Consider the following 112,817-nt stretch of genomic DNA (forward strand, 5'->3'; position numbering starts at 1 on the left):
CCTGATCCCGTGGTCGCCGCTGCAGGGTGGCCTGCTCGGCGGCATCATCGAGAAGACCGAGCAGGGCTCGCGCCGTCTGTCCGGCCGCAGCGCCGAGTACGTCGAGGGACACCGTGACCAGCTGACGGCGTACGAGGCCCTCGCGAAGGACCTCGGTCACACCCCCGGCGAGCTCGCCCTGGCGTGGCTGCTCCACCAGCCGGGTGTGACGGCGCCGATCACCGGCCCGCGCACGATGGAGCAGTGGGAGTCGGCCGTCCGCGCGACGGACATCCATCTCGACGACGCGGCGCTCGCGCGCCTGGACGAGCTGTTCCCCGGCCACAAGACGTCGCCGGAGGACTTCGCCTGGTGAGTCACGGACGCGACCGGCGGACGGGAGGCGCGGTGCGGGCCCGCACCGCGCCTCCCGTCCGCGCTCTGGTTGCGACCTGGCCTGCAAGGACCGCACCATGAGCGAACACCGCGAACTCCTCGTCGCGCTGGACGTGCCGTCCATCGATCAACAGGCCCTGGCCGACCGCGTCACGGCGTGGCTCCGTTCGACGGGGTGGGCGCGACCCGACCCGGCAGCAGCGGCGATCGAGTTCCCGTCCGGCGAGCCGGACCTCCTCGCTGAACGGGCCGACGACTTCCTGATGGACCGGCCCGGCCGGGCTCGGGACTCCCTGATCGGCACGGTGTCCTGCGGCATCGGCACCCCGATGTGGGACGCGGTCGACTCGATGGAGGGGCCCTCGTGCTGGTCCTGTCGCACGACCGTTGCTGACGACGACGACGTGAGCCGACTCGGCGACTGGATCGACGGCGACGAACCGGTCTACACGTGCACCGGGTGCGGGGCTGTGTCCCTGGCCGGCGACATGGACGTGTCGGCCTCCCTCGTCTTCGGGAACCCCGGCCTGGTGCTCATCACGCCGGACCACGACGGGCCGGCGATGGCGGTCCGGCTCATCGACGAACTCCGACTGGCGTTTCCGAACCGGTGGGCGTACGTGCACCAGCACCGCTGAGCGTCAGGTCGGCGTCCAGGTCGCGAGGACGACATCGCTGCTCCGCACCTCCACGGCGCCGACCCAGACCGTCCCGAGCGCGGCGGCGAGCCGAGGCCACACCGACGACGACGGCAGGTCCCACGCTGAGGGATCCTGCACCCGGTGTGTCGACACCCGCACATGGTCCGGCCTGACGGCGACCTGGACCCATGCAACGTTCGTCAGTCCCACCGTGTACCCACCGGACTGCCCCTGGTCGACCCGGTCGAGGTGGTCCCGCTCCGGTCGCCGTCCGACCGCCGCGACGAGGTCCGCCGGAGCGAGTGCCTCGGCGTCGGCCAACTCCGGTTCCCACCGCTCTGCGCCGAGCCGCCACGGCCCCTGGTACGCCGGACCAGCCTCGCGGAGTGCAGCGAGGGTCGTCCGGAGACGGTCCGCGACGTCGGAGGGACGGACGACCCGGCCGCGCTCCCACCGCACGATCACGGACGGCAGCGCACGCTCCATCAGATGTCCCCCGCCTCGTCGTCTCGCGCCCCGGACAGCACGGCGCCGCGCGGTGGCACCACTTCGGCGACGACCGTTCGTCCGTGGTGCGCACGCGCGGACTCGCCGTCCCAGGTCGTCACGAGGGTCGTCAAGAGGTCCGTCGCCGCCGCGACGACGGCGTCGTCCACGACGCCGTCCCCGCGCGCCGCCCGGAACGGCGCGACGGTCACGGACGGCCACGTCCTGGTGGCGGACACGCGCAGGGTCACCGTGCCGTTGTCGAGCGCGAAGCGGTGTCCGTGCTCCGGCAGCGCCCGGTCGTCGACGTCGCGGACCGGGCGTGAGCCGACCTCGACGACGAGTCGTTCGAGCGGCACGGCCGCGACGTCCTCCACCGCGGGCCGGAAGCGGTCGTGCCGCAGCTGCCACGGGCCGGCGTAGCAGCCGCCGATCGCGGTGAGCACACGGACGCTCTCGGCGAGCGACCGCGCCAGGCGTTCCGGCTCAGCCGACGACCACGCCGCCGTCCCGCCCACGTCGAGTTCGAGCTGGGTCGCATCCATGGCCACCATCATCGCCCACCGCCGCGGAGCCATGTGGTGCAATGGACGGGTCGGAGCGGACCGGGACTTCGTCGTGGCGTTGGACGTGCCGGCGGCGCAGCAGGAGGCCACCGCGGACGCCGTCGGGGCGTGGCTCCGCGCGCACGCCTGGGCAGCGCCCGACCCGGCAGTGGCTCGGCTGCGCTTCCCTGCGCGTGAACCCGATCTCCTCGGACCGGTCGCCGGTGCCGGCGCGGACGACGACCGCGGCACCATCGCCTGCGGGGTGTCGGACGGTCTGTGGCTCGCGATGGAGGACATGCGCGGCCCTCGTTGCCCGACGTGCGGCACCGAGGTCGACGGGGACGTCGCGTTCCCGCAGCTCTTCGCCTGGGCAGACGGTGCTCCGGAACCGGTGTTCGTCTGTGCCGGCTGCGGCACTGAAGCCCGTGCCGGCGACATGGACGCCGAAGGGTCCTGCACGGTCGGCAACCCCGGCGTGGTCATCGTGCCGACGGTGCAGACCTCCTCGGAGGCCGTCGCGCTCGCTCGGCGACTCCGCGACGATCTCCGCGTCGCGTTCGGCGGCCGGTGGGTGCATGTGCACCAGCACGAGTGAGCCCGGGCACTCCCGAGCGCGCTAACGCGGCCTCTCCTTGCTCGCGACCTTCCAGAGCTCGAACGCCGCGACCTTCTCGAGCACCGGCACAGCCGCCACCGCCATCGCCCGGAAGGCGTCGTCCTCGCCCGCGAGGACGTACGAAGGCCGATCGAGATCGACGTCCGGGACCACGACAGGACTGACGAGGCCTGCTGCCGCTGCATCGCGCATCAGGCGCACGAAGTGGAGCCCCTGTGTCGCTCCGAGGACCTCGGACAACACCGAACTCGCGACCTCTTCCTCGTCGAGGTCCTCTGTACTGCCACCACTGGCGAGAGCATCGATGGTCTCGCGGGTGACCGTTCGGACGAGACCCCAGTTGCTGCTGGCGGTGAGCCCGCTGAGTTCACCGTCGAGTTCCCCGCCCTCGAACTCGACGACGTCCGCGGCGATGCGCTCCCGGAGCCACGTCGGCTCTTCCGACCGAGGGTAGCGACGGAGGTCGTCGCGGAGGTCGGGGCCCACGACGGGACGCGACTCGAGGAGGCGACCGTCGACGTCGATGGTCACAGGCCAGGCCGGTTCCTGGTCCCAGTCGAACTCGAATCGGTACCGGCCGCTGACGTCGAGCAGGAGACGCGCCGTGAACCATGCGCCCCGGGCGGGCTCCGCCATCTGCTCCCGCAGAGCCGCCCACGCATCGGACTCGGCGGCTGTCGGCAGGCCAGCGGTCGAGAGGGCACCGGCACGCTCGACGGCGTACTCCAACTTCGCCGTCACGCCCAGTTCCACGTACACCGCTGCCGCGCGCGACCAGGGCTGCTCCAGGCGGTCGAACGTCATGATGGCGATCCGGTTCTGCAGCGCGAAGTCGTCTTCGAGCGAAGTCACGTAGAAGCTCCTCTCTGTGTGGGCGACGACGAAGGCGCCCGCGACCTGCACGAACGGCGGTGTCCGGCGGGTGCAGGATCGCTCCGCGAAGGTGTCCGCGGACGAGGACGCTACCGTTCTCAGATCACCGGATGGACATCGCCGATCACAGCTCGAACTCGTTCGAGGAAATCCGACCAAGACATGTCGAAGTCAGTCAAAGGGTCCAGGTTCAACTCGAGTTTCCTCCCGAGGAAACTCAGCTCGTTCTGAGCCCGCGCAGGACCGATGAGAGTGCTGATTTCTCGTTGCACGGCACTGGCCTCCGCGGGTGAGTAGCCGCCCGCGCTGTCCGAGAATGCTTCCGCCGCTGTTGCGTAATCATCGCGCCAATCCTGGTGGAACGTGCCGGCGAGCAGGTTTGCGAGGGCAGGCAATGCCTGCCAGAGGTCGGTTCCAGAAAGCTCTTGGAGGTTCACAGGGGTCACTTCGCTCTGATCGGGAAGGCGGACTTCAAGTAGAAGCCCAGCGGAGATTGAATGTCCCGGCGGAGGATTATCCGGAACGACGCTGTCGGCTGCAGAGCACCACCGAAGTGGACCCCGACTGGAGCAGTCGCCTCGAAGTTCCTCACGAACAACTTCGATGAACCACCGCTCACCCAGCTCTTCACATCGCCACCCGCCGCCTCGAGTGCTTGACCGATGACCTTGTTCAGATCTCCTTCGGCAAGCCGGAAGGCACCGTGCCCTTCCAACGGCATGGGATCACGACCCATGACCTGCGCATCGGTCTGAAGCACTCCGGGCTCGTCGCCCCATAGGTGGCGGCTTGCCGGCGAGGGCCTCGAGCAGTTCCTCGGTGGCCCGACCGAGGACGACGCCCTCGGTGGCCCGGTGCAGCACTGAGACAGAACACTCGGTCCACGGGACTTCGTCAGACGCCGGGAGCACGCGTCGGACCGGCGCGGACGACGAGGTCCATGCCTCGCCGACCGTCCCGGCGACCGTGTCCGGATCGACCGCACGGTAGGCGTTGCCGACACGGACGACCCACGTCCCGCCGGCACCGCGGAGCGCGGTCAGCAGTGCGACCGTGACCCGGCTGGTGGCGGGGGTGAGCAACACGGTGGCGAGGCCCGCACTGGCGGTTCCGCGCAGCAGGCCGCTCCGGGCGCTGGAGAGGTCCACGACCCGGGCGTCGCTCTCGGTCACGACGAAGCCCGTCCCCACGGCGTCGACGAGCGGATGTGCGATGGTCCCCTGGCCCATCGGGCCAGCCTACCGATCAGGTGGCGAGGACGCCCGGGAACGACGACGCGGCGCTCGCGCGCCTGGACGAGCTGTTCCCCGGCCACACGACGTCGCCGGAGGACTTCGCCTGGTGACGTCACCAGACCGACGGGAGGCTCGGTGCGCGTCGGACGCGCACCGAGCCTCCCGTCATGTGGTCGCGATCAGAGCGCACCGATCTCATCGGCCGTCAGCCCGAGCCACCGCAGGTACGTGTCCACGCTCCCCCACCGCCGCTCGACGTGGGCGATGACCGTCGTCATCGTCTCAGGCACACATCGCTGCGCGCGAGCCGTCGCTGCCGGGTCGTCACTGACGGCACGCTCCGCCGCGAACCGGTCGACCAGGCCGGCGGCACTCGCGGCGTAGTCCGTCCCGATGCGCTCGTCGCTCGCGCCCCAGTGTCGCGCGAGCAGCGCGCTGATGATCCCCGTGCGGTCCTTGCCCGCCGAGCAGCACACCAGGACGTCGCCCTCGGTGGATGCGATCACCCGGAGTGCTGCGGCGATGCCCGACCGGTGCCGCTCGAGCCAGTCGATGTACTGGTCCTCGAGCTCGACGGCGTCCGCGGCCGACTCAACAGATGAGGTCGGGTCGAACAGCGGCACAGCGCGGTACGCCGCGGTGTCGGCGAGTGGGTGCCGGAGCGCATCGGCCTCGTCGTCGCGGCGCAGGTCGATGACCGCTGCCAGGTCAGGCGGGTACGCCTGGTGTCGGACGGGCTCGGAGTTCGCCCGGTACACCGTTCGGGGGCGGTCCGACTGCAGCATGGGTCCCCCGACCGGGCGGAGGTTGCTCAGGGTCGTCGACGTCGTCGTCATGGGTCCACGGTACCGAGCTGTCCGAGCTGTCCGAGCCGTTCGCCGACCTGCCGGAGCAGCTGCCGACCTGGGTCCGGACCCGAATCGATCCGGTAATTGGCATTCATCCGGCGCAGGAACGTCCGGACCTCGTCCTCCGTCGCCTCGTCGACGCCCAGCGCCAGGTACTCATCCCGCATCGCAGCGGAATCCGATCCGCGTAGTCGCGGTAGCTGAGTTCAGCGATCGAACTCATGGCATGCCTCCCCGTGTCACGATGTTGGCGATCTCCTGGATCGCCAACTGGCCCAGGAGCGAACGCAGCACGTGCACGTGCTCACGGAATGCGTCGTCCCTGCCGATCACCACTCGAGACGGACTTCTCTCGTCGTGCGTGAGTCCGTTCGGTTCCTCGACGACCCCTCCTGCCGCCGCGTCGCGCAGCAGGCGCATCAGCTGACTTGCGCGCGTGGATGCCAGCAGTTCGTTGTAGACCGCGTCGGCGACCACATCACTGTCGAGCACTGCATCGCGGTCGTCTCCGAGCACCTGAACTGTGTCTCGAACCATCTCTCGGATGATCGACCAGTTGTCGCTCGCTTCGAGCGGTTCGAGCATTGCGGACCAATCATCCGAGAAATCCAGAGGGTATGCCCCCAGGCGTTCGACAAGCCATCGCGGCGTGACTGTTGCATCCCGCGGGTACTTCGCCATGTCCTCGCGGAGCTCCGAGTTCTCCACGGGCAATGACTCCACGAGACGGCCGTCGATGTCGACCATGAGTGGCCATCGCGGCTCTTCGTCCCAGGAGAAGTCAAAACTGTAGGCACCGCTGGAGTCCAATCGGAGACGTCCGGTGAGCCATGCTCCGCGTTCTCGGTCGGCCATGATCTCGCGCAGCTGGCTCCATGCTTCGAACTCTGCGAGATCTGCAGGCGGAGTCCGCACGACAGTGGAGTCAGTCTCGACCGCCCGCTCGAGTCGCGCGGTCACGCCGAGGTTCACGAACACGCTCGTGCACCGCCGCCACCCCGGAGCCAGCCGATCGAACGTGAGAACCGCCAGCGCGTTCTGCAGTGCAAGTGCGTCACTCAATCGACCATCCCCTCCGGACTGTCGTGGGGCCCGTGCGGACGCTCCATGGTGCCAAGCCCACGCATGGCTGGATTCACAGTGGGGCGGTCCTGGTCCAGAGGCCCGCTCGTGAGGGTGTGGAGCAGTTCCGCGAACGCTCGACCGCTGATGCCCAGCTCGGACTCGACCCAGAGGTCCGCTCCAGAAACGTCGAAGAACCGCGAGAAGTGCTCGTCCGTGTGATGGCCAGCGAGGAGCCCTGACACCTCGTGATGAACACGACTGAGGTCCGGTGGGGAGTAGCCGATCAGGGCTTCAGCCAACGCAGAATCGGCTGATTCGAAGTCATCGCGCCAGTCCGCATGGAAGGTCGCATTGAGGAGATTCCACAGCTCGGGCAGCTCTTGCTTCACCGCCCGTTCGGTCATGTGGTCCATCTTCATCACCGTCCGTCCCCGTGCCGGACCGATGCCGACCATCTGACGAGGCTGCACACCGTCGAACCGACTGCCTGACGTCGCGCGCAGCTCATTCGAACCCGACTCGCAGGTCGGACGCCCCCGAGAACAGCGACGATCTCATCTCGAATCGTCCATGTCCCGTTACGCGTTCTCGGTTGCAGCAAAAGAATCCACCAGACGCGAGGCGATCTCGTCTGCGGATTCCGGTCGCGCATCCCAATCAGCCACCAGGAACCAGTCAGTGACGTCGATCTCCACGTCCACCATCCTCCGAGTTCACCAAGACCAAGTGCGCGAGCACCCTCAGCGGTCTGCGTGCGACTGCGACAGCTTTCGCGATGCGTCGACGAGGCGCTCGACGCGCGCGTTCAGTCCCGATGGGACCCCTACGTTCAACACGTGGATCCAGGAGTCCTTGCCGGCATGCTCCACTTGGTACTCAGGCGTCGACGCAACAGAGCATTCCGCCAAATAGGTGACCAGTCCGAGTTCTTCGGCCAAGTCGAGGGTGATGTACGCATCGAGTGCTTCGGCGAGGTACACACCCGCACGCTTTGGTCGCCACAGAGTCACGAGATCTCGAAGCACTGCATCCCCACGATTGGACATGAACAGCCCTGTGTCGACGTGATCTGGGGAGAAGTCCTGCGACACCGACAAGCTCAGCGTGTTCCCGGCGGAGAACTGGGTGCGAGTCGCACCGACGTGGATCGTCAACATCGCAGAAGCCAACTGCCCAGGCGCTGACTCGAGGTGCGCGAAGTACCCATCCTGAGGGAGCGGAGAGCCGTCACTGTTCGTCGCGACGTGCAGGCGGAGGTACTCAACGAGATCGTCGTCCGAGAGCGAATCAAGGTATCCGCAGACTCGTTCTCCGTCCAACAGCGCCAGGTCATGGTCGAACAGGCCACCCAACAGACGGGCGAGACCAGCAGTGCTGCGAAGTTTCCGCGCGACTTCCTCAAGGGACTCTTCTCGAGGCCCCCAGGACAGTCGGATCATCAGCTCTCCGTCTTCGGGCATATTCTCAGCCATAGAGGACACTTCCTACTCGAGCGGTCGGAAGACCACTTGTGCCGTGACTCCCGCTCGTCGGAAAGCCGATCGTAAGGCGCGTGCAAAAACACTGTCGGGCGTGATGTAGACCAAGTTTCCACCACCAAGCGAGTCTATCACCGCTGACTTTCTCAAAGCATTCGCAGCCTCCGCGGTGGCTTCGGCCCTGAGACTCGTAGCCACCTGCTCGGGCGATTGGAATTTGTGGAAGAAAGTGTGATCTCCCTTGACTTCGAGGAACGTGTTCTTCGATTCCCCAGGAATGAATCCATCAAACTCAGCGCGAGTGCCGTCTTCCATTCTGCCGATGAGCTCGGGGACTTCCTTCGGGAGCTGATGAATCCCTGTGAAGTATTGCTGTGCAGACATGCCGGCGGCCGAACGCGTTCGCAGCTCCCAAGTCGCGGAGCCGTGTTCTGTCTGAATCTCTACGTGGCCGATCTTCGGCTGCTCGTCGCGAGCTCGAGCGAATTGCGGGTCGCGAGGCGGGTCGCCGAGCGGGTCGACGTGACGCCACGCTGCCGGCACGTCCCGTACCGTGCGATCAGTACCGGACGGGCTGCTGTCCGCGGTCGAGTGGCCGTCGAGGTCGGCGCTTGTCTCGTGCGACCCAACATGCGGCGAAGAAGACGAGCTGCCGCCATCACCGTCCACCCGATCCGCTACCGAGTGCAACCAGTGCGACCCCGGCTCCGGGTGTCCCACCTCGATGTGGGGTCGCCCCAGCCCCACCCCGAGCCCGTCCGGCGTCGCCATGGCGTGCTCGACGCTGACCTTGAGCGTGGGGATCTTGTCACCGAGCCCCCGCAGCGCGTCCGCGAAGCCCCCGCGACCACGCTCGAGCAGGTCGCCCACGCCGGACAGCGCCTTGCCGGGCAGACTCGACAGCGCGTCCCCGACCCGGACCATCGTCGTGCCGGCCGAGGCGAGCTTCGAGCCGAACGCGGCGAGCTTGGAGCCGTCGGACCCGAGCACGGCGAGCCGGGACCCGAGCGCAGCGACCTTCGCACCGGCACCGACCTCGCCCGCGCCGGGGATGAAGAGCGTCCCGATGTTGAACGCGGCACCGCCGGCGGCGTGCGCCGGGTCGTCCCGCCAGTCGTCCGGGGACCCGACGAAGCCCTCGACCAGGGTCTTCTGCTTGTCCGTGATGTTCCTCGCGGTGTCACCGACGACGTCCGGCAGGATGCCCTTCGGCAGCGCGGCGGCGATCATCAGCGGCGGGCTGCCCATCAGGACGATGAGCCCGAGGGACTCCGCGAAGCCCTTCCACGACTGCGCGGCCCAGTCTCCGTCGCCCCACTCGCCGGTCTGCGAGTTGTACCCGATGAGCCCGCCGAGCCCCTCGACGGTGCCCTTTGCGGCGTCGTACACACCGGAGTCGAAGGACTCCTGGCACGACTGGTCGCCCCGACCGGTGCTCCCCCACGGCATCGGCTGGTTCGCCTTGACCGCGGCGGTGTAGTCGACCGCCTGCACCGGGGCCAGGCACATGTCGGTGCGCAGCCCGTTGATCGCGTTGACGCAGTCGGCCGATGCTGCCGACAGCTTGGTCTCCTGCTCGGCGACCTTCGTGAGCAGGTCGTTGTTCTCGTCGACATACGGCGTGTACTGGTCCCACGGCAGGTGGACGTCGTCGAGGACCTCGCCGAAGTGCTGGACCAGGCCGACGATGCCCTGGTTGGCGGGGTGGTCGGGGTCCCACGGGCCGACGGTCTTCCCCCGCAGCGCCTTGGCGACGAAGGTCTCGGCATCGGCTTTCAGCTCGACGAGTCGCTTGGCGATCGGCGCCACGGCGGAGGCGTAGTCGCTGAGGTGGGTCGACACCTTCTGCAGGGTCGCCGCCAACGACGCCGTGTCCGTCTCGACGCCGTCCATGACCGACAGCAGCTGGGCCGAGTCCGGTGTGGTGTAGCTGGCGCCGAGCTTCGACCACGCGGCAGTCACCTCGGAGCCGCGCGTCTGCACGTCGGTGGCCGCTGTCGAGAACGCCGTACCGGCGGTGTCGACCTGTTCGGCCTTGATGTTCGTGCCGGGGATGGCATCCGGGTCGATCAGGCCGTCGGCCCGGCACTGCCCCGTCACCGGTCACCGCCCAGGTCGACCCCGGAGAAGTCACCGGTGCCGGAGGCACGGATCGCGGCCGCCTGTGCCGTTGCGGCCATCTCCTCGTCACCTCGGTAGTAGGCGAGCGTCGCGTTGGCAGCGCCGGCGAGTCCGGCCGTGATGTGGTTGCCGACACGGGTCAGCAGCGCGCTGTGGCTCTCGATGAGCGCGGCCACGGCTCCGGCGACGGCCTGGTCGTCCCCGACCGCCGTGGTCAGGTCCGCGTGTGCGTCGGCGAGTCCGTCGAACGCGGTCGACAGGTTCGTCGCCGCCGTCTCGGTGTCGGTGAGTGCCGCCTGCACGCCCGCGGGCTCGATCCGCCAGCCGTTCGTCATCCCGCTCCCCCTGGTCGTTCCGTCGGCTTCGGTCAGTGCCCTGCTGCGGCGCGGGACACTGCCGTTCCTCCGGCGGCGTCCGCGGTGTTCCGCACGATATTCTCGGCCGTTCCCCGGAACGGCGCGTGCGCAGCCGCGTGGATCTCCGTCCACCATAACCGATCGCCCGTCCCGGGCAAGGGCCGGCCGAGCAGGCGTCTGGCGTCGACGGTGTGATCGAGCCGGCGCGACTGGAACAGTGTCAGCAGCACGTCGCCGCCCTCGGTGACGAGCTGCACCGCGTCGCCGTCCCAGAGCTGCCGGATGCCGATCGCGGGGTCCACCGCGGCCGCACCGTGCAGGACCGCGACCGCGTCGACGTGCCGGTCGGACAGGATCACCCACTCGGCGCTCATCGTTCCTCCCCGAAGCCCAACAACGCGACGACGCGGGGGCCGAGCGCAGTCCCGACCTCGGCGAGCCGCCGCCACCGTGCCTCGACCTCGACACCACCGGTCAGGTCAGGGCTGCTCGGCGTGAAGTCCAGGACCAACGACGGGACTCTGGGCGACCCGACCAGCGTGGCGCCGGCCGGCAGGACGGCCGGGTCGACGCCGAGGTCCCGGACCGCCGCCGCACCGACGACCGCGCCGAGCGGAACGGGAATCCCGAGCTGGCGGGCAGCGAGCGTCGCGTCCGGGTGCCCACCGGACCGCCATGCGGTGCCCAGCAGCACGCGCTGACGACGGGCCAGGTCGGCGAGGACGTCGGCGACCGGACCATCCACCACGGGTGCGCCCGTCGCGGTGACCCGCGCCGCGCCTCCTGTCCGGGGCAGGGCCAACCGCGTCTCCTCCGTCACCCCGGTGGCGGACCGGTCGACCCGGATCTCGACGGCGGCGAATCCGCCCGCCACGGCCGCAGACGCGACGACGCGCGTCGGGCGGGGTGCGCGCCGACGGGCGAAGTCCGTGACGGCGGCGACGCTCCATGGCAGGGTCGCGGGCTCGACCGAGCCCCATGCCGACGGCGTCACACCCGCGAGTCCCCCGAGCAGCAGTTCGGCTGGACGGCCGATCGTGGTCTGCTCGGCAGCCCGGTGGTGGACCGAGACGACCACCTCGGTCCACGCGACCTCGTCCGTGCCCAGGCGGGACGAGCGCGGCGACGACTGGGGTGCCAGCATGGCCGTCGCGACGTCGTCGGCGACCGTGATCGAGCCGGCAGCGCGGTACCGGTCGCCCTCGCGGACGACCCAGACGCTGCTCGTCCGACGCAGCATCGCGAGCATCGCGGTCGTGATGCGGCTGGTCGACGGGGTGAGGAGCACCACGGCGACGTCGGCGGCCCGGGCGTCGAGCACGAGTCCCATGCGTGCGGAGGACAGCGCGACGACCGCGGCATCGGTCTCGCTGACGACGAAGCCCGGACCGACGGCGTCGATCAACGGGTGCGCGATGCTGACGTCCACGCAGGCACCCTACCGACCCCGGCACGAGTCCGACCCGCGTACGACGAAGGCCCCCGCACTGCTGCGGGGGCCTTCGTCGCGCGGTGGAACCGGGTCAGCGAACCCCGACGGGGGTCTTGTCCGCCTCCTCGTAGAGCACGTAGCCCTCTTCGCCGTGGACCGCGGTGTCGATGCCGGCGACCTCGTCCTCGGTCTTGATGCGGAAGCCCATCGTCTTCTCGATGATCCAGCCGATGAGGAAGGCCAGGACGAACGAGTAGGCGCCGACGGCCCCGGCTGCGGCGGCCTGCTTGCCGAGCTGGACGAACGACCCCGAGTAGATCAGGCCGGTGGTGTTGGCGAAGAAGCCCAGGTACAGCGTGCCGAAGATGCCGCCGACCAGGTGGACGCCCACGACGTCGAGCGAGTCGTCGAAGCCCAGGCGGTACTTCCAGTCGATCGCGAAGCAGCAGACGATGCCGGCCAGGAAGCCGAGCAGGATGCCCCAGCCCGGGGTCAGGTTGGCGCAGGCCGGGGTGATGGCGACGAGACCGGCGACGGCACCCGACGCAGCACCGATCGACGTCGCCTTGCCGTCCTTGAGCTTCTCGATCAGCAGCCACCCGAGGACCGCGGCGGCCGGAGCGGCGAGCGTGTTGATCCAGGCGAGCGCGGCCGTGCTGTTCGCCGCGCCGGCGGATCCGGCGTTGAAGCCGAACCACCCGAACCACAGGATGGCCGCACCGAGCAGGACGAAGGGCGGGTTGTGCGGCTTGTGGGCGCCCTTGGCGAAGCCGACGCGCTTGCCCAGGACCAGCGCGAGTGCGAGTCCGGCGGCACCGGCGTTGATGTGCACCGCGGTGCCACCGGCGAAGTCGATCACGCCCCACGTCGCTGCCCAGCCTGAGGTCAGGTTGAACACCCACGACGCGACCGGGAAGTAGACGACCGTGACCCAGACGCCCGCGAAGACCATCCAGGCGCCGAACTTGGCGCGGTCGGCGATCGCGCCCGAGATCAGGGCGACCGTGATGATCGCGAAGGTGGCCTGGAACCCGACGAACGCCAGGTCGGGGTAGGTCGCGGCCAGCTTGGTCGACTGCGACTGCTCGAACGCCTGGCCGAGCCCGATCTGGTTCCAGTCGATGCTGAAGAACCCGACGACGCCGGAGATGGCGGTGTGGTCACCGGTGTTGGCGAAGGAGATCGCGTAGCCGTAGAGCACCCAGAGGACGCTCACGAGGGCGATGGCCCCGAACGACATCATCATCATGCTGATGACGGACTTGGCCTTGACGAGACCGCCGTAGAAGAACGCGAGTCCCGGCGTCATGAACAGCACGAGTGCCGCCATGATCAAGATGAAGCCGGTTTGGCCCTGATCAAGCATTGTTCACCTCTCGGTTGCAGAAGCGGCTCGGGACCGCGTCGGGTGGAACCGAGTCTGGCGAGGTGGTGTTTCACGACGGAGCACGCTGTGTTTCGCGGGTGTAACGCGGCGGCCCGCCGTGTGAACAGTGTGTTACCGGGACCTCAGGAGGCCCTGCTCAACGCGACGACACGGCTGGCGGCCCGCAGGTACTTCTTCCGGTACCCGCCCTCGAGCATGACCTCGGGGTAGACCCGATCGAGCGGCGAGCCCGATGCCACGATCCGGACCTGTGCGTCGTACAGGCGGTCGACCAGCGCTACCCACCGCAGCGCGTCGGTCTGGTCGGTGAACGGCTGCACGTCGGTCAGCCCGACCGCGTCGAGCCCCTCGACGAGGGCGACGTACTTGGACGGGTGCACGGACGCCAGGTGCGCGACGACGGCGCGGAAGTCGTCGAGCGTGACCGAGCCCTCGGGCAGCGCGGCCGGTACGTCGTCGACGACCCGGGCGGACTCGTCGACCGCGCGGCGCCGGTAGTCGAGGCCGTCGATGCGCATGGTCTCGAACCGGTCGGACATCGCCTGGATCTCGCGCAGGAAGTCCTGCGCGGCGAACCGCCCTTCGCCCAGTGCCCCGGGCGGGGTGTTCGACGTGGCGGCGAACCGGGTGCCGGTCTCGCTCAGTTCCTTGATCAGACGCGTCATCACCATCGTGTCGCCCGGGTCGTCGAGCTCGAACTCGTCGATGCACACGAGCGCCGTGCCGCGCAGCAGGTCGATCGTGCCCTGGAACCCGAGCGCGCCGACCAGTGCGGTGTACTCGATGAACGTGCCGAACGTCTTGCGTCCGGACGCGGCGTGGTACGCGGCGGCGAGCAGGTGCGTCTTGCCGACACCGAACCCGCCGTCCAGGTACACGCCCGACCGCGCAGCGCCCTCGGTCGAGTCGGTTGAGCGGCGCCGCCCGAACAAGCCGCGCCTGGCCGGCTCTGGCCGGGTGGCGACGAACGCGGCGACGGCGTCGCGCACGGCGGCCTGAGACGGGTAGTCCGGGTCCGGTCGGTACGACTCGAACGATGCGGTCGCGAATTGGGGCGGCGGCACGAGCGCCGCGGCCATCTGCGCGGGGGTCACCTGCGGGTCGCGGTCGACGAGGTGCTGGGGCATGCAGGGCCTTCCGGGGACGAGTCGTTCGGTGTCACGGTGCACCGGGCAGACAGTGGGTCCGCGTACCGTTGTTCCCGACGCCGACCACTGATCCTAGTCCGGCGCCACGACCCGCAGAGAGGCACCGCGATGACCGCACCGGTCGACCCGTCCGACACCTTCCGCGACTACGCACACCCGGAACGACTCGTCTCGACCGCGTGGCTCCAGGAGCAACTGGACGCCGGCGCCGTCGGGCAGCCCGGACCTGCCGGGCCGGCGGACCTGGTGGTCGTCGAGTCCGACGAGGACGTCCTGCTCTACGAGACGGGTCACGTCCCCGGCGCCGTCAAGATCGACTGGCACACAGACCTGAACGACCCGGTGCAGCGCGACTACATCGACGGCGACGCCTTCGCACGCCTGGTCGGCGGCAAGGGCATCGGGCGCGACACCACCGTGGTCATCTACGGCGACAAGAACAACTGGTGGGCGGCCTACGCCCTCTGGGTGTTCACCCTGTTCGGGCACCAGGACGTCCGGCTGCTCGACGGCGGCCGGGCGAAGTGGATCGCCGAGGACCGCCCCGTCACGACGGACCGACCCGACGTCACCGCGGTCGACTACCCCGTGGTCGAGCGGAACGACGCGCCCGTCCGAGCGTTCAAGGACGACGTGCTCGAGCACATCGGCAAGCCGCTCATCGACGTGCGCAGTGCCCCCGAGTACAGCGGCGACCGCACGACGGCACCCGACTACCCGGAAGAAGGGGCCCTGCGCGGCGGTCACATCCCGACCGCCGTCAACATCCCCTGGGCCACGGCCGCCGCGCCGGACGGCACCTTCAAGTCCCGCAGCGAGCTCGACGCGGTCTACCGCGAGGGCGCGGGCATCGGCGACGCGGACCAGGTGATCGCGTACTGCCGCATCGGTGAGCGCTCGAGCCACACCTGGTTCGTGCTGCAGCACCTGCTGGGCTACGAGAACGTCCGCAACTACGACGGCTCGTGGACCGAGTGGGGCAGCGCCGTGCGCGTGCCGATCGTGCAGGGCGCCGAACCCGGAAGCCTGCCGACCCGATGACCGACGCCCTCCCCCAGGCCCTCGCCGACATCCGCGACGAGTTCCTCGAACTGTCCCAGCAGGACCGCCTGCAGCTGCTGCTCGAGTTCTCGAACGAGCTGCCCGCGCTGCCCGAGCGTCTGCAGGGCCACGAGGACGAGCTCGAACGGGTCGAGGAGTGCCAGTCCCCCGTGTTCATCACCGTGACCGTCGGGCAGGACGGCGACGCCCCCGACGTGGTCCGGATGCACGCCACCGCCCCGCGCGAAGCACCCACCACGCGCGGGTTCGCGTCGATCCTGGCGCAGGGGCTCTCCGGTCTGACCGCCGAGCAGGTGCTGGCGGTGCCGTCCGACTACCCGCTCACACTCGGCCTGAACGAGGCAGTGAGCCCGCTGCGCATCCGCGGCATGGTCGGCATGCTCGGCCGGGTGCAGCGCCAGGTGCGCGCGCAGGTGGCGGTGCAGTAGACAGCACCACCGACGGACAGGAGGCCCGGTGCCAGCTGGCACCGGGCCTCCTGTCCGATCCGGCGAGACTACCGGGCCGCGCGCTGGTCGCGCGGCTGCACCACCTCGGTCAGCCACGCCAGGATGCGGGCGTCGAACCAGTCGGCGTCGTGGTTCCAGAGCTTGGTGTGCCGCGCGACGTGGGCGACCTCGAGCCGCACCAGGTCCGGGCGGGCTTCAGCCAGCGCGTGCGAGGCCGACGAGGGCACGAAGCCGTCGTCGTCGCTGTGCAGCAGCAGGATCGGCACGGTGAGTTCGTCGGCGCGGGCGACCATGTCGAGCTCGCGCAGGTCGACGGGCTGCTGCAGACCGGCCAACCGGTGCAGCACCGGCGTCCGCAGCACCCGCTGGGCCACCTTGCGCACGACCCGGGGCAGCCGGAGCGCCCGGCTCTGCGACTTCAGGACCGCGTGCCAGTCGACCACGGCCGACTCGAGCACGACACCGTCGACCAGCTGCGCCAACGGTGACCGGACCAGGGTCTGCAGGACGACCGCGCCACCCATCGACCAGCCCATCAGGACCACGCTGGTGGCGCCCTGTCCCTCGACCCAGCGGAGCGCCGCGTCGACGTCCTCCCACTCGGTGGAGCCCAGCCCGTACCGGCCGTCCACGCTCTTGGGCGCGACACCGTCGTTCCGCCACGAGGCGAGCAGCACCGAGTACCCCGCTGCCCGGAACACCGGCAGCGCGCGGATCGTCTCGGCACGGGTGACACCGCGGCCGTGCACCAGGACGGCCCACGGGGCGGCGGGGTCGTCGGCACGCACGACCCAGGCCGGAGCCGGGCCGTTCGGGGTCGGGACGTCGATGTCCTCGACGGGGACGTCGAGCTCGCCGGGGGTCAGGTAGAACCAGCCGCCCCACCGACCACGACGGGCCGTGGTCGGGTCACCGGCGTCGACGGCGATGATGCGCCGGGTGACGGTGGCGGTCGTGGTCTCGAGGACGTCGCCGACGCGCATGTGCCCGGTCCCGCCGCCGAACCACAGGCTGTAGCGGCCCTGCAGCTCGGTGTCGGGCGTGCGCTCGAGCACGACGGTCGCGCGCTGCAGGTCCACGGCCAGGATCGGGACCCGCTCGGTGCGCTTGCGGTCCGGGGTGACGACCATCCGGGCGATCGCGGCGACGAAGCCACCGACCACGGCGGTGCCGACGACGGCTGCGGCCAGACCGGCGCCCAGGGCGACCAGGCCGGCGGAGCGTGCGGTCTCCTGCACCACGTCCTCGGCGGGTCGCACGGAACGGGACATGGTCCGGAGCCTAGTCTGCATCCGTGTCCGAAACCCCTGAGCCCGAGGCCTTCGCGCAGCTCCGCGCGTACGTCGCCGCGGGCGGGACCCGTGCCGAGACGACCATCACCGAGATCCCGTCGCCCTCGCGCCTGGCGCCGTTCTCGATCGCCCTGGCCGCGGACGTGTCCGGCGTCGAGCACGGCGTCGACTCCGACCTGGGGACCGGCCGGTTCATCGCGTTGTACGACCCGTCCGAGCCCGAGGGCTGGGCAGGGGCGTTCCGCATCGTGACGTTCGCCCAGGCGCCCCTGGAGCCCGAGATCGGTGTCGACGAGTTCGTCGCCGACGTCACGTGGAGCTGGCTCGTCGACGCCCTGGCAGCGCAGGGTGCCGAGTACGACCGGGCCTCGGGCACCGCCACCAAGATCATCTCCCGCGGCTACGGCGAGCTCGCGGCGCAGGGCGACGGCGCACAGCTGGAGCTCCGGGCGTCGTGGACGCCGCGCGGCACCGACCTCGTCGCGCACGTCGAGGCGTGGGAGGAGATCGTCACCATGCTCGCAGGACTGCCACCGTCGTCGGACGGCGTGACGCTGCTCGGCCCCAGGAGGCTCGCCCGTGACTGACCCGAACAACCCCTTCCTGGCGCCGAGTGCGCCGCCGGCGGCTGAACCCGTCGCCGCTGCTGCGGCGGCGCCCGTCGCTGCTGCTGCGCCGTCGGCTGGTGCCGTGCCCTCGTTCGAGGCCGGGCACGACGCCGTCAAGGTGATCGAGGACCGGTCGGACTACCTGGCGGCCGTCGCGGCCATCGCAGCGGGCCACGGGCCGGTCGCGGTCGACGCCGAGCGGGCCAGCGGCTACCGCTACTCGCAGCGGGCGTACCTGATCCAGGTGTTCCGACGCGGAGCCGGGGCCTTCCTGTTCGACCCGATCGCGATCGGCTCGTTCCAGGAACTGCAGGACGCCATCGTCGACCAGGAGTGGCTGTTCCACGCTGCCTCGCAGGACCTGCCCTGCCTGCTCGAGGTCGGGCTGGTCCCGACCCGCATCTTCGACACCGAACTCGGGGCACGCATCGCCGGCTTCCCGCGCGTCGGACTCGGCGCCGTCGTCGAGCAGCTGCTCGGCATCACGCTCGCCAAGGCCCACTCCGCTGCCGACTGGTCGACGCGCCCGCTCCCCCAGTCGTGGCTGGTGTACGCCGCGCTCGACGTCGAGCTGCTGCCCGACCTGCGCGACGCCCTGGCTGCCGTGCTCGACGACGCCGGCAAGTCCGACATCGCCGCGCAGGAGTTCGACGCCGTGCTGCACCGCGCGCCGAAGCCGCCGTGGGCGGAACCGTGGCGGCGCCTGTCCGGCATGCACGCGCTGCGCGGCACCCGGGCGCTCGCGATCGCCCGGTCGCTCTGGAGGGCGCGCGACGCGTTCGCGCAGGAGTCTGACACCGCGCCCGGCCGGATCATCCCGGACGCCGCGATCGTGGCCGCCGCCGCAGCGGCTCCCGAGACCCGCAAGGACCTGGCCGCGCTCAAGGCCTTCACGGGTCGCGCGAGCCGCTCCGAGATCGACCGCTGGTGGGCCGCCGTGGACGAGGGGCGCACGACCGACGACCTGCCGAAGCTCCGCGGCAAGGGCGAGCCCACGCTGCCCCCACCTCGCGCGTGGGCCGACCGGAACCCCGCTGCCGACCGTCGGTACAAGGGTGCTCGCGCAGCCGTCACCGCCGTCGCCGAACAGCTGGACGTCCCGCTCGAGAACCTGCTGACCCCGGACACGCTCCGCACGATCGCCTGGGAGCCGCCCGCGGCCGTCGACACGGCATCGGTGGGCGCTGCGCTCGCGGCCCTCGATGCCCGCCCCTGGCAGGTCGAGGCCACCGCCGGCGTGATCGCCGACGCGTTCGTCGTGGCAGCGCGCGGGAGCTCCGGAACGACGCCCGCCGCGACGTCCTCCGCGCTGGAGGACGACCGTTCCCCGGTTGTGGCAGAAGGACAGGACGACGCCGCTGCGGGTCCCGCTGCGTCGTAGGAACCGACCAACCGAGGTGCATGCCCTCAGCCCGGGGGCATAGCGTCGGGACCGTCGTCGGGGTACGCCCCGACCAGGGTCGGAGCGCACCTGTCGCCCCGACTCGATCGATGTGGATCTGTGGAGGCCAGCTTTGCCAAAGGCATCAGACGTCGTCTTCGTCGACGGCGTGCGGACACCGTTCGGACGCGCCGGGGAGAAGGGGGTGTTCTGGCGGACCCGCGCCGACGACCTCGCCGTGCACGCCATGCGTGGACTGCTCGACCGGAACGCGTCCCTCGACCCCGCGGCCGTCGACGACGTCGCGGTCGCTGCCACGACGCAGCAGGGTGACCAGGGCCTGACGCTCGGACGCACCGTCGGCATGCTCGCCGGGCTGCCGAAGACCGTGCCCGGCTACGCCATCGACCGGATGTGCGCCGGCGCCATGACGAGCGTGACGACCCTCGCGGGGGCCATCGCCTTCGGGGCGGCCGACATCGCGATCGCCGGTGGTGTCGAGCACATGGGCCGGCACCCGATGGGCTTCAACTCGGACCCGAACCCCCGCTTCATCGCCGAGCGCATGGTCAACGCCGACGCGCTCGTGATGGGCAAGACCGCCGAGCGCCTGCACGACCGGTTCCCGGCGATCACGAAGGACCGCACCGATGCGTTCGCCGTGCAGTCGCAGCAGCGCTACGCCGCCGCGTGGGCAGCGGGCAAGCTGCAGCCGGACCTGGTCCCGATCGAGGTGAACACCGGGCAGGGCTGGGACATCGTGACGACGGACGAGCCGCCGCGCCCGGGCACCACGCTCGAGGCACTGGCCGCGCTCAAGACCCCGTTCCGTCCGCACGGTCGTGTCACCGCCGGCAACGCCGCGGGACTCAACGACGGTGCGACCATGAGTCTCATCGCCTCGGACGCCGGTGCCAAGCAGTTCGGCCTGACCCCGAAGATGCGGATGGTGTCCTTCGCCTTCGCCGGCGTCGACCCCGAGGTGATGGGCATCGGTCCGGTGCCCGCGACGGACAAGGCACTGGCCAAGGCCGGGCTGTCCATCGACGACATCGGGCTGTTCGAGATCAACGAGGCATTCGCCGTGCAGGTGCTCGCGTTCCTCGACAACTACGGCATCCCGGCCGAATCCACGAACGTCAACGCCTGGGGCGGCGCGATCGCCGTCGGGCACCCGCTCGCGTCGAGTGGCGTCCGTCTGATGAACCAGCTCGCCGCGCAGTTCGCCGAGCGTCCCGACGTGCAGTACGGCATCACGACCATGTGCATCGGTCTGGGCCAAGGCGGCACCGTCATCTGGGAGAACCCGGGCTACAGCAAGTCAGCGGCACGGAAGGCGGCCTGATCATGACCCTCGTCGACAACGACCAGCTGCTCGCGCTCTCCGAGGACGAGGTGGTCACGCACTCGTACCTCAAGCACGTCCCGCTCCCCTCGGGCGGCACGCTCGGGCTCATCACGCTCGACAACGACAAGGACTACAAGCGTCCGTCGACGCTCGGCCCGCGCACGCTCATCGAGCTGTCGGGTGTGCTCGACACGCTGAAGACCGAGGCGGCGAACGGCACCGTGCAGGCCGTCGCGATCACCGGCAAGGAGTACTGCTTCGCGGCCGGAGCCGACCTGTCCCAGGCGGCGTCGGTGCCTTCGCGTGCGGTCGCCCACGACCTGGCGGCACTCGGACACGCGACCCTGCGCAAGCTCAGCGACCTCGGTGTGCCCTCGTTCGCGTTCATCAACGGGATCGCGCTCGGTGGAGGACTCGAGGTCGGGCTGCACTGCACCTACCGCGTGTTCTCGTCGGCTGCGCAGGGCATCGGCCTGCCCGAGGTGTTCCTCGGCATCATCCCCGGCTGGGGTGGTGCGACCCTGCTGCCGCGCCTGATCGGTCCCGAGAAGGCGCTCCGCGTCATCGTCGAGAACCCGCTGAAGAACAACCGCCTGATGGACGGGGCTGCAGCGGTCGACCTCGGCGTCGGCGACGTGCTCATCCCCTCGGTCACGTTCCTGCCGTCCGCGGTGGCGTGGGCCGACGGCGTGGTTGCCGGCCGCACCAAGGTCGTCCGCAAGAACGAACCCGGCATGCTCGAGAAGGCCGCCTGGGGCACGGTCGTCAAGGTCGCCCGCTCGCAGGTCGCGTCGAAGATCGGCACCGTGCCGAAGTCGCCGTTCCGGGCCCTCGACCTGGTCGCCGCGGCGAAGAGCGGCAGCCTCGACGAGCGCTTCGCCGGCGAGGACGACGCGCTCGCAGACCTGCTCTCCGGCGACCAGTTCGCGGCCTCGATGTACGCGTTCGACCTCGTGCAGAAGCGCGCCAAGCGTCCGGTGGGCGCTCCGGCCGACGTGGAGCCGAAGAAGATCACCAAGGTCGGCGTGCTCGGCGCCGGGCTGATGGCGTCGCAGTTCGCGCTGCTGTTCGCCCGTCGTCTGGGCGTGCCGGTGGTCATCACGGACGTCGACCAGACCCGTGTCGACGCCGGCGTGGCCCGCATCCAGGGCGAGGTCGCGAAGCTGCTCGACAAGGGCCGCGTGTCTCCGGACGACGCCAACCGCATCACCGCACTCGTCAGCGGCTCGGTGTCGTACGACGCCTTCGCCGACGCCGACTGGGTGATCGAGGCCGTGTTCGAGGAGATGAGCGTCAAGCAGGACGTCCTACGGAAGATCGAACAGGTCATCGCGCCGGACGCCATCCTGGCCACCAACACCTCGTCGTTGTCGGTCGCCGAGATGGCTTCGGTGCTGCAGCAGCCGGAGCGCCTGGTCGGGTTCCACTTCTTCAACCCGGTGGCGGTCATGCCCCTGGTCGAGGTCGTCCGTGCCTCCGACACCTCGGACCAGGCGGTCGCCACCGCACTCGCGGTCGCGAAGACCCTGAAGAAGACCGCGATCGTCACGGCCGACCAGCCCGGCTTCGTCGTCAACCGCGTGTTGGCTCGGGTGCTCGGCGAGGCGATGCGCGGGGTCGAGGAAGGCACCCCGTTCGACGTCGTCACCGCCGGCGCCCAGCCCCTCGGCCTGCCGATGTCACCGTTCGAGCTGCTCGAACTCGTCGGGCTGCCCGTCGGCGCGCACGTGCTCGACTCGCACCACGCGGCCTGGCCCGAGCGGTTCTACCCCGGAGACGGGCTGAAGCGCATCGCCGAGCACGGCACCATCCTGACCCGCGACAAGAAGGGCACGGTGACGGGCTACGACCCCGCGGCGGTCAAGCTCGTCGCCCCGGCCAAGAAGGACGCTGCCCCGGTCGACGCTGCCACCATGCAGCAGCGGTTCGAGGACGCCCTGGCCGACGAGGTGCACCGCATGTTGGAGGACGGCGTCGTGCAGCACGTCGAGGAGATCGACCTCGGGCTCATCCTGGGCGCGGGCTACCCGTTCCAGGCCGGCGGCATCAGCCCGTACCTCGACCGCTCCGGCGCTTCGGAGCGCGTGTTCGGCGGCACGTTCCACGACCCGCGGATCGTCGGCCCCGAGTCGCGCTGACACCAACGCACCCCCGTACGACCATCGCGCCCCGTCCCCACGGGGCGCGATGTCCGTCCGGGGATGCGGTCCGCGTATGCTGTGGCGGCGTAGCGTCGACCGCGTGCAGGACTGGTGGGCACCGCGGGCACCGAGCGGACCGAGCGTCGTGCTCGCCGTCCCGCTCGTCGACCTCCCCGACGTCCTCCAGCATGCGGTGGACATCGTCCCGGGGGCAGCTGCGATGGAGATCCGCGACGACGGGGCGGTGATCGCTCGCCGCACCTCGTTCGCGGCACGTGCGGAGAACATCGTCATCCGCTTCGAGCCGGTCGATCCCACACACAGCCGGATCCGCATCGTCCGCGAGGGCCGCGAAGCACCGCTCGACCCGCTGCCCTGAGGCGTGGATCGCGTTCGCACAACGCAAAGCACTGCGCGCCACGTCGGTGTGTGGTGCGGGGTGCTTTCCGTTGTGCGAAAGGTCGCGGCGACCGACAACAGACCGCGGCGGACGGGAGGCCCGGCGCGGGTCCGGCGGGCGGGCCGCGGCCCGCAGCAGCGCGGCCCTACCGCTCGGCGGACTCCCGCGAACGGGACCGTGACGGCTTGGCCTGCGGCAGCTTCGTCCCCACGACCTGCTCGAACACGTCGCGCGCGATCGCCTCGGCCGTCAGCCCCACGTCGGCCAGGATCTGCGACCGGGTGGCGTGGTCGATGAACGCGTCCGGCAGACCGAGCTCGTTGACGCCCGTGTCGACCCCGGCGGCGCGCAGGTCCTGCCGCAGACGGGTACCGACGCCGCCGACGCGCACGCCGTCCTCGATGGTGATGACCAGCCGGTGGCTCCGCGACAGCTCGATGAGCGACCCCGGGATCGGCACCACCCAGCGCGGGTCGACGACGGTGACGCCGATGCCCTGCGCCTCGAGCAGCGCCGCCGTGTCGAGGGCGACGGGCACCATCGACCCGACCGCCACCAGCAGGACGTCCTCGTCCGACGCATCGGGCCGGTGCAGGACGTCGACGCCGTCGGACAGACGGGACAGTGCCGGGATGTCCGGCCCGACCTGGCCCTTGGACCACCGCAGGACGGTGGGTGCGTCGTCGATGGCCACGGCCTCGTGCAGTTCTTCGCGCAGGGTGGTCGCGTCGCGCGGGGCCGCGATGCGGATACCGGGGACGACCTGCAGCAGTGCCAGGTCCCACATGCCGTGGTGCGAGGGGCCGTCGGGACCGGTGACACCGGCGCGGTCGAGCACGAAGGTCACACCCGCACGGTGCAGCGCGACGTCCATCAGGACCTGGTCGAACGCCCGGTTGAGGAACGTGGCGTACAGCGCGACCACGGGGTGCAGCCCGCCGAACGCCAGGCCCGCGGCCGACGTCACCGCGTGCTGCTCGGCGATCCCGACGTCGATGACGCGGTCGGGGTGCCGCTGCTGGAACAGGTGCAGCCCGGTGGGCCGCAGCATGGCCGCGGTGATCGCCACGATGCGCGGGTCCGCGTCGCCGAGGTCGGCCAGGGTGGTCGCGAACACCGAGGTCCACGACGGCCCCGACGCGGTGTCGAGCGACTCGCCCGTCTCGGGGTCGATGTGCCCCACGGCGTGGAACTGGTCCGCCTGGTCGCGGAGCGCCGGTTCGAAGCCGTGGCCCTTCTCGGTGATCGCGTGCACGATGACCGGGGCGCCATACTCCTTGGCCTGGCGCAGGGCACTCTCCATGGCCTGCTGGTCGTGGCCGTTGACCGGGCCGATGTACTTGATGTCGAGGTTCGAGTACAGCGCCTCGTTGTTGGTCAGCCGCGACAGGAAGCCGTGCAGGCCCCCGCGCACGCCCCGGTAGACCGCACGCCCGGGCGCACCGAAGCGGGCCGCGACGTCGCGGGACTTCTCGTACAGGGCGCGGTACTCACGCCGCGTGCGCACGGAGTTCAGGTAGCGGGCCATGCCGCCGATCGTCGGGGCGTAGGAGCGGCCGTTGTCGTTGACGACGATCACGAGCCGACGCCCGTTGTCGTCGGAGATGTTGTTGAGCGCTTCCCACGTCATGCCGCCGGTGAGCGCACCGTCACCGACGACCGCCACGACGGTGCGGTCGGACTGCCCGGTCTGCGCGAACGCCCGCGAGATGCCGTCCGCCCACGACAGCGACGACGACGCGTGCGAGGACTCGACGATGTCGTGCTCGGACTCGCGACGCTGCGGGTAGCCGGCGATGCCGCCACGTTCGCGCAGGTGCGAGAAGTCCTGGCGCCCGGTGACGAGCTTGTGCACGTACGACTGGTGCCCGGTGTCGAACACGAACGGGTCGTGCGGGGAGTCGAACACGCGGTGCATCGCCAGGGTCAGCTCGACGACGCCGAGGTTCGGGCCGAGGTGTCCGCCGGTCTTGGCGACCTCGGCCACCAGGAAGCGCCGGATCTCGGCGGCGAGTTCGGTCATCTGCGCGTCACTGAGACGCTTCAGGTCGCGCGGGGACGTGATGCTGTCGAGCAGGGTCACGGGCGCTCCTTTCGTCGTGCTGTCGGCCCACTCTATGCGCGTCCCCCGACAGCAGACGGAAGGCCCGTGGCGGGTCCGCCACGGGCCTTCCGTTCGGTCCGGAATGCGTCAGACGAGCGACCGCAGCACGTACTGCAGGATGCCGCCGTTGCGGTAGTAGTCGGCTTCGCCGGGGGTGTCGATGCGGACCACGGCGTCGAACTCCACGGTCTGCTTGCCCTCGGGCGAGTGCGCGCTCGGCTCGGCGGTGACGTGCACCGTCTTGGGCGTGGTGCCCTCGTTCAGTGCGGTCAGGCCCGAGATCGAGACGACCTCGGTGCCGTCGAGCCCGAGGGACTCGATCGACTCGCCCGCGGGGAACTGCAGGGGCACGACGCCCATGCCGATCAGGTTCGAGCGGTGGATGCGCTCGAAGCTCTCGGTGATGACGGCCTTGACGCCGAGCAGGTTGGTGCCCTTCGCCGCCCAGTCGCGGGACGATCCGGAGCCGTACTCCTTGCCGCCGAAGACGACCAGCGGGATGCCCTGCTGCTGGTAGTGCTCCGAGGCGTCGTAGATGAACGCCTGGTCGCCGTCGGGGGTGGTGAAGTCACGGGTGTACCCGCCCTCGACCCCGTCGAGCAGCTCGTTGCGCAGCCGGATGTTGGCGAACGTGCCGCGGATCATGACCTCGTGGTTGCCGCGCCGCGAGCCGTAGGAGTTGAAGTCCTTGCGGTCCACGCCGTGCTCGGCGAGGTACTTGCCCGCCGGGCTGTCGGCCTTGATCGAGCCGGCCGGCGAGATGTGGTCGGTCGTGACCGAGTCGCCGAGCTTCGCCAGCACACGCGCGCCGGAGATGTCGGAGACCGCGTCGGGCGTCATCGTCATGCCGTCGAAGTACGGGGGCTTCCGGACGTAGGTCGACTCGGTGTCCCACTCGAAGGTGTCGCCCGTCGGGGTCGGCAGGTTCTTCCAGCGGTCGTCGCCCTCGAACACGGAGCCGTACTCGTGGGTGAACATCTCGGTGTCGATCGAGGTGTCGATGACCTGCTGGACCTCGGCCGCGTCGGGCCAGATGTCCGCCAGGTAGACGTCGTTGCCGTCCTGGTCGGTACCGAGCGCGTCCTTGTCGAAGTCGAAGTGCATCGACCCGGCCAGGGCGTACGCGATCACCAGCGGCGGGGACGCCAGGTAGTTCATCTTGACGTCGGGGTTGATGCGGCCCTCGAAGTTGCGGTTGCCCGACAGCACCGCGGTGACGGCGAGGTCGTTGTCCTGCACGGCCTGCGAGATCTCCTCGGGCAGCGGGCCCGAGTTGCCGATGCACGTGGTGCAGCCGTAGCCGACCGTGTAGAAGCCGAGCTGCTCGAGGTAGGTGGTGAGACCGGCCTTCTCGTAGTAGTCGGTGACGACCTTCGAACCGGGCGCCAGCGTGGTCTTGACCCACGGCTTGGCGGTCAGGCCCTTGTTGGCGGCGTTCCGCGCCAGGATGCCGGCGGCCATCATGACCGACGGGTTCGACGTGTTGGTGCACGAGGTGATCGCGGCGATCGCGACGGCCCCGTGGTCGATCGTGAACGGCGCACCGTCGGCGATGGCGACCGACGTCGGCTTGGAGGCCGTCGTCGGGGCGCTCGACGCGTGTGCGGGGACCTCGGAGGGCTGGGCGTAGTCGGTGTCCTCGACCGCGTGCTCGTCGCCGGGAGCAGCGGCGACCGGGTCGGACGCCGGGAACGTGTCCGCGACGGCCTTGTCCTGCTCGGAGTGGTCGGCGGTGGCGTAGTTGGCCAGGTCGACCTCGAACTGGTCCTTCGCCCTGGACAGCTCGATGCGGTCCTGCGGGCGCTTCGGGCCGGAGATCGAGGGGACGACCGTCGACAGGTCGAGCTCCATGTACTCGGAGTACGCCGGCTCGACCGAGGGGTCGTGCCACAGGCCCTGGGCCTTGGAGTAGGCCTCGACCAGGGCGATCTGCGCGTCGTCGCGACCGGTCAGGCGCAGGTAGTCGAGCGTGACGTCGTCGACCGGGAAGATCGCGGCCGTCGAACCGAACTCGGGGCTCATGTTGCCGATGGTGGCGCGGTTGGCCAGCGGCACGGCGCTGACGCCCTCGCCGTAGAACTCGACGAACTTGCCGACGACGCCGTGCTTGCGGAGTTCCTGCGTGATGGTGAGCACCACGTCGGTCGCGGTCACACCGGCGGGGATCTCGCCGGACAGCTTGAAGCCGACGACCTTGGGGATCAGCATCGACACGGGCTGGCCGAGCATCGCCGCCTCGGCTTCGATGCCGCCGACGCCCCAGCCGAGCACGCCCAGGCCGTTGACCATGGTGGTGTGCGAGTCGGTGCCGACCAGCGTGTCCGGGTAGGCGTAGGTCTCGCCGTCGAAGTCACGCGTGTAGGTGACCTTCGCCAGGTACTCGATGTTGACCTGGTGGACGATGCCGGTCCCGGGCGGGACGACCTTGAAGTCCTCGAACGCGGTCTGGCCCCAGCGCAGGAACTGGTAGCGCTCCCCGTTGCGCTCGTACTCCAGGTCGGTGTTGCGCTGCAGGGCGTCCTCGCGACCGAACAGGTCGGCGATGACGGAGTGGTCGATGACCATCTCGGCCGGCGACAGCGGGTTGATCTTGTTCGGGTCGCCGCCGATGTCGGCCATCGCCTCGCGCATGGTGGCCAGGTCGACGATGCACGGCACGCCGGTGAAGTCCTGCATCACGACGCGGGCCGGCGAGAACTGGATCTCGGTGTCCGGGTCGGCCTCGGGTCGCCACGACCCGAGCGAGCGGATCTGGTCCGCGGTGACGTTCTTGCCGTCCTCGGTGCGCAGGAGGTTCTCGAGCAGCACCTTGAGGCTGTACGGGAGCTTCTCGTGTCCGGGGACGGAGTCGATCCGGTGGATCGCGTAGTCGACACCCCCGACCGACAACGTGTCCTTCGAGCCGAAGCTGTTGACTGCAGCCACTGTGCCGCCTCCTGAGTTGATCGGTGAGCCCCCATCCAAGCGGGCCGCCGAGCGTCCCACCAGCAAGGCAAACCTAATCCCGCGAGCGGTGGACCGCCCGGAGAAACTGTCTTGATGTCGAGAGAACTCTACACCGCGGCAGCGTCGTCGGCGGTGTCCTCGCGGTGGAAGACCGTGCGCACCAGCAGCCACGTGACCCAGAGCAGCGCGGCGTAGAGCGGCACACCCGTGATGAGCTTGATGCCCGCCAGCAGTTCGACCTGGGCGGTCAGGTACAGCGGGATCTCGATGACCAGCCGCAGCGCGAACAGTCCGACCCACATCCACGTCGCGACCGCCAGCACCCGGCGCTTGGCACGGTCGGCGCGCCAGTCCTGGGGGGAACCGTCCTCGGCCGGCGGCAGCAGGAACCCGACGATGACACCGATCAGGGGCCGTCGGATCGCGAGCGTGACGAGCAGGACGACCAGGCACGCCACGTTGATCAGGATGCCCGGGATGAAGTTGCTCTCGGCCCGGCCCGTGATGAGCGCCAGGCCGGCGGAGATCGCCACGCCGAGGATCCCGGCGAGGGACATCGCGAGTGACTGCCGCTGTGCCAGACGGACCACCACGAAGACGGCTCCGACGGCGACCGGGATCAGCACGCTCGGCACGAGTTCCTTCGTGATCGCGTACACGACCAGGAACGCGAACCCGGGCAGCACCGACTCGGCGATGCCGCGGGCTCCGCCGATCGCGGTCATCAACGCGCGGCCGGTGGGGGCCTCGCCGGGGGCGACCTGCCCGATGCCCGCGTTGCGGGCCGCGTCGCGCAGCTGCGCGTTCAGCGAGACGGGCGCCTCGCGCTCGTCGGCGTACGGGTCGGGGGTGACCCCGTCCGGGTCAGCAGGGTCGGGACGGTCCGGCACCGGGCCTCCAGGATCGGGTCGACGACAGGTCGAGTCGCCGACAGGTCGAGTCGCCGACAGGTCGAGTCGCCGACAGGCAGCGTCGCCGACGAGTGGCGTCGAGCGGGTCAGATGGCCGACTGGGTCGACTTCGGCATGTGCAGGGGGATCAGGTCGCGCGGCGGCATCGGCGTGCCACCGCGGACCACCACGACGCTGCGGAACAGGTCCTCGATCTCGTCGGCGTCGTCGGGCTGCTCGGCGGCCTTGCCGGCGATGACACCGCGCAGGAACCAGCGCGGACCGTCGACACCGATGAAGCGCGCGGGACGTTCACCGGCCACACCGCCGTCGCCGTCGACCACCACGGGGACCGACGCACGGAGCTCGGGGCCGAACGGACCGTCGACCTCGGTCACGGAGCCGCCCTGGCGCTCGATCTGCTCGGCGATCTGCGCGCGGATCTCGTGCCACAGCCCTGTGGAGCGCGGTGCGGCGAAGGGCTGGACCTGCAGCGTCGACTCGTCGTAGTCGAGCCCGACCGCGACGACGCGCTGCGAGCCCTCTTCGACCTCGAGGCGCAGGTGCAGGCCCTCGCGCGGCAGGATCTTGACGCCACCCAGGTCGACGTACGGCCGGACCGGGTTGGCCTCGGTCTCGTCGAGCGGGCCGTTGTCCTCGCGGTCGTCGGGTGCGGACTTGCCGGTGGGCGTGACCGCGACCACCTCGTCGAGGTCCGCGTCGGCCTGGTCAGCGAGGTCGACCTCCGCCGAGGTCTCCCCCAGTTCGACGTCGGCAGTGGCCTGTCCGGCCACCTCGACCTCGTCGCGCTTGCGTCGCCCGATCCTCATGCTTGCGTTCCTTCCTGCTCGCTGGTGACACCGTAGCCCGACGACCCGAACCCGCCCTGGCCACGCACGCTGTCCGGCAGCGCGTCCACGCGGGTGAACACGGCCTGCGCCACCGGCATGACGATCATCTGCGCGATGCGGTCACCGACCCGCACCGTGTACGGGGTCGTGGCGTCGGTGTTGAGCAGCGCGACCTTGACCTCGCCGCGGTAGCCCGAGTCGACGGTGCCGGGGGCGTTCACGATCGTGATGCCGTGCTTGGCGGCCAGGCCGCTGCGCGGGACGACGAACGCCGCGTGCCCCTCGGGCAACGCGATCGACACGCCGGTCCCGACGAGTCGGCGCTCACCCGGAGCGAGTTCGAAGGACTCCGTCGACACCAGGTCGGCACCGGCGTCCCCGGGGTGGGCGTAGCCGGGAGGGTTCTCCCCGGTCCAGAGCACGTCGACTGGTTCGGTCACGTGTCGAGGGTAGTGCAGGGCGTGACCGTACCGTGACCTGGCACGAGTCGTGGTCGAATGGTGTCGTGACCCTGTACCGCGAACGCCTCTGGGCGCCGCCGAGCCTGTACCTGGCGACGGCGCTCGTCATCCCCGCGAGCCTGCTCGTGTTCCTGCCGATCAGCATCGTGACGGGGATCATCGTCGCCGTCCTGATGGAGGTCGCCGTCCTCGTGCTGCTCTGGGTGCTCGCACCGGTCGTCGAGGTGACCGACACCGAGTTCCGTGCTGGCCGGGCGCACCTGCCGCGGGGGCTCGTCGGCCAGGCCGCGGCGTTCACCGGCGCCGAGGCCACCACGCAGCGCGGGCCGAAGCTCGACGCCCGGGCGTGGACGCTGTTCCGCGGGTACGTGCGGAACGTCGTGCGCGTCGAGGTGCGCGACGACGCCGACCCCACGCCGTACTGGCTGGTGAGTGTGCGCGACCCCGACAAGGTCGTGCAGGCACTGCAGTCCTGAGGGACTGGAGGCGCGGGGCGGGCCCGACCCGCGCCTCCAGTCCGACAGTCCGACAGTCCGACAGCCGAACGGCCCGCCTCCCACGCGGGAAGACGGGCCGTTCGGCTGATGCGTGCCTAGAGCGCTGCGCACTCCGCGCAGACCGGGCCGAGCTTCGACTCGTGGTCGAGCTGTGAGCGGTGCTTCACCAGGAAGCACTCGACACAGGTGAACTCGTCGACCTGCGGAGGGAGCACGACGACGTCGAGGTCGACGTCGCTGAGGTCCTGTCCGGCGAGCTCGAAGCTGCCGGGGTTGTCGGAGTCGTCGTCGACGACCCCCGACATCTTGTCGGGCACGCGCTCCTTGAGGGCCTCGATCGACTCAGAATCAGAGTTGTCGTCGGTCTTCCGGGGGGCGTCGTAATCGGTGGCCATGCCCATCCATTTCTCGTATCGAGAGGTCGTCGCCGGAGATCGGCGGCGACAGTATGCAACACGCGCCACCCCGATGCAAACTGAACGGCGAGTGGCTCGTCTGGCCGTGCAACCGGGCGATGGTGCGGTCCATTCCCGCAGTCCGCAGAACGTCCACGGCACGCCCGTGCGCCTCCCCCGGATCGGCGCCGACGCGCTGCATACTTCCCGGGTACGACGCACGACCACGTGACGCTCGGAAGGCGGAACCATGCAAGACGTGAGAGTCATCGGAGTGGAGTCCGGGTCCCTCCTGCTCGCGACCGACGGCGGCAGCGAGTTCCGACTGCCCGTCACCTCGGCACTGCCGGGGCAGGTCCGGCAGGCGAACCCCGACGGCACACCGCACAAGCGTGTGTCCCCGAAGGACGTCCAGGCACGGATCCGTGGCGGCGCCGACGCGGTCGATGTCGCAGCAGCGCTCGACGTCGACGTCGAGTACGTCCGTCGCTTCGAGGGTCCCGTGCTCGCCGAGCGCGCGTTCATCCTCGACGCAGCCCGCCGCGTGCCCGTGACGCCGACCGACGACGGTGCGCCCGACGTCTTCGGCGAGGCCATCAGCGCCCGCCTCGAAGCCGGTTCCGCCACGACCGTGTCGTGGTCGAGCTGGAAGCACGTCGAGAACGGCTGGACCGTGCAGGTCCGCTACACGGCGACCGAGGTCGAGCACGACGCGCAGTGGCACTTCGACCCGAAGACCTCGACGCTCACGCCCGAGAACGGCGACGCGCACCGGCTGTCCCACACCGAGGACGACGGGATCGCGCCGCGACTGCGGGCCGTCGAGTCGACCGAGCAGGACACCGACGGCACCCGCTTCGACTCCGGCGCCTTCCGGGTCGACGAGCCCGACGAGTCCGTCACGAACCCCGACGTCGCCGAGCGTGCACCGCTCCGCGCGCCGCTCCCCCGCATCGGCAGCGCCCAGATCGAGGAACGCGCGCCGGGCAACGAGACCGCCGACCTGCTCGAGGCGCTCCGCCGCCGCCGCGGGGAGCGCGAGTCCGTCGCCTTCGCCGAGCAGCCCCACGACGAGTCGCGCGGCTCGGTGAGCGTCGTCGACATCCCGCTGCAGGGCTTCGAGGACACCAACGACACGAGCCCCCAGCCGGACGCCCGTCCGTCGTCGGCCCCCGAGCCCGAGAACCGCAAGAAGCGCAGCCGCCGCTCGATGCCGAGCTGGGACGAGATCGTCTTCGGCACGCGGCCGGACGACGACCTGGCGTAGTCCGCCACACCGCCTGGAGGCCCGGATCGCCCCGGTCGCGCGTCGCGCGTGACCGGGGCGGTGCCGTCCCACCCCGTGGTCAGTTCGCGAAGGCGCCCGCCAGTCGCAGCGGCACACCGACCTCGTCGTCCGTCAGCGCCCCGTGCTGGCCGATCATCCGCTTGGGGTCCTTGCGCGGGTCGAGCTGCCGGTCGTCGTTGAACGCCCACGACCCCCGCGCCACGATCAGCACGTCGCCGATGCGGGGCAGGACGTCGTCCGCCACGGCGCCGAACCAGCCCGCCGCGACCGCTTCGGCACGGCTGGCGACGTACCCGCGCTTGCCGATCGACGCACGCCAGGCCTCGACCAGCGCGGGCACGTCGGTGCCGGGCGCCACGGTGAGCTGCCGGCAGCGTGGGTCACCGGCGACCCCGACGACGTCGACCAGCAGGTCCGGGTCCATCGCGACGTTGGCCTCGTCCGGCACGTCGAGCACGCCGTGGTCCGCGGTGACGAGCACCCCGACGTCGGCCGCGACCCGAGCGTCCAGCCGCGCGAGCTCGCCGTCGAGCAGCTCGAGCGCGGCGGTCCACCGGTCCGACTGCCACCCGTGCTTGTGCCCGATCGAGTCGAGTTCCGGCACGTAGAGGTACACCAGGCTGCGGCCACCGGCGCTTTCGGCGATCGCGGCGTCGACCCGCTGCGGGATCGAGTCGGCCGGCACGTAGCGAGCACCGCCGAGGACGTTCGCGGTCATCCCCGAGGAGCGGTACCGCGCCGGCCCGACCACGACCGGGTCCAGGCCGAGCTCAGCGGCCGCGGTGAACAGCGTCGGCGCGAGCAGCCAGCCCGCGGGGACCTCGTCGTCCCACCCGCTCAGCAGGTTCATCACCGCGCCGGTGTCCGGGTTCCAGCCGCTGTACCCGACGACGCCGTGGGTGCCGGGCGACCGGCCGGTCGTCAGCGTCGACAGGGCCGCCGCGGTCGTCGTGGGGAAGCCGCTGCGCATCCGCTTCTTCGTCGCCGCCAGGAACCGGGCGTGCCCGGAGCGCGCGCTCAGCGCGTTGGCCCCCAGGCCGTCGACCAGCACGACGATCGCGGAACGGGCGGGGCGGAGGGCGATCCGGGCCTCCAGGCCGTTGCTGCGCACCCATGCGTCGTCCGCGGCGCCGAGCGCGACGAGGCAACTCGGGAGGACGTCGGCGAGGTTCGCGGTGTCGTCGGGTGTCGTCGGTACGCTGGTTGCCATCCCCATGAGTCTCCCAGATCACACTGGGGTTGCAGGAAGGTGCCATGGCACGCACGGACGCAGTCGGCCTGCCCGACGGTGAGCGCATCGAGGACGTCGACGTCTCCGAGGAGATGCAGGGCTCGTTCCTCGAGTACGCGTACTCCGTCATCTACTCGCGCGCGCTCCCCGACGCCCGCGACGGCCTGAAGCCCGTGCAGCGCCGCATCCTGTACCAGATGGCCGAGATGGGGCTGCGTCCCGACCGCGGCCACGTCAAGAGCGCGCGCGTCACCGGCGAGGTGATGGGCAAGCTGCACCCGCACGGCGACGGTGCCATCTACGACGCCCTGGTGCGCATGGCCCAGCCGTTCACCATGCGCGTGCCGCTGGTCGACGGCCACGGCAACTTCGGCTCGCTCGACGACGGACCCGCCGCTGCCCGGTACACCGAGGCCCGCCTGGCCGAACCGTCGATGGCGATGACCGAGGGCCTGGGCGAGGACGTCGTCGACTTCGTCCCGAACTACGACAACCAGATCATGCAGCCCGGCGTGCTGCCCGCCGCGTTCCCGAACCTGCTGGTCAACGGCGCGTCGGGCATCGCGGTCGGCATGGCGACGAACATGGCGCCGCACAACCTGGGCGAGGTGGTCGAGGCCGCCAAGCACCTGCTGCTCAACCCGCAGGCCACGCTCGAAGAGCTCATGGAGTACGTGCCCGGCCCCGACCTGCCCTCGGGCGGCACCATCGTCGGGCTGTCCGGCGTGCGCGACGCCTACGCCACCGGGCGCGGCACGTTCCGCACCCGGGCGAAGGTCGCGGTCGAAGCCCTGACGCCGCGCAAGACCGGTCTGGTCGTCACCGAGCTGCCGTACCTGGTCGGTCCCGAGCGCGTGATCGAGAAGATCAAGGACGGGGTGCAGGCCAAGAAGCTCGTCGGCATCTCCGACGTCAACGACCTGACCGACCGGCGGCACGGGCTGCGGCTCGTGATCGGCATCAAGTCGGGGTTCAACCCCACCGCGGTCCTCGAGCAGCTGTACAAGCACACGCCGCTCGAGGAGGGCTTCGGCATCAACAACGTCGCCCTGGTCGGCGGATCCCCCCGCACCCTCGGGCTGCGCGAGCTGCTCGACGTGTACGTGCAGCACCGCATCCAGGTGGTCACCCGCCGCTCGCAGTACCGACTGGCCCGCCGTCGTGAAAGGCTGCACCTGGTCGAGGGGCTGCTCGTCGCGATCCTGGACATCGACGAGGTCATCGAGGTCATCCGGTCGTCGGACGACTCCGAGGCCGCGCGCTCGCGCCTGCAGGACGTCTTCGACCTGTCCGAGGTGCAGGCCGAGTACATCCTCGAACTCCGTCTGCGTCGGCTGACCAAGTTCTCGCGGCTCGAGCTCGAGGGCGAGCGTGACCAGCTGCTCGCCGAGATCGCCGCACTCGAGGAACTGCTGGCGTCCGACGACCGGCTCCGCGCCCAGGTCGCGCTCGAACTGACCGAGGTGTCCGACAAGTTCGCGACCCCGCGGCGCACCCTGCTGACCGAGGCCGACGCCCCCGTGCGCGGCGGCAAGAAAGCTGTCGTCGACCCCGAGGACCTGCAGGTCGCCGACGCCCCGTGCCGCGTGCTCCTGTCGACCACGGGGCGCATCATCCGTGTCGACGTCGCTCCGTCCGAGCTCGACGTCGTGCGGGTCCCCAAGCGCTCGAAGCACGACGCCGTGCTGTCCTCGGTGCTGTCCACGGTCCGCGGGCAGGTCGGTGCGCTGACGGCCACCGGGCGCATCGTGCGGTTCACCCCCGTCGACGTGCCGGCGGTCCCGCCCGCGGCCGTCCGGCTCGATGCCGGCGTCCGCGTCAACGACTACCTCGGCATCCCCCGGACCGAGGCGGTGGTCGCGATCGTCGACCTGTCCGTCGCGGCCGAGCACTCGCTCGCGATCGGCACCCGGCAGGGCGTCGTCAAGCGCGTCGTCCCCGGGGCCTGGCCCGACAAGCCCGACTTCCCCGCCATCGGCCTGAAGCCCGGCGACCAGGTGGTCGGCGCCACGCAGTCCCCCGAGACCGACGACCTGGTGTTCATCACCGCGAACGCCCAGCTGCTGCGCTTCGGTGCCGCGGCCGTCCGACCACAGGGTCTCCCCGCCGGTGGCGTCGCCGGCGTCGCACTGGCGTCCGGTGCCGCGGTGATCTGGTTCGGCGCGGTGACCCCGTCCGAGGACGCCGTCGTCGCCACGGTCTCCACGTCGTCGGCCGCGCTGCCCGGCACCGAGACCGGGCGCGCCAAGGTGTCCGCGCTCTCCGAGTTCCCCGCGAAGGGTCGCGCCACCCAGGGCGTCCGCGCGCACGCCTTCCTGAAGGGCGAGGACGGCCTGACCGTGGGCTGGGCCGGCATCGCGCCGCCGCACGCGGTCGGTGCCGACGGCGCTGCGCGCACCCTGCCGGACTGGATGTCGAAGCGCGACGGGTCGGGCAGCCCGCTCGACGCCGAGGTCACGTCGATCGGCGGCAGCGCCGCGGCGCTCGACGGCACGCGCGGCGAGGCGTAGCGCACGCGCGGCGCCGTCGCGCTCGTCGCGCGGCGCGCGGCGCGACGCCGAGTCTCGGCTGGGCGGACAGAACTCGCGCCGCACGGGCCGCAGAGTGTCCGCGGGGCCGAGTCTCGGCTCGCATCCGCGACCACCCGCCGGACGGGAGGCGCGGGGTGGGCCCGCACCGCGCCTCCTGTCCGCCCCGGCGACCGGTCAGGACACCCCGCTCGCGTCCGCCGAGTGGTCGCGTCCTGTCGGCCGGACGCCCGCACAGCGACGATCTCCGACCAGTCGGCGGGACGCGCACGGGGTGTTGTGACCACCGGAGGGGCACCGCGGCGCAAGCACACGCGCCAGCAGGCGCGCCGGCGCCCGCGCCGTCGTCAGCACCAGCGCCCGCGCAGGCGTCAGCACCAGCGCCCGCGCCCTCGCTCAGACGTCGATGCGGTCGCGGTCCAGGCCCTCGCCGGCCAGGATGAACTCCTTGCGCGGGGCCACGTCGTTGCCCATGAGCAGCTCGAAGACCTTCGCCGCGCCCTCGGCATCGCTGACGTTCACCCGGCGCAACGTGCGGTGCGAACGGTCCATCGTGGTCTCGGCCAGCTGGTCGGCGTCCATCTCGCCCAGGCCCTTGTAGCGCTGGATCGGCTCCTGGTACTTCTTGCCCGACTTGGCGAGCTTCTTCAGCAGCGTCTGCAGCTCTTGCTCGGAGTAGGTGTACACGGTGTCGTTCGGCTTGCCGCGGTTGATGATGACCACGCGGTGCAGCGGCGGGACCGCGGCGAACACCCGCCCCCGCTCGATCATCGGCCGCATGTACCGGAAGAACAGCGTCAGCAGCAGCGTGCGGATGTGGGCACCGTCGACGTCAGCGTCGGACATGATGATGACCTTGCCGTAGCGGGCCTGGTCGAGTTCGAACGTGCGGCCGGAGCCGGCGCCGATGACCTGGATGATCGAGGCGCACTCCGCGTTGCCGAGCATGTCCGACACCGACGCCTTCTGCACGTTGAGGATCTTGCCGCGGATCGGCAGCAGCGCCTGGTACTCGCTGTTGCGGGCGAGCTTGGCGGTGCCGAGCGCCGAGTCGCCCTCGACGATGAAGAGCTCGGTGCCCTCGACGTCGTTCGAGCGGCAGTCGGCGAGCTTCGTCGGCAACGAGGAGTTCTCGAGCGCGTTCTTGCGGCGCTGGGTCTCCTTGTGGGCGCGGGCCGAGATGCGCGACTTCATCTCCGAGACGACCTTCTCGAGCAGTGCCGCCGACTGGGCCTTCTCGGTCCGCTGCGTGGACGTCAGGATCTCGGTGAGGCGCTTGGACACGACCTGGTCGACGATCTTGCGGACCGCGGGGGTGCCCAGGATCTCCTTCGTCTGGCCCTCGAACTGCGGCTCGGGCAGGCGCACGGTCAGCACGGCGGTCATGCCCGCCAGCACGTCGTCCTTGTCGAGTTTGTCCTGGCCGACCTTGAGCTTGCGCGCGTTCGCCTCGACCTGGGTGCGCACGGCCTTCATCACGCCGCTCTCGAAGCCGGCCTGGTGCGTGCCGCCCTTCGGCGTCGCGATGATGTTCACGAAGCTGCGGAACACCGTCTCGTAGCCGCCGCCCCACCGCAGCGCCAGGTCGACCTCGCACGAGCGCTCGACGTCCGTGGAGACCATGTGGCCCTTGTCGTCGAGCATCGGGACGGTCTCGGTGAAGGTGCCGGTGCCCTGGACCCGCCAGACGTCGGTGAGGGCGGTGTCCGGCGCCAGGTGCTCGACGAACTCGCCGATGCCACCTTCGTACCGGAAGCGCTCGACGACCGGACCCGGAGTCACCTGGGTGCCGGTGGCCTCGGCACGTGCGGCCGCCGCTTCGATGGCGGCGGGACGCTCGTCCGTGATGGTCAGGCCGAGCCCGGGCACCAGGAACGCGGTCTGCCGCGCGCGGTTCACCAGGTCGGCCATGCTGAAGGCCGCGTCCTTCGTGAAGATCTGCCGGTCCGCCCAGTACCGGATCCGTGAACCCGTGACGCCCCGCTTGACCTTGCCGACCACGCGGAGCTCGCTGCCCGAGGTGAACGGGGCGAACGGCGCGTCGGGGCCGATCCCCTTCGCGTCGTCGAAGACCCCCGGCTCGCCGCGGTGGAACGACATCGCGTAGGTCTTGCCGCCGCGGTCGACCTCGACGTCGAGCCGCTCGGACAGCGCGTTCACCACCGAGGCACCGACGCCGTGCAGCCCGCCCGAGGCCGCGTAGGACCCGGAGCCGAACTTGCCGCCGGCGTGCAGCTTCGTGAAGACGACCTCGACGCCGGTCAGTCCGGTCTTCGGCTCGACGTCGACCGGGATGCCACGTGCCGTGTCCGTCACCTGCACGGAGCCGTCCGGGTACAGCCGCACCGTGATCTCGTCGCCGTGGCCGTCGAGGGCTTCGTCGACCGAGTTGTCGATGATCTCCCACAGGCAGTGCATCAGGCCGCGCGAGTCCGTCGAGCCGATGTACATGCCCGGGCGCTTCCGAACAGCCTCGAGTCCTTCGAGGACGGAGAGATGGCGCGCGGAGTAGTCGGAGCTCACCTGCCGAGCCTACCGAGCACCACGGACGAACCCGTGGTGCCACTCGCGTGACACCCGCTCTGGGGACGATCGATCCGCGCTCAGCGAAATGGCCCGCCACAATGCGCCGCATTCAGGCAGCACGTGTTGAAATGGTCGAACCAACCCGCAGCAGTGCGAGTTGCCCGACACGCACCCCTGCGATCCGTGAGGAGCACAGCAATGACCCAGACCGTGCAGGACCTCTCCATCGACGAACTCGGCAACCACCAGCTCACCGCTGCCGACCGTTGCGACAGCTGCGGAGCGCAGGCGTACATCCGCGCCACCATGGCCAGCGGCGAACTGTTCTTCTGCGCCCACCACGGCGCCGAGTTCAAGGACAAGCTCGCGGCGACCGCCATCGAGTGGCACGACGAGAGCAGCCGACTCCACGAGTCGAAGTAGTCGCAACCGACTGCACACAGACAGGAGGCGCGGTGCCAGCTGGCACCGCGCCTCCTGTCTGTGTCGGACGGTCAGAACGCCCGGTTCAGCGCCCAGGCCGCGCCGCGGTAGCTGTTCGGACCCCACACTCCGTCGATGGGACCGCTGTACTGGCCGTGCGCGGCCGCCCATCGCTGCAGCGCAGCGATGACTTCCGGGCTCTCGAATCCGTAGGCAACCGATGACTGGTAGTAGCCACCGGTCGCCAGCTGGCGGGCGACGCCTGTCCACGAGTTCGGCCCCATCACGCCGTCGATCGGCCCCGTGTAGCCCGCCATGCTGCCGAGACACTGCAGGCGCTTGGTGAAGATCGGGCCGGGGACGCCGTCGTGCTCGGTCGTGGTCGTCGGTACCGAGCTGCAGGCCGCACTGATCCGCGTCGTGGCGGCATCGGCGGGCGTCGTCTGGACGACAGATCCGGCAGTGGCCAGGGACACGACGAGCGCACCGACCAGGGCGAGGACGTGCTTGTTGTGATGCATGGAAACCTCCTTGGTGGGCTTCCAACATGTCACATCTTGCTTGTCACCGGACAGGTTGCCAGATGTTGCCACCGGCCACCGGCCACCGGCCACCGACACGGCGATGGCCGGGACCTGATCGCACTCGGCCATCGTCTCCGCGGGGGTCAGGCGATGCGCTTGAACGCCTTGTCGACGTAGCGGTCCACGGTGGCGCGCGCTTCGTGGGCGTAGCGGTCGATGTCGGCGGTGCGCGCGGGGTCCGGCTCGTAGGCGCGGCCGAGCCGTGCGGTCGCCGCAGCGAGGACGGCGTCCGTCAGGGCCGGGTTCAGCGGCAGCAGCGGACCCTGCGCGTGCGTGCCGAACGAGGTCCCCGTGATCGCGCCCTCGACCGGCTGCCCGGCCTGGTTGCCACCACCCGACACGACGTCGGCGAACGGGTTGACGGCGTCGCCGAGCTCGATCTTCGTCGCGTGGTCCTCGAACGCTGCGAGACGATTCGACGCGCCCGGCAGCAGCGGGTACCGGGTCTCGAGCACGAAGTAGTTCACGCGACGCTCGGCACCACGCACTGCCCGGGCATCGAACACGCCGAAGCCGTCGACCGGAGCGCCGTCCGTCGGCACGACCTGCTTCGTCGCCAGGTCGAACCCGCCGCCGACCGCCACGACGGGCACGCCCGCGGCGGCGAACTCGCGCAGCGGAGCGCCGACACGTGCGACGTCGGCGCCCAGGGAACGCATCGCGCTGAGCGGCCCGTTGCCGATCACGACGACATCGGCGGCCGTCGGCAGCGGGTCGCCCGGGGCGTACTCGACGACCTCGGTCGGCACGTCGGCGGCCGCCGCGCGACGGGTCAGGGCCACGACGTTGCCGCGGTCACCCGACACCCCCATCTGGCGCGGGTAGACGTGCAGGATGGTCAGGCGATCGGCCGTCATGCGGTCTTCTCCAGGTCCGGGTGGCCGAGGGCCTTCCGGGCGATCATCATGATCTCGTAGTTGACGATGAAGTTCTTGGTGCCGGAGGTCGTCGACCCGAGCTGCTGCATGTGCGTGATCGCGGCCTCGACGTCGGGTTCGACGCGCCCGATGCGGACACCGGCGTGGTCGAGAGCGATCGCGATCTGCCACGCCTTGTCCCCGGACACGACATCGACGTGGTCGAGCTTGGAGAAGTCGATGTCGTAGATCCACGAGATGTCCGGCGTGCCCTCGTCGATCGCCATGAGCACCTGCTCGGGGTGCTCGGGCAGGGCATCGAGGTTGAGCTGCAGGCTGGCGGCGTTCTTGAACATCGTGAACTCGGCCGCCTCACCGGCGATCGGCAGACGTTCGCCGCGACCGTAGGCCGGCTTCATGGTGGCGAAGGCCGTCGTGACGGCGGACGCGCGGAACTGCGAGCCGAGTGCGGCGCTGGCCGTGGCGGTGGCCGCCGCGGCGTCGACCGCGTAGTGCAGGCCGCGTGCCGGCAGGCGCACCGGGATCGTCGCGCCGTCGAACACGATGGTGGCCGCGTCGCCGGTGTGCTCGGTGACCTCGGCGTCGATCGCCGTCGACGTGGCGTCGGCGCGGTCGAAGTCGTCGGCGTTCTGCAGGCCGTTCGGGCTGGCAGCGACCACCTCGGCACTCGCGCCGAAGCGGAGCACGCGCTGCCCGGCGACCCCGGCGTAGGCGTCGAGGAACTGGTCGTCGTGGTTCGTGACGACGTTCGCCGACGACAGTGCCGCGGTGTCGAGCATCATCGTCGCGACGCGCTCGGTCTCGAAGAACCGGTAGAGCTGGTCGACCTGCACGTTGAGCATCGTGACCGTCGAGGGCGACAGGATGCCGGCGAGCTCGACCGCGAAGGCCTCGTCGACCTCGAGGATGCCGATGTCCGCCTTGAGCTTGCCGGTCAGCGACACCTCGGACAGCAGCGCCGAGGCGATGCCCTGCGGCAGGTTCGCACCCGACGGGTTCGTGAACACCCGGAGGCCGTGCGCACGCATGACGTCCGAGATCATGTGCGTCGTCGTCGACTTGCCGTTCGAGCCGAGGACGAACACCACGCCGTTCGGGAACTGCCGGGTGACACGCTGCAGGAAGTCCGGCACGAGCTTCAGCACGATGAAGCCCGGGTACGCGGACCCTCCGCCCCGGGCGCGAGCGAGGGCGCGGAGGATCCGCCCGATCAGGATCGGGATGAAGAAACGCACGTGCGGCCTACTCGAGGTAGTCGCGCAGGGACTGCGACCGCGACGGGTGGCGGAGCTTCGCCATCGTCTTGGACTCGATCTGACGGATGCGCTCACGCGTCACGCCGAACGTGTCACCGATCTGGTCCAGCGTCTTCGGCTGACCGTCACCCAGGCCGAAGCGCATCCGGATGACGCCGGCCTCGCGCTCGGACAGGGAGTCGAGCAGGCTCTCGAGCTGCTTCTGCAGCATCGTGAAGCCCACCGCGTCGGCCGGCACCACGGCTTCGGTGTCCTCGATCAGGTCACCGAACTCGGAGTCGCCGTCCTCGCCCAGGGGCGTGTGCAGCGAGATGGGCTCACGGCCGTACTTCTGGACCTCGACGACCTTCTCCGGGGTCATGTCGAGCTCGCGGGCGAGCTCTTCCGGGGTGGGCTCGCGGCCCAGGTCCTGCAGCATCTGCCGCTGGACACGGGCGAGCTTGTTGATGACCTCGACCATGTGCACCGGGATGCGGATGGTGCGGGCCTGGTCGGCCATGGCGCGGGTGATGGCCTGACGGATCCACCACGTGGCGTAGGTCGAGAACTTGAAGCCCTTGGTGTAGTCGAACTTCTCGACGGCGCGGATCAGGCCCAGGTTGCCCTCTTGGATCAGGTCGAGGAACTGCATGCCGCGGCCCGTGTAGCGCTTGGCGAGCGACACGACCAGACGCAGGTTCGCGCCGAGCAGGTGCGACTTGGCACGCTGACCGTCACGCGCGACCCAGCGCAGCTCGCGCTCTTCGGGCTTGGAGAGCCCCGTGGAGTGCTGCAGCTTGTCCTCGGCGAACAGGCCGGCCTCGATGCGCATCGCGAGCTCGACCTCTTGCTCGGCGTTGAGCAGGGCGACCTTGCCGATCTGCTTCAGGTAGTCCTTGACCGGGTCGGCGGTCGCACCGGTGATGGTGGTCGAGTAGACCGGCGCCTCGTCGTCGTCGGACTGCGAGATGACGAGCGCGCCGGCGGCGACCGCGTTGGCGGCCTCGACCGCAGCGGTGCGCGGCTTGTCCTCGGTGTCGTCGTCGGCGTCGTCGGTCGCGTCGGCGTCGACGGGCTCGACCGGCTCTTCCTCGGTGTCGTCGTCCGATGCCTTCTTGGCTGCCGGCTTCTTGGCGGCGGGCTTCTTCGGTGCCGCCTTCTTGGCGGGGGCCTTCTTCACCGCGGCCTTCTTCGGCGCGGCGGTGCCCTCGGTGTCCGTGGCGTCCGCCTCGGTCACCTGGTCGGTGGTGTCCTTCGTGGGATCGATCGTCGTGCTCCGGGCAGCCATGCGATCACCTCTCTCGTCATGCCACGTTGACGGGTTCGTGGCCTTCCCTCGCTGCCCAGGGCCTGCGCCGCAGTCTCCCCCGCGTCACTGGTCCTATCCATCCGGGCAGCACTAGGACCCATGTCAAGTCCCCCGGCGAAACCGGCGCTCTGGAAGGAGCACCACTGACGGGGAACCCGATGGGTCCGTGCTTCATTATTGCACGCTCTGCTTCCGCAGGCGTGCAACGAGTGCAACCCAGAGCGGCGCCACGCGTATTCCGTCCTGCGCGTGCATGAGGGCGCGGGTGCGCCGGCGCGCGTGCAGCAGCATCGCCACGCCGAAGCCGACGACCACGTACTGCACGGTCAGGGCGATCCGGAAGTTCGCCCAGGCGAAGACGGTCTGCCCCGTGGCGTGCGACACCGCGTCGAGCAGGGTGCCGATGCAGAACATCATCACGAACGCGGCCAGGAACCCCCCGACGTTGACGACGCCGTTCGCCGACCCCAGGGAGCCCATCGGGTTGAACGACCGCGCGAAGTCGAAGCCGATCAGCGACCCCGGCCCGCCGATGCCCATCGCGACGACGAGCAACAGCAGCAGCCAGGTCGGTGGGTGGCCCGGCCAGAGCAACACCGCGGTCCAGACGGCGCCGAGCAACACCACCACGCCGAGCACCAGGTTGGACCGGCGGAGGGGGAACCGTGCGCACAGGATGCCGAGCAGCGGGCCGGCGATGAACCCGACGACGACGATCACGGTCAGGAACCCGGCGGCCTCGGTCGAGGAGTACCCGAGCCCGCGCAGCATCGGCACGCCCCAGAGCAGGCTGAAGACCGTGCCCGAGGACTGCGTGACGTAGTGCGACCAGAAGCCGAGCTGGGTCCCCGGGCGACGGAGCGCGTGCCCGAACGTGTGGAACGCCCCGGACCAGGTGTGCGGGAGCGGCAGCGGGATCGTGTCGGTGCGGACGGGCACCGGGCCGTTCCGGACGAACACGAACGCCAGCACGAGTCCGACCGCACTGGCCGCGGCCGCGACGCCGAACGCCGCGGTCCAGCCCGCGGTGTGCAGCAGCACCGCGAACGGGAACGCCGATGCCACCTGTCCGAGCTGGCCGAGGTTGCCCGTCCACTGCGAGATCTGCGGCAGGATCCGCCCGCTGAACCACATCGGCAGCAGGCGGATCACCGAGATGAAGGTCATCGCGTCGCCGGCGCCGACCAGGACCCGCCCGGCGATGGCCGGTCCGATCGTCGGCGACACCGCCACCACGACCTGCCCGACCGTCAGCAGCAGGGCACCCAACAGCACCAGCCGCCGTGGACCGATGCGGTCGAGTGCGATGCCGACCGGGATCTGCAGACCCGCGTAGACGGCGATCTGCACGACCGCCAACGTGGACAGCACGGCCGCCGACACCGCGAAGCGGTCCTGCGCGTCGACGCCGGACACACCGAGCGACGAGCGCTGCACGACCGCCAGCACGTAGGCCAGCACCGCGACGCCCCAGACCAGGAAGGCACGGCGGGAGTTCACCCGACAAGGCTAGCGGCGCGGCACCGCCGCCCCGGCGGCCTGTGGAGGACGTGCGGCGTGCGCCGGACCTGTGGAGGGCCTCCAGTCCGTCACGGGAGGCACGGTGCGCGTCCGCGACACCGGTCGCGTCCGGTGGCGGCCGGTCTCAGTCGTCGGTTGCGTCACCGTCGACGCGGCGGTCCGCCAGGAAGCGCTCGAGCTCCGCGGCGATCGCGTCGGCGGTGGGCACCTCGCCGTCGACGTTCGTGAGCGGCGACGCGACCGCGTTGCCCTCCATGTAGGTGTCGTGCCGTTCCTCGAGCGCGGCGACCAGCCGCTGCAACTCGCCGTTGCCCGCCACCTGCTCGTCCACCCGCGCCAGGAAGTCACGGCCCTCTTCGCGCAGGGCGTCGGTCGGGAAGATCAGCCCCGTCGAGGCGGAGATGCCGGACAGCGCGGCGACCGCGGCGTCCGGGTACTCGGTGTCGGACAGGTAGTGCGGCACGAGCAGCACGAGCCCCGTGACCTGCTGGTCGAGTTCGGAGAGTCGGTGCTCGACCAGGTGCAGGACGTTCGCCGGCGCCTGGGTCTGCGGCTTCCAGACGCTCATCGACTCGATCAGGTCGGCCCGGGTGCCCGAGACGGTCATGTTGATCGCACGGGTGTGCGGCACGGGCATCGGGATGGACTGCACCCACGTCGTGTCGACGACCTGCAGCTGGGCGGCCAGGTCGGTCACCGCGCGGACGAAGCGGTTCCACTGGAAGTCCGGCTCGTACCCGGACAGGAACAGGAACGGCTGCCCGAGTTCGTCGCGCACCAGGTGCAGGGCGAGTCGGGGCGGCTCCACCGCGCTGATGTGGTCGTGGTCGAACGTGATCACCGGACGACGGGCCCGCCAGTCGAGCAGCACGTCGGGGTCGAACTCGGCGACCAGACGGGTCTCGAGGCGCTCGGTGATGGCGGTGGTCACCTGGGCCACGGCAGATCCGGCGTCCGCGAACCCGGTCAGCCCGGCGACCAGGTGGAGGCCGGCCGGCACCGTCGGGGCGGATGCGTCGAAGGTGTAGAGGTCCTCGGGGTGGTTCACCGTTCCCATGCTAGGCGGGGCGTTCGTCCACACCTGCTGCGCAACCCACGCCGACAGCGAACAGGACGTGGGTAGGGTCGGGGACATGGTCCGACCAACGCTCTCCACCGACAGTTCCTCCCCCTCCGCGATCTCGGCCGACGTGCTCGTCGTCGGCGTCCGCCCCGGTACCGACGGGGCTCCGGCGTCCCTCGCCACGCCCGCCACCGGTGACCTCGGCGCACTCGACGGGCTGGACCTGGCCGCGATCGGTGCGACCGGCGCCAAGGACCAGCTCGTCCGGATCCCGGCGACCGACCTCGCCGCGGGCAGCATCGCCCTGATCGGGCTGGGGTCGGGTACCGACGCCGCGGCCGTGCGCTCCGCCGCCGGCAGCGCCGTCCGGCAGCTCCCCCAGGTCGCGTCGATCGCGCTCGCCCTGCCGACCGACTCCGCCGAGCTCGTCGACGCCGCACTCGAGGGCGCCGCACTCGGTGCCTACGCCTTCACGCGCCACAAGGGCGCTGGTACGACCACGCCCGCACGCGGCTCGCAGGCCGTCACGGTGCTCGCACCGTCCTCGGTCGCAGCCGACGCGACCGTGCGTCCGGCCGTCGTCGCGGACGCCGCCGCACTGGTCCGCGACCTGGTCAACACCGCCGCCGGCGACCTCGGCCCGGCCGACGTCGCGTCCGTCGCGACGGACCTGGCCGCCGATCTGCCGCTCACCGTCGAGGTGCTCGACGAGACCGCGCTGGCCGAGCAGGGCTTCGGCGGCATCCTCGGGGTGGGCGTCGGATCCGTCCGTCCCCCGCGGCTGGTCGTCGTCCGCTACGCGCCGGAGTCCGCCACGAAGCACCTGGCCCTGGTCGGCAAGGGCATCACGTTCGACTCCGGCGGGCTCTCGCTGAAGCCCGCCGCGGGGATGCTCGGCATGAAGACCGACATGACGGGCGCCGCCACGGTGCTCGCCACCACGGTCGCCGCCGCCCGACTGGGCCTCGACGTCAAGGTCACCGCGTGGCTGTGCCTGGCCGAGAACATGCCCTCCGGCTCGGCGACCCGCCCCGGCGACGTCCTCACGCTCAAGAACGGCAAGACCGTCGAGGTCACCAACACCGACGCCGAAGGCCGACTGGTGCTGGGCGACGGCCTGGTCGCGGCCACGCTCGAGCAGCCCGACGCCGTCGTCGACGTCGCGACGCTGACCGGCGCACAGGTCGTCGCGCTCGGTGACCGCACCACCGGGCTGATGGGCACCGACGACCTCGTCGCGCAGATCCGTGCCGTCGCGTCGGGCGTCGCCGAGCCGATCTGGCCGATGCCGCTGCCCGAGGAACTCGATGCACGGCTGGCCAGCGAGGTCGCCGACATGGTGAACGCAACCGTCGGCAACCCGGCCGGCGGGATGCTGCTGGCGGGCAAGTTCCTCGAGCGCTTCATCGAGGGCGACGTCCCCTGGGCACACCTGGACATCGCGGGTCCGTCGGAGAACAAGGGCGGTGGCTACGGGTGGCTCGGCAAGGGCGCGACCGGGGTCATGGTCCGCACACTCATCTCGCTCGCAGAAGAGCTCCAGTCCAAGTAGTAGGTTGGGTTCCGGCGGGGCGGCCGCTCCAGCGCCACCCGCCGGAACGAACGGGACGGGACCGGAACCATGCGGTCCGACCGACGGATGCCGCATCGGTGGTGTCCGAGTGCGGGCCAGTGTCCACCACAACGGATCCGGCCCCGACACGCACGAGGGAGTAGCACCAGGTGACGGAACAGACTTACGACGTCGTGGTCCTCGGTGGCGGTAGCGGCGGGTACGCCGCAGCGCTGCGGGCGGCCGAGCTCGGGATGAGCGTCGCGCTCATCGAGGGCGACAAGCTCGGGGGGACGTGCCTGCACCGCGGCTGCATCCCGACCAAGGCACTGCTGCACTCGGCCGAGGTCGCCGACGCCACGCGCGACGCCGAGAAGTACGGCGTGATCGCGGAGTTCGCCGGCGTCGAGGTCCCGAAGGTCATCGAGTACCAGCAGGGCGTCATCAACTCCAAGTACAAGGGCCTGCAGGGCCTGATCAAGGCCCGCGGCATCACCGTGGTCGAGGGCTGGGGCCGCCTGACCTCGCAGACCACCGTGCAGGTCGGCGACCAGACCGTCACCGGCAAGAACGTCGTGCTGGCCACCGGTTCCTACTCCAAGTCCCTGCCGGGCCTCGAGCTCGGTGGCCGCGTGATCAGCTCCGAGACCGCGCTCAAGATGGACTACGTGCCCAACAAGGTCGTCATCCTGGGCGGCGGCGTGATCGGCGTCGAGTTCGCCAGCGTCTGGAAGTCGTTCGGCGCCGAGGTCACCATCGTCGAGGCGCTCCCGCACCTGATCCCAGCCGAGGACGAGTCCATGTCCAAGCAGCTCGAGCGCGCGTTCCGCAAGCGCGGCATCGAGTTCTCGCTCGGCGTGCGGTTCCAGGGCGTCGAACAGCACGAGAACGGCGTCGTCGTGACGCTCGAGGACGGCAAGACCTTCGACGGTGACGTCCTGCTCGTGGCCGTCGGTCGTGGCCCGGTCACGCAGAACGTCGGCTACGACGAGGTCGGCGTGGCGATGGACCGCGGCTACGTCACCACGAACGAGCGCCTGGCCACGAACGTGCCGAACGTCTACGCCGTCGGCGACATCGTCCCCGGCCTGCAGCTCGCACACCGCGGCTTCCAGCAGGGCATCTTCGTCGCCGAGGAGATCGCCGGGCTCAACCCGGTCATCATCGAGGACAAGAACATCCCCAAGGTCACCTACTCCGACCCCGAGGTCGCTTCGGTCGGGCTCTCGCAGGCCAAGGCCGAAGAGCAGTACGGTGCCGACAAGATCGACATGTACGAGTACAACCTGGCCGGCAACGGCAAGAGCCACATCATCGGCACGTCCGGCGCGGTGAAGGTCGTGCGGGTCATCGACGGCCCCGTCGTCGGCGTCAGCATGATCGGCGCCCGCGTCGGCGAGCTCATCGGTGAAGCCCAGCTCGCCGTGAACTGGGAAGCCCACCCCGAGGACGTCGCCCCCCTCGTGCACGCGCACCCCACGCAGAGCGAGGCCCTCGGCGAGGCGTTCCTGCACCTGGCGGGCAAGCCGCTGCACGCACTGTGAGCACGGCAGCGCGCACCATGACATCCACCACCACGAACCACCCCTGCGACAAGGAGTCCACCCGATGAGCGAATCCGTCAACCTCCCGCCGCTCGGCGAGAGCGTCACCGAGGGCACGGTGACCCGATGGCTGAAGAACGTCGGTGACCGGGTCGAGGTCGACGAGCCGCTGCTCGAGGTCTCGACCGACAAGGTCGACACCGAGATCCCGTCGCCGATCGCCGGCGTCGTCGAAGAGATCCTGGTGGGCGAGGACGAGACCGTCGAGGTCGGGACGCCCCTGGTGAAGATCGGCGACGGCAGCGGGTCGTCCGACTCCGGTTCCGACGCGGGATCCGACGCTGCGCAGGACGACTCGTCGAACGAGGCCGCTGCCGACGCCGAGCCCGAAGCAGCTCCGAGCACCGAGCAGGACACCGAGACCCCGGCTCCGCAGCCCGCCCAGCCCGAGCCGACCCCGGCCGGCCAGACCCAGCCCGCGGCTCCGGCCGCCCCGTCGGCGCCGCCCGCGGCGTCGCCGGTCCCCCAGGCCGCTCCGGTGCCGCCGCCCGCGGCAGCTCCGGCGCCCCCGGCAGCGGTTCCGGCTCCGGCCGCCGCGGCGTCGAGTGCTCCGGCAGCTTCGGCCGCCGTGCCGAACCCGACGCAGACCGGTGCCGCATCGGGCTACGTCACCCCGCTGGTGCGCAAGCTCGCCAACGAGCAGGGCGTGGACCTGTCCACCGTGACCGGCACCGGTGTCGGTGGCCGCATCCGGAAGGAGGACGTGCTCGCCGCCGTCCCCGCCGCTCCGGCAGCAGGCGCCTCGGCCCAGGGCGGCTCGGCTCCGGCCGCGTCCGGGCCGTTCGTCGCCGAGGTCTCGCCGCTCCGTGGCACCCGCGAGAAGATGACGCGTCTGCGCAAGGTCGTCGCCGAGCGTGCCGTGCAGTCGATGACGTCGACCGCGCAGCTCACCAGCGTGGTCGAGGTCGACGTGACGAAGGTCGCGCAGTTCCGCGACGCGCACAAGGCCGAGTTCCTCGAGAAGACCGGTTCGAAGCTGTCCTTCATGCCGTTCTTCGCCCTGGCGGCGTCCGAGGCGCTCAAGGCGCACCCGAAGATCAACTCGACCGTCGAGGGCGAGGAGATCGTGTACCCGGAGACCGAGAACGTCTCGATCGCCGTCGACACCGAGCGCGGTCTGCTCACCCCGGTGATCAAGGACGCCGCGTCGCTCGACCTGGCGCAGTTCTCGAAGTCGATCGCCGACCTGGCCGAGCGCACGCGCAACAACCAGCTCAAGCCCGACGAGCTCGCCGGCGGCACGTTTACCCTGACCAACACCGGTTCGCGTGGCGCGCTGTTCGACACCCCCGTCGTGTTCCTGCCGCAGTCGGCGATCCTGGGCACCGGCATCGTCACGAAGCGCCCCGCGGTCGTGAAGGTCGACGGCCAAGAGGCCATCGCGATCCGTTCGTTCGTGTACCTGGCGCTGTCGTACGACCACCGGATCATCGACGGTGCGGACGCCTCGCGGTACCTGGTCGCGGTGAAGAACCGCCTCGAAGAAGGCAACTTCGCCCCGAACCTGGGGTACTGACCCCAGGTCCGACCAGCACGGCCCGTCCGACGGCCCCGGTTCTCCCTGGTGGGAGCCGGGGCCGTCGGCGTCCGAGCGCCGCGTCACGGTGGTGTCCCGAGGGCGAACACACCGGCTGCAGCGACCCCGACCACGACGACACCACCGACCAGCAGCCGTCGAGCGGAGACGCGCAGTCCGCCGGGGACCGGGACGCCCTGTTCGACGAGCCGCCGCACGGTGCCGGTCAGGTCACCCACCGCCGGCTCGGCAGGACCAGCGAAGACGAAGTCGTCCCGCGGCGGCTCCCATCGCACCGGCCGCGGAGGACCACCGCCGCGAACGACCTCGAGCAACCGCAGCACGTCCGGCACGCCGCCGTCGAGTGCGTCGGCCACGGCCTGGTCCACCGTCCGTCGGCAGGGCTCGCGCGGGTCGACACGTTCCCACACCGACCGGACGGCGAACAGCAGCGCGGTCGCACCGGGCACCTGGGTCGACCGGCTGACCGAGGAGACGTGGCGCCGGTCCGGCACGTCGGTCTCGGCGTCCGTTCCGGCGTCGACATCGGCGTCCGGCGGGTGGTCGACCAGCACCGTCACCCCGGCGTCGTCGACCAGGACGTCGTCCGGACGGGCGTGGCCGAGCAGCATCGAACCGGCCCGCGCCTGCGCCGCCAGTTCGATCAGCGGCACGGTCAACGTGACGGCCACCCCCACCGTCGGGGTCCCGATGCGGTCGAGTGCATCGGGCAGTCGGGTCCCCCGCAGCGACTCCGCCCGGACCACGAGCCGTCCCGCCGGGTCACGCCCGACGGCGGCGACACGCACGCAGTGCGTCGGCTCGGCCGCCGCGCGGTCCGCGACCCAGGCTGCGAACGGACCGGTGTCCGCGCCGGTCCACCAGTGTTCCACCGTGATCGTCTCCATGCGGACCAGCCTGTCGGGGGTGAGCGGGGCCTCCTGGCCGTATCGGCGATCTGTGGAGAACCCCCGTCCGACCACAGCCTGTTCACCTGCGGTCCACGATCGGTCGACCAGGCCGTATCCTTGACGGCATGGCACGCAAGAGCACAACCGACACGAAGGCGAAGGAGCCGGGGCGTCTCAAGCAGATGTTCCAGGTCTTCCAGATGACCCGTCGGGCCGACCCGACGTCGATCTGGTGGTTCGCCGCCGCGTTCCTCGTCCCGGTCGTCCTCGGGGTGGTGCTCGCGCTCGTGCTGCCCGGGCAGAACTGGCTGGCTGTCGTCCTGTGGATCGTCGCCGGTGTGCTGCTCGGTGTGCTGCTGTTCCTGATCGTGCTCGGTCGCCTGGCCGAGCGGGCCGCGTACTCGCAGATCGAAGGACAGCCCGGTGCCGTGGGTGCCGTGCTGACGAACTCGCTCCGTCGCCAGTGGCGTTCGAGCGAGATGCCCGTCGCCGTCCACGGGCGTTCGCAGGCAGCCGTGTACCGCGCTGTCGGTACCCCCGGCGTCGTGCTCATCACCGAGGGCTCGCTCGGCAACCTCTCGCGTCAGGTCGACGAAGAGCGCCGCAAGGTCCAGCGGATCGTCCCGAACGTCCCCGTGCACGTGGTGCACGTGGGTGACGGCGACGACGCGGTGACCCTGCACAAGCTGCCCCGCGCGATGAACAAGTACAAGAAGTCGCTCAACCGCAACGAGGTCCTGGCGGTCGCGAACCGCCTCGACTCGCTCACCCAGAGCCCGGCGTCCGCCATCCCGAAGGGCATCGACCCGACGCGCGTGCGTGCTGGTCGTCCGCGCTGATCACCCGCTGACCTGACGAACGCCCTCGGCCGCCCGGTCGGGGGCGTTCGTGTGTCTGGCGCAGGGCTGCGTCTGCCGGGTCAGCACCGCGCGCCGCGCCGCACCGCGCCGCGTGCTGCACCGGTGCGAGGTTGGTCGGCCGGTGCCAGGAAACGACCTCGCACCGAACGACCTACCGGGCACAGCGCGCCCCGCGGCCGGTCAACCGGGCACGGTGCTGCCTCGCGAGCGACGACCACGAACGACGGCCACGAACGGCGAGCGACGAACCGCCCCGTGCACCCGGTCAACGACGCACGAGCACCGTGCCCACCGCGGCGTCGTGCAGCGGCCGACCGTCCTTCGCGTGGATGAGCGCCGGCACCACCAGGCAGAGCAGCACGGTGCGCACCACCGGACGCCAGACCCCGACGTACCCGCCGCGGATCGGCACGACACGCAACCCCACACACACGTGGCCGAACGACCCGGACAGCAGCGCGATGAAGACCACCTGCAGCGCCGCGAAGATGCCGAGCGTCGCGAAGTTGCCCGCCGCGCCGTACGTCCCGATCGCCAGCGAGATGACCGAGGCCAGCGCCCAGTCGATGACGAGCCCACCGATGCGCCGACCGATCCCGCTCATCGACCGAGGGCCCGATTCCGGCAGCCCGAGCAGCTTGCCCGGCCAGGAGTCCGACGAGCCGGCGGCAGCAGCGGACGAGGGTGGAGTGGAGCGGGCCATACCCTGAGTTTAGGCGCGCACCCCGTGCGTAACACGCCCGAAACAACGTAGTCACGTCCGGGAAACCCCACGTCAATACCCTCGTCGGAGGGTGCCTCCAGGTTCCCTCGACCAACACCCAACCATTGGAGAACGACTCACATGTTCAGTGATTCCTCCGAGGTGCTCGCCTTCATCAAGGACACGGACGTCAAGTTCCTCGACATCCGGTTCACGGACCTCCCCGGGGTCCAGCAGCACTTCAACATCCCCGCGTCCACGGTCGACGAGGACTTCTTCTCGGTCGGGCAGCTCTTCGACGGCTCGTCGATCCGCGGTTTCGCGTCGATCCACGAGTCCGACATGCAGCTCATCCCGGACGTGACGACCGCGTACGTCGACCCGTTCCGCGCTGAGCGGACGCTGATCATGGTCTTCGACATCTACAACCCGCGCAACGGCGAGATCTACAGCCGTGACCCGCGCCAGGTCGCCAAGAAGGCCGAGAAGTACCTCGCCTCGACCGGCATCGCGGACACCGCGTTCTTCGCCCCCGAAGCCGAGTTCTACATCTTCGACGACGTCCGCTACTCGGTCACGCAGAACGAGTCGTTCTACGCGGTCGACTCGGAAGAGGGCGCCTGGAACACCGGTCGCACCGAAGAGGGCGGCAACCTCGCCAACAAGACCCCGTACAAGGGCGGCTACTTCCCCGTGTCGCCGGTCGACAAGACGGCCGACCTGCGCGACGACATCTCGCTCAAGCTGATCGACTCGGGCCTCGAGCTCGAGCGTGCGCACCACGAGGTGGGCACCGGCGGCCAGCAGGAGATCAACTACAAGTTCGACACGATGGTCCACGCCGCGGACGACATCCTGAAGTTCAAGTACATCGTCAAGAACACGGCCGAGCAGTGGGGCAAGGTCGCCACCTTCATGCCGAAGCCGATCTTCGGTGACAACGGCTCGGGCATGCACACGCACCAGTCGCTCTGGTCCGACGGCACCCCGTTGTTCTACGACGAGAACGGCTACGGCGGGCTCTCCGACCTCGCCCGCTGGTACATCGGCGGCCTGCTCAAGCACGCTCCCGCCGTCCTGGCGTTCACGAACCCGACGATCAACTCGTACCACCGTCTGATCCCGGGCTTCGAGGCCCCCGTCAACCTCGTCTACTCGGCGGGCAACCGCTCGGCCTCGATCCGCATCCCGATCACGGGTACGAACCCGAAGGCCAAGCGCATCGAGTTCCGCGCGCCCGACGCCTCCGGCAACCCGTACCTGGCGTTCGCCGTGCAGCTGATGGCGGGCCTGGACGGCATCCAGAACCGCATCGAGCCGCACGAGCCCGTCGACAAGGACCTGTACGAGCTCCCCCCGGAAGAGGCGAAGAACATCCCGCAGGTGCCGGCCTCGCTCGACGCCGCGCTCGCAGCGCTCGAGGCGGACCACGAGTTCCTGCTCAAGGGGAACGTCTTCACCGAGGACCTCATCCAGACCTGGATCGACTACAAGCGCGAGAACGAGATCCTGCCGATGGCGCAGCGTCCGCACCCGTTCGAGTACGAGCTGTACTTCGGCGTCTGAGTTCGAGTTCGACCCGCACGACACGAAGGGCCCCGCACCGTCAGGTGCGGGGCCCTTCCGCATGCGGCGCTGAGACTCGGCGATGCGGACAGGATGCGCGCGCGGGACGGCGCAGATTGTCCGCCGGGCCGAGACTCGGCGCGGCTGTGCGGGGGTGGGTCGCGGACCGACCGCCTGGAGGCCCGGTGCCGGTCCGGCGGACCGGCACCGGGCCTCCAGGCGGTGGCGATCGCACGCGCGCAGCCGGGACTCGGCGATGCGGACGGAATGCGCCCGCGGGACGGCGCACGCTGTCCGCCGGGCCGAGACTCGGCGCACGAGACGGACCAGGGCCAGGCGCGCGCGAACGAGGTCCGTGCCGCCCCGGCACGGACCCCGTCTGCTGCGGTGACTAGCGGCTCGTGGCCAACGAGTCGGAGGTCCCCGCTGCCACGCTCACGGGTGCACCCGCGACCGGTGTGGGCCGTCCCAGGGAACGGACGGTCCACCCCGCCTTGACCCAGTCCTGGACCGGGAGACAGTTGCGCGCGTCGATGACCACGCGACGCCCGACGAGCTCACCCAGCGCGACCGGGTCGGCACCGATGACCTCGTCCCACTCGGTGAGCACCAGCACGATGTCGGCACCCTCGATCGCGTCGGTCATCGACGTCGTGTAGCTCAGCGTCGGGAACGACCGCTTGGCCGTCTCCATCGCCTCGGGGTCCCACAGCGTGACCTGGGCGCCGCGCAGGTGCAGCGCCGCGGCGACGTTGAGCGCCGGCGAGTCGCGGACGTCGTCGGTGAGCGGCTTGAACGCGGCACCGATCACGGCGATGCGGCGGTTGAGCACCGATCCCCCGGCCGAGTCGATCGCCATGTCGATGACCCGCTGCCGCTGGCCCATGTTGATCTCGTCGACCTGCTGCATGAGCCCGACGACCTGCCCGGCACCGATCTCGTTCGCCCGGTACATGAGCGCGCGGATGTCCTTCGGCAGGCACCCGCCACCGAAGCCGAGTCCGGCGTTGAGGAACTTGCGGCCGATGCGCGCGTCGTGGCCCAGGGCATCGGCGAGTGTGGTGACGTCGGCTCCGGTGATCGCGCACATCTCGGAGATCGCGTTGATGAACGAGATCTTCGTGGCGAGGAACGCGTTCGCGCTGACCTTGACGAGCTCGGCGGTGGCCAGGTCGGTCGTGATGACCGGCGTGCCCTCGCTGATCGGCGCGGCGTACACCTCGCGGATGACCGCGTCGGCGGCGGCAGAGGCACCACCCCACACCAGACGGTCCGGGTGCAGCGTGTCGTCGACCGCCTTGCCCTCGCGCAGGAACTCGGGGTTCCAGATGAGCTCCGCGGTGATGCCGGCGGGCGTGAACTCGCGGACGATGCCGCGCACGCGGGCCGCCGTGCCGACCGGCACGGTCGACTTGCCGACGATCAGGCCCGGGTGGGTGAGGTTCTCGGCGACGCCGCGGGTGGCGTTCTCGACGTAGGTCAGGTTCGCGGCGTGCGACCCGGCCTTCTGCGGGGTTCCGACGCAGACGAAGTGCACGTCGGCGGCGGCCACGGCCTCGGAGATCGAGGCCGTGAAGCGCAGGCGTCCGGTCGCCACGTGCTTCGTGATCAGTTCGGGCAGCCCGGGCTCGTAGAACGGGACCTCACCGGCGGACAGTGCGGCGAGCTTCGCCGGGTCGACGTCCACACCGATGGTCTCGAAGCCCATCTCGGCCATGGCGGCGGCGTGGGTGGCACCGAGGTAGCCGGTGCCGATCACACTGATGACGGGGGCCGGTCGGACGTCGGCGGCGGACGGGGTCTTCTTCGGAGCACTCACTGGGTGACCTCCTGCAGGTCGTAGTCGGTGTCGGTGCGCTTGATGCCGTCCACGAAGGCCTGGAGGCTGTCAGAACGCGAGTTGAGGCGCCAGTCGTTGGTGGAACGGACGCCGTCCACCACGGTGGTCGCGGTCTCGGAGAAGTACGAGAACCCGATGACGTCGTCGTTGGCCGGCTGCGCGAGGGCGTCGAAGAGCGAGGTGATCCACTTCGCCTTCTGACCGCCCGACACCGAGGTGCCGGACTCGGTCGCGCCGATCTCGCTCAGCAGGATCTTCTTGCCCGGAGCCACCTGCCGCAGCTGCGCCACGGTGGCGCCGAAGGTGTTCTGGAACGTCGGGTCCTCGCTGGCGGTGCGGTAGTAGCCGCTCATGCCGACCCAGTCCACGTCGTCGGCACCCGGGTAGTACTCCTTCAGGTAGTCGAGCGTCTGGTACTTGGCGTTGCCGAGCTTGTCGATGCGGCTCGGCGCCCAGTTCCAGATGACGTAGTCGTTGGCACCCTGCTTCGCGAAGACGTCGTGCACGTGCTGCCACATGGCGACGTACGACCCCTGCGCGTTCTGCTGGTCCTTGCCCTCGGACCAGTTGTACCAAGAGCCGTTCATCTCGTGGTCGAGCCGGATGACCATCGGCTGCCCGTTCGCCTTGAGCGCGTCGGCGTACTTGGTCAGGTAGGCGTCGAACTTGCCGGAGATGATGTCCTGGTTCGTGTAGCCCGCGACGAACTTCTGGTCGTTGCCGGTCTGCGCGGGGGCGGACTCCCACGTCATGAGCGGCAGACGGCCGTTCGCCCACGCCCGCTGGACGGCGTTCGCGTTGAAGTCCTGGTCGAAGCCCTGGAAGAACCCGACCATGTTCGTGGCCTTGCCGACGGCCTGGGACACCTGGTCGTACTCGGCCCAGTTGAACGGCGACTGCGCGGTGTACAGCCCGTACCAGCGCGACGGCTGGGCCAGGATCTGCTGCTTGGTCGGGACGGCGACCGGGGTGGTCGTCGGGTCCTTGGACGGACCGGTGTTCGGGTTCGTGACGCCCCCGCCGGAACTGGCGGTGTGCGTGCCGGAACCCGACCCGCCGGACGAGGACGAGCCTCCCGTCCCGCTGGCGGACGAACCGGAGCCGGACTTGCCGGCGGCCTGCGCCTGGGCCGAACCGAGCTGGGACTGCAGCGAGGCGATCTGTGCCTTGAGCTGCGCGAGCTGGTCACCGCGTGAACCGGACTGGGCGCTCGTGGACTTGAGCTGTCCCTCGAGCTTCCAGATCTGCTTCTGGGCGGCGGTCAGCTTGGTCTGCAGGACCTCCGGGTCGGCAGCCTTGTCCGAGGCCGTCTTGACGCCCAGGGCGTGGTGGACGGCGGTGGCGACGGGGCTGGACGGGGACACCCAGACGGACCAGGTGATCAGGCCGAGCGCCAGGACGATGGCGGTGGTGCCGACGGCCGTGCGCTTGGCGTGCTTGCTGGACGGAGCCCACCAGCTGTGGGAGGAGCGGAACAGGTCAGACAATGAGGAACGCCTCCAGGGCGAAGACGGCGATGCCGATGCAGTACGGGATGGCCGCGTAGGGGTTGTAGCGACGGACCTTGGTGGGCTTGGCGGCGGGCGCAGCGTGTGCGCCGGCCGTGGCGGCCGAAGCCGTCGCGGCGGCCGCTTCGCGCCGGGTCGCCAGGACCGTCGAAGTCGAGTTGGTGGACACGTCCAGCTCGCGACCGTGCGCCGCGGCGGACGGTCCGAACAGGTCGTCGAACGCCCGGTCCGCGGCGGCCTGGTCGTCCGTCACCGGCCCGATGCGGTCGACCGGGCTGACCGGCGTCTGCCCACCGGGGGCGACGGGCTGCGCGGCCTCGGTCTCCATCGGTCCGCCGGCGTAGGCACCGGCGCGGGTCCCCCAGCCGCTGGCGTGCGCCAGACGGAAGAACCCGATCAGGCGGATCGGCATCAGGAAGAAGGTCGACACGATGATGAACATCGGCAGGCGGAAGAAGTCGCTGGGCTTCTCGGCCAGGTGCCGCATCTGCCGGATGGCCATGCTCAGCACGCTCGACACGACCATCAGGCCGGCGACGTAGACGAAGCCCGTCGAGAAGCCGTACTGGTGCAGGATCCCCTGGTACAGGTTCTCGCCCTGCCCGGTGATGGCGCGGTAGATCCAGCCGGCGATCACGCCGAACAGCATGAACGGCAGGATGATGTCGGTGATGAAGAACAGCGCCAGGATCGGTGCGTGCCCGATCATCCAGGGCAGCATGCGCAGCGTGTTGTACTGCGAGCCGCGGGCCCAGCGGAGCTGCTGCTTGAACAGCTTCTTCACCTGCAGCGGGGCGTCCGTGTAGACCAGCGAGGTGTACTGGTAGACGGTCCGGTAGCCCTCCTTGAGCGTCAGGTTCGTCAGCGTCCGGTCGTCGGACACCTCGAGGAACACGCCCATGAACTTCTCGTGCATGAACCTGTCCATGACCCGCACCAGGATGTTCCGGCGGAACGCGATCGTGCGCCCGGGCAGGCAGCCGATCTGCCCGAGGACGCTCTGCGCGGGCATCGAGTACAGCGCGCGGGAGTTCTCGAGCCAGTCCGCCCAGCGGGTGATCCACGAGCGGGTGGGCTCGAGGATGCGCTGGCGGGTCGTGACACCACCGACGGACTCGTCGGCGAAGGGCTTCAGCAGCTCCTCGAGCGCGCCGGGCGTCCAGACGGTGTCGGAGTCGACCAGGACGGTGATGTCACCGGTGGACATCTCGGTGCCGACCTTGACGGCGTTGCGCTTGCCGGGGATCGGGGTGTGGGTCCAGCGGACGAGTGGGGCGAACTCGTCGCAGACCTCCTCGAGGGCCTCGTTGCGCGCGCCGTTGATGACGACGATGATCTCGCCGGGACGCTGCTCGACCATGCGGCCGATCACGTCACGGAACAGGTCGAGTGGCTCGTCCACCACCGGGACGACGACACTCGTCGTCCCGGTGTACGTGCCGGTGAAGGGGCGGTAGCGGGCGGACAGCACGACCTTGAGCAACCAGAGCAGCCAGATCACCATGGAGTACACGGCGAAGAGGTAGAACTCGGGGTGCCCGTCGACCATCTGCCTGATCTGCAGAATGAAGGTGAACATCGATCCCTGCTTCAACGTTCGGGGTGGAGATTCCGCGCCATCGGGAAATCGGGGGTCGGTTCGGGTGCCACCATTCATGCATCTCGGAGGGTGCCGGTGCAACGTGACCCTCACTCGGGGGCGTTTCGGATTCGTTACGGGGTACACCCCTGTCCCCTGCCCGCCGCCCCGGATCTGTCCCCCCGGTTGCTGTCAGCAGATGTGTGGACCGCGCCATCGGACTCTGGTACCGCTCCCACCCTGGACACCAGCCGGGAGGCTCTGCTCACCAACAGCGGAAATCCCTGGTCAGCAGATGGTCGGGTACACAGGATGCCGGTCGCCGTCCACGCGGTCGCCCCACGGGCGCGCGGTCACGTCGAGCATCCGGCCCGCGGCACCCGCGCAGGTCCACCGGGGTACATCCAGGCCTGCTTGGGGGACGACATCCGAAACGCAGAATTCACCTGCGGCGACCCGACCCTGAGGGGCCGAACAGGGCGTCCCGGGCGTGTCGAGGCGTCAGACCGTGCCGTAGAACTCGCGCTCGAACACCTGCCGCGCACGCCGCGTGATGCCGAGGTAGTCCTCTTCGAGCTGCGACGCCGACCCGGGCGGGTACTCCATCAGGCGGGCGACGCCCTCGAGCTGGATCCGGTCGACGGGCAGCACGTCGGTGGTCTTGCCCGACCACAGCACCAGGGCGCTCCGGGTCCGTGAGGCGAACCGCCACGCCGCAGCCAGCCGCTCGCCGTCCTCGGGCGCCACGAGCCCCTCGGCGACGGCCCCCGCCAGCGCATCGAGGGTCGAGGTCGTCCGCAGCGCCGGGACCCGCAGCGCACCCTGCAGCTGCAGGAGCTGCACGAACCACTCCACGTCGCTGAGCGAGCCACGACCGAGCTTCAGGTGCCGGGCCGGGTCCGCACCGCGCGGCAGCCGTTCGGACTCGACCCGGGCCTTGATGCGGCGGACCTCGCGCACCTCGCGGTCGGCGATGGACGCCGGGTAGCGCGTGCGGTCCGCCAGGTGCTCGAAGTCGCGCAGCAGGGCATCGTCACCGACAGCACCGCGGGCTCGCAGCAGCGCCTGCGCCTCCCATGTCAGCGACCACCGGGCGTAGTACGCGCCGTAGGACTCGAGGGTGCGGACGACGGGCCCGTTCTTCCCCTCGGGACGCAGGTCGTTGTCGAGGTCGAACGGGTAGATCGTGTCCTCGGTCAGCCGGTTCAGCTCGCGCACGATCGTCTGGGCCGCACGCGACGCGGTCTCCGGCGGCACGGCGGGTGCGCGGTACACGTACAGGACGTCGGCGTCCGAGCCGAAGCCGAGTTCACGCCCGCCGTACCGGCCCATCGCGATGATGCCGAACTGCAGGCCGTCCGGCGCGTCGCGGCGCGCCAGGTCGAGCGCGCCGGTCAGGGTGGCCTCGGTGATGTCGCTCAGCGCCGGTCCCAGCTGGTCGACGTCGAGTCGGCCGAGCGTCGCGGCGATCCCGAGTCGCAGGGTCTCGCGGCGACGGACGGACCGCAGCAGCGACGCGGCAGCATCGACGTCGTCACCGTGTCGGGCCGTGGTGGCCCGGACCTCGGACAGCAACGCGCCGATCGGCCGCGGCGTCAGCAGCGTGTCGGGTTCGTCGAGCCACGCGACGGCCTCGGGGAAGCGCTCGAGCAGCCCGGCCAGGAACGCCGACTCCGACAACACCGTCGTCAGGCTGTGCGCTGCACCCGAGGAGTCCCGCAGCATCCGCAGGAACCAGCTGGACTCGCCGAGCGTGTCGCTCAGCCGCCGGAACGCCAGCAGCGCCCGGTCCGGGGCCGGTCCCTCGGCCATCCACCGCAACAGGACCGGCAGCAGGTTCCGCTGGATGGCCGCACGACGCGAGGTGCCCTGGGTGAGCGCGCGGATGTGGCGCAGGGCACCGTCCGGGTCGGCGAAGCCGATCGCGGCGAGGCGGTCACGCGCCTGGCCGCTCGTCAGGACGATGCCCCCGTCCGATGCCGCGACGGCGGAGAGCAGCGGCCGGTAGAACAGGCGCTCGTGCAGGCCGCGGACCTCGAGCTTCACCGAACGCCACCGGGCCTCGAGTGCGGTGGCGCCCGTCGCGACACCGCTGGAACGCGCCAGGATCCGCAACTCGTCCTCGTCGGCCGGCATCATGTGCGTCCGCTGCAGCTGACGGAGCTGGATGCGGTGCTCCAGCACCCGCAGCAGCGCGTAGTCCGGGCCGAACCGCGCGGCCTCGGGACGCCCGACGTAGCCGGCTTCGGTCAGTGCGTCCATCGCCTCGAGGGTGGATCGGACGCGGACGCTCTCGTCGTCCTGCCCGTGCACGAGCTGCAGCAGCTGCACCGTGAACTCGACGTCACGCAGGCCGCCCGGCCCGAGCTTGAGCTGGCGGTCCACCTCGGCGTCCGGGATGTGGTCCGTCACGCGCTCGCGCATGCGCTGCACGGACTCGACGAACCCCGGTCGCTTCGACGACCGCCAGACGAAGGGCGCCACTGCCGCGCTGTAGCGCTCCCCCAGGTCCATCGACCCCGCGATCGGCCGCGCCTTGAGCAGCGCCTGGAACTCCCACTCCTTGGCCCAGCGCTCGTAGTACGCCACGTGCGAGTCGAGCGTCCGGACCAGCGCGCCGTCCTTGCCCTCGGGCCGCAGGTTGGCGTCGACCTCCCACAGCGCGGGCTCGGCTGCGAGGTCGGTGATGACGTGCGTCGCCGCGATCGCGATCCGGGTCGCGATGCGCACGGCCTTGTCGGTGTCGACCGTGTCGTTCGGCTCGGTGACGAAGATGACGTCGACGTCGCTGACGTAGTTGAGCTCGCGGGCCCCGGCCTTGCCCATCGCGATGACCGCCAGCGGTGTCGCGGCGACCTGCTCGGCCGGGAACGGGACCTCGCGGCGCGCGACGTCGACCGCGACGTCGAGCGCGGCCCCGGCCAGGTCGGCCAGCCCGGCGGCCACGGCGGGGAACGCGAGCGTCGGCGACGGGTGCAGCACGTCGTAGAGCGCGATCTGGGCGAGGTGCCGGCGGTAGCGCACCCGCAGGCGCATCCGGGCGGCCTCGTCGGTGGCACCGTCGACCGCCTGCGTCAACGACTCGGTGTACTCCGCCTGGGTCCGCGGCTCGGTGACCGGACGCAGCAACAGGTCGAGCTCGGCCGGGCGCCGCTGCAGGAACTCACCGAGCCCCACCGAGGCGCCGAGCAGCCGCACCAGCCGCTCCGTGGCTGCCTGGTCGTCGAGGATCGGGCGCAAGGCGTCGCGGTGGGCCTCGACCAGGCGTTCCAAGCGTCGCAGTGCCCCGTCCGGGTCGGCGGTCGACGACCACAGCGCCGGCCACGTGCTGACCGACACCGGCAGATCGGTGCCGAACCGGCCCTCCAACGCGGACAGCCGCTCCAGGCTCTCCGACAGCTCCGCGAAGCCCAGCCGGGCCAGCTCGGAGCGCGACGTCTTCGTCCGTCCTGTCACGTTCTCTCCCGATCGACCCGGCCTGGCGCGGAGCTGCTTATGGGTACCTGGCGCAGAGCTGCCTGTGGGTACTGTGGCGCGGAGCTGCCTGTGGGTAGCCTGGCGCGGAACTGCCTGTGGGTACCTGGCGCGGAGCTGCCTGTGGGTACTACAGCATGCCCAGGTTCGTGTCCAGCTCGAACGGCGTGACCTGGTCGCGGTAACGCTTCCACTCCTGCCGCTTGTTCAGCAGCACGAAGTTGAACACCTGCTCGCCGAGGGTCTCGGCCACGAGCTCGGAGTCCTCCATCAGGGACAGCGCGTGGTCGAGACTTGCCGGCAGCTGCGCGTACCCGAGGGCCTTGCGCTCGGAGTCAGACAGGCTCCAGACGTTGTCCTCGGCTTCGGCGGGGAGCTCGTAGCCCTCTTCGATGCCCTTCAGGCCCGCCGCCAGCAGCAGGGAGTACGCCAGGTAGGGGTTCGCCGCGGAGTCGATGCCGCGGTACTCGATGCGGGACGACTGGCCCTTGTTGGGCTTGTACAGCGGCACGCGCACCAGGGCCGAGCGGTTGTTGTGGCCCCACGTGACGAACGAGGGGGCTTCGTCGCCGCCCCACAGGCGCTTGTACGAGTTGACGAACTGGTTGGTCACCGCGGTGATCTCGGGCGCGTGCTTGAGCACGCCGGCGATGAACTGCCGGGCGGTGGCAGAGAGCTGGTACTCGCCGCCGGGCTCGTAGAACGCGTTCTGGTCGCCCTCGAACAGCGAGACGTGCGTGTGCATGCCGGAGCCGGGCTGGCCGGAGATCGGCTTCGGCATGAAGGTCGCGTAGACCCCCTGCTCGATCGCCACTTCCTTGACCACGGTGCGGAACGTCATGATGTTGTCGGCCATGGTGAGCGCGTCGGCGTAGCGCAGGTCGATCTCGTTCTGGCCGGGGCCGGCTTCGTGGTGCGAGAACTCCACCGAGATGCCGAGGTCCTCGAGCATGCGGACGGCACGACGACGGAAGTCGTGCGCGCTGCCGCCGGGGACGTTGTCGAAGTAGCCGGCCTGGTCGACGGGCTTGGGGCCGCCGTCCTTCCAGTCGCGGTCCTTGAGCAGGTAGAACTCGATCTCGGGGTGCGTGTAGAACGTGAACCCACGCTCGCTCGCGCGGGCCAGCGTGCGCTTGAGCACGTTGCGCGGATCGGCCACGGCGGGCTGCCCGTCGGGCGTGGCGATGTCGCAGAACATCCGCGCGGTGGGGTCGATCTCGCCGCGCCACGGCAGGATCTGGAACGTCGAGGGGTCCGGGTGGGCCAGCACGTCGGCTTCGTACGAGCGGCTGAGGCCCTCGATCGCGGAGCCGTCGAAGCCGATGCCCTCGGCGAACGCGCCCTCGACCTCGGCCGGGGCGATTGCGACCGACTTCAGGGTCCCGATGACGTCCGTGAACCAGAGTCGGATGAACTTGATGCCACGCTCTTCGATGGTGCGGAGCACGAAGTCCGTCTGCTTGTCCATGCACGCCCTCTCCGTGGTGCTCGGACCGGTCCGGCCCGTCCCGCACAGCCTATTGCGGATGTCTGCGCCCGCGCGACGCCTGTGGACGGCGCGGCGCATCCGTGGACGTGATCCGTGACGGACGGGAGGCCCGGTGCGTTCCCGGCACCGGGCCTCCTGTCCGTCAGGTGCTCGCGATCAGGACTCCTCGTCCCACTGCTCGTTGTTCGCCTTGATCCGATCGAGGGCGTGCTCGGCTTCATCGCGGGTCTCGAACGGACCGATCCGGTCGCGCTGCGGGGACTGCGGGCCCTGTTCGACGGTGTGGGTCTTGTCGTTGAACCACCACTGGGACTCGATGCGTTCGTCGCTCATGCCGTCACCGTACTCGGGCATCACACCCGGGATGCTCTCAGCGTCGCGCACAGCATGCGCATATGGTCATATTTCACATTCCTTCTGGAAGGACCACATGACCAAGCGCCCTGTCATCACCGTCGCGAGCATCGCCGGACTCACCATGGCCACCCTGGCCGTCGGCCTGCCCGCGGTCGCGAACGCCGCCCCGAACCCGACCGTACGGATCGCCAGCATCGGCGGTGAGACGGTCTACGACGACTACGCCAGCCCGCTGGACCCGGACGAGCGCGGCAGCGCGCTCTTCACCGGAGCCCGCCCGGAGATCACCGCCGAGGTCGGTGCTCCGGTGCGTCGCCTCGAGATCCGCGACGAGACGACCCACGCCCTCATCTGCTCCACCACGGTGTCGGTGGGTGCGGGTACCGCCTCGTGCACCGCCACGACCGCATTCGGGTGGGGCACCAACCCGATCGAGGCGGTCGGCCTGAACGCGGCCGGCTCGGTCGAGGGCACCTCGATCGGCGTCGACGCGATCCGCGAGCTCGACACGCCGACCATCGACATCAGCGCCTTCGACGCCGACCAGCACACCGCGACCGTGTCGGGGACGGGCGTCCCCGGCGCCGAGTACCAGGTGCGGTTCGACTCGGACCGGAGCGTCGTCGTGGCATCGGGCACGATCGCGGCGAACGGCACCTGGACGGAAGACGTCGCCGGTGCCCAGGCCGGTGACCGGCCGTACGTCATGACCGAGCTCAACGGCGCGTCCAACCACCGGTTCGGGGCGTTGTTCGGCGGCGAGGGCGCCGAGCCGATCGTCGCGACCCTCGCGCCCGGCGCGACCGACCCCGGTTTCACCGTCCCGGGCAGCACCGTCGAACCGATCGTCGCGGTCCCCGCTCCCGGTGCGACCGACACCGGCTTCACCGCGCCCGGCACGGAGTCTAGTTCCGGGGTCGGCGCCCCCGTCGTCAGCGAGGTCACCCTCGGCCAGCAGTCCGGGTGGCTCACCGTCGTGGGCACCGTCCCCTCGGGCGGGACCGCGACGATCGAAGACGCCCACGGCACCTCGGTGGGAATCCTCACCTCGCGCTCGAGCCACGACGGGACCGACGACGTCCGGTTCGCCGTCAGCGCACCGGAGTCCGGCGCGGAGTACTCCCTCGTCTCCACGAGCGACCGCGGCACCTCGCGCACCAGCTTCACGGCCCCGGTGATCCCGGAGTTCGGTGCTGCCACGGTCAGCGACCTGAGCATCGACGACTCGAGCGGCCACAGCTACCTGCACGCCATCGCGCACCTGCCGTCGGCCGGCATGTTCGAGGTGCTCGACGCCGACGGCAAGGTCGTCTCGAGCCGCGTCGGCAACGGCAACGTCACCGGTGGCGACGTCCAGTTCGGCATCATGAACGCCACGCCCGGGGCCGAGTACACCCTCCGTCTCAGCGACATGCAGGGGACGAAGACCGTCGACACGGTGTTCCGCGCTCCCGGCGGCGACGTGGCGAAGCCGAACCCCGGCGAGACCGACCCCGGGTTCACCGCACCCGGCTCCGGCGAGACCGAGCAGCCGATCGTGGCGAAGCCGAACCCTGGCGAGACCGACCCCGGATTCACCGCGCCCGCGGCCGGGCAGCCCGCTCCGATCACCGCGTCCGACCCGCACTACGTCGGACAGAACCTGGACGTGACCCTCGCCGTTCCTGGCGCCGGTGAGTACTCCGTCAAGGACCCGTCCGGGACGACCGTCGCGGGCGGCGGCGTCTACCGGGACCTGCCCACCTCGTTCACAATGCAGGTGCCGAACCCTCCGGTCAGCACCACCTACACGATCGAGTTCACCTCCACCGCCGGCACCGTGTCGACGACGTTCACGACGCCCGACACCAAGCCGGAGCCGCCGGCATCGCTCGCCGGCACCGTGACCGTCGACGGGTTCGACGAGGCCACCGGCGCACTGACCGTGTCGGGCAAGGTCAACGACCCGTTCGCACACGTCACCGTCCGGGTCCTCCGGGCCGGCCATGAGATCGCGGCGCCGGTGCGGCCGCGCATGAACCAGGACGGGACCTGGACGGCTGACGTCGCCGGCGCCCGCAAGGGCGACACCGTCCGCGTCCTGATGGTCGCGAACACGGTGCTGGTGCACGCCGAGACCACGGTCTGACCCACACACGGGCGGTGCACCACGGCGCGGGTCGTGGTGCACCGCCCTGCGTGGCTAGAGTTGTGCGCATGCCCCGGGACGAACACGGACACCTGACCGCCGGCCGGATCTCCCCGCAGCGTTCCGTCCCGAAGGACATCGAACGACCCGAGTACGTCGGCCGCGTCGAACCCCACGAGCACGGCCTGGGCGACACGTACACGCCGGACGAGGTCGAACGGATCCGCACCGCCGGACGCATCGCCTCGCAGGCCATCGACGCCGTCGGTGCCGCGATCCGCCCCGGCGTCACCACCGACGAGCTCGACCGCATCGGCCACGAGTACGTCGTGTCGCACGGGGCCTGGCCCTCGACGCTCGGCTACCGCGGGTACCCGAAGTCGCTGTGCTCCTCGGTCAACGAGGTCATCTGCCACGGCATCCCGGACGACACGGTCCTGCAGGACGGCGACATCGTCAACATCGACATCACCGCCTACAAGGACGGCATGCACGGCGACACCAACCGCACGTTCGTCGTCGGCACGGCCCTGCCCGAGGTCCAGGACCTGGTCACGCGTACCGAGGAGGCCATGCGCCGGGGCATCCGTGCGGTCGCTCCCGGCCGGCAGGTCAACGTCATCGGCCGGGCCATCGAGTCCTACGCCAAGCGCTTCGGCTACGGCGTCGTCCGTGACTACACCGGTCACGGCGTCGGGCGGGCCTTCCACTCCGGCCTGATCATCCCGCACCACGATGCGCCGCAGTACGACACGGTCATCGAGCCCGGCATGGTGTTCACCATCGAGCCGATGCTGACCCTCGGTGGCATCGAGGCCGACATCTGGGCCGACGACTGGACCGTCAGCACGCGCGACAAGTCCTGGACCGCTCAGTTCGAACAGACCCTCGTCGTCACGGAACGTGGCGCCGAACTCCTCACCGTCTCCGGAAAGGGACCCAGCTCCTCATGACCTCACTCGCAGTCGGCGTCGACATCGGCGGTACGGGCATCAAGGGCGCGATCGTCGACACGACGACCGGCGAACTCACCACCGAACGGATCAAGAAGGCCACCCCCGAGGGCGGCAAGCCGCACGACATCGTGGCCGTGGCGGCGTCCATCCTCGACGAACTCTCCCCCGCGTCGGATGTGCCGGTGGGCGTGTGCTTCCCCGCGGTCGTCCGTGACGGTAAGACGATGTCGGCGGCGAACGTGTCGAAGAAGTGGATCGGCTTCGAGGCCGAGGCGCTCTTCGAGAAGGAACTCGGACGCTCCATCCACTTCGTCAACGACGCCGATGCCGCCGGGTTCGCCGAGCAGCAGTTCGGTGCGGCGAAGGGTCGCGACGGGCTGGTGGTCATGACGACGCTCGGCACGGGCATCGGCACCGCGCTCATCAACGACGGCGTGCTCATCGTCAACGCCGAACTCGGGCACCTGGAGATCGACGGGGTCGACTACGAGACGAAGGCCTCCTTCGCGGCCAAGGAACGCGACGAACTGTCGTGGAAGCACTGGGCGAAGCGGCTGCAGAAGTACTACTCGCACCTCGAAGCGCTGCTCTCCCCCGAGCTCTTCGTCGTCGGCGGCGGAGTGTCGAAGCACTACGAGGAGTTCCTGCCGCTGCTCGACCTGCAGGCCGACATCATCCCCGCGACGCTCCGCAACAACGCGGGCATCATCGGCGCGGCGACGCTGGCTGCTCGCAGCGCCTGATCCACGACGCACGGCCCCGATGCACGCATCGAGTGGTCACGACACCCCGCTGGTGCATCGGCGAGTGGTCACGATTCGTCGTCGGGCGAGACCGACACCGACGACTCGTGACCACTCGGCAACTGGCACGCGGGGTGTCGTGACCACTCAGCGGCCGTCTCGGGGAGGCGTGGCACGCCGTGCGAACGGGTCGCCGGTACAGACGCTGCACGGACCCGTCACCCGGTACACTGAACCCGCGAACGGGTCGGTGAGACGGTCGCGTCACTCCCCCGGGAGTGCCGAGGAACGTCCGGGCTCCACAGAGCAGGGCGGTGGGTAACACCCACCCGGAGCAATCCGCGAGACAGTGCCACAGAAAGCAGACCGCCGGTGGCGACACCGGTAAGGGTGAAACGGTGGTGTAAGAGACCACCAGGGGTCCGGGTGACCGGATCCGCTCGGTAAACCTCGCCCGGAGCAAGGTCAGACAGAGGACGCTGAGGCTGCTCGCCGAGTCCTCGGGTAGACCGCTGGAGGCCGACGGCAACGTCGGTCCGAGAGAGATGGCCGTCACTGCCGCAAGGCAGGACAGAACCCGGCGTACGGCCGGCCCGTTCGCATCACGACCACAGCACCACAGACGGACTGGAGGCCCGGTGCCAGCTGGCACCGGGCCTCCAGTCCGTCGCGGTGTCGGTCCGCGGACCGGAGTGGGTCTACAGGCCGGACTCGGCGGTGCGGACCAGGATCGCTTCGCTGTCGGGGCAGAGCACGACGTCGTCCGGTGCCGCACGGCGCACGTCCTGCAGGTCGGCCCCGGTCAGGGTGACGCCCGACGCGGTCGAGACGCCGCCCTGCAGCAGCGACGCCCCGAACCCGTAGCGCGCACGCTGCCGCTCGTAGAGTGCAAGCAGGTCCTCGGGCACCTTGGCGGCGACGTCGGCTCGGGCCTGCACTGCCGAGGCACGGTCGTTCTCGAGCCGCCCGATCTCGGTGTCGCGCTCGGAGACCAGTGCGCTGCGGGCGGCCTCGGCGTCGGCGAGCTTCGCCTCGATGTCGCCGACGCGGGCACGGAACACGTCGAGCTGCTCCATCACCTCGAGCTCGGAGGTCTCGAGGTCCCCGATGCGCCGCTGCAGCGAGTCGAGTTCGCTCTGCAGGCCGGCGCGGTCCTTCGTGCTCGACGAGTTCGCGAGCAGGGTGGTGTCGCGGGTGACCCGGGCCTGCGCGGTCGCGGTGTCGGACTCGAGCCGGGCCAGGTCGCGCTCGGCGTCCTCGACGTCGCCGGTCGCTGCCGCGAGCTCGCTGCGGAGCTTCGCCGCCGCGGTGCCGAGCTCGGTCAGCCGGTCACCCTTCTGCAGCGAGCTGATCCGGTGCTCCAGCCGCGTGATGTCGTTGTCGAGTCGTTGGACGTCGAGGAGGATGACCTGGTCCTCGGGTGCTGCCTTCATGGTCAGGCTCCTTCGTGGTGGTGCTCGGTGGTGGGGGTGGGCGCGCTCGGCAGGACGGCGAAGTCCCACGGGTCGGTGCGCAGGTCGCTGACCGTGACGCGGACTCCGGCGGCGCGACGGAGCTGGTCGGCCGCGACGTCGAGCCACAGCCACTCGGTCGCCCAGTGCGACGTGTCGATCAGTGCCGGGCCATCGGTCAGCAGCGCTTGTTCGCGGAACTCCGACGCCGGGTGGTGGCGCAGGTCGCTCGTGACGTACACGTCGGCCGCCTGCACGAGCGGGTTGCCGAGGTACGCGTCGCCCGCGCCGGCGCACAGTGCGACCGTGCGCACGGGGCGGTCGTAGTCGCCGGAGACGCGGACGCCCGAGGCCGTCGCTGGCAGCACGTCGACGACCCGGCGCGCCAGGGCACCCAGGGTCATCGGTTCCGCCAGCACCCCGACTCGGCCGATCCCGGTGTCGTCGGTGGCCCCGGGTTCCAGCGGACGCTGCTCGGTCAGACCGATGCGCTCGGCGAGCACCGCCGAGGTGCCGGTCGCCACGACGTCGGCGTTCGTGTGCGCAGCGACGAGCGCGCAGCCGCCGCGGATCAGCGTCGCGAGGACGGCACCCTTGTACGTCGACTCGGCGACGGTCGTGACGCCGCGCAGCAGCAAGGGGTGGTGGGTCAGCAGCAGGTCGGCACCCAGGGACACGGCTTCGCGCGCGGTGTCCGGCACGGCGTCGACCGCCAGGTGCACGTGGTCCACCGGGGCGTCGAGGTCACCGGAGACGAGCCCGACACTGTCCCACGACTCGGCACCGTCGACAGGCCAGAGGGACTCGATCACGGCCTGGAGATCGCGGAGCGTCGGCATCCCGTCAGTCTACCGAGGGGTCGACGGCGTCGAGCGCCGCGGTGGACGCCCGGAGGTCACCGACGGCCGAGCAGACGCAGGACCGCGGCGACCGCGCGCGCCCACCAACCGGGCTGCTCCGACGTCGCAGGGGTGACGGCGTCGCTCCGCTCGGCAGCGGCACCGTCCGCCTGGTCCGCCACGGCCAGCTCGGCCGGGAACACGACCGGCGTACCGGCGGTCTCGGCACGGTGGGTGCGGAGCACCGCAGCGAACGCGTCGCGGTCGATGACCGTGGGCCCGGTGGCCGGCTGGATGAGCGGGGTGGGCCGGGTGTTCGCAGACACCGGCGGCACGGACGGGAGGCTCGGCACCGGTCGCGCAGGCTCGTCGCGGTCGTCGTCGGCGGCGTCGAGAGCGGCGGTGTCGAGCGCGGCGGTGTCGCCGAGCGCGGCGCCGCCGGTGAGCGACACCGGCGCGGCGACGGACGGCAGCACCAGGACCGGCGCAGCGGACGCGCTCAGGTCGGACGGCTCGCGGCGCCCGGTCGTCTCGGCGGTGAACGCCGGGGCGGGCGTCGCGGGGACGACCGTGACCGAGCCGGTGGCGGCACGGCGGGCAGCGGCCCGGTCGCGGCGGTCGGCTTCGTCGGCAGCGTCCGCGAGCAGGTCGGCGAACACCGAGCGGGCGTAGTCGCGTGCGGCCTCGACCTCGGGGTCGGACAGGTGGGCGACGACGGCCTCCCACGCGGTCAGACGCGCCAGGTCCTCGTCGCGGCGGCGGACCTCGTCCTCGAGCACGACGATGCGCTCGATCGTCGGGCGACCGCTCTGCGCCGAGACCTGGACGGCGAGCTCGTCGATGCGCAGGGCGATGCGCTCGGGCGGCTCGGGGAACGACGGCGCGCAGACCGACGCGTGCCGGCCGTGGTCCCGGGGGCGACGGAAGGCCTGGTCGGAGTCCGCGGGCGTGAGGACGTCGGTCGCGGCGACTGCAGTCTGCGCGGTCGATGTCTCGGCCAGTTCGGGCTCGACGGTTTCGCGCTCGAGGGTTCCACGCTCGTCGGCTCCGGGCTCGGCGCGTTCCGTGGTGTGGGGTTCGGACGTGCCTTCGCGGACGGTGTCCGGTCGCTGCACCGGGCCGGTGACGGGCGGGACCACCAGGTCCGACACGTACGGCGCACGGGTGGCCGGAGCGTCGCGGAGCCACTCCTCGAGCTCGCGACCGAACGGGTCAACGAGCGGGGTGCGTGCGCCGGACTGCGTCTCCATGTCCCGAAGGATAAATATCGCGAGGTCGATCACGTGGGACATCCGCGGTGTGTCGCGGCATCCGGTGGCATGTCGCGCCGAACATGAACGGCGTGTCGCACCCGCTGATCAGCAGCGCGCGCTGAAGTCCTCGAGGATGTCTCGTCCGATCGGCCAGTCCCCCAGCCCGCTCGCGACGTTCACGTGACCGTGCGCGCCGATCCGGTGCGTCTCGGCGCCGATGCGCACCGCCATCGTCAGCGCCCGGTCGAGGGAGCAGTAGGGGTCGTCGTCACTCACGACGAGCGCGGTCGGCGTCGTCACCGAACGGTCCGGGAGCGTGAATCCCGCCGCTGCCGTCGGGAACCCCGTCGCCGCGGGGTCGGGTGGCGCGACGAGGAACGCCCCCGCGACCCGGCCGTCGTCGTGGTCCACGAGCCACCGCCAGGCCGCGATGACACCCAGGCTGTGGGCGACCAGGACCGGTGGCTCGTCGACGGCCGCGACCGCGCGGTCGATCGCGCGCGACCAGTCGTCGGGGTCCGGCTCGGACCACGAGGTCGGTGCGATGCGGACCGTGGAACCGGGCCGCTCGGCCTGCCACCGGGACTGCCAGTGCTCGGGGTCCGAGTTCCAGATGCCGGGGACGATCACCCAGGGTCGAGGTCGGCGCACGCGTCGAGCCTACGCGGAGCGGGGACGCGGCCGACCTCAGCCCTGCAGCGTGTCCCGCGGGTACTCGCCGAAGCGGTTGGCGTACGCCGCCGAGAACCGCCCGAGGTGCGCGAAGCCCCACTTCACCGCGACGGACGCCACCGTGGTCTCGCGGACGGTGCCGTGCCGCAGCTCCTCGCGGATGCGGTCCAGTCGGATGCCGCGCAGCATCGAGTTCGGTGCCGTCCCGACCTGCCGCTGGAACGCCTGCTGCAGCCCGCGCACGCTGAGGCCGACGTGCTCGGCGACGTCGGTGGTGGTGATCGGTGTGTGCGCGAACGCGTGCATGTACTCGACGGCTTCGCGGACCCGGCCGGTCGCGCCCTGCGGCAGGGACACGTCGGGCGCGAGCAGGCGGTGGGGGAAGGTCCGCAGGAGCGTCATGGCGGTGGCGCGGGAGGTCTCGGCCAGCAGGAGCGGGGAGACCGGCGCGGCACCGAGGACGGTCGCGGCGGCGTCCTGCACCTGTCGGTTCCACGAGCGCAGGCCCTCGGGCGACAGGGTCGCGGCGTGGTCGAACACCAGCGGGCCGGGTTGCGCGCCGTGCAGTTCGGCCGCCATGCCCTCGAGGTACGTCCGTTCGAACTGCACCAGGCTCTGTCGGACGTCAGCCAGCTCGAACTCGAAGGGTCGGCCCGTCGGGAACATCATCGGGGTACCGGTGCCGAAGGGGACCTCGTCGCGGCCGATGTCGACGCGACCGCTGCCGTCTGCGAGCCACATCACGACGTACTCGTCGCGCATGTCGACCTCGCCGCGGACGCTCGCGTCGAATCGGGAGGAGCGGAAGGACATCGTCTCGTCACCGACGACCCGGAAGCGGTACTGGAACGGCCGGTCGGTGGTGTGCGCCGTGAACCCCGAGCCCACGTAGGCGTCCTCGTACATGCGCATGGCGTCGTCGAGGTCGTCGCCGGCGGTCTCGAAGCGCATCCGGGGGTCGTGGTCGATGGTCACGGGCGCATCGTGACACGCGAGTCCGGCGGGATCGCAATCCACGGCGGTGCCCCGCGGGTTCTGGCCGGAGCCGTGCGTTTACCGGACTGCGTGCAACAACCCCGGTGGACGACCCGTTCTGCTGGGTCGGACGCCGTCAGACGCGGCCGCGCCGTACCGTCCAGCGGTTGCGGTCGCCATCGCGCTCGTAGCGGAGTTCGTCGACGACCATGCCGACCAGAGCGAGCCCGCGCCCGCTCTCGGCAGCAGCGTCCGGCAGCGTTGCGGCCGACGGGTCGACCGAGGCCGGCCGTCCGTCGTCGGTGAGTTCGGCCTGCAGGCCGTCACCGCTGACGGCCAGCGAGAGCGAACACGCGACCCGCTCCCCGCCGCCGGCGTGTTCCACGACGTTCGACGCGAGCTCGACGAGGGCCAGTTCGAAGGCCATGCGATCCTCGGCGGCGACCGACGGCTCGGAACCCCAGACGCCCGCAAGGAACTCGTGGACACAGGTGACGTCGTCGGGCGGCGACGCGAAGTCCAGTCGGTGGTCGGCCACGGCGCTGCCGTTCATCCCCAGGTCGACACCGCGGCGTCCCCGTCGGGGTACGTCCGCAGGATCTTGTCGATGTTGGACAGCTTGAGGACCATGCTGACCTGCTCGGACGGGGCTGCGATGCGCAGGTCCCCGCCGGCCTGGCGTGCGGTCTTCAGGCACCCGACCAGGGCGCCCAGACCGGAGGAGTCCATGAAGTCCACCCCGGAGAGCTCGACGACGACCCGGTTCCGGCCGTCCCCGACGACCTTGGCCACGGCTTCGCGGAAGGCCGGCGCCGACACCATGTTCAGGCGCCCCTTGCACTGCAGCACGGCCGCGTCCGCTTGCGACTCGTGTACGACGATGTCCATACCGGGTGATCTCCTCGTGTCGGTGCGGGCTGCGTACCCGACACTATCGGTCAGCGTCCGACAGTCGTTCGCCACCCGTCACACGGGCGCGGCGCGTCGCGACCACCTGCACGATCACGGCAGCGGCCATCAGCGTGACCATCACCGAGCCCATCGCCAGTGCGGTGCCTCCCAGCAGCCCGGCGAGTGGTGTCCCGAGTCCACCCAGCCCGAACGACAGTCCGCCCTGCAGCGCCGCCGCCGTACCGGGGTGTGCCGAACCGACGTGCTGCGTCCGGGTCATCGCGGCGGGCAGCACGAACCCCCAGGCGCCCGTGACGACGGCGAGCGAGCACCACACCGGGACGGGGCCGAGTCCGAGCAGCGCCGACGTCAGCACCCCGGCTGCGCCGAGCGTCCCCACGAGCAGGCCGAGGGTCAGCAGCGTGTCCTCGGCAACGCGGCCCACGACCCGCCGGAACACGAGCGTGGTGATGATCATCATCGTCGCGTTGGTGGCGAACACGATCGTGTACAGCCCTTCGGAGAACCCGAACTGCGTCTGGAACACGAACGAGCTGGTGGCGATGTAGGCGAAGAACCCGATCGTCGACAGGACCGACGTCAGCAGGTACGCGCGGAACCGCGTGATCGACGCCAGCTGCCGGATCCGCTGCCAGTTCGCGCCGAGACCGATCCCGCCCCGCGCTCCGGGCAGCAGGGTCTCGCGGAAGAACGGCAGCACGAGCGCGAAGAACACCGCACCGAGCACGGCGAGCACGACGAACATCACCCGCCACGTCGCCACCGTCAGCACCGCACCCCCGACCAGCGGCGCGACGACCGGGCCGATCGCGTTGATCGCCGCGAGCGTGCCGAACACCTTCGCCATCCGCGGGCCGTCCGTCACGTCGGACACCATGGCGCGGCCGGCGACGGCTGCGGCGGCACCGGCGAGTCCCTCCACCACCCGGGCGACGACGAGGGTCACGACGTCGGGCGCCAGCGCGCACCCGAGGGACGCGATCGCGAACAGCGCGGTGCCAGCGAGCAGCATCGGGCGTCGACCGATCCCGTCGCTGACCGGGCCGACGAGCAGCTGACCGACGGCGAAGGCGACCAGGAACGCGGTGAGCGAGAGCTGCACGGCGCTCGGCGTCGTCCCGAGGTCACGCGCGATGGCCGGCAGCGCCGGGATGTACATGTCGGTCGCGAACGGCGAGACGCCCACGATGAGCGCCAACGGCACGATCGGCGGCAGGGTCGCCGGAGTCCGGGGGCCGATCTGGGTGCGCTCCGTCGTCACCGGAGCAACGCTACGCCGCCCCGAATCGATTCGACAGGGTCCTGACTGGTCAGGACACCCCGCGCGCGAACGCCGAGGGGTCACAGATCGTCGGTGACGCGCAGCGGAGCCGACGATCTGTGACCACTCGGTGGCACACCGACGGGGTGTCGTGACCGCTCGGCGCGCTCGCACCGTGCGCGGTACGGCCCGGACATGACGGACGGGAGGCCCGGTGCCAGCTGGCACCGGGCCTCCCGTCCGTCGGGTGGTCGCGCCGGGCGTCAGCCCGTGTTCTGCAGGCCGGCGGCGATCCCGTTCACGGTGAGCAGCAGCAGGCGGTGGTCGGCATCGGTCGGGTCGGTGCTGCCCGACGTGCGGATCGCACGGAGCGCCCGGAGCTGCAGGTGCGAGAGCGCGTCGACGTACGGACTGCGCAGCCGCACGGCCCGGGCCAGGACCGGCCGGTCCTCGAGCACGTCAGCGCCGCCGGACACCCGCAGCACCCACTCGCGGGTCCGCAGCATCTCGGAGAGCACCATCGCGGCCAGGTCGTCGCGGTCGGCGAGCTCGAGGTAGCGCCGGGCGATCTGCTCGTCCGTCTTCGCCAACGACATCTCGACGTTCTTGATCATCGCGCCGAACAGCGGCCACTCGGCGAACGCGGTGCGCAGGAGCTCGACGTCACCGACGGCCTCGAGCGCCGAGCCCAGGCCGTACCAGCCGGCCAGGTTGATGCGCGCCTGGGTCCACGAGAACACCCACGGGATGGCGCGGAGGTCCTCGAGGGACTCGACGCTCAGGCCGCGGCGGGCCGGACGCGAGCCGAGGGGCAGCAGGCCGATCTCCTCCATCGGCGTGACCCGGGCGAACCACGGCGCGAAGCCGTCGGCCTTGACCAGGCCGTAGAACGCGTCGCGGGAGACGTCGTCGAGCTGCTGGGCCAGGTCGGCGAAGCGTTCTGCGGCGGCCTCGGTCCGGGACTCGTTCGAGGGCGACGACGCGAACAGCGTGGCCGAGGCCATCTGCTCGAGGTGCCGCGCGGCGATGTCCTGGTCGCCGTACTGGGCGAAGATGACCTCGCCCTGTTCGGTGAGCTTGAGCCGGCCGTCGATCGATCCCGGCGGCTGGGCGAGCACCGCCTCGTTGGCGGGTCCACCGCCACGGCCGAGCGAGCCGCCGCGGCCGTGGAACAGCGTCAGCTCGACGTCGTGCTGCTCGGCCCAGCGGGCGATGCGTGCCTGGGCGTCGTACAGCGCCAGGTTCGCCGAGACCGGGCCGACGTCCTTCGACGAGTCCGAGTACCCGAGCATGACCTCGAGCTTCCGGCCGGTGGCGGCCAGGCGGCGCTGGAACGGTTCGGTCTGCACGGCTTCGTCGAGGATGTCGACGCTGGCGTGCAGGTCTGCGAAGGTCTCGAACAGCGGGATCACGTCGAGCACCGGCGCGTCCTGTTCGGAGCCGAGCGCCGCCACGGCGAGTTCGTGCACGTTCGCCAGGTCGGCTGCCGACTGGGTGAACGACACGATGTAGCGGTTCGAGGCGCGCACGCCGTACCGCCGCTGCAGGTGCGCGATCGTGCGGAAGACCGCGAGGACCTCTTCGGTGGTCTCGCTGAGCGGACCGCCCGCTCGGATCTCGGCGAGGGCCGTGCGGTGCACCTGGGAGTGCTGGCGGACCTCGAGCTCGGCCAGGTGGAACCCGAAGGTCTCGACCTGCCACACCAGGTTCTGCAGCTCGCCGTACGCGGGCCGGGTCGCGCCGGCGGCCACGAGCGAGTGCTGGATGGTGCGCAGGTCGGCCAGGAACGCCTCGGGGCCGTCGTACGCCAGCGGGCGGTCGCCACGACGGGTGGCGTCGAGGCGCGCGGCGGTGAACAGCAGCGCACGGCGATGGGTCTCGTTCGGCGCACGGATGCCGATGCGTTCGGCGATGTCGGGGTCGAGCGACTCCTGCGCGGCGACCAGCGCGGTGAGTCCCGCGTCGGCGGGGGTCTCGTCGGCGTCGAGCGTCAGGGTGCTGCCGATCCGGGTCGCGGCACGGGCCAGGCCGAGCAGCACGTGCTCGGCCGCGATCTCGGCCGCCTGGCGGGTGATGTCCGCGGTGACGAACGGGTTGCCGTCGCGGTCGCCGCCGATCCACGTGCCGAAGCGCACGAACGCCGGGGCCCGCACGGGGCTGCTGCCCGCGGCGTCACCGAGCAGTCGGTCGTCGAGCAGGCGGTAGACCTGCGGGACGATCTCGAACAGCGTCTGGTCGAACACGCTCATCGCCGTGCGGACCTCGTCGAGCGGGGTCGGCCGGGTGGTGCGGAGCGGCGAGGTGCGCAGCAGGTTCGTGATCTCCTCGAGCAGCCGGCGTTCGTTCTCGGCGCGTGCCGTGGCGTTCTTCGCGCGGTCCCGCTCGTCGATCAGGTCCGTGATGCGTCGGACCGCCGTGGTGACCGCGCGGCGACGGGCCTCGGTCGGGTGGGCCGTCAGCACGGCGTGGAAGCGCAGGTCGGCGAGCCGCGCAGCGGCCTGGTCCACGCCGACCTCGTCGACGAGCTGGGCGTACGTCGCGGGGAACGAGTCGCCTGCCACGCCGCCGTCGTCGCCACGCTGCCGCAGCACGCGCACGCGGTGGTGCTCCTCGGCCAAGTTGGTCAGGTGGAAGTAGGTGGTGAAGGCCCGGGCGACCTCTTCGGAGCGCTCCGGTGACAGGCCCGCCACGATCGCTTCGGCGCGGGCGGCACCGTCGGCGTCGTCGCCCTCGTAGGCCGTGATCACCGCGGCGCGCAGGTCCTCGACGTCGCGCAGCAGGTCGTCTCCCCCGCTCTCGCGGAGCACCCGCCCGAGCAGACTGCCGAGGTAGCGGACGTCGGCGCGCAGGTCGCTGTCGACCGCTCCGCTGACGTTCTCACGTGCGCTGCCGAAGCGCGTGGATCCGTCGATCGCCGTCATCTCGTCCTTCCGATTGTGTGGGATACCAGTCCCCGGACCCCAGCAGCGTACCGGGCGGCGGCGCAGCGTGACGACGACCGTCCGGCCGGTTCGTCACGCACCGCAACGCTCCGCGACCGCTCGGTGCACGGCCGGCGGCCCCTGGCAGGTGCTCCCGTGTTCAGGCCGCGGAGGTGCGCCGTGCGTCGAGCTCGGCGAGCAGCCCGTCGTCGAGCGCCGAGGCCAGCTCAACCTCGGCCATCACCCGCTCGCGCTCGGTGGCGTCCCACGGTGCCGCGTCGAGCTGGTCGCGGTAGGTCGCCTGGAAGGCCGCGGGGTCGGCGAGCTGGTCGAAGATCCAGAACAGCACGCCGTTCGTGTCGAACCCGAACTGCTGGCTCAGCGTCAGGCCGATCGCCCGGCCGCCGGACAGGTCGCCGAGGTACCGCGTGTAGTGGTGCGCGACGAAGCCGCCGGGCCACTCGGCCGCGACCTCGTTGAGTCGTCGGACGTACGCCGTCGTGGCCGGTGTGGGGCACACGAGCTCGGACCAGTCCGGGCCGACCAGGTACTCCAGGTCGGCACGGATCGCGGGCATGCGCGTCAGGTGCGCCGTCATGAACGGGCTGACGACGGGGTGGTCCGCCATCCGCTCGGCCGCGCGCTCCAGTGCGTCGTACACGAAGGCGTACTGCCCGAGCAGGTCGGCGTAGTCCGCCACGTCGCAGCGCCCGCCGCGCAGCGCGTCCATGAAGTCGGTGCCGGCCGTCGTGCCCGAGGTCCGCGCTGCACGCAGCCGCAGCAGTTCGGAGAACCGGGTGACTGGAGCGTTCATGAGGTGAGGCTAACCTCACAAGCGCGTCTGCGCACCAGGAATCGCCGGGACACGGCTGACACCGAGCAGGTCACAGCGTGCGCAGACACGACGAGAGGAAGCTCCCCCACGATGAGCCCGAAGAACCGAACCCAGCACGTGTTCGTCGTCGACCACACCGAACGCCTGACGCCCCACATGGTGCGCGTGCACCTGGGCGGACCCGCGTTCCGGGCGTTCGTCGACGATGCCGACCCCGACCGACTGGCCATGACGGATCGGTACGTCAAGCTCCTGATCGCGAAGCCGGGGCTCGGCCTGACGCCCCCGTACGACCTCGACGCCCTGCGCGACGACCTGCCGAAGCAGGACCGGCCGGCCCGACGCACCTACACCGTCCGGTCGATCCACCACGACACCCAGACGATCGCGATCGACTTCGTCGTGCACGGCGACGAGGGACTCGCCGGACCCTGGGCCGCCGCTGCCCGCCCCGGCGACCTGCTCGCCCTGTCCGGCCCCGGCGGCGGCTACGCCCCGAGCGCCGACCCCGACGTCGAAAACCTGCTGCTCGGCGACGACAGCGCACTGCCGGCGATCGCCTCGGCGCTCGCCGCGATGGACCCCGACGCCACCGGCACGGCGCTGATCGAGGTCGCCGGACCCGCCGACGAGCAGCACCTGCCGCACCCGGTCGGCGTGACGCTGCGATGGCTGCACCGCGACGCCACCGGCGCCGAGCCGGGCACGCTCCTGCTGGCCGCGACCCGCGAGCTGCCGCGGGCCTCCCCGCCGGTGCGCGTGTTCGCGCACGGTGAGCGGACCGCGATCAAGGCGATCCGACGACTGCTGCAGGACGAGTGGGGCGTCGAGAAGGCGGACATGTCACTGTCGGCGTACTGGGCGCTGGGGCGCGCCGAGGACCGCTTCCAGGAGGAGAAGCGCGAGCCGGTGGGCGCCGTCTTCGACTGACGGGAGGCCTTGGGCACGTCGGACGTCACCACTAGCGTTCCGCGCATGGTCGAGTCCTGCTGCGTGCCCGGGTGCGCGGGCGAGCCCGCGTCCGGCGCGCCGGTGCCGCTGTGCGAGTCCCACGTGCTGGTGGTCGGCGACTTCGCCGGGGGCCGCCGCGGCACCGAGGACGCGCTGCCCGGCCCGTGCCTGGTCTGCGGGTGCCGGATCGGCGTGCGGTTCCCCTCGGGGACGGTGTGCGCCGTGTGCGAGTGGCCGTACGGGGACGTGCCCGACGGCGAGCTCGCTCCCCCGCGGGTCGACGTCGTGTACTACCTGCGGCAGCGCGACGACGTGGGCGACCGCGTGAAGATCGGCACGACGGCGAACCCCCGGCAACGGTTCGCGCGGATCCCGCACCAGGACCTGCTGGCGTTCGAGCGGGGCGACCGGGCGCTCGAACGGCGGCGGCACGAGCAGTTCGCGGTCTCGCGGTACCCGGGGACGGAGTGGTTCCGGGTGACGCCCGAGCTGCTCGAGCACGTGCGGGTGGTCGCCGCCGGGGTCTCCGATCCGTGGTCGCTGCACGCGCGGTGGACCAGCGAGGCGCTCGCGCTGCGCGGGTGAGGGGTGGGTGCGCGCCTGGTGCGAGGTTCGCGCCCGGTGCGAGGTTCGCGCCTGGTGCGAGGTTGATCGCCCCGTGCAGCGCAACAAGGTCGCACCGGGCGACCGTGGTCGCACCCGCATGCAGCCTCGCACGGTGCTGCCCGGCCGCAACCGCGCACCATGCGCGCGCCGGGCAGCCGTGCAGCCGTCGTGCGGCTCAGCGCGCGTAGGCGTCGACGAAGAGTGCGCCGCGGACGTCCCGCAGGGTGTCGACCAGGCGCTCGATCGTCCGACCGGACACGCCCGACACCTGCAGGTCGTGGGGCCCGAGGGCGGGCAGGCGCCCGGTGCGGATGCGCACGACCTCCCACCCGACGCCGCGCAGTGCACGGTCCTTGCGCCGGTCGGAGTCCTCGCGTGGTCCGACGTGCTCGAGCCCGTGCCGGCCGGTGGAGTCGTACTCGATCGCGACGCGCAGCTCGGGCAGGATGATGTCCGGCCAGGCCTCGACGTGGTCGTGGAACGGCCGGTCCAGGCGGATGGCGTTCCGGTCGAAGGTGAAGTCGAAGCGGTCGGACAACGCCTGGCGCAGCTCGGCCTCGACCGCCGAGGCCGTCGCCGGCGCGCACACGCTGACGAAGGCGTCGCCCGAGGGCAGCCGCGGCGTCTTGCGGCAGATCTCCCGCTCGGCCGCTGGACGCCGAGCGGTGCCCCGACGGGCGCCGGGACGAGCCGCGCGGGAGGACGCGACGGCACCGGTCGGCACGTCGCCCACCGGGGGTGTGCTGCGTCGGCCGGCCGCGGGCAGGGTCTGCCGCCCGGCCGTCCGGACCGCTCGCTGCGGCGCGGGGACCTGGGTCGGCCAGTCCTCTGGCAGGACCGGCCATCGCTGGGGCTTCGCCATCACGGTGCACTCCGGGCACCAGACGGACCGTCGGCGTTCGCGGCCGGGACGCCCGCGCTGCTCGGCCGGGGTCGCGACGAACACGTGGCCGACGTCGCACTCCCACGTCAGCAGGACCTCGGCCGCCGGGGGCACCTGGGTCAGGACGATGCCGGCGTTCCACTCGGGGTGGTACTGCCGGATGAGCACCGGGAAGGACGCCCATGCGTCGCGGAACTCGCCCACGGCGTACGGCATCGCCACACCGCGCGAGAACTGTCGGCGGCGCCACCACGCATCGACTGGCTCGACCACGTCGGACACGGTAGGAGGAGCCACCGACACCGCTGTGCGGTTCAGTCGCGCGGCGGCGTGACGATCGTGAAGCGCTCGGGGCCAGCAGTGCCGCCGTCCTCGAGCACACGGATCCCGGACTCGCGGCACGCGGTGACCCCGTCGCGGTGGACCCGCTCGGGACGAGGCCGCCGTGGGACACCGGCGTCGCCGAACACGGCCCACGCGTTCGGGGCCGCGGCGCTGGTGAACCGGGTGCTGTACCGCACGCCCGCGAAGCCCGCCGCATCGAACCCCCGCGCCCAGGCCTGCGGCACGCGGTAGTCGACCATCGTCTGCAGTTCGGCGCCGACGCCGTGCCGCACGGCGTCCGGAGCGGTGACGTCGGCGAAACGGCGCCCCCGCGATGCCCGGGCCGCGACGACGACCATCTCGCGGGCACGTCCGACGAACACCGTGTTCGTGTGCAGGGTGTGGTGCGCCAGGCGTTCACGCACCGCCACCTCGACCGAGTCCGCCCAGTAGCAGGTGCCGCGGGGATCGGCGAGGTCGAACCGGCCGCCGTCCACGCCGTCGGCGTCGACCGGCGTGCTCGCGAACCACCACGCGCCGCGGTCGTGCCGCTTCGCCCGGTAGAAAGTCGTGCCGCGGGACTCGGCGGCAGGGAACGACGTCAGGTCGGCGTCGTCGGCCGGACCGCGCTGGGCGACCTCGGTGCGGCGCTCGGTCACGCGTCCGCCAGCCAGGCGTGCGCGGCGCGACGGGCCGCCCGCAACACGACGTCGTGCCGGCCGTCACGCAGGGCCTGGGCAGCGGTGGTCCCACCGAACTCGTCCGCGATCGTGTTGAGCCACAGGGCACTGCCCCAGGGGTCGATGCGGTCGGGGTCGAGCAGCGCCAGGACCTGCCGCAGGTGCCGCAGCGGCGCACCGGACGGACCGAACTGGAAGGACGGGAAGATCCGGCTGCCGTCGGCGATCTTCAGGCCGAGCAGGTCGCCCTTCGTGCTCGCCTTGCTGATCGCCTGGCGGGTGACACCACGCCAGCTCGCCAGCGACGAGGCGTCGTAGAACGGACCGATCAGGGCGTCCGCCTCGTGCTTGACCGCCGGCAGCGCGGCGACCATCCGGTCAGCGAGTGCTCCGACGTCGCCTGCCGCCGCGAGCGCGTCGTCGTACCGGCCACCGCGGAGTCGGTCCTGGATGGCAGCGAGCAGTGCTGCTTCGGCGGCCCCGGAGACCGCGTGTTGCGTCGTTGCCATCAACCGCACCTTCCTGCAACCGTGTCAACCCATTCTACCGCTCAAGCGTCAACCGCGTCAACCAACCACGACCGATGACATACCCTGGTGGGGTACTGGTCCCCGGGAGGCCTCATGACCGATCACGAGCACGGCTACATCTCGTCCAAGGACGCCTACCTCAAGCGGCTCAAGCGCATCGAGGGTCAGGCGCGGGGTCTGCAGCGCATGGTCGAGGACGAGCAGTACTGCATCGACATCCTGACCCAGGTCTCCGCCATGACGAAGGCGCTGCAGTCGGTCGCGCTCGGGCTGGTCGAGGACCACCTGACGCACTGCGTGACGGATGCCCTGGCCGACGGTGGCGACCCGGCGGCGAAGGTCAAGGAAGCCTCCGAGGCGATCGCGCGCCTGGTCCGTTCCTGACCCGTCCGGGGGCGCCTCACCAGCGGATGCGGGCGAACTCGTCACGGAGCCGACGCGCCCGCCCCGGGTGCACCTGTTCGACCCAGCCGATGCGTCCGAGCAGGTGTGCGCGGAAGTCCGGGTGCCCTCCGCGGTCCTGGGAGGCCGGGCCCTGTACGACGCAGTTGTGCAGCACCGCGTGCAACCGGTCGACCTCGCGCCGACCGGGCGACGTCCGCTCGTTCACGACCACGCCCGTGACCGACTGCCGCACACCGGACCGCCGGACCCGCGTCTTGCGGGCGTTGAGCGTGTGCCCCTGCTCACGCACGATCCGGTCGACGCCACGCAGGAACGCGTCCGCCCGCGCCGCCATCGCGTCGCCGCCGCTGAAGGTCAGGTCGTCGGCGTAGCGCGTGTACGTGCCGCCCATCGCCGCAGCCCACCCGGCCAGCCGCACGTCCAGGTGTCGGAGCGTCAGGTTCGCCAGCGCGGGTGACGTCGGCGCCCCCTGCGGCAGGTGCGCCGCCGCAAGTGCCCGACGGAGCGCCCCGCGGGCATCCGCGTCGCCGCCCGGTGGCATCGCGGTCAGCACGTGCGGCGGCACCCGGTGCGTGCAGACGCCGGTCAGCACGTGTGCGAGCGGTTCGGCGAACCCGGCCGAGCGGAACACGCCGTACACGCTCGGCGCGGTCACACTGGCGAAGAACGACGTCAGGTCGGCGGACAGCACGACCGATCGGCCGACGTGCTCGGCAGCGCCGGTGACGACGCTGCGCCCGGCGACGAACCCGTGCGCGGCGTCGTGGACGGGCATCGCCACGAGCAGCTCGTCGAGGATCGTCCGCTGCGTGCGCTTGAGCATCGCCATCGGCTTCTCGAGCAGACGTGGTGCGCGTCCGGCACGGTGGACCCATTCGTTGCGGTGGTGGTGGAGCGGGCTCGACGGGCCCGGGCGGCGGTTCCACCCCCGCGTGTCCGCCAGCCACAGCAGCCGACCCACGGTCAGGTCGAGTTCGCGCGCGAGTTCCGGGAGCGTGTCGACCAGCAGGCGGCTGTCGACCCTCGGGACGGCGCGGACTGCGGTGGCACGGCGGAGCAGCACCCGCACCGGCCGGTGCGGCTCACGCGAGTGGTGCAGGCGGATCAGGCGGGGAGTACTCGCGAGCACGGCGGCGAGTTGCCGCGGGGCGTCGACCGGCGGCCTGGGCCAGGCGTCGAGTGCGATCCCGACGGCCACGCCGACGTAGGGGCGCTCGACCCCGAGGACGTCGTAGCCGGCCGCGGTCAGGTCGTCGCGCTCCCACCGGTCGGCCGCCAGGAACGCGTCGGCGAGTGCCCGGGCGACGACGTCGAGCGGCGTGGGCGTGGGGTTCCCGGGGGACCTGTCGGTGCCTCCGTGAGGGAGCGCGCGCGGAGCGCGCCGAGCCTCTCGGGGCGTGTCGTCCTGCTGGTACTGCGTGCCCCGGGGTGACCCCGGAGAGGTCGACGCGTCACGCGCGCCGTCCGCCTCCCCCGGGAACTCCACGGCCACACCCTACGACCACCCGCCGTCATCGATCGAGCGTCGTCTGCCAGGCTCGGTGGATGGTCTCGTCCTTCCTGACCCACGCCGAGGTGGTCATCGACCCTGCGGTGCCGATCGAACGCTGGGGACTCTCCGACCTCGGGCGCACGCGCGCTGCTGCCGCGCACTGGTCCGCCTGGGCACCCGGCACGGCACGCATCGTCTCGAGCGCCGAGCAGAAGGCCGTCGAGACCGCCGAGCTCCTCGGCCGGGCAGTCGGTGTCACGCCGGAGATCGACGCGCGGCTCGGCGAGATCGACCGCAGCGCGACGGGGTACCTGCCGCCGGCCGCGTTCGAGCCGGTCGTCGACGCGTTCTTCGCCCGGCCCGACGCGTCGGTGCGCGGATGGGAGCGCGCCGTCGACGCGCAGCGCCGGATCGTCCGGGCGGTCCGTGCGATCACCGCGGACGACGACGTGACGATCGTGTCGCACGGGGCGGTCGGCGCGCTGCTGCTGGCGGACTTGCGCGGCGTCCCGATCGACCGCGCGCTCGACCAGCCCGGCATGGGCAGCGTCTTCCGGTTCGACGCGCGCGCATGGCGCGCCGAGTCCGGCTGGACGCGCGTCACGCCCTGAGGCGGTCGGCCCGGCCACGGTCGGACTGGAGGCACGGTGCGGGCCCGCCACGCGCCTCCCGTCATGCGGTCCCCCGGTCCCGGCGACGGTGGGCCAGGATGGCGAGCATGGTCAGCGCAGTGCAGCTCATCCGGTCGTCGTCGCTCAGCTCGGTCGCCGAGTACGCCTACGCCGCCACGGCCCCGGCCGAGGCCCGGCTGGTCTTCCTGGCCGGCGCGTGCCCGCTCGACGCCGACGGGCAGACGGTCGCGATCGGCGACCACGCCGGACAGGCCGCCGCGTGCGTCGCGAACCTGCGGCAGGCGCTGGCCGACGCGGGAGCGACCCTGCAGGACGTGGTCTCGACGCGGGTGCTCGTGGCGTCGTCGCGGCAGGCCGACCTGGTGGCCGCGTGGGCGGTCGTGCGCGACGCGTTCGGCGAGCACGACGTGCCGAGCACGTTGATGGGCGTCGCGGTGCTGGGGTACGACGATCAGCTCGTCGAGGTCGAGGCGGTCGCCGCGGTCCTCGACTGAGACGCTCGAGGCGCGCTCCCGACGCGCTCGAGGGAGCAGAAGACGTCGGGTGGCGGACACTGACCCGACGTCGTCTGCTCCCTGGACGGTGCGGGGGGCGCGGCGCGGACGGGAGGCGCGTGGCGGGGCCGGCGCGCGCCTCCAGTCCGTCAGCGCCTTGGTCGCAGGGCCACGGTCACCACCGCGGCGGCGGCACCGATCCACAGCAGCGGGCGCGTGACGCGCCGTCGCTTCGCGACCCACCCGCCGTTCGTCGCGTTGCCCGCGTCGGCGGGCGTGAACAGGTTGCCGTCGGTCGGTTCCTGGTGGCCGCGCAGGGCGAAGGTCTCGACCATCGGCTTCGTGATCGCGTGGAACAGCCCGGGGAACACGTACTGCAGCGGCACGAGCGACGCCTGGATCCGTCCGACGAACCGGTAGCGCTTCGGGTGCAGTGCCGCGGTGACGACTGCCTTGCCCGCACGCTCCACCGAGACGGTCGGCGGCAGCGGGTGCGACGCCTTGCCGGTGTAGTTCGCGCCGTTCTGGTAGATCGGGGTGTCGATGGTCGAGGGCATCAGGGTGGTGAAGTCGATCCCGGTGCCGGCGAACTCGTCCCCGAGCACGTCGACCAGCCCCAGCGCCGCGTGCTTGCTCGTCACGTAGGCGGACTGGTACGGCGCACTCAGCAGCGACTGGATGCTGCCGACCAGGACGTAGGTGCCCTTCCCGCGCTGCTTCCAGTGCGGCAGCAGGTGGGTGATCGCGTACAGGTGGCCGTAGAGGTTCGTGTCGACGACGCGCTTGAACGAGTCGGTCGGGGTCTGCTCGAACAGCCCGTAGACGAACAGCGCGGCGTTGCCGACGAACACGTCGATGTGGCCGAACCGGGTCGTGACCGTGCTGATGAGGTCTTCGACCTGGTGTTCGTCGGCGATGTCGGTCTGGATGGCGACGGCCTCGGCACCCAGGTCGCGGCACTCCTGGGCAGCTGCCTGCAGGCTGTCGTGGCTGCGGGCGGCGAGCACCACCGTCGCACCGCGCCGGGCGAACTCGTGTGCGGCGGCACGGCCGATGCCGCTCGAGGCGCCGGTGATGACGACGACCTGGCCGCGGAAGCGTTGTGTCATGCGTCCTCGGTACGCGGACGGCGCTGACCGCGGGCACAGTCCGTGCCTGCGTGGGACGATGGCGACATGACCGAGCGCGAGGGCACGACCGACGGGCTGTCGCTCGCCGAGGCCACGGCGATCGCCGAGCACGCCCGCGAAGGACGCCTCGAGCTGGACGACCCCGAGATCCGACGGCTGGTCGGCGAGGCGAACCGGATCCTCGTGCGCACGCAGATGTGGGGCGAGACCCCGCCGACACCGCGGCGCCGGTGGAAGCGCCGGATGCTGGCGGTCGGGGCGGCCGGCATCGTGCTGGTCTGGGTGATCGGACTGCTCGGGCCGCTGCTGTTGCGCATCGGCAGCGAGTAGCGCGCCGGACGGCGCCGGGCCGTCGCGTCACCCGTCTACCAGGGGTGGGCGATGTCGCGGGGCCGAGCCGGGCCTCCTGGCTGGCGCAGCGTCGCTCGTCGGGTCCGCTGCGCGGTGCCGGTCGGCGGTGACGACGCGATCGGCGCTGCCTGGAGCACCGCGCAGGCGGCACCGCGGGCGACGACGTTCTCGCCGAGCGTCGTCACGGTGACCAGCGGCAGGGACGCCGGGGGCAGGCGCTCCGCCAGCCGTGCAGTGAGCGCGTCGAGCAGGACCGGTCCGGCGGCCAGCGCCGCGCTCCCACCGACGACGATCCTGGGCAGGTCGAGCAGCTCGACGACGTGGACGAGCGCGGACCCGAGCGCCGAACCCGCCTCGGTCAGCAGCGGACCAGCGCCGGGGGCACGGCAGAGGTCGTCGAAGGCCGACCGGACGGCGCCGGGGTCGTCGAGCGGGATATGCGGTGGCAGCAGCCCGGCGTCGATGCCCCGTCGGACCTGCTGCAGCGGCTGACAGGCCTGCCACAACGCGGTCCACCCGCCGTGCGCGTGCACGGGCATGCCGCCGAACTCCCCCGCGTTGCCGGTGTGCCCGCGGACGACCTCGCCGCCGACGACGATGCCGGCTCCGACACCGTGGCCGAGGTACACGGAGACCAGGTCGGTGACCACCGGTGCGGTCCACCACTCCGCGAGCGCGCTGGCGACGACGTCCTTCTCGACGTGCGCGGGCAGTCCGGTGCGCCGGGCGAGTTCCGCGGCCAGGGGGAAGCCGGCCCAGGCAGCGAGCTGTGCGGGGGCGCCGAGCGTGGCGCCGTCGCGTTCGATCGGCCCAGGTGCGGCGATGCCGATGCCGGCGACGCGGGCGAGGTCGACCTGCGATCGCGCGATGACGTCGCGGACGGCCTGCGCCATCGCGTCGAGCGTTGCACCGGGGTCGGTGCGGTCGGCCGGCCCGAGTTGGTGTTCGGTCACGAGTCCGCCGGCCAGGTCGAGGAGCACGACGGCGACGTGCGCCGGGTCGAGGTGGACGCCGACGGCGAAGCGGCCGTCCCGCGCCAGGGTGAGTCGGCGGTCGAGGTCGTGGACCAGCCCGTCGGCGACAAGTCGGGCAGTGATGTTGGACACGGTCTGCGCGGTCAGGCCGGTGCGGTCGCGGATGTCGGAGCGGGTGACCGGGCCGCTGCGGCGGACCAGGTCCAGGACGACGGCGCGGTTGTGCTCGCTGACGTGGGTGTGGTTCTGCCCTGCAGTCATCGCAGCATCCTCGTGGTTGACGGTTCCGGGTTGCGGTCCCTAGCATCACTGATCAAGCGAATTTGTCAATCAATTGGATTGAAGCGTCCGGCGCAGACGGATCGCGGCGTCCGGTGGGTCGACGATCCGCGAGCGGCCACACCGACGTGGCTGCGCCCGTGCGCACACCGACGTGGCCACGGGGACCCGAAGGGACGCCCGTGACGACGACTGCTCGCCCGGCCACCGCAGCGCGACCCGCGACCTCGACCGAGGGCACCGGTCGACGCGCGACGAAGAAGCACCCCTGGACACCGGCGGAGAAGCGACGCCTGCGGATCGGCATCGCGTTCATCTCCCCCTGGATCGTCGGCGTACTGGTGTTCATCGCCTACCCGCTGATCTACTCCTTCGTGATCAGCCTGACCCGGTACTCCGGCATGAACGCCGCCACGTTCGTGGGGTTCGGCAACTACGTCGCGGCGTTCATCGACCCGCTCGTGCACACGGCCGTCGGCAACACGCTCTTCTACGCGGCGATCGCCGTGCCGGTCGGGATCGTCGTGGCGATCGTGATCGCGCTGGCGATGAACCAGGACGTCAAGGAGATCAGCTGGTACCGGACGGCGCTGTACATCCCGTCGCTCATCCCGACGTTCGCACTGGCCTTCATCTTCGTGGTGCTGGTCAACCCGCAGACCGGCATCGTGAACCAGGTCCTGAAGCTGGTCGGGGTGCCGGCGACGAACCTGCTGGGTGACCCGACGACGGCGAAGCTCGTCATCGTCGCGCTGGCGCAGATGGGTGCCGGCAATGCGGCGCTGGTGTTCCTGGCCGGCATGCGCGGCATCCCGAAGACGCTGTACGAAGCCGCGCGTGTGGACGGTGCCGGTCCGGTGCGACAGTTCTTCGCGCTGACGCTGCCGCTGATCTCCCCCGCGATCCTGTTCAACCTGATCACCGGGATCAGCAACGGCCTGCAGGTGTTCACCGAGGCGTACGTGATCTCGTCCGGTACCGGCGGGCTGGGGTCGCCGGACAACGGGACGCTGTTCTACATGCTCTACCTGTACAAGAACGCGTTCAGCTACGCGCAGCTCGGGTTCGCGAGCGCCATGGCGGTGCTGCTGTTCCTGGCGGGGATGATCCTGTCCGGCCTCGTGTACTGGCTGTCCAAGCGGTTCGTGAACTACGACGTGAGCGGGGAGTAGACGATGACGCTGCAGCAGGACGACCCCACCGTGACGTCGTCGCTCGAGACCGTCCGCCCGAAGGACCGCAGGAACGCGCGCGCCGACCGATCGAGGAACGCCGACGGCTCCGTCCGTTCCGTCTGGTCGTCGATCGGTGCCCGGGTCGTGCTCATCGCGATGAGCCTGCTGTTCCTGGTGCCCATCTACTGGATGGTCATCTCCGCACTGAAGGGCAACACCGAGCTCGGGGCGTTCCCGCCGACGTGGTTCCCGCAGTGGCTCGACTGGTCGAACTTCGGCGACGCGATCAACGCGATGCCGTTCTTCACGTTCTTCCGGAACACGCTCGTCATCACCGTCCTGGTGACGGTGTTCTCGATGGCGTCGAACATGGTGATCGCGTACGGCTTCGCGTGCATCGAGTGGCGCGGCCGCGACCGGATGTTCTACGTGGTGCTGGCGACGCTGTTCATCCCGTTCCCGGTGACGCTCATCCCGATGTTCGACCTGTACGCGCGGCTCGGGTGGATCAACACGTTCCTGCCGCTCGTGGTGCCGAGTCTGTTCGGGTCGGCGTTCTACGTGTTCCTGCTCCGGCAGTTCCTGCTGCAGATCCCCAAGGACCTGCTGGACGCGGCGCGGATGGACGGGGCGTCGGAGTGGCGCATCCTGTGGCGGATCGTGTTCCCGCAGGCCAAGGCGGCCCTGGTGACCGTCGGCATCTTCGCTGCGGTGGGCGCCTGGAACGACTTCCTCGGGCCGCTGATCTACCTGCAGGATCAGAACGTGCAGACGCTGTCGATCGGTCTGCAGGTGTTCCGGCTCAACAACAGCGCGGACTTCCAGTTCAACCAGCTGATGGCGGCCTCGATCATGATCATCCTGCCGCTCGTGGTCCTGTTCTTCTTCTTCCAGCGGACCTTCCTCAAGGGGATCCAGATCGGGAGCTTCAAATGACCGGCAGCGCCTTCGACCGCCGTACCTTCCTGCGCACCGCCGCCGCGACCGGTGGCGCCGGTGCCCTCGCCCTGCTCGCCGCGTCGTGCGCCTCGGGTTCCGGCGCCCGCGGCAACCCGAACTCGGTGTCCCTGTGGGGTGTCACGGGCACGTTCGTCCCGTTCCAGACCAAGGTGATCAACCAGTTCAAGCAGCTGCACCCGGAGATCGACGTCCGCGTCAACCAGGTCCCGTCCCAGGGCACCGGCGACGCGACGAGCGTCATCACCGCGGTCCGCGGCGGCACCGCGCCGGACCTGTGGCTGCTCGACCGGTTCAGCGCCGCGCAGTACGCCGCGATCGGGCTCATCGAACCGATCGACGAGCTCATCGCCGAGTTCGAGGACGTGTCCAAGCAGGAGTTCCTGTCGTCGTGGCTCGGCTTCACCGTCGGCGAGCTGACGTACAAGGGCAAGACGTACGGGCTGCCGCACGACACCGACGCCCGCGGCATGTTCGTCAACCGCACGATGCTGCGCGACGCCGGCGTCGACCTGGACGAGTTCGACTGGCAGCACAACGGCCCCGTCACGATGGACCGCGTCGCCGAGGTGAGCGACAAGGTCACGAAGAAGTCCGGCGGCAGCTACACCCACATGGGTCTGCTGCCCTGGTACGGCGAGGGGTGGCCGTTCACGTGGGGTCTCGGGCTCGGGGCGAGCTACTTCGACCAGGCCGACTCGCACATGACGATGGACTCCACCAACGTCCGCAAGGTCTACGAGTTCTACGAGGACTGGGCGAAGCGCTACGGGTACCGCGACGCGGACACCTTCATCGCGACCTACGAGCCCACGGGCCACCCGCCGGGACAGACCGCGTTCCTGGCGAACCGGATGGCGTTCATGGTGAGTGTGCCCTCGACCATCCAGACGTTCGACAACTACGGGCCGAAGGACCTCGACTGGAACATGGCGTACCTGCCGACCCAGACGGCCGGTGCGGACAAGTACACGTGGTCCGGCGGCTTCGCGCTCTGCCTGCCGAAGGGGTCGAAGAAGACCAAGGCCGTCTGGGAGCTGATGAAGTACTTCACCGGCAAGCGCGGGCAGGAGACCTACATGGTCCCGGCCACGAGCGTGCCGTCGAACATCGCCGCGCTCAAGGACCCGAAGGGCTCGGCGAAGTCGATCCGGTTCTTCGTCGAGTCGATGCCGGACTCCACCTGCCGTCCCCCGCTGCCGGTCGGCGGGCAGTGGTGGGACGCGCTCGCCGACGCCCGGTCGAGCGTGCTGCTCGGCACGGCGTCGCCGCAGCAGGCGGTCGAGCGTGCCCAGGCCCGCGTCGACCCGATCATGCAGACGTACTCGCCGTTCACACTGCCCGCCGATTACGACAAGGTCCGCGTCTAGGACCAGGACCAGGAACAGGTCCGTGTCCGCCCCGTCCCGTCCCGTCCCCACAGGAGAGGTTCCATGCCCCGCACCACCCCGCCCATCCGTGTCGCCGTCGTCGGCTTCTGGCACGTCCACGCCGGCGACTACGCCCGGCAGACCGCCGAACACCCCGGCACCGAGCTCGTCGCCGTGTGGGACGACGATCCCGCCCGCGGACGCGAGGGCGCCGAGCACTTCGGCGTCGAGTTCGTCGCCGACCTCGACGTCCTGCTCGCCCGCGACGACGTCGACGCGGTCACCATCACCACCTCGACCGATGTGCACCGCGACGTCATCACCCGCGCGGCACGAGCGGGCAAGCACGTGTTCACCGAGAAGCTCCTGGCTCCCACGGTGCAGGAGTGCGACGAGGTGATCGCCGCCTGCGACGCGGCCGGTGTCGCCCTGGTCGTCTCGCTGCCCCGCCTGTACCACGGGTACACGCGGGCCATCACGGACGAGATCGCGTCGGGCCGACTCGGCACCGTCAACCACGCGCGCGTCCGGCTCTCGCACGACGGTGCCGTCGCGCCGTGGCTGCCCGAGCGGTTCTTCGACCCGGAGACCGCGATCGGCGGCGCGCTCACCGACCTCGGCTGTCACCCGGTGTACCTGACCCAGCTCTTCCTCGGCGCCCGCCCCGACACGGTGCAGGCCGTCTACCGCTCCGTCACCGGGCACGCGGTCGAGGACCACGCCGTCGTCACGGTCGGGTACCCCTCGCAGGCGATCGGCGTCATCGAGGCCGGCTTCGTCGCGGGCACACCGTTCACGATCGAGGTCGCGGGGACCGCCGGTTGGCTGTCGTACACCGACCAGGAGGCCCGGCTCACCGCCGGCGGGTCGGCCTACGGCGACCGACCGGTCACCATCGAGGTCCCCGAGGACGACCCGGACGCGTTCGCCCAGTGGGTGGAACACATCACCACCGGCAGCCGGGCCGACGACAACGTCGCCCGCGCCCGCGAACTCACCCGACTGGTCGTCGCCGCCAACGAGGCGTCCCGGACGACCGTCTCCGCCTGACACCCACCACCCAGCACCAACAGGAGTCATCATGCCCAGCGACATCATCCGCGTCGGACTCATCGGCGGCGGCGGGATCGCCACCGCCCACATCACCGGGTACGAGCAGCACACCGACGTGATCCGGGTCGCCGCCGTCGCCGACGCGGTCCCCGACACCGCGGCGGCCCGCGGCGCCGAGCTCGACGTGCCGTTCTTCACCGACTACCGCGAGATGCTCGAGCGTGCCGACATCGACGCCGTCGACATCTGCCTGCCGCACCACCTGCACCGTGACGCCATCGTCGCCGCTGCCCGATCTGGCAAGCACGTCCTGTGCGAGAAGCCGCTGTGCCTGTCCCCGGACGAGGCCCGCGACGTGCAGGCCGCCGTCAGCGAAGCCGGGGTCACGCTGATGTGCGCGCACAACCAGCTGTTCATGCCGGCCGTCGCCCGCGCGAAGGAGCTCATCGACGGCGGCGCGCTCGGCACCGTGTACGAGGTCCGCACGACCGACAGCTTCCGGAACGAGTTCGACCCGTCGAACATGGGCTGGCGTGCCCACGCGGCGACCAGTGGCGGCGGCGAGCTCATCGACACCGGGTACCACCCGAGCTACCTGCTCATGCACCTGGCCGGTGGGGCCCCCGTGCAGGCGACCGCGATGCTCTCGACCCACCGTCTGGGGTTCATGGAGGGCGAGGACTCCGCCCAGGCGCTGTTCCGCTTCGACAACGGCGCCGTCGGGCAGCTCGTCACGAGCTGGGCGTACGAACCCGCAGCCGGCACCGAACGCTTCAGCGTCGTGGGTGAGCTCGGGTCGCTGACCAGCGACGGCACGACCCTGCGCTGGGACCTGCTCGACGGCACGAGCGAGACCGTCACCTTCGACGACATCGACACCTTCGCCGCCGAGATCGGTGCATTCGGCGCGTGCCTGCGCGACGGGACCCGCCCGATCCACACCGAGCGCGAGGGCATCGCCGTGCTCGGCATGATCCTGGCCGCGTACGAGGGCGCCCGGAACGGCACCATCGCGTCGGTCCTGCAGGTCGACACGGTCAGCGCATGATCCTGCACCCGCAGGTCCGCTCGGCGATCCGTCAAGCCGCCGACGCCGTCCGCAGCACCGTCGGTGACGACGTCGCCGCCCGCGTCGAGGAGTCCCTGACCCGGACGCTCACCGACACGATCACCGTCGACGAAGACGGCACCGCCTTCGTCATCACCGGCGACATCCCGGCGATGTGGCTGCGCGACTCCACCACGCAGATGTTGCCGTACCTGCGGTTCGCCCGCGGGTGCGAGCCGCTGGCGGAGGTCCTGGCCGGGGTGGTCCGGCGGCAGTTCCGCCTGATCGAGCACGACCCGTACGCCAACGCCTTCAACGCCCGGCCCTCGGGCGCGCACTTCGACGACGGCGACCTGTGCGACGACCCGCTCGTGTGGGAGCAGAAGTACGAGGTCGACAGCCTGGCCTACCCGGTGCAGTTCGCCCACCGGCTGTGGCGGGCGACGGGCCGCACCGACCTGTTCGACGAGCGGGCGCACCGGGTGCTGCGGACGATCGTCGACCAGCTCCGGACCGAGACCGACCACGAGCACTCGTCGTACCGGTTCGTCCGCGACTCCCCCCTGCCGACCGAGACCCTGGCCCGCGACGGCCGCGGCACCCCGGTCGCCGTGACGGGCATGACGTGGGTGGGCTTCCGACCGTCGGACGATGCGTGCACGTACGGGTTCAACGTGCCGGAGAACCTGCACGCGGCCCAGGCCCTGCTGGCGCTGTCCGACGTCGCCCGGTCCGTGTACGGCGACGAGGGGCTGGCCGACGATGCCGACGACCTGCGCACGACGATCCTGGCCGGCGTGGCAGCACACGGCGTCGTCGAGCACGACGGCGAACGGGTCTACGCGTACGAGGTCGACGGGCTGGGCGGCGTGGTGCTGATGGACGACGCGAACATGCCGTCGCTGCTGTCCCTGCCGTTCGACGCGCCCGACGTCATCGACCGTGACGTGACCGCGGCCACCCGTCGGATGGTGCTCGGCCCGACGAACCCGTACTGGTTCCGCGGCACAACAGCGCAGGGCATCGGCAGCGCCCACACCGAACCCGAGCACGTCTGGCCGATCGCCCTGTGCGTCGAGGGCATCACCGGCACGCCGGAGCGCCGCCGCGAGCTGCTCGACGTGCTCGTCGCCACGGACGCCGGCACCGGGCGGATGCACGAGTCCTTCCACGTCGACGACCCGACGTCGTTCTCACGACCCTGGTTCTCGTGGGCGGACGCGATGTTCTGCGAACTCGCCCTGACGGTCGTCTATGACGAACGCGCGGGTGCAGCAGGATGACGGAGTGCAGGAACACGAGGTCGTCCGCCGGGCTGCGGAGCTGTGGGACAAGGGTGGTCGCGCTGCGGCACTGACGCTGCTGCGGGACCACCTGCGCGAGGACCCACAGGCTCGACAGGTGCGGCTCGCGCTCGTCGAGCGGTACCGCGAACTCGGAGCGCCCGACCAGGCCGGTCGGTGGGCACTCGCCGTATCGGGGCTCGCCACGTCGGTGGAGCGCGACCGCGCCGCGCGCCTGCTGGCGGCATCCGGCGTCGCCCGGGACGACCTCCGCGCGTTCCTGGCGCTGCCGACCGACACACCGTTGCCCGATGAGGTCGACGGTCTCATGGCCGACGTCGACCGGTACCGAGAGCAGTTCGGTGCCGACATGCTGGATCGCACCGGCGGGCGCGGCGACCGCTTCGGTGACGCGCTGGAGTCCACCGGGCTCGTCGTCGTGTGTGCTTGGCTCGCTACGGTGGTGATCGTGTGGGGCGGCACCGTCCTCGGCGCGCACCTGACCGAGTTCGCCCGCTGGGCGACCACGGCAGCCCTTGCGTCCTGCGCGGTGTTCTGCGGGGTGATGGTCGTGCGACGATCGATCGGGCCGCAGCGCCGGTCGGCGATCGTCTGGGGCGCTGCAGCGGTCGTGCTGGCGGCTGCGGTCGTCCGACTCGTCTCCCTGGGCGTGGTGGGCGACGGCGTCATCCGGTTCGCCTGGGAGCGCTGAGTCAGTCCGCCTCGGGGTCGTGACCCCAGTTCATGAGCGAGTACCGCCAGGCAGTGTCGTGCACGTCGCCGTCGGGGCGCTGCTCGCGGTGCCGGGCCACGTAGCCGACGACCTTCCGCATGTGGGCCAGGTCGGCGTCGGTGTACTCCGCCTGCTTCTTCCGCAGGATCCGCACGATGTGCCGCCCGCTCGCGTGCCCGGTCGACTCCGAGCTGCCGCCGGACTTCTGCCCGACGCTCTTGGACTCGTCGGTGTCCAGCCAGCGGTCGAGGGCAGATGCGGTCATGTTCACCGCGTTCGCGAAGTCGGCCCGGGTCTGCTCGTCGTCGTCATCGCTCATGGACACAGGATCGTCCGACGCCCCTGGAGACGACCGGACCAGACGCCCAGCACACGTCCAGCGGACAAGACGCACCCCGAACGGAGGATGCTGGACGCATGACCGACGAGCAACCCACCCGCGACGCGGTGGACCGGCGAGGTGTCGTGCCGATCCTGCGGGTCTTCGACCACGAACTCGCGCGGCGCTTCTACTGCGACCACCTCGGCTTCACGTGGCAGTGGGAGCACCGGCTCGAGCCCGATCTGCCCGTCTACGCCCAGGTCGTCCGCGACGGCGTGGTCCTGCACCTGTCCGAGCACCACGGCGACGCCACCCCCGGCGGCGCGGTGATGATCGTCGTGCCGGACGTCGAGGCGCTGCACGCCGACCTGCTCGCGCAGCGGCACCCGAACTCGCGGCCGGGCCTGTCCGACGACGACTGGGGCCGCACGATGACCGTCACGGACCCCTTCGGCAACCGGCTGGTGTTCTGGCAGCGCTCCTGACACCGCCGCCCGGAGAGCCGTCCAGGACACCCCGGGTTGCATGGTCGGCGAACGACGAGCACCGACAGAACCGGAGACCCTGATGCCCACGGACCAGTACGAGTTCGGCGACCCCCGGTCGCGCTACCCGAACGTCAGCCCCCGGCCGCAGACGCAGGCCGAGCCGGGCCTCCAGTCCCGGATGACGCCGGTACCGGACCTGGGTGAGTCGAGCTACCGCGGGACCGGCCGGCTGGCCGGCCGCAAGGCCCTGATCACCGGAGCCGACTCGGGCATCGGCGGGGCCGTCGCGATCGCGTTCGCGCGCGAGGGCGCGGACGTCGCGCTCGCGTACCTGCCGGAGGAACAGTCGGACGCCGACCACGTCATCGAGCAGGTCCGCGCAGCGGGCCGCACCGCGGTCGCGATCCCCGGCGACCTGCGCGACCGCGCGTACGCCGGCCGGCTCGTCCAGGAGGCCGTGGCCGGTCTGGGTGGGCTCGACGCGCTGGTGAGCGTGGCGGGCAAGCAGGTCTGGCAGCCCGACCTGCTCGACATCACCGACGAGCAGTTCGAGGCGACGTTCGACGTCAACGTCTTCGCCCTGTTCCGACTGGTCAAGGCGGCGCTGCCGCACCTGCAGCCAGGTGCCACGATCACGACGACCGCGTCGATGGAGGCGTACAAGCCCGCGCCCGACCGGCTGGACTACGCGGCGACCAAGGGCGCGATCAACAACTTCTCGAAGGGGCTCTCGCAGCTGCTGGTGGAGCGTGGGATCCGCGTGAACGTCGTCGCACCCGGGCCGACCTGGTCGGTGCTGCAGGTGACCGGCGGGGTCGACCCCGAGTCGCTGCCCGAGTTCGGCAGCAGCGAGTCACCGATGGGCCGCGCGGGACAGCCCGCCGAGCTGGCGCCGGCGTACGTGTTCCTGGCGTCGCAGGAGTCGAGCTTCGTCGCGGGCGAGACGCTCAACGTGAACGGCGGCATGGTCACGCCGTAGCCGGCGGATGCCACACCGTGCGCGGTCGTCCTCAGGGGCGGCCGCGCTCCGTGCGCTTGGTCCAGATCAGGAACGTGATGTGCCCGAGCAGCGCGATGCCGAAGAACACGAGCGCGACGGCCCACACGCGGGCGAGCTTCGGGTCCCCGACGGCCAGCAGCACGATGCACGTCACCACCGCGGCGGACAACACGCCGACCTGGATCGTCGACCAGAGGGTCCGCCACTTCGGCTGCTGCGGTTGGGGGTTCACGGGTCCCCATTCTGCCGCACCCTGGCGGTGGGGATCCCCGCGACGGCGACGAGCGCGGCGACGAGCATCGTGAGCAGCGCACCGACGTGGTCGAGGACGCCACCGGCGGCGGCCGCACCGACCGCCTGACCGAGCACCAGCGTGACGAAGAGCATCGACGTGCCGGACGGTGCGTGCTCGGGTGCGAGACTGCTCGTCCAGGTGATGAGCACGCCCGTGGCGGCCGTGTAGCCCCATCCGAACACCAGGCACGCGATGAATGCGACCGGCACGACGGCGGCACCGACGCCCAGTCCGACCGTGCCGAGCGCGACGGCGAGGACCGTGATCGCCCACGCCGTCCGGACCGGCCGCGCACCGAGCCACCGCGCCGTCAGCACCACAGCAGCTCCCCCGAGCCCCAGCGCGATCCACGCCACCACCGAGGCCGTCCCACCCGCACCCGCATCCACCACGACGGCACGACCGAGGTTCCAGACGGCCGCGGACCCGGCGCCGAGCAGGAGCGCCGCCACCAGCAGTCCGCCGTGCTGACGGAACCAGGCCGCTGGTGGGAGCGCGGTGTTCCCGCGCGGACCGGACCGCGCGCCACGGTCCGTGACGAGCACCGCCGCGCCGGTCAGGACGGCACAGACCGCGCTGACCAGCCACGCCGTCCGCCAGTCCGGCAGCAGCACGAGGGCCAGGACACCGGCAGCGACGAGTCCCGCACCAGTGCCGCTGTTCACGATCGTCTGCGCACGTCCGGCATCGCGATCGGGGACGCCGCGTGCGACGATCGCACCAGTGCGGGCGAGGCCAGACCCGCCCCGGCCGACGCCAGCACGGCCGACGCGCCGAACACCGCGGCAGAGGGACTCACCGCGACTCCGAGCGCGCCGAGCGCCGCCGTGCCCGCGGCGAGCACCACGAGCGTGCGTGGGGCGCGGGCAGCGGCGAGGAACCCGGTCACCGCGCCGACGCAGTACAGCATCGAGGCACCGGCCGAGATGGAACCCGCGGCCACTGCATCCACGTCGAGGTCGGCACGGACGTCCGGCAGCACCAGGCCGTACGCCAGTCGCACGAGTCCGTAGGTGACGGCGATGAGTGCGGTCCCGGCAACGATGAGAGGCAGATTCGAAAACGATCGTTTCACTTCTCGGAGTCTAGGGTGCTGCCATGGCGATGCGTGCAGGAACCCAGCGGAAGCTGCTCGACGCCGCCGAGGACCTGTTCTTCGCGCACGGCATCGCCGCGACCTCGGTCGACGCCGTACTCGAGCGCGCCGGGGTGTCGTCCGCGACGCTCTACCGCGGTTTCCCGAGCAAGGAGGCCCTGGTCGCCGCCACGCTCGAGCGCCGGCACCGCGACTGGCAGGACACATGGGCCGCGGCTGTCGACCGACAGGCCGACCCACTCCACCGGCTGCTGGCCGTGTTCGACGCGCTCGACGAGTTCCGCGCCCGGTCAGCAGCCTCGCGCTGGTGTGCCTTCCTGGGCACCGCGTCGGAGTACGCCGAGGCGCCGAGCGAGATCCGCGTGGTGCTCGACGCCGAGACCGACGGCCTGCGTACCCGGCTGACGACCCTGGCCGCACCGATCGTCGGTGCGGCGGCAGCAGCGCGGGTCGGCGAACAGCTCACCCTCCTGGTGTCCGGCACGCTGGCGATGCGACTGCGTGAACCCGGGTACGACACGACCGTCGCGCGCACGGTGGCCCGACAGCTCGTCGACGCCGCCCGCGAGCGCTGACTCAGCGCAGCGCGACGCGACGCGACGCGCTGCGCTGCGCTGCGCTGCGCTGCGCTTCAGGCGTAGCGGGTGCCCTCGCCGGCGATGACCGCCCGGTACCCCTGACGGTAGGTCGGGTACGCGAAGGTGAAGCCCGTCGAGCGGAGCAGCGCGTTCGACAGGCGCTTGTCCGGTCCCGGCGCGACCGGCTCGGTGTCCGCTTCGAGGTCGACGCCGAGTTCGTCGGCGATGAACCGCGACACCGTGTCGAGACGGACGGGTTCGTCGTCCGTACCGATCACGACCGGCGGCGGCGAGGGCACCGAGGCCAGGTGCACGAGCGCTGCGGCGGCGTCGTCGCGGTGGATGCGGTTGGTCATCCGCGAGGCCTCTGTCGTGGGAGCGAGCCGCGCCGTGCCGCTCCGGACCTGGTCGATCAGCCGCTCACGACCGGGGCCGTAGATGCCGGACAACCGCACGAGCGTGGCGCGCGGCGCGCGGGACCGCAGCAGCGCCTCGGCCTCGAGCAAGACGTCCGCCGTCGGGGTGCCACCGGTCGCCGGGGTCGCCTCGGTGACCTCGCCGTCGCCGCCGTACACGGCGGTCGAGGACACGACGAGCAGCCGGGGCGTTGCGGCGGACGCGTCGATGCCGTCCAGCACGTGGCGCAGTCCGTCGACGTAGGTCGCGCGGTACGTCTCGACGTCGCGACTGCCCGCGGCCAGGGCGACCACCACGACGTCGGTGTCGTCGTCGATCGACGGGGTGTCGCGCTGCAGGTCGGCAGTCCGGCCCTCGATGGGCGCCGGCACCAGGTCGGCCCGTCGACGGAGTCCGACCACGCGGTGCCCCGCCGCGGCGAAACGGAGTCCGGTGGCGATGCCGAGGTCGCCCGCGCCGGCGATGATGACTGTCACCGCTCGACCCTAGCGAACGTCGCGCAACGGGCTGACGCGCCGTCGCGGAACCGTGAGCCGATCCAGATGGTCCGCACGCGCTTCCATCCTGTCAGCCACTGGCACGACCGGACGCAGGGTGCGACCATCGAGCATGGCGACGGTGTCCCCCGACGGCCGCGAGCACTGGCCGACGGTCATGGGCCGCGAGCACTGGCCGACGGTCGTGGCGAAGTCGGCCGCGATGCACGCCCACGAGCCGTCGTGGACCCCGGACGACCTGGCGACCATGCTCGAATCGGTGCCGGACGCCGAACTCGCCGTCGTGCCGCGCGCCACCCACGGGCTGATCGTCGAACAGCCAGGCGTGCTGGCCGAACTCGTCCGCACGTTCCACACGCCCGGACGGTCCGACGGCGTCGCACCCCGCCGCCGCGCCGCCGGACGACCGTGACCGGCTACTCCTCGAGCGCCAGGGCCTTGCCGCCACGCATCACGAGCAGCGGGTCCGGCGCGATCGCGACCGTCGGGTCCTTGCCCTCGTAGTCGAACCGCGACAGGAAGTAGCGCATCGCGTTCACCCGCGCCCGCTTCTTGTCGTTGCTCCGGACGATCGTCCACGGCGCGTACCGCTTGTCGGTGCGCTGGAACATGGCCTCTTTCGCGGCGGTGTAGTCGTCCCACACGCCCAGCGACGCGACGTCCATCGGCGAGAGCTTCCACCGGCGGACGGGGTCGAGCTGGCGGATCGCGAACCGGGTCCGCTGTTCCTTGCGGGTCACCGAGAACCAGAACTTCGTGACGTGGATGCCGGAGTCGACGAGCATCCGCTCGAACGACGGGGCCTGGTTCATGAAGGTCTCGTACTCGGCGTCGGAGCAGAAGCCCATCACACGCTCGACACCGGCGCGGTTGTACCAGGACCGGTCGAACATGACGATCTCGCCAGCGCTCGGCAGGTGCTCGACGTACCGCTGGAAGTACCACTGCCCGCGCTCGCGGTCGTTCGGCTTCGACAGGGCGACGACCCGCGACGTGCGGGGGTTGAGGTGCTCCGTGAACCGCTTGATGGTGCCGCCCTTGCCCGCGGCGTCGCGTCCCTCGAACAGGATGATCGCGCGGCGACCCTCGTCCTCGAGCCAGTACTGCAGCTTCAGCAGCTCGACCTGCAGCCGGTACTTCTCGTACTCGTACTCGTCACGGTCCATCAGCTCGTCGTAGGGGTAGTCCTCACGCCACGTGTGGATGGGGTTCCCCTGCGGGTCGATCAGTTCCGGGTCGGCGGTGTGCGCGCTGTCGACCGTGAAGCCCCGCGTCCGCAGGTCCTCGATGTACTCGCGCAGGTCGCCGACCGGCGTGCTGTCCAGCATGGTGTCTCCGTTCTCGGTGCGGCACCGGTCCGCACGTCATGATCCCAGTCTGGCCATCCCAGGTGAACGACACCCATCGGGGACGTGGACGGGTGCGAGGACACCCAGCCGGCCACGCCTAGTGTCGACAGGATGCCCTCCACCTCACCTGCGCCCGACCGTGCCCGCGACGGCTTCATCCGGGTCCGCGGTGCCCGCGAGAACAACCTGCGCGACGTCGACGTGGACGTGCCGCGCGACTGCATCGTGGCGTTCACGGGTGTGTCCGGGTCGGGCAAGTCGTCCCTGGCGTTCGGCACGGTCTTCGCCGAGGCACAGCGCCGCTTCCTGGAGTCCGTCGCGCCCTACGCCCGCCGGCTCATCGCGCAGGGCTCGACCCCGCACGTGGACTCGATCACCGGCCTGCCGCCCGCTGTCGCACTGCAGCAACGCCGCGGCGCCCCGAGCACCCGGTCCACCGTCGGCACGCTGACCACGCTGTCGAACTCGATGCGCATGCTGTTCTCGCGCGCCGGCACCTACCCCGACGGCGCCGACCGTCTGGAGTCCGACTCGTTCTCACCGAACACCGCGGCCGGGGCGTGCCCACGCTGTCACGGGCTGGGGATCGCGCACGAGGTGACCGAGGCCTCCGCCGTGCACGACGACACCCTCAGCATCCGCGACGGCGCCATCACGGCCTGGCCCGGCGCCTGGCAGGGCAAGAACCTGCGCGACGTCACCGCGGGACTGGGCCACGACATCGAGACACCGTGGCGCGACCTGCCCCGCGCCGACCGCGACTGGCTGCTGTTCACCGAGGAGCAGCCCGTCGTCGAGGTGCAGCCGAAACGGGACCGCGTCGCCAAGCCCTACAAGGGCCGGTTCTGGAGCGCCCGGCAGTACGTCCTGCACACGCTGGCCGACAGCCAGAGCGAAGCCCAACGGACCAAGGCCCTGCGCTTCGTGGAGTCCGGACCGTGCGGGCTGTGCGGGGGCACCGGCCTGACCCGAGCGGCGCTCGCCGTCACGGTCGGTGGCCACACCATCGCCGCGATGAACGGCATGCCGCTGAGCACCCTGGCCGACGTGCTCCGCCCGATCGCCGCGATCACCGACGCCGCCCCGGCCACCTCCCGCGCCACCTCCGGTGAGCACACCGAGGTCGCCGTCGCCATCTCCCGCGACCTGCTGACCCGCGTCGAGGTCCTCGCCGGACTCGGGTTGGGGTACCTGTCCCTCGACCGCGCGACCCCCACGCTGTCGCCCGGCGAGACCCAGCGGCTGCGCATCGCGACACAGTTGCGCTCCGGCCTGTTCGGCGTCGTGTACGTGCTCGACGAGCCGAGCGCCGGACTGCACCCCGCCGACGCCGAGTCGCTGGTCGAGGTGCTCGAGGACCTGCGGGCCGGCGGCAACAGCGTGTTCGTGGTCGAACACGACATGGGCATCGTCCGACGAGCCGACTGGATCGTCGACGTCGGCCCGGGTGCAGGCAGTGGCGGCGGCACCGTGCTGTACAGCGGCCCCGTCGACGGGCTCGCCGAGGTCGACGCGTCCGTGACCCGCCAGTTCCTGCAGCCCCGCGTGGACGACGGGCCGGTCCGGACGCCGCGTGCACCGGTCGGCATGTTGCAGCTCCGCGACGTCACGCAGCACAACCTGCACGGGCTCGACGTCGACGTGCCGCTCGGGGTGCTGACCGCCGTCACCGGGGTCAGTGGCTCGGGGAAGTCCTCGCTCGTCGGTGGCGTCCTCCCCCGCACTGCGCTCGACCACCCGCTCGTCGACCGCGTGGTGCAGGTCGACCAGAAGCCCATCGGCCGTACCCCGCGCTCGAACCTGGCCACCTACACCGGTCTGTTCGACGCCGTCCGGACCACCTTCGCAGCGACCGACGCGGCCCGGGCGCGCGGGTGGACGGCCGGCCGGTTCTCGTTCAACGTCGCGGGCGGCCGCTGCGAGGTCTGCCAGGGCGAGGGCTCGGTGTCGGTCGAGCTGCTGTTCCTGCCCGGCAGCTGGGCACCCTGCCCGGAGTGCCACGGCTCGCGCTACAACGACGAGACGCTCCAGGTGCGCTGGGACGGTGCGTCGATCGCCGACGTGCTCGGCATGACCGTCGACCAGGCTGCCCCGTTCCTGGCGTCCGTGCCCGCAGCCGCACGTGCGCTCGACGCCCTGCAGCAGGTCGGCCTCGGGTACCTGCGCCTCGGGCAGCCCGCTCCGGAACTGTCGGGCGGCGAGGCGCAGCGCATCAAGCTCGCGACCGAACTGCAGCGCGCCCGGACCGGGCACACGCTGTACCTGCTCGACGAGCCGACCACCGGGTTGCACCCCGCCGACGTCGAGCTGCTCACCGAACAGCTGGCCCGGCTGACCGACGCGGGCAACACGGTCGTGGTCGTCGAGCACGCGATGGACGTCGTCGCGAACGCGGACCACGTCATCGACATGGGCCCGGGTGGCGGCGAGGACGGCGGCAGGGTCGTCGCCTCCGGGACGCCGACCGAGGTCGCGGCGTCCGCGGCGAGCCGGACGGCCCCGTACCTGCGCGAGCAGCTGGGGCGCTGACCGCGCACCGCGGTGGGGTGTTCCGCGGGTACACCCGTCCCGACGCGCGGGGTCCGTACGGTGGGGACCACACCACCTCGACGACGGGAGCACGCATGCACACCAGGACACTCGGACAGGGGCTGCAGGTCTCGGCGATCGGCCTCGGCGCGATGGGCATGTCGCAGAGCTACGGGCCGAACCCCGGCGACCGCTCCGCGATGATCGACGTGCTGCGGTACGCCGTGGAGTCCGGCGTCACCTTCATCGACACCGCCGAGGTCTACGGCCCGCACGACAACGAGGAGCTCGTCGGCGAGGCCATCGCCCCGATCCGCGACCGCGTGGTCCTGGCGACGAAGTTCGGCTTCGACATCGTCGACGGGCGCTCCGTCGGCGTCGACTCACGACCGGAGCACATCCGGCAGGCAGCCGAGGGGTCGCTCCGACGGCTCGGGGTCGAGAAGATCGACCTGCTGTACCAGCACCGGGTCGACCCGGACGTCCCGATCGAGGACGTCGCCGGCACGGTCGGCGAACTCGTCGCCGAGGGCAAGGTCGGCCACTTCGGCCTGTCCGAGGCCGCCGCGTCGACCATCCGCCGCGCACACGCCGTGCACCCGGTCACCGCCGTGCAGAGCGAGTACTCCCTGTGGACCCGCGACCCCGAACCCGAGGTGCTGCCCGCCTGCGCCGAGCTCGGCATCGGGTTCGTCCCGTTCAGCCCGCTCGGCAAGGGGTTCCTGACCGGCACGATCGCCCCCGGGGCGTCGTTCGGCGAGGGCGAGATCCGCGGGAAGGTCCCCCGGTTCCAGGCCGAGAACCTCGCCGCGAACCAGGCACTCATCGACGCGGTCCGCGAGCTCGCAGCCGCGCGGGACGCCTCGCCGGGACAGGTCGCGCTGGCATGGCTGCTGGCACAGCACCCGTTCATCGTGCCGATCCCCGGGACCCGCCGCACGGAGCGCATCGACGAGAACGCCGGCGCGACGGCCGTCGCGCTGTCCGCCGACGACGTCGCGGCGCTCGACGGGCTCGCCGAGCGCGTCGGCGTGGCGGGCGATCGCTACGACGCGGCCGGCCTGGCGGCCGTCAACCGCTGACGCGCGGACGGGCGCGCCCCGCTCAGCGGCAACGCGAAGCGTTGCGCGGGGCGCGCCGACCGAGCCTGCGAGGGAGGGGTGCCAGCTGGCACCGGGCCTCCCGTCCGCCGTCTGGTCGCGCTACTTCGTCAGGACCGCGGCCACCTCGGGGATGCGGTCGACGTACCCGCGCACCAGGTCGCGGGCGACACTGACGCTGTCGACCAGCGGGTGCAACGCGAACGCCTTGAGCGCCTCGTCCTTCGAGCCGGTCAGGGCCGCCGCGATCGTGTGGCGCTCGACGGCCTTGACCTGCGACATCAGCCCGATCTGGTGCAGGTCGGGCTGGTCCGTCGACATCGGGTGCACGCCGTTCGCGTCGACCATCGTCGGCACCTCGACCACGGCGTCGCGTGGCAGGCCTGCGATCGTGCCGTTGTTGCGCACGTTCAGGATCATCGTCTGCCGCTCGTTCCGGCTGATCGCGGCCATCACCCCGAGGGCGACGCCGGCGTACCCCTGGTGCGACGGGTCGGCCTCGCGCTCCTTGGGGTCGAGCGGCTCGTCCTGGGTGCCGCCCTTCGCCTCGGCCATGTACGACGCACTGCGCCGCTCGACGGTCTCACGCCACAGCTCGGCCACGCCGTTGCCCGCCTGGCTGGCCCGGTCGTAGAACGCGGACTGGCTCTCGGCCAGGAAGTCGCCGCGGGTCTTGCCGGAGCCGACGATCGAGCGCACGGCGTCGCGGTTGAAGTAGTAGTAGAACAGGTACTCGTTCGGGATCGAGCCGAGCGAGCGGATCCAGTCGAGGCCGAACACGTGCCCCTCTTCCATGGCGCCCAGGCGGTCGTCGTCCGCCAGCAGCTCGGGCAGGACGTCGCGGCCGTCGTACATCACGCGGCGCATCCAGCCCAGGTGGTTCAGCCCGACGTAGTCCATCTGCACGCGGGTGTGGTCGAGGCCGAGCATGCCGGCGACGCGGCGGCCGAGGCCGGACGGGGTGTCGCAGATGCCGAGCACGCGGTCGCCCAGGACGGTCTGCATGGCCTCGGTGATGATGCCCGCGGGGTTGGTGAAGTTCATCACGTAGGCGTTCGGGGCCAGGTCGCGGATGACCTTCGCGGCCTCGACCATGACCGGGACGGTACGGATGGCGTACGCCAGCCCGCCGGGACCGGTGGTCTCCTGCCCGAGCACGTTCAGGTCGAGCGCGACGTGCTCGTCGCAGCGTCGTCCCTCGAGGCCACCGACGCGCAGGGCGGCGAACACGTAGTCACTGCCCTCGACCGCGCGGTGCAGGTCGGTCGTGGGCTTCAGGACGGGGGCGTCCGGGAAGTCGGCGGCGAGCTCGGTCAGGATCGCGACCATCGCGTGCAGCCGGACCTCGTCGACGTCGTACAGGGCGACCTCCTCGACCCGGGGCGAGCCCTGGTCGCGGAGCAGTGCCTGGTACACGTAGGGCGTGCGGAAACCGCCGCCTCCGAGGATGCAGAGCTTCATGTGGTGATGACCTCTCCGCCGGCGTTCCGGCTGTGTGCGAGTGTTTCGTCGGGGGCGCCGGTCGTGGTGATGACCACGTCGACGTCGGTCAGGGAGCAGAGACGGAGCGCGCCACTGCCGGGGAACTTGGCCTCGGACGCCAGCAGGACGACGCGGTCCGCTGCGGCGATCATCGACTGCTTGATGGGGGCCTCGACCGCCATGTTGTCCACGACGTGGCCGTTGGCACGGACACCGGTGCACGACAGGAACAGCAGGTCGGCGCTGACGTGTTCGAGTGCGGACTCGGCCAGTGAACCGACGAGCGTGCGGTAGTTGCGGCGGACGACCCCGCCGAGCAGCACCAGCCGCACCGCGTCGTCGTCGCGCAGGACGTCGAACACGGCCAGGTTGGTCGTGATCACCGTGATGTCACGGCCGCGCAGCAGTTCGGCGATCTGCGGGGTCGTCGTGCCGATGTCGAGGATGACCACCTGGCCGTCCTGCACCATCGCCGCCGCGGCCGCAGCCATCCGTCGCTTCAGGTCGAGGTCGCCCGCGGCTTCGAACGGGGTCTCGACGGGTTCGACGCCGTCGCCGTCCTGCGCGGTCTGTCGGGGCGCGAGCACGGCACCACCCCAGGTCCGCACGAGCTCGCCGTTGCGGTCGAGCATCTCGAGGTCGCGGCGGATCGTCGCAGCGCTGACCGACAGGGCGTCGGCGAGTTCCCGCACCGACGCGGCCCCCTCGTCCCGCAGCGCCTTGATGATGCGGTTCTGCCGCTCTCGCAGGATCATGCCGTCACTGTAGCTCAACTCGCGCACACTCACGCAAGATCGAGCACCTGAACGGTCGTTGCGATCAGACTTAACAAATCTGGTGCAATCGGGTAACGTCCACGCAACACGAAACACGCAGGCTTGAGCATCACCAGCGGATCCGTCCCGGAATGCGCAACCTGCGCGGGGCACGATCCGCAACGATGAGGAGAAGCCGTGACCGAGGTGAACCCGACCACCCTGCTGTTCGCCGGGGACGTGTTCTGCGACCTGGTCTTCGCCGGCGTGACCGCGCCGGAGCAGGGTGCCGAGGTCTACGCCGACGCGTTCACCGTCACCCCCGGTGGTGTGGCGAACCGCGCGGTCGCTGCCGCACGGGCCGGCGCCCCGACCACGCTGCTGAGCCGTCTCGGCGACGACGTGCTCGGTGCCCACGTGTACCGGACCCTGACCGCGGAGCCCCTGCTCGACACGAGCCTGCTCGAGGTCGTCCCCGGCCACCAGAGCTCGGTGTCCGTGGCCCTCACCGGCCCCGAGGACCGCAGCTTCATCACGTACGAGGAACACCTCGACGCCCTGACCGTGCCCGAGGGCCTGGGGCCGGTCGCCGCCACGCACGTCGGCATCGCGCACCCCCTGCCCGCATGGGTCGCCGAACTCCGCGCCGCTGGCACCACGGTCGTCGGGGGCGTCGGGTGGGACCACACCGGCGAGTGGTCTGGTGGGGTGCTCGACCGGCTCGCCGAGGTCGACGTGTTCGTGCCGAACCACGTCGAGGCGATGCGCTACACCCGCACCGACTCGGCACTCGACGCCGCCAAGGCCCTGGCCGAACGGGTGCCGCTGGCCGTCGTCACCCGGGGTGGTGATGGCGTGGTCGCGGTGGACTCCGCCCACGGGGTCGTCGTCGAGGCGCCCACCATCCGCGTCGACGTGGTCGACCCGACCGGCGCCGGTGACGTGTTCGTCGCGGCGTTCATGGCGGGCACCCACCACGGCTGGGACCTGGCGACCCGACTGCGCTTCGCCACGGCGAGCGCCGCGTACGCCGTGACCGGGCTCGGCGGTGCCGCGAGCGCCCCGCGTCCCGAGCAGCTCCGGGCGTTCCTGCGCCGGACGGCGGCGCCCGGTGACTGGTCGTTCTTCGACGCGGTCCCCGAACCCCGCTGACCCCCGACTCCCTGACTCCCCCTCCGCCCGAAGTCTCCACCCGAAGCCCCACTCGAAGGACTGGACCACCATGAAGCACTCCAGCAAGGCGACGATGGTCGTCGGCGTCGCAGTAGCCCTGGCACTCGGCCTGACCGCGTGCACCCCGGGCGGATCGGCCGCACCTGCCGCGTCGCAGAGCCTGGGCCCGGTGTCCAAGGACGTCGGTTCCGGCAAGACGACCCTGACGGTGTGGGACCAGAACACCGACACCGGCATCAACGACGCGCAGCAGGAACTCAACGACGCGTTCGAGAAGGCGCACCCGAACATCACGATCAAGCGTGTCTCGCGCTCGTTCGCGGACCTGAAGACGACGCTGAAGCTCGCACTGTCGGGCGACAACCCGCCGGACGTCGTGCAGGCGAACCAGGGCTACCCCGACATGGGCGCGTTCGTGAAGGCCGGGTTCCTGCGACCGGTGAACGACTACGCCAAGCTGTACGGCTGGAACGACTACTACCCGTCCAGCCTGCTCAAGCTCAACTCGTTCTCGAGCGACGGGTCGACCTGGCAGGGAGACGACCTGTACGGCGTCTCGCAGACCGGTGAGCTCGTCGGGCTGTACTACAACAAGTCCGTGCTGCAGAAGGCCGGCATCGACAGCCCGCCGAAGACGGTCGCCGAGCTGACCGCCGACATGCAGCAGGTGAAGTCCGCCGGGTCGCTGCCGCTCAGCTACGGCGACGTCGAGAAGAGCCCGGGCATCCACCTGTACGGCCTGGTGCTCTCCGCCCTGGCCGGGCACGACGCGGTGAACGACCTGGTCGCCGGCAAGTCGGGCAGCTGGACCGGCTCCGACGAGGTCAAGGCCGCGCAGACCATCACGAACTGGGTCGACAAGGGCTACGTCACCGAGGGCGCGAACGGCGTCTCGCGCGACGACGCCGTTGCTGCGTTCGGCAAGGGCGAGTCCGCGTTCCTGATCACGGGCACCTGGTACCAGGCCACCCTCGAGGCCGCGTCCAGCGCGAAGGACATCGGCTTCACGGCCCTGACCCCGCCGAGCGCGTCGAGCCCGGTCACGATGGGCGGCGAGGGACTGGCGTGGGCCATCACCTCGAAGACGAAGAACGCGAACGCCGCGGCCGCCTACGTCGACTTCGTCACGAACGCGAAGGCCGCCGAGACGCTCGTCGACAAGGGCAACCTGCCGACCGTGGTGCCGGACGACGACACCCCCGCCTCGGGCACGATCGCCGGGGACATCACGAGCAACTACAAGGCGATCTCGTCGTCGAACAGCATCACGCCGTACCTGGACTACGCCACCCCGACGTTCTACGACACGATCACGGCGGCGATGCAGGACCTGGTCGCGGGCAAGGCGACCCCGGAGCAGTACACGACGACGCTCCAGGACGACTACTCCGGATTCGTGAAGAAGTAGCGAGGACTGCCACGTGACCCAGTTCACCGGAACGACGGCGGGTGCTGCCGAGCGCAGCGCCCGCCGTGGGCGGACCCGCCAGGCGACCGGCGGCGTCCGCAAGCGGCGGCGGAGCCTCGTCGCGTACCTCTACATCCTGCCGGCGTTCGTCGTGTTCGCCGTGTTCCTCGGGGTGCCGTTCCTGCAGAGCATCCAGTACTCGTTCTACGACTGGGACGGCCTGTCCGCGGCGACGTGGGCGGGGTTCTCGAACTACGTCGGCGTGTTCACGGACACGCAGCTGCGGGCGTCGTTCGGGCATGCGCTGGTGCTCATGGTGTTCTACGCCGCCGTCCCCGTCGCCGTGGCGCTGTTCCTGACGGCGCTGATCTCGCGGGCGAACGGGCTGCGCGGGATGTCGTTCTTCCGCACGGTGCTGTTCCTGCCCCAGGTCATCGCGTCGGTCGTCGTCGCGACGATCTGGGTGTCGATCTACTCGGCTGACGGGCTGCTGAACGACGCGCTCCGCCTGGTCGGGCTCGGGCAGCTGGCGCAGGTGTGGTTGGGCGGGTACGACACCGCGCTGCCGGCGATCGGGTTCGTCGGCACGTGGCTGAACGTCGGGCTCTGCCTGGTGCTGTTCCTGTCCGGCGTGGGCAACATCCACCCGAGCCTGTTCGAGGCGGCCCGCATCGACGGCGCCGGGGCGGTGCGCGAGTTCTTCTCGATCACGCTCCCCTCGCTCCGCGGGCAGATCGCCGCGGCGCTGACCCTGACCGTGGTGTCGGCGCTCAAGACGTTCGACCTGGTCTACGTCACGACGAGCGGTGGACCCGGCAACTCGACGTCCGTGCCGGCGTTCGAGGCGTACAACCGGGCGTTCCAGACCGGGCAGGTCGGGTCGGCCGCCGCCGTCGCGGTGTCGCTGACCGTCGTGATCATGATCGTCACGGCCCTGATCAACCGTCTGCAGCCGAAGGACGTCGCATGAGGATCTCCGTCCGCGAGAAGACCGTCGACTACGTCATCCTGACGCTGTTCGCGCTGTTCGCGATCATCCCGCTGATCGGGGTG

At 70.8% G+C, this 112,817-nt stretch carries 108 protein-coding genes and 1 other RNA gene (2 of these 109 cut by a window edge); 46 read left to right on the forward strand and 63 right to left on the reverse strand.

Annotation, left to right across the window (positions count from 1 at the left end; translation table 11 throughout):
• Nucleotides 1-355, forward strand: the 3' end of a protein-coding gene (locus ACLBWP_RS02210; RefSeq protein ID WP_447653858.1) for an aldo/keto reductase. Its footprint begins 617 nt before the window's first position; only the last 355 of its 972 coding nucleotides appear in the window; its start codon lies off the left edge, out of view; its stop codon occupies nucleotides 353-355.
• A gap of 97 nt (nucleotides 356-452) precedes the next feature.
• Nucleotides 453-1,013, forward strand: a complete 561-nt coding sequence (locus ACLBWP_RS02215; RefSeq protein WP_447653859.1) for a hypothetical protein — start codon at nucleotides 453-455, stop codon at nucleotides 1,011-1,013.
• Between the two features lie 3 nt (nucleotides 1,014-1,016).
• On the opposite strand, the gene ACLBWP_RS02220 is transcribed toward ACLBWP_RS02215, so the two are convergent.
• Nucleotides 1,017-1,502, reverse strand: coding sequence for a hypothetical protein (locus ACLBWP_RS02220; RefSeq protein WP_447653860.1), 486 nt, complete (start codon nucleotides 1,500-1,502; stop codon nucleotides 1,017-1,019).
• Entirely contained in the window at nucleotides 1,502-2,047 is a 546-nt protein-coding gene (locus ACLBWP_RS02225) for a hypothetical protein (protein ID WP_447653861.1), read from the reverse strand. Before ACLBWP_RS02225 ends, ACLBWP_RS02220 begins: the two co-directional genes overlap by 1 nt.
• Here ACLBWP_RS02225 and ACLBWP_RS02230 point away from each other — a divergent pair.
• Nucleotides 2,046-2,645 carry a hypothetical protein gene (locus tag ACLBWP_RS02230; protein ID WP_447653862.1) on the forward strand — a complete coding sequence of 200 codons (600 nt, stop codon included), beginning with the start codon at nucleotides 2,046-2,048 and terminating at the stop codon, nucleotides 2,643-2,645. The two genes, ACLBWP_RS02225 and ACLBWP_RS02230, sit on opposite strands and share 2 nt — an antisense overlap.
• 21 nt (nucleotides 2,646-2,666) lie before the next feature.
• Here ACLBWP_RS02230 and ACLBWP_RS02235 read toward each other — a convergent pair whose 3' ends face one another.
• The 14 genes from ACLBWP_RS02235 to zapE all read right to left on the reverse strand — a co-directional run bounded on the left by ACLBWP_RS02235 (nucleotide 2,667) and on the right by zapE (nucleotide 14,588).
• Nucleotides 2,667-3,569 carry a hypothetical protein gene (locus ACLBWP_RS02235; RefSeq protein WP_447653863.1) on the reverse strand — a complete coding sequence of 301 codons (903 nt, stop codon included), beginning with the start codon at nucleotides 3,567-3,569 and terminating at the stop codon, nucleotides 2,667-2,669.
• Between the two features lie 68 nt (nucleotides 3,570-3,637).
• The gene (locus tag ACLBWP_RS02240) at nucleotides 3,638-3,985 is read right to left on the reverse strand and encodes a contact-dependent growth inhibition system immunity protein (protein ID WP_243561149.1); all 348 of its coding nucleotides are present in this window, start codon (nucleotides 3,983-3,985) and stop codon (nucleotides 3,638-3,640) included.
• The gene (locus ACLBWP_RS02245) at nucleotides 3,982-4,299 is read right to left on the reverse strand and encodes a hypothetical protein (RefSeq protein ID WP_447653864.1); all 318 of its coding nucleotides are present in this window, start codon (nucleotides 4,297-4,299) and stop codon (nucleotides 3,982-3,984) included. The genes ACLBWP_RS02240 and ACLBWP_RS02245 overlap by 4 nt, the downstream gene beginning before the upstream one ends.
• A complete protein-coding gene (locus tag ACLBWP_RS02250) occupies nucleotides 4,265-4,768 on the reverse strand; it encodes a DUF6177 family protein (protein WP_447653865.1) in 504 nt (167 codons plus the stop codon). Before ACLBWP_RS02250 ends, ACLBWP_RS02245 begins: the two co-directional genes overlap by 35 nt.
• Nucleotides 4,769-4,953: 185 nt before the next feature.
• Nucleotides 4,954-5,610, reverse strand: coding sequence for a tyrosine-protein phosphatase (locus ACLBWP_RS02255; RefSeq protein ID WP_447653866.1), 657 nt, complete (start codon nucleotides 5,608-5,610; stop codon nucleotides 4,954-4,956).
• Nucleotides 5,611-5,841: 231 nt separating this feature from the next.
• Nucleotides 5,842-6,684 carry a hypothetical protein gene (locus tag ACLBWP_RS02260; protein WP_447653867.1) on the reverse strand — a complete coding sequence of 281 codons (843 nt, stop codon included), beginning with the start codon at nucleotides 6,682-6,684 and terminating at the stop codon, nucleotides 5,842-5,844.
• Nucleotides 6,681-7,142, reverse strand: coding sequence for a contact-dependent growth inhibition system immunity protein (locus ACLBWP_RS02265; RefSeq protein ID WP_447653868.1), 462 nt, complete (start codon nucleotides 7,140-7,142; stop codon nucleotides 6,681-6,683). Before ACLBWP_RS02265 ends, ACLBWP_RS02260 begins: the two co-directional genes overlap by 4 nt.
• 285 nt (nucleotides 7,143-7,427) lie before the next feature.
• Complete coding sequence (locus ACLBWP_RS02270) at nucleotides 7,428-8,159, reverse strand: hypothetical protein (RefSeq protein ID WP_447653869.1); 732 nt, start codon at nucleotides 8,157-8,159, stop codon at nucleotides 7,428-7,430.
• Between the two features lie 12 nt (nucleotides 8,160-8,171).
• Complete coding sequence (locus ACLBWP_RS02275; protein WP_447653870.1) at nucleotides 8,172-10,265, reverse strand: hypothetical protein; 2,094 nt, start codon at nucleotides 10,263-10,265, stop codon at nucleotides 8,172-8,174.
• Nucleotides 10,262-10,621 (reverse strand): DUF6507 family protein, encoded by a 360-nt coding sequence (locus tag ACLBWP_RS02280; RefSeq protein WP_447653871.1) that lies wholly within the window; start codon nucleotides 10,619-10,621, stop codon nucleotides 10,262-10,264. Before ACLBWP_RS02280 ends, ACLBWP_RS02275 begins: the two co-directional genes overlap by 4 nt.
• A gap of 32 nt (nucleotides 10,622-10,653) precedes the next feature.
• On the reverse strand, nucleotides 10,654-11,016 hold the full coding sequence (locus tag ACLBWP_RS02285; protein ID WP_447653872.1) for a hypothetical protein: 363 nt from the start codon (nucleotides 11,014-11,016) through the stop codon (nucleotides 10,654-10,656).
• The gene (locus ACLBWP_RS02290; protein ID WP_447653873.1) at nucleotides 11,013-12,071 is read right to left on the reverse strand and encodes a DUF6177 family protein; all 1,059 of its coding nucleotides are present in this window, start codon (nucleotides 12,069-12,071) and stop codon (nucleotides 11,013-11,015) included. Before ACLBWP_RS02290 ends, ACLBWP_RS02285 begins: the two co-directional genes overlap by 4 nt.
• A 94-nt stretch (nucleotides 12,072-12,165) precedes the next feature.
• Nucleotides 12,166-13,440, reverse strand: a complete 1,275-nt coding sequence (locus ACLBWP_RS02295; protein ID WP_243561136.1) for an ammonium transporter — start codon at nucleotides 13,438-13,440, stop codon at nucleotides 12,166-12,168.
• A gap of 143 nt (nucleotides 13,441-13,583) precedes the next feature.
• A complete protein-coding gene (gene zapE / locus ACLBWP_RS02300) occupies nucleotides 13,584-14,588 on the reverse strand; it encodes a cell division protein ZapE (RefSeq protein WP_447653874.1) in 1,005 nt (334 codons plus the stop codon).
• Nucleotides 14,589-14,717: 129 nt separating this feature from the next.
• Between zapE and ACLBWP_RS02305 the strand changes: the two genes are divergently transcribed.
• Nucleotides 14,718-15,650 carry a sulfurtransferase gene (locus tag ACLBWP_RS02305; RefSeq protein WP_243561134.1) on the forward strand — a complete coding sequence of 311 codons (933 nt, stop codon included), beginning with the start codon at nucleotides 14,718-14,720 and terminating at the stop codon, nucleotides 15,648-15,650.
• Complete coding sequence (locus ACLBWP_RS02310; protein WP_243561133.1) at nucleotides 15,647-16,099, forward strand: SufE family protein; 453 nt, start codon at nucleotides 15,647-15,649, stop codon at nucleotides 16,097-16,099. Before ACLBWP_RS02305 ends, ACLBWP_RS02310 begins: the two co-directional genes overlap by 4 nt.
• 68 nt (nucleotides 16,100-16,167) lie before the next feature.
• Here the strand turns inward: ACLBWP_RS02310 and ACLBWP_RS02315 are convergent, their stop codons facing one another.
• Complete coding sequence (locus ACLBWP_RS02315) at nucleotides 16,168-17,391, reverse strand: alpha/beta hydrolase family protein (protein WP_243563844.1); 1,224 nt, start codon at nucleotides 17,389-17,391, stop codon at nucleotides 16,168-16,170.
• A gap of 23 nt (nucleotides 17,392-17,414) precedes the next feature.
• Between ACLBWP_RS02315 and ACLBWP_RS02320 the strand changes: the two genes are divergently transcribed.
• From ACLBWP_RS02320 to ACLBWP_RS02340, 5 genes are all read left to right on the forward strand, one after another.
• The gene (locus tag ACLBWP_RS02320; RefSeq protein ID WP_243563845.1) at nucleotides 17,415-17,999 is read left to right on the forward strand and encodes a DUF3000 domain-containing protein; all 585 of its coding nucleotides are present in this window, start codon (nucleotides 17,415-17,417) and stop codon (nucleotides 17,997-17,999) included.
• Nucleotides 17,992-19,401: an HRDC domain-containing protein gene (locus tag ACLBWP_RS02325; protein ID WP_447653875.1), complete on the forward strand. Its 1,410-nt coding sequence runs from the start codon at nucleotides 17,992-17,994 to the stop codon at nucleotides 19,399-19,401. The genes ACLBWP_RS02320 and ACLBWP_RS02325 overlap by 8 nt, the downstream gene beginning before the upstream one ends.
• Nucleotides 19,402-19,534: 133 nt before the next feature.
• Nucleotides 19,535-20,746 carry a thiolase family protein gene (locus ACLBWP_RS02330; protein ID WP_243563846.1) on the forward strand — a complete coding sequence of 404 codons (1,212 nt, stop codon included), beginning with the start codon at nucleotides 19,535-19,537 and terminating at the stop codon, nucleotides 20,744-20,746.
• A 2-nt stretch (nucleotides 20,747-20,748) separates the two neighbouring features.
• Nucleotides 20,749-22,887 carry a 3-hydroxyacyl-CoA dehydrogenase NAD-binding domain-containing protein gene (locus tag ACLBWP_RS02335; protein WP_447653876.1) on the forward strand — a complete coding sequence of 713 codons (2,139 nt, stop codon included), beginning with the start codon at nucleotides 20,749-20,751 and terminating at the stop codon, nucleotides 22,885-22,887.
• A gap of 103 nt (nucleotides 22,888-22,990) precedes the next feature.
• Complete coding sequence (locus tag ACLBWP_RS02340; RefSeq protein WP_243563848.1) at nucleotides 22,991-23,269, forward strand: hypothetical protein; 279 nt, start codon at nucleotides 22,991-22,993, stop codon at nucleotides 23,267-23,269.
• Between the two features lie 166 nt (nucleotides 23,270-23,435).
• On the opposite strand, the gene dxs is transcribed toward ACLBWP_RS02340, so the two are convergent.
• From dxs to dut, 5 genes are all read right to left on the reverse strand, one after another.
• On the reverse strand, nucleotides 23,436-25,373 hold the full coding sequence (gene dxs / locus ACLBWP_RS02345) for a 1-deoxy-D-xylulose-5-phosphate synthase (RefSeq protein ID WP_447653877.1): 1,938 nt from the start codon (nucleotides 25,371-25,373) through the stop codon (nucleotides 23,436-23,438).
• A gap of 108 nt (nucleotides 25,374-25,481) precedes the next feature.
• The gene (gene acnA, locus ACLBWP_RS02350) at nucleotides 25,482-28,319 is read right to left on the reverse strand and encodes an aconitate hydratase AcnA (RefSeq protein WP_447653878.1); all 2,838 of its coding nucleotides are present in this window, start codon (nucleotides 28,317-28,319) and stop codon (nucleotides 25,482-25,484) included.
• Nucleotides 28,320-28,447: 128 nt separating this feature from the next.
• Nucleotides 28,448-29,230: a DUF3159 domain-containing protein gene (locus tag ACLBWP_RS02355; RefSeq protein WP_447653879.1), complete on the reverse strand. Its 783-nt coding sequence runs from the start codon at nucleotides 29,228-29,230 to the stop codon at nucleotides 28,448-28,450.
• A 107-nt stretch (nucleotides 29,231-29,337) separates the two neighbouring features.
• Nucleotides 29,338-30,060 carry a DUF3710 domain-containing protein gene (locus ACLBWP_RS02360; protein ID WP_243563852.1) on the reverse strand — a complete coding sequence of 241 codons (723 nt, stop codon included), beginning with the start codon at nucleotides 30,058-30,060 and terminating at the stop codon, nucleotides 29,338-29,340.
• On the reverse strand, nucleotides 30,057-30,521 hold the full coding sequence (gene dut, locus ACLBWP_RS02365; RefSeq protein WP_243563853.1) for a dUTP diphosphatase: 465 nt from the start codon (nucleotides 30,519-30,521) through the stop codon (nucleotides 30,057-30,059). Before dut ends, ACLBWP_RS02360 begins: the two co-directional genes overlap by 4 nt.
• 65 nt (nucleotides 30,522-30,586) lie before the next feature.
• Between dut and ACLBWP_RS02370 the strand changes: the two genes are divergently transcribed.
• Nucleotides 30,587-31,018 (forward strand): DUF3093 domain-containing protein, encoded by a 432-nt coding sequence (locus tag ACLBWP_RS02370; RefSeq protein WP_447653880.1) that lies wholly within the window; start codon nucleotides 30,587-30,589, stop codon nucleotides 31,016-31,018.
• Between the two features lie 116 nt (nucleotides 31,019-31,134).
• Here ACLBWP_RS02370 and ACLBWP_RS02375 read toward each other — a convergent pair whose 3' ends face one another.
• Nucleotides 31,135-31,434, reverse strand: a complete 300-nt coding sequence (locus tag ACLBWP_RS02375; RefSeq protein ID WP_031263038.1) for a DUF4193 domain-containing protein — start codon at nucleotides 31,432-31,434, stop codon at nucleotides 31,135-31,137.
• 250 nt (nucleotides 31,435-31,684) lie between these two features.
• Here ACLBWP_RS02375 and sepH point away from each other — a divergent pair, with 250 nt between their 5' ends.
• Nucleotides 31,685-32,701 (forward strand): septation protein SepH, encoded by a 1,017-nt coding sequence (gene sepH, locus ACLBWP_RS02380; RefSeq protein WP_447653881.1) that lies wholly within the window; start codon nucleotides 31,685-31,687, stop codon nucleotides 32,699-32,701.
• A 79-nt stretch (nucleotides 32,702-32,780) separates the two neighbouring features.
• On the opposite strand, the gene ACLBWP_RS02385 is transcribed toward sepH, so the two are convergent.
• Nucleotides 32,781-33,932, reverse strand: coding sequence for an alkaline phosphatase family protein (locus ACLBWP_RS02385; RefSeq protein WP_447653882.1), 1,152 nt, complete (start codon nucleotides 33,930-33,932; stop codon nucleotides 32,781-32,783).
• 44 nt (nucleotides 33,933-33,976) lie between these two features.
• Here ACLBWP_RS02385 and ACLBWP_RS02390 point away from each other — a divergent pair, with 44 nt between their 5' ends.
• Entirely contained in the window at nucleotides 33,977-36,463 is a 2,487-nt protein-coding gene (locus ACLBWP_RS02390; RefSeq protein WP_447653884.1) for a DNA gyrase/topoisomerase IV subunit A, read from the forward strand.
• Between the two features lie 414 nt (nucleotides 36,464-36,877).
• Here the strand turns inward: ACLBWP_RS02390 and ACLBWP_RS02395 are convergent, their stop codons facing one another.
• Entirely contained in the window at nucleotides 36,878-39,004 is a 2,127-nt protein-coding gene (locus ACLBWP_RS02395; RefSeq protein WP_447653885.1) for a DNA gyrase/topoisomerase IV subunit B, read from the reverse strand.
• A gap of 201 nt (nucleotides 39,005-39,205) precedes the next feature.
• On the opposite strand from ACLBWP_RS02395, the gene ACLBWP_RS02400 reads away from it, so the two are divergent.
• Nucleotides 39,206-39,430, forward strand: a complete 225-nt coding sequence (locus ACLBWP_RS02400; protein ID WP_071300931.1) for a DUF7455 domain-containing protein — start codon at nucleotides 39,206-39,208, stop codon at nucleotides 39,428-39,430.
• Between the two features lie 71 nt (nucleotides 39,431-39,501).
• On the opposite strand, the gene ACLBWP_RS02405 is transcribed toward ACLBWP_RS02400, so the two are convergent.
• The 6 genes from ACLBWP_RS02405 to ACLBWP_RS02430 form a co-directional block, all read right to left on the reverse strand.
• Complete coding sequence (locus ACLBWP_RS02405) at nucleotides 39,502-39,951, reverse strand: hypothetical protein (RefSeq protein WP_243563859.1); 450 nt, start codon at nucleotides 39,949-39,951, stop codon at nucleotides 39,502-39,504.
• A 146-nt stretch (nucleotides 39,952-40,097) separates the two neighbouring features.
• A complete protein-coding gene (locus ACLBWP_RS02410) occupies nucleotides 40,098-40,871 on the reverse strand; it encodes a type 1 glutamine amidotransferase (protein ID WP_447653886.1) in 774 nt (257 codons plus the stop codon).
• Nucleotides 40,868-42,127 (reverse strand): MurT ligase domain-containing protein, encoded by a 1,260-nt coding sequence (locus ACLBWP_RS02415; protein ID WP_243563861.1) that lies wholly within the window; start codon nucleotides 42,125-42,127, stop codon nucleotides 40,868-40,870. Before ACLBWP_RS02415 ends, ACLBWP_RS02410 begins: the two co-directional genes overlap by 4 nt.
• Before the next feature lie 7 nt (nucleotides 42,128-42,134).
• Nucleotides 42,135-43,415: an RNA polymerase sigma factor gene (locus tag ACLBWP_RS02420; protein ID WP_243563862.1), complete on the reverse strand. Its 1,281-nt coding sequence runs from the start codon at nucleotides 43,413-43,415 to the stop codon at nucleotides 42,135-42,137.
• A 195-nt stretch (nucleotides 43,416-43,610) separates the two neighbouring features.
• Nucleotides 43,611-44,936 (reverse strand): MFS transporter, encoded by a 1,326-nt coding sequence (locus ACLBWP_RS02425; protein ID WP_243563863.1) that lies wholly within the window; start codon nucleotides 44,934-44,936, stop codon nucleotides 43,611-43,613.
• A 145-nt stretch (nucleotides 44,937-45,081) separates the two neighbouring features.
• Nucleotides 45,082-46,014, reverse strand: a complete 933-nt coding sequence (locus ACLBWP_RS02430) for a proteasome assembly chaperone family protein (RefSeq protein ID WP_243563864.1) — start codon at nucleotides 46,012-46,014, stop codon at nucleotides 45,082-45,084.
• 76 nt (nucleotides 46,015-46,090) lie between these two features.
• Here ACLBWP_RS02430 and ACLBWP_RS02435 point away from each other — a divergent pair, with 76 nt between their 5' ends.
• The 3 genes from ACLBWP_RS02435 to sucB all read left to right on the forward strand — a co-directional run bounded on the left by ACLBWP_RS02435 (nucleotide 46,091) and on the right by sucB (nucleotide 50,692).
• Nucleotides 46,091-47,572, forward strand: a complete 1,482-nt coding sequence (locus tag ACLBWP_RS02435; protein ID WP_447653887.1) for a leucyl aminopeptidase — start codon at nucleotides 46,091-46,093, stop codon at nucleotides 47,570-47,572.
• A 170-nt stretch (nucleotides 47,573-47,742) separates the two neighbouring features.
• Complete coding sequence (gene lpdA / locus ACLBWP_RS02440) at nucleotides 47,743-49,116, forward strand: dihydrolipoyl dehydrogenase (RefSeq protein WP_447653888.1); 1,374 nt, start codon at nucleotides 47,743-47,745, stop codon at nucleotides 49,114-49,116.
• A 64-nt stretch (nucleotides 49,117-49,180) separates the two neighbouring features.
• Entirely contained in the window at nucleotides 49,181-50,692 is a 1,512-nt protein-coding gene (gene sucB / locus ACLBWP_RS02445) for a 2-oxoglutarate dehydrogenase, E2 component, dihydrolipoamide succinyltransferase (RefSeq protein ID WP_447653889.1), read from the forward strand.
• Between the two features lie 83 nt (nucleotides 50,693-50,775).
• Here the strand turns inward: sucB and ACLBWP_RS02450 are convergent, their stop codons facing one another.
• Complete coding sequence (locus tag ACLBWP_RS02450) at nucleotides 50,776-51,600, reverse strand: hypothetical protein (protein ID WP_447653890.1); 825 nt, start codon at nucleotides 51,598-51,600, stop codon at nucleotides 50,776-50,778.
• 128 nt (nucleotides 51,601-51,728) lie between these two features.
• Here ACLBWP_RS02450 and ACLBWP_RS02455 point away from each other — a divergent pair, with 128 nt between their 5' ends.
• Complete coding sequence (locus tag ACLBWP_RS02455) at nucleotides 51,729-52,442, forward strand: DUF4191 family protein (protein WP_243563869.1); 714 nt, start codon at nucleotides 51,729-51,731, stop codon at nucleotides 52,440-52,442.
• 286 nt (nucleotides 52,443-52,728) lie between these two features.
• Here the strand turns inward: ACLBWP_RS02455 and ACLBWP_RS02460 are convergent, their stop codons facing one another.
• On the reverse strand, nucleotides 52,729-53,166 hold the full coding sequence (locus tag ACLBWP_RS02460) for an RDD family protein (protein ID WP_447653891.1): 438 nt from the start codon (nucleotides 53,164-53,166) through the stop codon (nucleotides 52,729-52,731).
• A gap of 141 nt (nucleotides 53,167-53,307) precedes the next feature.
• Here ACLBWP_RS02460 and glnA (ACLBWP_RS02465) point away from each other — a divergent pair, with 141 nt between their 5' ends.
• Nucleotides 53,308-54,732 (forward strand): type I glutamate--ammonia ligase, encoded by a 1,425-nt coding sequence (glnA, locus tag ACLBWP_RS02465; protein WP_071275783.1) that lies wholly within the window; start codon nucleotides 53,308-53,310, stop codon nucleotides 54,730-54,732.
• A 391-nt stretch (nucleotides 54,733-55,123) separates the two neighbouring features.
• On the opposite strand, the gene ACLBWP_RS02470 is transcribed toward glnA (ACLBWP_RS02465), so the two are convergent.
• The 6 genes from ACLBWP_RS02470 to ACLBWP_RS02495 all read right to left on the reverse strand — a co-directional run bounded on the left by ACLBWP_RS02470 (nucleotide 55,124) and on the right by ACLBWP_RS02495 (nucleotide 64,955).
• Nucleotides 55,124-56,551, reverse strand: a complete 1,428-nt coding sequence (locus ACLBWP_RS02470) for a UDP-glucose dehydrogenase family protein (RefSeq protein ID WP_447653892.1) — start codon at nucleotides 56,549-56,551, stop codon at nucleotides 55,124-55,126.
• Nucleotides 56,548-58,059: a glycosyl hydrolase gene (locus ACLBWP_RS02475; protein ID WP_447653893.1), complete on the reverse strand. Its 1,512-nt coding sequence runs from the start codon at nucleotides 58,057-58,059 to the stop codon at nucleotides 56,548-56,550. Before ACLBWP_RS02475 ends, ACLBWP_RS02470 begins: the two co-directional genes overlap by 4 nt.
• Nucleotides 58,052-59,659, reverse strand: coding sequence for a glycosyltransferase family 2 protein (locus tag ACLBWP_RS02480; RefSeq protein ID WP_447653894.1), 1,608 nt, complete (start codon nucleotides 59,657-59,659; stop codon nucleotides 58,052-58,054). Before ACLBWP_RS02480 ends, ACLBWP_RS02475 begins: the two co-directional genes overlap by 8 nt.
• 501 nt (nucleotides 59,660-60,160) lie before the next feature.
• Nucleotides 60,161-63,115 carry a bifunctional [glutamine synthetase] adenylyltransferase/[glutamine synthetase]-adenylyl-L-tyrosine phosphorylase gene (locus ACLBWP_RS02485; RefSeq protein ID WP_447653895.1) on the reverse strand — a complete coding sequence of 985 codons (2,955 nt, stop codon included), beginning with the start codon at nucleotides 63,113-63,115 and terminating at the stop codon, nucleotides 60,161-60,163.
• A 148-nt stretch (nucleotides 63,116-63,263) separates the two neighbouring features.
• Nucleotides 63,264-64,601, reverse strand: coding sequence for a type I glutamate--ammonia ligase (gene glnA, locus ACLBWP_RS02490; protein WP_447653896.1), 1,338 nt, complete (start codon nucleotides 64,599-64,601; stop codon nucleotides 63,264-63,266).
• A 177-nt stretch (nucleotides 64,602-64,778) separates the two neighbouring features.
• Nucleotides 64,779-64,955, reverse strand: coding sequence for an SPOR domain-containing protein (locus ACLBWP_RS02495; RefSeq protein ID WP_447653897.1), 177 nt, complete (start codon nucleotides 64,953-64,955; stop codon nucleotides 64,779-64,781).
• A gap of 97 nt (nucleotides 64,956-65,052) precedes the next feature.
• Here ACLBWP_RS02495 and ACLBWP_RS02500 point away from each other — a divergent pair, with 97 nt between their 5' ends.
• The 4 genes from ACLBWP_RS02500 (at nucleotide 65,053) to rnpB (ending at nucleotide 69,406) form a co-directional block, all read left to right on the forward strand.
• Nucleotides 65,053-67,107, forward strand: coding sequence for a hypothetical protein (locus ACLBWP_RS02500; RefSeq protein WP_447653898.1), 2,055 nt, complete (start codon nucleotides 65,053-65,055; stop codon nucleotides 67,105-67,107).
• Between the two features lie 68 nt (nucleotides 67,108-67,175).
• Nucleotides 67,176-68,060, forward strand: a complete 885-nt coding sequence (map, locus tag ACLBWP_RS02505) for a type I methionyl aminopeptidase (RefSeq protein WP_447653899.1) — start codon at nucleotides 67,176-67,178, stop codon at nucleotides 68,058-68,060.
• The gene (gene ppgK, locus ACLBWP_RS02510; protein ID WP_447653900.1) at nucleotides 68,057-68,806 is read left to right on the forward strand and encodes a polyphosphate--glucose phosphotransferase; all 750 of its coding nucleotides are present in this window, start codon (nucleotides 68,057-68,059) and stop codon (nucleotides 68,804-68,806) included. The genes map and ppgK overlap by 4 nt, the downstream gene beginning before the upstream one ends.
• 243 nt (nucleotides 68,807-69,049) lie before the next feature.
• Nucleotides 69,050-69,406, forward strand: an RNA gene (gene rnpB, locus ACLBWP_RS02515) — RNase P RNA component class A.
• 98 nt (nucleotides 69,407-69,504) lie between these two features.
• Here the strand turns inward: rnpB and ACLBWP_RS02520 are convergent.
• The 10 genes from ACLBWP_RS02520 to ACLBWP_RS02565 all read right to left on the reverse strand — a co-directional run bounded on the left by ACLBWP_RS02520 (nucleotide 69,505) and on the right by ACLBWP_RS02565 (nucleotide 79,904).
• Nucleotides 69,505-70,239, reverse strand: a complete 735-nt coding sequence (locus ACLBWP_RS02520) for a zinc ribbon domain-containing protein (RefSeq protein ID WP_447653901.1) — start codon at nucleotides 70,237-70,239, stop codon at nucleotides 69,505-69,507.
• 2 nt (nucleotides 70,240-70,241) lie between these two features.
• Nucleotides 70,242-71,096, reverse strand: a complete 855-nt coding sequence (locus ACLBWP_RS02525) for a Nif3-like dinuclear metal center hexameric protein (RefSeq protein WP_447653902.1) — start codon at nucleotides 71,094-71,096, stop codon at nucleotides 70,242-70,244.
• A gap of 56 nt (nucleotides 71,097-71,152) precedes the next feature.
• Nucleotides 71,153-72,346 carry a hypothetical protein gene (locus ACLBWP_RS02530; protein ID WP_447653903.1) on the reverse strand — a complete coding sequence of 398 codons (1,194 nt, stop codon included), beginning with the start codon at nucleotides 72,344-72,346 and terminating at the stop codon, nucleotides 71,153-71,155.
• Nucleotides 72,347-72,454: 108 nt separating this feature from the next.
• On the reverse strand, nucleotides 72,455-73,000 hold the full coding sequence (locus ACLBWP_RS02535) for an RBBP9/YdeN family alpha/beta hydrolase (RefSeq protein WP_243563882.1): 546 nt from the start codon (nucleotides 72,998-73,000) through the stop codon (nucleotides 72,455-72,457).
• A 36-nt stretch (nucleotides 73,001-73,036) separates the two neighbouring features.
• Entirely contained in the window at nucleotides 73,037-73,996 is a 960-nt protein-coding gene (locus tag ACLBWP_RS02540; protein ID WP_243563883.1) for a helix-turn-helix transcriptional regulator, read from the reverse strand.
• Between the two features lie 136 nt (nucleotides 73,997-74,132).
• Entirely contained in the window at nucleotides 74,133-74,534 is a 402-nt protein-coding gene (locus ACLBWP_RS02545) for an ATP-binding protein (protein ID WP_243563884.1), read from the reverse strand.
• Between the two features lie 11 nt (nucleotides 74,535-74,545).
• Nucleotides 74,546-74,884 carry an STAS domain-containing protein gene (locus ACLBWP_RS02550; protein ID WP_243563885.1) on the reverse strand — a complete coding sequence of 113 codons (339 nt, stop codon included), beginning with the start codon at nucleotides 74,882-74,884 and terminating at the stop codon, nucleotides 74,546-74,548.
• A gap of 43 nt (nucleotides 74,885-74,927) precedes the next feature.
• The gene (locus tag ACLBWP_RS02555) at nucleotides 74,928-76,169 is read right to left on the reverse strand and encodes a Bcr/CflA family efflux MFS transporter (protein WP_447653904.1); all 1,242 of its coding nucleotides are present in this window, start codon (nucleotides 76,167-76,169) and stop codon (nucleotides 74,928-74,930) included.
• 263 nt (nucleotides 76,170-76,432) lie between these two features.
• Entirely contained in the window at nucleotides 76,433-79,090 is a 2,658-nt protein-coding gene (locus tag ACLBWP_RS02560) for a phosphoenolpyruvate carboxylase (protein WP_447653905.1), read from the reverse strand.
• Nucleotides 79,091-79,250: 160 nt separating this feature from the next.
• The gene (locus tag ACLBWP_RS02565) at nucleotides 79,251-79,904 is read right to left on the reverse strand and encodes a biliverdin-producing heme oxygenase (RefSeq protein WP_243563888.1); all 654 of its coding nucleotides are present in this window, start codon (nucleotides 79,902-79,904) and stop codon (nucleotides 79,251-79,253) included.
• Nucleotides 79,905-80,015: 111 nt separating this feature from the next.
• Between ACLBWP_RS02565 and ACLBWP_RS02570 the strand changes: the two genes are divergently transcribed.
• Both ACLBWP_RS02570 and ACLBWP_RS02575 read left to right on the forward strand, forming a co-directional pair.
• The gene (locus ACLBWP_RS02570) at nucleotides 80,016-80,855 is read left to right on the forward strand and encodes a siderophore-interacting protein (protein WP_447653906.1); all 840 of its coding nucleotides are present in this window, start codon (nucleotides 80,016-80,018) and stop codon (nucleotides 80,853-80,855) included.
• A gap of 45 nt (nucleotides 80,856-80,900) precedes the next feature.
• On the forward strand, nucleotides 80,901-81,461 hold the full coding sequence (locus ACLBWP_RS02575; protein WP_447653907.1) for a GIY-YIG nuclease family protein: 561 nt from the start codon (nucleotides 80,901-80,903) through the stop codon (nucleotides 81,459-81,461).
• Between the two features lie 196 nt (nucleotides 81,462-81,657).
• On the opposite strand, the gene ACLBWP_RS02580 is transcribed toward ACLBWP_RS02575, so the two are convergent.
• The 3 genes from ACLBWP_RS02580 to ACLBWP_RS02590 are packed head-to-tail and all read right to left on the reverse strand — an operon-like array spanning nucleotide 81,658 to nucleotide 83,878.
• Complete coding sequence (locus ACLBWP_RS02580) at nucleotides 81,658-82,638, reverse strand: hypothetical protein (protein WP_447653909.1); 981 nt, start codon at nucleotides 82,636-82,638, stop codon at nucleotides 81,658-81,660.
• A 41-nt stretch (nucleotides 82,639-82,679) separates the two neighbouring features.
• Complete coding sequence (locus ACLBWP_RS02585) at nucleotides 82,680-83,348, reverse strand: RES family NAD+ phosphorylase (protein ID WP_447653910.1); 669 nt, start codon at nucleotides 83,346-83,348, stop codon at nucleotides 82,680-82,682.
• Nucleotides 83,345-83,878, reverse strand: coding sequence for a hypothetical protein (locus tag ACLBWP_RS02590; RefSeq protein ID WP_447653911.1), 534 nt, complete (start codon nucleotides 83,876-83,878; stop codon nucleotides 83,345-83,347). Before ACLBWP_RS02590 ends, ACLBWP_RS02585 begins: the two co-directional genes overlap by 4 nt.
• A 114-nt stretch (nucleotides 83,879-83,992) precedes the next feature.
• Here ACLBWP_RS02590 and ACLBWP_RS02595 point away from each other — a divergent pair, with 114 nt between their 5' ends.
• Nucleotides 83,993-84,283, forward strand: coding sequence for a metal-sensitive transcriptional regulator (locus ACLBWP_RS02595; RefSeq protein WP_447653912.1), 291 nt, complete (start codon nucleotides 83,993-83,995; stop codon nucleotides 84,281-84,283).
• 16 nt (nucleotides 84,284-84,299) lie between these two features.
• Here the strand turns inward: ACLBWP_RS02595 and ACLBWP_RS02600 are convergent, their stop codons facing one another.
• Entirely contained in the window at nucleotides 84,300-85,790 is a 1,491-nt protein-coding gene (locus tag ACLBWP_RS02600; RefSeq protein ID WP_447653913.1) for a reverse transcriptase family protein, read from the reverse strand.
• Nucleotides 85,791-85,849: 59 nt separating this feature from the next.
• Between ACLBWP_RS02600 and ACLBWP_RS02605 the strand changes: the two genes are divergently transcribed.
• Nucleotides 85,850-86,407 carry a histidine phosphatase family protein gene (locus ACLBWP_RS02605; RefSeq protein ID WP_447653914.1) on the forward strand — a complete coding sequence of 186 codons (558 nt, stop codon included), beginning with the start codon at nucleotides 85,850-85,852 and terminating at the stop codon, nucleotides 86,405-86,407.
• 107 nt (nucleotides 86,408-86,514) lie between these two features.
• Nucleotides 86,515-86,922, forward strand: coding sequence for a RidA family protein (locus tag ACLBWP_RS02610; protein WP_447653915.1), 408 nt, complete (start codon nucleotides 86,515-86,517; stop codon nucleotides 86,920-86,922).
• A gap of 149 nt (nucleotides 86,923-87,071) precedes the next feature.
• Here the strand turns inward: ACLBWP_RS02610 and ACLBWP_RS02615 are convergent, their stop codons facing one another.
• Nucleotides 87,072-88,031: an SDR family NAD(P)-dependent oxidoreductase gene (locus ACLBWP_RS02615; RefSeq protein WP_447653916.1), complete on the reverse strand. Its 960-nt coding sequence runs from the start codon at nucleotides 88,029-88,031 to the stop codon at nucleotides 87,072-87,074.
• Between the two features lie 66 nt (nucleotides 88,032-88,097).
• Here ACLBWP_RS02615 and ACLBWP_RS02620 point away from each other — a divergent pair, with 66 nt between their 5' ends.
• Nucleotides 88,098-88,382: a hypothetical protein gene (locus ACLBWP_RS02620; protein WP_243563901.1), complete on the forward strand. Its 285-nt coding sequence runs from the start codon at nucleotides 88,098-88,100 to the stop codon at nucleotides 88,380-88,382.
• A gap of 35 nt (nucleotides 88,383-88,417) precedes the next feature.
• On the opposite strand, the gene ACLBWP_RS02625 is transcribed toward ACLBWP_RS02620, so the two are convergent.
• Complete coding sequence (locus ACLBWP_RS02625; RefSeq protein WP_447653917.1) at nucleotides 88,418-89,638, reverse strand: ROK family transcriptional regulator; 1,221 nt, start codon at nucleotides 89,636-89,638, stop codon at nucleotides 88,418-88,420.
• A 200-nt stretch (nucleotides 89,639-89,838) separates the two neighbouring features.
• Here ACLBWP_RS02625 and ACLBWP_RS02630 point away from each other — a divergent pair, with 200 nt between their 5' ends.
• The 7 genes from ACLBWP_RS02630 (at nucleotide 89,839) to ACLBWP_RS02660 (ending at nucleotide 97,254) form a co-directional block, all read left to right on the forward strand.
• Nucleotides 89,839-90,828, forward strand: coding sequence for a carbohydrate ABC transporter permease (locus ACLBWP_RS02630; RefSeq protein ID WP_243563903.1), 990 nt, complete (start codon nucleotides 89,839-89,841; stop codon nucleotides 90,826-90,828).
• A gap of 3 nt (nucleotides 90,829-90,831) precedes the next feature.
• Nucleotides 90,832-91,767 (forward strand): carbohydrate ABC transporter permease, encoded by a 936-nt coding sequence (locus tag ACLBWP_RS02635; protein ID WP_447653918.1) that lies wholly within the window; start codon nucleotides 90,832-90,834, stop codon nucleotides 91,765-91,767.
• Nucleotides 91,764-93,158 carry an ABC transporter substrate-binding protein gene (locus ACLBWP_RS02640; protein ID WP_447653919.1) on the forward strand — a complete coding sequence of 465 codons (1,395 nt, stop codon included), beginning with the start codon at nucleotides 91,764-91,766 and terminating at the stop codon, nucleotides 93,156-93,158. The genes ACLBWP_RS02635 and ACLBWP_RS02640 overlap by 4 nt, the downstream gene beginning before the upstream one ends.
• A 63-nt stretch (nucleotides 93,159-93,221) precedes the next feature.
• Nucleotides 93,222-94,208, forward strand: a complete 987-nt coding sequence (locus ACLBWP_RS02645; RefSeq protein ID WP_447653920.1) for a Gfo/Idh/MocA family protein — start codon at nucleotides 93,222-93,224, stop codon at nucleotides 94,206-94,208.
• Between the two features lie 31 nt (nucleotides 94,209-94,239).
• On the forward strand, nucleotides 94,240-95,259 hold the full coding sequence (locus ACLBWP_RS02650; RefSeq protein WP_243563907.1) for a Gfo/Idh/MocA family protein: 1,020 nt from the start codon (nucleotides 94,240-94,242) through the stop codon (nucleotides 95,257-95,259).
• A complete protein-coding gene (locus tag ACLBWP_RS02655; protein WP_447653921.1) occupies nucleotides 95,256-96,542 on the forward strand; it encodes a glycoside hydrolase family 125 protein in 1,287 nt (428 codons plus the stop codon). The genes ACLBWP_RS02650 and ACLBWP_RS02655 overlap by 4 nt, the downstream gene beginning before the upstream one ends.
• Before the next feature lie 4 nt (nucleotides 96,543-96,546).
• Nucleotides 96,547-97,254 (forward strand): hypothetical protein, encoded by a 708-nt coding sequence (locus tag ACLBWP_RS02660; RefSeq protein WP_447653922.1) that lies wholly within the window; start codon nucleotides 96,547-96,549, stop codon nucleotides 97,252-97,254.
• A 1-nt stretch (nucleotide 97,255) separates the two neighbouring features.
• Here the strand turns inward: ACLBWP_RS02660 and ACLBWP_RS02665 are convergent, their stop codons facing one another.
• Complete coding sequence (locus tag ACLBWP_RS02665) at nucleotides 97,256-97,594, reverse strand: DUF3140 domain-containing protein (protein ID WP_447653923.1); 339 nt, start codon at nucleotides 97,592-97,594, stop codon at nucleotides 97,256-97,258.
• 98 nt (nucleotides 97,595-97,692) lie between these two features.
• On the opposite strand from ACLBWP_RS02665, the gene ACLBWP_RS02670 reads away from it, so the two are divergent.
• Nucleotides 97,693-98,082, forward strand: a complete 390-nt coding sequence (locus tag ACLBWP_RS02670) for a glyoxalase superfamily protein (protein WP_447653924.1) — start codon at nucleotides 97,693-97,695, stop codon at nucleotides 98,080-98,082.
• Nucleotides 98,083-98,164: 82 nt separating this feature from the next.
• Nucleotides 98,165-99,064 (forward strand): SDR family oxidoreductase, encoded by a 900-nt coding sequence (locus ACLBWP_RS02675; protein WP_447653925.1) that lies wholly within the window; start codon nucleotides 98,165-98,167, stop codon nucleotides 99,062-99,064.
• Between the two features lie 31 nt (nucleotides 99,065-99,095).
• Here the strand turns inward: ACLBWP_RS02675 and ACLBWP_RS02680 are convergent, their stop codons facing one another.
• From ACLBWP_RS02680 to ACLBWP_RS02690, 3 genes are read right to left on the reverse strand one after another with little or no spacing between them, the layout of a single operon-like run.
• The gene (locus tag ACLBWP_RS02680; RefSeq protein ID WP_243563913.1) at nucleotides 99,096-99,317 is read right to left on the reverse strand and encodes a hypothetical protein; all 222 of its coding nucleotides are present in this window, start codon (nucleotides 99,315-99,317) and stop codon (nucleotides 99,096-99,098) included.
• Entirely contained in the window at nucleotides 99,314-100,096 is a 783-nt protein-coding gene (locus ACLBWP_RS02685) for an MFS transporter (RefSeq protein WP_447654246.1), read from the reverse strand. The genes ACLBWP_RS02680 and ACLBWP_RS02685 overlap by 4 nt, the downstream gene beginning before the upstream one ends.
• Entirely contained in the window at nucleotides 100,042-100,455 is a 414-nt protein-coding gene (locus tag ACLBWP_RS02690; RefSeq protein WP_447653926.1) for a hypothetical protein, read from the reverse strand. Before ACLBWP_RS02690 ends, ACLBWP_RS02685 begins: the two co-directional genes overlap by 55 nt.
• A 23-nt stretch (nucleotides 100,456-100,478) precedes the next feature.
• On the opposite strand from ACLBWP_RS02690, the gene ACLBWP_RS02695 reads away from it, so the two are divergent.
• Complete coding sequence (locus tag ACLBWP_RS02695) at nucleotides 100,479-101,051, forward strand: TetR/AcrR family transcriptional regulator (protein ID WP_447653927.1); 573 nt, start codon at nucleotides 100,479-100,481, stop codon at nucleotides 101,049-101,051.
• Nucleotides 101,052-101,107: 56 nt separating this feature from the next.
• Here the strand turns inward: ACLBWP_RS02695 and ACLBWP_RS02700 are convergent, their stop codons facing one another.
• Nucleotides 101,108-101,947, reverse strand: coding sequence for an NAD-dependent epimerase/dehydratase family protein (locus ACLBWP_RS02700; RefSeq protein ID WP_447653928.1), 840 nt, complete (start codon nucleotides 101,945-101,947; stop codon nucleotides 101,108-101,110).
• Between the two features lie 133 nt (nucleotides 101,948-102,080).
• Here ACLBWP_RS02700 and ACLBWP_RS02705 point away from each other — a divergent pair, with 133 nt between their 5' ends.
• A complete protein-coding gene (locus ACLBWP_RS02705) occupies nucleotides 102,081-102,380 on the forward strand; it encodes an alpha/beta fold hydrolase (RefSeq protein WP_447653929.1) in 300 nt (99 codons plus the stop codon).
• Between the two features lie 4 nt (nucleotides 102,381-102,384).
• Here ACLBWP_RS02705 and ppk2 read toward each other — a convergent pair whose 3' ends face one another.
• Nucleotides 102,385-103,296 carry a polyphosphate kinase 2 gene (gene ppk2, locus ACLBWP_RS02710; protein ID WP_243563918.1) on the reverse strand — a complete coding sequence of 304 codons (912 nt, stop codon included), beginning with the start codon at nucleotides 103,294-103,296 and terminating at the stop codon, nucleotides 102,385-102,387.
• Between the two features lie 132 nt (nucleotides 103,297-103,428).
• Here ppk2 and ACLBWP_RS02715 point away from each other — a divergent pair, with 132 nt between their 5' ends.
• Together ACLBWP_RS02715 and ACLBWP_RS02720 are read left to right on the forward strand one after the other, a co-directional pair.
• Nucleotides 103,429-105,846 carry an ABC transporter gene (locus ACLBWP_RS02715; protein WP_447653930.1) on the forward strand — a complete coding sequence of 806 codons (2,418 nt, stop codon included), beginning with the start codon at nucleotides 103,429-103,431 and terminating at the stop codon, nucleotides 105,844-105,846.
• Between the two features lie 95 nt (nucleotides 105,847-105,941).
• Nucleotides 105,942-106,928 (forward strand): aldo/keto reductase, encoded by a 987-nt coding sequence (locus tag ACLBWP_RS02720; RefSeq protein WP_447653931.1) that lies wholly within the window; start codon nucleotides 105,942-105,944, stop codon nucleotides 106,926-106,928.
• A 120-nt stretch (nucleotides 106,929-107,048) separates the two neighbouring features.
• Here ACLBWP_RS02720 and ACLBWP_RS02725 read toward each other — a convergent pair whose 3' ends face one another.
• A complete protein-coding gene (locus tag ACLBWP_RS02725; RefSeq protein WP_447653932.1) occupies nucleotides 107,049-108,407 on the reverse strand; it encodes a 6-phospho-beta-glucosidase in 1,359 nt (452 codons plus the stop codon).
• Nucleotides 108,404-109,183, reverse strand: a complete 780-nt coding sequence (locus ACLBWP_RS02730; protein WP_447653933.1) for a DeoR/GlpR family DNA-binding transcription regulator — start codon at nucleotides 109,181-109,183, stop codon at nucleotides 108,404-108,406. Before ACLBWP_RS02730 ends, ACLBWP_RS02725 begins: the two co-directional genes overlap by 4 nt.
• 198 nt (nucleotides 109,184-109,381) lie before the next feature.
• Between ACLBWP_RS02730 and ACLBWP_RS02735 the strand changes: the two genes are divergently transcribed.
• From ACLBWP_RS02735 to ACLBWP_RS02750, 4 genes are all read left to right on the forward strand, one after another.
• Nucleotides 109,382-110,335 (forward strand): carbohydrate kinase family protein, encoded by a 954-nt coding sequence (locus ACLBWP_RS02735; protein WP_447653934.1) that lies wholly within the window; start codon nucleotides 109,382-109,384, stop codon nucleotides 110,333-110,335.
• A gap of 70 nt (nucleotides 110,336-110,405) precedes the next feature.
• The gene (locus ACLBWP_RS02740; RefSeq protein ID WP_447653935.1) at nucleotides 110,406-111,764 is read left to right on the forward strand and encodes an extracellular solute-binding protein; all 1,359 of its coding nucleotides are present in this window, start codon (nucleotides 110,406-110,408) and stop codon (nucleotides 111,762-111,764) included.
• A gap of 13 nt (nucleotides 111,765-111,777) precedes the next feature.
• Nucleotides 111,778-112,734, forward strand: coding sequence for a carbohydrate ABC transporter permease (locus ACLBWP_RS02745; protein WP_447653936.1), 957 nt, complete (start codon nucleotides 111,778-111,780; stop codon nucleotides 112,732-112,734).
• A protein-coding gene (locus ACLBWP_RS02750; protein ID WP_447653937.1) for a carbohydrate ABC transporter permease crosses the window boundary here: on the forward strand, nucleotides 112,731-112,817 show its beginning. The gene runs 738 nt beyond the window's last position; 87 of the gene's 825 nt are visible here — the first part of the coding sequence; the start codon lies at nucleotides 112,731-112,733; its stop codon lies beyond the right edge, outside the window. Before ACLBWP_RS02745 ends, ACLBWP_RS02750 begins: the two co-directional genes overlap by 4 nt.

This window comes from Microbacterium sp. M1A1_1b (assembly GCF_053345565.1).

Bases quoted from the DNA above. Each gene is read 5' to 3' on its own strand.
- ACLBWP_RS02215 (WP_447653859.1), top strand. From the start codon at position 453: ATGAGCGAACACCGCGAACTCCTCGTCGCGCTGGACGTGCCGTCCATC.
- ACLBWP_RS02220 (WP_447653860.1), bottom strand. From the start codon at position 1,502: ATGGAGCGTGCGCTGCCGTCCGTGATCGTGCGGTGGGAGCGCGGCCGG.
- ACLBWP_RS02230 (WP_447653862.1), top strand. From the start codon at position 2,046: ATGGCCACCATCATCGCCCACCGCCGCGGAGCCATGTGGTGCAATGGA.
- ACLBWP_RS02225 (WP_447653861.1), bottom strand. From the start codon at position 2,047: ATGGATGCGACCCAGCTCGAACTCGACGTGGGCGGGACGGCGGCGTGG.
- ACLBWP_RS02250 (WP_447653865.1), bottom strand. From the start codon at position 4,768: ATGGGCCAGGGGACCATCGCACATCCGCTCGTCGACGCCGTGGGGACG.
- ACLBWP_RS02255 (WP_447653866.1), bottom strand. From the start codon at position 5,610: ATGACGACGACGTCGACGACCCTGAGCAACCTCCGCCCGGTCGGGGGA.
- ACLBWP_RS02265 (WP_447653868.1), bottom strand. From the start codon at position 7,142: ATGGTCGGCATCGGTCCGGCACGGGGACGGACGGTGATGAAGATGGAC.
- ACLBWP_RS02270 (WP_447653869.1), bottom strand. From the start codon at position 8,159: ATGGCTGAGAATATGCCCGAAGACGGAGAGCTGATGATCCGACTGTCC.
- ACLBWP_RS02280 (WP_447653871.1), bottom strand. From the start codon at position 10,621: ATGACGAACGGCTGGCGGATCGAGCCCGCGGGCGTGCAGGCGGCACTC.
- ACLBWP_RS02285 (WP_447653872.1), bottom strand. From the start codon at position 11,016: ATGAGCGCCGAGTGGGTGATCCTGTCCGACCGGCACGTCGACGCGGTC.
- ACLBWP_RS02295 (WP_243561136.1), bottom strand. From the start codon at position 13,440: ATGCTTGATCAGGGCCAAACCGGCTTCATCTTGATCATGGCGGCACTC.
- zapE (WP_447653874.1), bottom strand. From the start codon at position 14,588: ATGCCCCAGCACCTCGTCGACCGCGACCCGCAGGTGACCCCCGCGCAG.
- ACLBWP_RS02305 (WP_243561134.1), top strand. From the start codon at position 14,718: ATGACCGCACCGGTCGACCCGTCCGACACCTTCCGCGACTACGCACAC.
- ACLBWP_RS02310 (WP_243561133.1), top strand. From the start codon at position 15,647: ATGACCGACGCCCTCCCCCAGGCCCTCGCCGACATCCGCGACGAGTTC.
- ACLBWP_RS02315 (WP_243563844.1), bottom strand. From the start codon at position 17,391: ATGTCCCGTTCCGTGCGACCCGCCGAGGACGTGGTGCAGGAGACCGCA.
- ACLBWP_RS02335 (WP_447653876.1), top strand. From the start codon at position 20,749: ATGACCCTCGTCGACAACGACCAGCTGCTCGCGCTCTCCGAGGACGAG.
- ACLBWP_RS02360 (WP_243563852.1), bottom strand. From the start codon at position 30,060: ATGAGGATCGGGCGACGCAAGCGCGACGAGGTCGAGGTGGCCGGACAG.
- ACLBWP_RS02375 (WP_031263038.1), bottom strand. From the start codon at position 31,434: ATGGCCACCGATTACGACGCCCCCCGGAAGACCGACGACAACTCTGAT.
- sepH (WP_447653881.1), top strand. From the start codon at position 31,685: ATGCAAGACGTGAGAGTCATCGGAGTGGAGTCCGGGTCCCTCCTGCTC.
- ACLBWP_RS02385 (WP_447653882.1), bottom strand. From the start codon at position 33,932: ATGGCAACCAGCGTACCGACGACACCCGACGACACCGCGAACCTCGCC.
- ACLBWP_RS02390 (WP_447653884.1), top strand. From the start codon at position 33,977: ATGGCACGCACGGACGCAGTCGGCCTGCCCGACGGTGAGCGCATCGAG.
- ACLBWP_RS02400 (WP_071300931.1), top strand. From the start codon at position 39,206: ATGACCCAGACCGTGCAGGACCTCTCCATCGACGAACTCGGCAACCAC.
- ACLBWP_RS02405 (WP_243563859.1), bottom strand. From the start codon at position 39,951: ATGCATCACAACAAGCACGTCCTCGCCCTGGTCGGTGCGCTCGTCGTG.
- ACLBWP_RS02410 (WP_447653886.1), bottom strand. From the start codon at position 40,871: ATGACGGCCGATCGCCTGACCATCCTGCACGTCTACCCGCGCCAGATG.
- ACLBWP_RS02420 (WP_243563862.1), bottom strand. From the start codon at position 43,415: ATGGCTGCCCGGAGCACGACGATCGATCCCACGAAGGACACCACCGAC.
- ACLBWP_RS02430 (WP_243563864.1), bottom strand. From the start codon at position 46,014: ATGGGAACGGTGAACCACCCCGAGGACCTCTACACCTTCGACGCATCC.
- ACLBWP_RS02435 (WP_447653887.1), top strand. From the start codon at position 46,091: ATGGTCCGACCAACGCTCTCCACCGACAGTTCCTCCCCCTCCGCGATC.
- sucB (WP_447653889.1), top strand. From the start codon at position 49,181: ATGAGCGAATCCGTCAACCTCCCGCCGCTCGGCGAGAGCGTCACCGAG.
- ACLBWP_RS02450 (WP_447653890.1), bottom strand. From the start codon at position 51,600: ATGGAGACGATCACGGTGGAACACTGGTGGACCGGCGCGGACACCGGT.
- ACLBWP_RS02455 (WP_243563869.1), top strand. From the start codon at position 51,729: ATGGCACGCAAGAGCACAACCGACACGAAGGCGAAGGAGCCGGGGCGT.
- ACLBWP_RS02460 (WP_447653891.1), bottom strand. From the start codon at position 53,166: ATGGCCCGCTCCACTCCACCCTCGTCCGCTGCTGCCGCCGGCTCGTCG.
- glnA (WP_071275783.1), top strand. From the start codon at position 53,308: ATGTTCAGTGATTCCTCCGAGGTGCTCGCCTTCATCAAGGACACGGAC.
- ACLBWP_RS02480 (WP_447653894.1), bottom strand. From the start codon at position 59,659: ATGTTCACCTTCATTCTGCAGATCAGGCAGATGGTCGACGGGCACCCC.
- glnA (WP_447653896.1), bottom strand. From the start codon at position 64,601: ATGGACAAGCAGACGGACTTCGTGCTCCGCACCATCGAAGAGCGTGGC.
- ACLBWP_RS02495 (WP_447653897.1), bottom strand. From the start codon at position 64,955: ATGAGCGACGAACGCATCGAGTCCCAGTGGTGGTTCAACGACAAGACC.
- ACLBWP_RS02500 (WP_447653898.1), top strand. From the start codon at position 65,053: ATGACCAAGCGCCCTGTCATCACCGTCGCGAGCATCGCCGGACTCACC.
- map (WP_447653899.1), top strand. From the start codon at position 67,176: ATGCCCCGGGACGAACACGGACACCTGACCGCCGGCCGGATCTCCCCG.
- ppgK (WP_447653900.1), top strand. From the start codon at position 68,057: ATGACCTCACTCGCAGTCGGCGTCGACATCGGCGGTACGGGCATCAAG.
- ACLBWP_RS02520 (WP_447653901.1), bottom strand. From the start codon at position 70,239: ATGAAGGCAGCACCCGAGGACCAGGTCATCCTCCTCGACGTCCAACGA.
- ACLBWP_RS02525 (WP_447653902.1), bottom strand. From the start codon at position 71,096: ATGCCGACGCTCCGCGATCTCCAGGCCGTGATCGAGTCCCTCTGGCCT.
- ACLBWP_RS02530 (WP_447653903.1), bottom strand. From the start codon at position 72,346: ATGGAGACGCAGTCCGGCGCACGCACCCCGCTCGTTGACCCGTTCGGT.
- ACLBWP_RS02550 (WP_243563885.1), bottom strand. From the start codon at position 74,884: ATGGACATCGTCGTACACGAGTCGCAAGCGGACGCGGCCGTGCTGCAG.
- ACLBWP_RS02560 (WP_447653905.1), bottom strand. From the start codon at position 79,090: ATGACGGCGATCGACGGATCCACGCGCTTCGGCAGCGCACGTGAGAAC.
- ACLBWP_RS02565 (WP_243563888.1), bottom strand. From the start codon at position 79,904: ATGAACGCTCCAGTCACCCGGTTCTCCGAACTGCTGCGGCTGCGTGCA.
- ACLBWP_RS02570 (WP_447653906.1), top strand. From the start codon at position 80,016: ATGAGCCCGAAGAACCGAACCCAGCACGTGTTCGTCGTCGACCACACC.
- ACLBWP_RS02575 (WP_447653907.1), top strand. From the start codon at position 80,901: ATGGTCGAGTCCTGCTGCGTGCCCGGGTGCGCGGGCGAGCCCGCGTCC.
- ACLBWP_RS02590 (WP_447653911.1), bottom strand. From the start codon at position 83,878: ATGGCAACGACGCAACACGCGGTCTCCGGGGCCGCCGAAGCAGCACTG.
- ACLBWP_RS02595 (WP_447653912.1), top strand. From the start codon at position 83,993: ATGACCGATCACGAGCACGGCTACATCTCGTCCAAGGACGCCTACCTC.
- ACLBWP_RS02605 (WP_447653914.1), top strand. From the start codon at position 85,850: ATGGTCTCGTCCTTCCTGACCCACGCCGAGGTGGTCATCGACCCTGCG.
- ACLBWP_RS02610 (WP_447653915.1), top strand. From the start codon at position 86,515: ATGGTCAGCGCAGTGCAGCTCATCCGGTCGTCGTCGCTCAGCTCGGTC.
- ACLBWP_RS02615 (WP_447653916.1), bottom strand. From the start codon at position 88,031: ATGACACAACGCTTCCGCGGCCAGGTCGTCGTCATCACCGGCGCCTCG.
- ACLBWP_RS02620 (WP_243563901.1), top strand. From the start codon at position 88,098: ATGACCGAGCGCGAGGGCACGACCGACGGGCTGTCGCTCGCCGAGGCC.
- ACLBWP_RS02625 (WP_447653917.1), bottom strand. From the start codon at position 89,638: ATGACTGCAGGGCAGAACCACACCCACGTCAGCGAGCACAACCGCGCC.
- ACLBWP_RS02635 (WP_447653918.1), top strand. From the start codon at position 90,832: ATGACGCTGCAGCAGGACGACCCCACCGTGACGTCGTCGCTCGAGACC.
- ACLBWP_RS02640 (WP_447653919.1), top strand. From the start codon at position 91,764: ATGACCGGCAGCGCCTTCGACCGCCGTACCTTCCTGCGCACCGCCGCC.
- ACLBWP_RS02645 (WP_447653920.1), top strand. From the start codon at position 93,222: ATGCCCCGCACCACCCCGCCCATCCGTGTCGCCGTCGTCGGCTTCTGG.
- ACLBWP_RS02650 (WP_243563907.1), top strand. From the start codon at position 94,240: ATGCCCAGCGACATCATCCGCGTCGGACTCATCGGCGGCGGCGGGATC.
- ACLBWP_RS02655 (WP_447653921.1), top strand. From the start codon at position 95,256: ATGATCCTGCACCCGCAGGTCCGCTCGGCGATCCGTCAAGCCGCCGAC.
- ACLBWP_RS02665 (WP_447653923.1), bottom strand. From the start codon at position 97,594: ATGAGCGATGACGACGACGAGCAGACCCGGGCCGACTTCGCGAACGCG.
- ACLBWP_RS02670 (WP_447653924.1), top strand. From the start codon at position 97,693: ATGACCGACGAGCAACCCACCCGCGACGCGGTGGACCGGCGAGGTGTC.
- ACLBWP_RS02675 (WP_447653925.1), top strand. From the start codon at position 98,165: ATGCCCACGGACCAGTACGAGTTCGGCGACCCCCGGTCGCGCTACCCG.
- ACLBWP_RS02695 (WP_447653927.1), top strand. From the start codon at position 100,479: ATGGCGATGCGTGCAGGAACCCAGCGGAAGCTGCTCGACGCCGCCGAG.
- ACLBWP_RS02705 (WP_447653929.1), top strand. From the start codon at position 102,081: ATGGCGACGGTGTCCCCCGACGGCCGCGAGCACTGGCCGACGGTCATG.
- ppk2 (WP_243563918.1), bottom strand. From the start codon at position 103,296: ATGCTGGACAGCACGCCGGTCGGCGACCTGCGCGAGTACATCGAGGAC.
- ACLBWP_RS02715 (WP_447653930.1), top strand. From the start codon at position 103,429: ATGCCCTCCACCTCACCTGCGCCCGACCGTGCCCGCGACGGCTTCATC.
- ACLBWP_RS02720 (WP_447653931.1), top strand. From the start codon at position 105,942: ATGCACACCAGGACACTCGGACAGGGGCTGCAGGTCTCGGCGATCGGC.
- ACLBWP_RS02725 (WP_447653932.1), bottom strand. From the start codon at position 108,407: ATGAAGCTCTGCATCCTCGGAGGCGGCGGTTTCCGCACGCCCTACGTG.
- ACLBWP_RS02730 (WP_447653933.1), bottom strand. From the start codon at position 109,183: ATGATCCTGCGAGAGCGGCAGAACCGCATCATCAAGGCGCTGCGGGAC.
- ACLBWP_RS02740 (WP_447653935.1), top strand. From the start codon at position 110,406: ATGAAGCACTCCAGCAAGGCGACGATGGTCGTCGGCGTCGCAGTAGCC.